The 115,343-nt window shown below is 53.8% G+C and carries 57 protein-coding genes (2 of these 57 cut by a window edge); 23 read left to right on the top strand and 34 right to left on the bottom strand.

Translation table 11 applies throughout. From position 1 onward, the window contains the following. Window positions 1-347: the 5' portion of a ubiquinone/menaquinone biosynthesis methyltransferase gene (locus QET93_RS09650; RefSeq protein ID WP_280132247.1), read on the bottom strand. 325 nt of this gene lie to the left of the window's left edge; only the first 347 of its 672 coding nucleotides appear in the window; the start codon lies at window positions 345-347; the stop codon falls past the left edge of the window. Window positions 348-479: 132 nt separating this feature from the next. Between QET93_RS09650 and QET93_RS09645 the strand changes: the two genes are divergently transcribed. The 4 genes from QET93_RS09645 (at window position 480) to QET93_RS09630 (ending at window position 6,520) form a co-directional block, all read left to right on the top strand. Then, window positions 480-932, top strand: coding sequence for a DoxX family protein (locus QET93_RS09645; protein ID WP_280132246.1), 453 nt, complete (start codon window positions 480-482; stop codon window positions 930-932). Between the two features lie 110 nt (window positions 933-1,042). Continuing rightward, window positions 1,043-1,669 carry a L,D-transpeptidase gene (locus QET93_RS09640; RefSeq protein WP_280132245.1) on the top strand — a complete coding sequence of 209 codons (627 nt, stop codon included), beginning with the start codon at window positions 1,043-1,045 and terminating at the stop codon, window positions 1,667-1,669. A 62-nt stretch (window positions 1,670-1,731) separates the two neighbouring features. After that, window positions 1,732-4,164, top strand: coding sequence for a penicillin-binding transpeptidase domain-containing protein (locus QET93_RS09635; protein ID WP_280132244.1), 2,433 nt, complete (start codon window positions 1,732-1,734; stop codon window positions 4,162-4,164). 85 nt (window positions 4,165-4,249) lie between these two features. Then, entirely contained in the window at window positions 4,250-6,520 is a 2,271-nt protein-coding gene (locus QET93_RS09630) for a hypothetical protein (RefSeq protein WP_280132243.1), read from the top strand. Window positions 6,521-6,652: 132 nt separating this feature from the next. Here QET93_RS09630 and QET93_RS09625 read toward each other — a convergent pair whose 3' ends face one another. Beyond that, window positions 6,653-7,732, bottom strand: a complete 1,080-nt coding sequence (locus QET93_RS09625) for a M42 family metallopeptidase (RefSeq protein ID WP_280126032.1) — start codon at window positions 7,730-7,732, stop codon at window positions 6,653-6,655. 164 nt (window positions 7,733-7,896) lie between these two features. Here QET93_RS09625 and QET93_RS09620 point away from each other — a divergent pair, with 164 nt between their 5' ends. Then, the gene (locus tag QET93_RS09620) at window positions 7,897-8,934 is read left to right on the top strand and encodes a hypothetical protein (RefSeq protein ID WP_322189963.1); all 1,038 of its coding nucleotides are present in this window, start codon (window positions 7,897-7,899) and stop codon (window positions 8,932-8,934) included. A 41-nt stretch (window positions 8,935-8,975) separates the two neighbouring features. On the opposite strand, the gene QET93_RS09615 is transcribed toward QET93_RS09620, so the two are convergent. Genes QET93_RS09615 through QET93_RS09600 form a run of 4 tightly spaced genes read right to left on the bottom strand, consistent with a single transcriptional unit; the run spans window position 8,976 to window position 15,091 of the window. Then, window positions 8,976-11,186: a hypothetical protein gene (locus QET93_RS09615; RefSeq protein WP_280132241.1), complete on the bottom strand. Its 2,211-nt coding sequence runs from the start codon at window positions 11,184-11,186 to the stop codon at window positions 8,976-8,978. Next, the gene (locus QET93_RS09610) at window positions 11,183-13,174 is read right to left on the bottom strand and encodes a BatA domain-containing protein (protein ID WP_280132240.1); all 1,992 of its coding nucleotides are present in this window, start codon (window positions 13,172-13,174) and stop codon (window positions 11,183-11,185) included. Before QET93_RS09610 ends, QET93_RS09615 begins: the two co-directional genes overlap by 4 nt. Before the next feature lie 22 nt (window positions 13,175-13,196). Next, window positions 13,197-14,159, bottom strand: a complete 963-nt coding sequence (locus QET93_RS09605; protein ID WP_280132239.1) for a M28 family peptidase — start codon at window positions 14,157-14,159, stop codon at window positions 13,197-13,199. 26 nt (window positions 14,160-14,185) lie between these two features. Further along, on the bottom strand, window positions 14,186-15,091 hold the full coding sequence (locus QET93_RS09600; protein WP_280132238.1) for a ParB/RepB/Spo0J family partition protein: 906 nt from the start codon (window positions 15,089-15,091) through the stop codon (window positions 14,186-14,188). A 157-nt stretch (window positions 15,092-15,248) separates the two neighbouring features. Here QET93_RS09600 and ruvA point away from each other — a divergent pair, with 157 nt between their 5' ends. Then, a complete protein-coding gene (gene ruvA, locus QET93_RS09595) occupies window positions 15,249-15,842 on the top strand; it encodes a Holliday junction branch migration protein RuvA (protein WP_280126038.1) in 594 nt (197 codons plus the stop codon). 20 nt (window positions 15,843-15,862) lie between these two features. Further along, window positions 15,863-17,170, top strand: coding sequence for a hypothetical protein (locus QET93_RS09590; protein ID WP_280126039.1), 1,308 nt, complete (start codon window positions 15,863-15,865; stop codon window positions 17,168-17,170). 114 nt (window positions 17,171-17,284) lie between these two features. Here QET93_RS09590 and QET93_RS09585 read toward each other — a convergent pair whose 3' ends face one another. The 5 genes from QET93_RS09585 to QET93_RS09565 form a co-directional block, all read right to left on the bottom strand. Then, window positions 17,285-17,653 (bottom strand): STAS domain-containing protein, encoded by a 369-nt coding sequence (locus tag QET93_RS09585; protein WP_280126040.1) that lies wholly within the window; start codon window positions 17,651-17,653, stop codon window positions 17,285-17,287. Between the two features lie 24 nt (window positions 17,654-17,677). Continuing rightward, window positions 17,678-18,031 carry an ATP-binding protein gene (locus tag QET93_RS09580; protein ID WP_280126041.1) on the bottom strand — a complete coding sequence of 118 codons (354 nt, stop codon included), beginning with the start codon at window positions 18,029-18,031 and terminating at the stop codon, window positions 17,678-17,680. 152 nt (window positions 18,032-18,183) lie between these two features. Further along, entirely contained in the window at window positions 18,184-20,160 is a 1,977-nt protein-coding gene (locus QET93_RS09575; RefSeq protein WP_280132237.1) for a SpoIIE family protein phosphatase, read from the bottom strand. 6 nt (window positions 20,161-20,166) lie between these two features. After that, complete coding sequence (locus tag QET93_RS09570) at window positions 20,167-20,529, bottom strand: anti-sigma factor antagonist (protein WP_280126043.1); 363 nt, start codon at window positions 20,527-20,529, stop codon at window positions 20,167-20,169. 105 nt (window positions 20,530-20,634) lie between these two features. Next, complete coding sequence (locus QET93_RS09565) at window positions 20,635-21,414, bottom strand: hypothetical protein (RefSeq protein WP_280126044.1); 780 nt, start codon at window positions 21,412-21,414, stop codon at window positions 20,635-20,637. Window positions 21,415-21,572: 158 nt separating this feature from the next. Here QET93_RS09565 and sufT point away from each other — a divergent pair, with 158 nt between their 5' ends. Further along, entirely contained in the window at window positions 21,573-22,118 is a 546-nt protein-coding gene (sufT, locus tag QET93_RS09560) for a putative Fe-S cluster assembly protein SufT (protein WP_280126045.1), read from the top strand. A 40-nt stretch (window positions 22,119-22,158) separates the two neighbouring features. Next, entirely contained in the window at window positions 22,159-22,632 is a 474-nt protein-coding gene (locus QET93_RS09555; protein ID WP_280126046.1) for a hypothetical protein, read from the top strand. A 60-nt stretch (window positions 22,633-22,692) separates the two neighbouring features. On the opposite strand, the gene QET93_RS09550 is transcribed toward QET93_RS09555, so the two are convergent. The 7 genes from QET93_RS09550 to hemB form a co-directional block, all read right to left on the bottom strand. Continuing rightward, on the bottom strand, window positions 22,693-24,126 hold the full coding sequence (locus QET93_RS09550) for a hypothetical protein (protein WP_280132236.1): 1,434 nt from the start codon (window positions 24,124-24,126) through the stop codon (window positions 22,693-22,695). Beyond that, a complete protein-coding gene (locus tag QET93_RS09545; RefSeq protein WP_280132235.1) occupies window positions 24,123-25,520 on the bottom strand; it encodes a hypothetical protein in 1,398 nt (465 codons plus the stop codon). Before QET93_RS09545 ends, QET93_RS09550 begins: the two co-directional genes overlap by 4 nt. Continuing rightward, on the bottom strand, window positions 25,510-26,577 hold the full coding sequence (locus QET93_RS09540) for a terpene cyclase/mutase family protein (protein ID WP_280132234.1): 1,068 nt from the start codon (window positions 26,575-26,577) through the stop codon (window positions 25,510-25,512). Before QET93_RS09540 ends, QET93_RS09545 begins: the two co-directional genes overlap by 11 nt. Beyond that, complete coding sequence (locus QET93_RS09535) at window positions 26,574-29,669, bottom strand: hypothetical protein (RefSeq protein WP_280132233.1); 3,096 nt, start codon at window positions 29,667-29,669, stop codon at window positions 26,574-26,576. Before QET93_RS09535 ends, QET93_RS09540 begins: the two co-directional genes overlap by 4 nt. Window positions 29,670-29,769: 100 nt before the next feature. Then, window positions 29,770-30,720 (bottom strand): hypothetical protein, encoded by a 951-nt coding sequence (locus tag QET93_RS09530; RefSeq protein ID WP_280132232.1) that lies wholly within the window; start codon window positions 30,718-30,720, stop codon window positions 29,770-29,772. 106 nt (window positions 30,721-30,826) lie between these two features. After that, entirely contained in the window at window positions 30,827-31,810 is a 984-nt protein-coding gene (locus QET93_RS09525; RefSeq protein WP_280132231.1) for a hypothetical protein, read from the bottom strand. Between the two features lie 87 nt (window positions 31,811-31,897). Then, window positions 31,898-32,899, bottom strand: coding sequence for a porphobilinogen synthase (gene hemB / locus QET93_RS09520; protein ID WP_280126053.1), 1,002 nt, complete (start codon window positions 32,897-32,899; stop codon window positions 31,898-31,900). A gap of 139 nt (window positions 32,900-33,038) precedes the next feature. Here hemB and QET93_RS09515 point away from each other — a divergent pair, with 139 nt between their 5' ends. From QET93_RS09515 to QET93_RS09475, 9 genes are all read left to right on the top strand, one after another. Continuing rightward, window positions 33,039-33,767 (top strand): outer membrane lipoprotein-sorting protein, encoded by a 729-nt coding sequence (locus tag QET93_RS09515; protein WP_280132230.1) that lies wholly within the window; start codon window positions 33,039-33,041, stop codon window positions 33,765-33,767. A 78-nt stretch (window positions 33,768-33,845) separates the two neighbouring features. Then, window positions 33,846-34,919 carry a polysaccharide deacetylase family protein gene (locus tag QET93_RS09510; RefSeq protein WP_280132229.1) on the top strand — a complete coding sequence of 358 codons (1,074 nt, stop codon included), beginning with the start codon at window positions 33,846-33,848 and terminating at the stop codon, window positions 34,917-34,919. Window positions 34,920-35,109: 190 nt separating this feature from the next. Next, window positions 35,110-36,741: a hypothetical protein gene (locus tag QET93_RS09505; RefSeq protein WP_280132228.1), complete on the top strand. Its 1,632-nt coding sequence runs from the start codon at window positions 35,110-35,112 to the stop codon at window positions 36,739-36,741. An 80-nt stretch (window positions 36,742-36,821) separates the two neighbouring features. Continuing rightward, complete coding sequence (locus QET93_RS09500; protein ID WP_280132227.1) at window positions 36,822-37,304, top strand: GNAT family N-acetyltransferase; 483 nt, start codon at window positions 36,822-36,824, stop codon at window positions 37,302-37,304. An 809-nt stretch (window positions 37,305-38,113) separates the two neighbouring features. Next, window positions 38,114-48,928, top strand: coding sequence for a hypothetical protein (locus QET93_RS09495; protein WP_280132226.1), 10,815 nt, complete (start codon window positions 38,114-38,116; stop codon window positions 48,926-48,928). Between the two features lie 54 nt (window positions 48,929-48,982). After that, window positions 48,983-70,600 (top strand): hypothetical protein, encoded by a 21,618-nt coding sequence (locus QET93_RS09490; RefSeq protein WP_280132225.1) that lies wholly within the window; start codon window positions 48,983-48,985, stop codon window positions 70,598-70,600. Between the two features lie 249 nt (window positions 70,601-70,849). After that, the gene (locus QET93_RS09485; RefSeq protein WP_322189962.1) at window positions 70,850-71,905 is read left to right on the top strand and encodes an ABC transporter substrate-binding protein; all 1,056 of its coding nucleotides are present in this window, start codon (window positions 70,850-70,852) and stop codon (window positions 71,903-71,905) included. Window positions 71,906-71,919: 14 nt separating this feature from the next. Then, window positions 71,920-72,729 carry an ABC transporter ATP-binding protein gene (locus tag QET93_RS09480; RefSeq protein ID WP_280132223.1) on the top strand — a complete coding sequence of 270 codons (810 nt, stop codon included), beginning with the start codon at window positions 71,920-71,922 and terminating at the stop codon, window positions 72,727-72,729. 33 nt (window positions 72,730-72,762) lie between these two features. Further along, window positions 72,763-73,536, top strand: coding sequence for an ABC transporter permease (locus tag QET93_RS09475; RefSeq protein WP_280126061.1), 774 nt, complete (start codon window positions 72,763-72,765; stop codon window positions 73,534-73,536). A 185-nt stretch (window positions 73,537-73,721) separates the two neighbouring features. Here the strand turns inward: QET93_RS09475 and QET93_RS09470 are convergent, their stop codons facing one another. Continuing rightward, window positions 73,722-85,418, bottom strand: coding sequence for a hypothetical protein (locus QET93_RS09470; protein ID WP_322189961.1), 11,697 nt, complete (start codon window positions 85,416-85,418; stop codon window positions 73,722-73,724). Window positions 85,419-86,004: 586 nt separating this feature from the next. Between QET93_RS09470 and thrS the strand changes: the two genes are divergently transcribed. Continuing rightward, window positions 86,005-87,897: a threonine--tRNA ligase gene (gene thrS, locus QET93_RS09465; protein WP_280131353.1), complete on the top strand. Its 1,893-nt coding sequence runs from the start codon at window positions 86,005-86,007 to the stop codon at window positions 87,895-87,897. Between the two features lie 40 nt (window positions 87,898-87,937). Beyond that, window positions 87,938-88,576, top strand: coding sequence for a translation initiation factor IF-3 (gene infC, locus QET93_RS09460; protein WP_280126369.1), 639 nt, complete (start codon window positions 87,938-87,940; stop codon window positions 88,574-88,576). A gap of 106 nt (window positions 88,577-88,682) precedes the next feature. On the opposite strand, the gene QET93_RS09455 is transcribed toward infC, so the two are convergent. Next, window positions 88,683-89,633 (bottom strand): RluA family pseudouridine synthase, encoded by a 951-nt coding sequence (locus tag QET93_RS09455; protein WP_280131354.1) that lies wholly within the window; start codon window positions 89,631-89,633, stop codon window positions 88,683-88,685. Window positions 89,634-89,657: 24 nt separating this feature from the next. Further along, complete coding sequence (locus QET93_RS09450; RefSeq protein WP_280131355.1) at window positions 89,658-90,437, bottom strand: Nif3-like dinuclear metal center hexameric protein; 780 nt, start codon at window positions 90,435-90,437, stop codon at window positions 89,658-89,660. Between the two features lie 176 nt (window positions 90,438-90,613). On the opposite strand from QET93_RS09450, the gene pheS reads away from it, so the two are divergent. Together pheS and pheT are read left to right on the top strand one after the other, a co-directional pair. Continuing rightward, the gene (gene pheS, locus QET93_RS09445; RefSeq protein WP_280126366.1) at window positions 90,614-91,624 is read left to right on the top strand and encodes a phenylalanine--tRNA ligase subunit alpha; all 1,011 of its coding nucleotides are present in this window, start codon (window positions 90,614-90,616) and stop codon (window positions 91,622-91,624) included. 30 nt (window positions 91,625-91,654) lie between these two features. Then, window positions 91,655-94,147: a phenylalanine--tRNA ligase subunit beta gene (gene pheT / locus QET93_RS09440; protein ID WP_280131356.1), complete on the top strand. Its 2,493-nt coding sequence runs from the start codon at window positions 91,655-91,657 to the stop codon at window positions 94,145-94,147. A gap of 131 nt (window positions 94,148-94,278) precedes the next feature. Here pheT and QET93_RS09435 read toward each other — a convergent pair whose 3' ends face one another. The 8 genes from QET93_RS09435 to QET93_RS09400 all read right to left on the bottom strand — a co-directional run bounded on the left by QET93_RS09435 (window position 94,279) and on the right by QET93_RS09400 (window position 105,777). After that, on the bottom strand, window positions 94,279-96,630 hold the full coding sequence (locus QET93_RS09435) for a beta-galactosidase (RefSeq protein WP_280131357.1): 2,352 nt from the start codon (window positions 96,628-96,630) through the stop codon (window positions 94,279-94,281). A 91-nt stretch (window positions 96,631-96,721) separates the two neighbouring features. Continuing rightward, window positions 96,722-97,756 (bottom strand): oligopeptide/dipeptide ABC transporter ATP-binding protein, encoded by a 1,035-nt coding sequence (locus tag QET93_RS09430; protein WP_280131358.1) that lies wholly within the window; start codon window positions 97,754-97,756, stop codon window positions 96,722-96,724. 42 nt (window positions 97,757-97,798) lie between these two features. Further along, a complete protein-coding gene (locus tag QET93_RS09425; protein WP_280131359.1) occupies window positions 97,799-98,782 on the bottom strand; it encodes an ABC transporter ATP-binding protein in 984 nt (327 codons plus the stop codon). Next, entirely contained in the window at window positions 98,779-101,040 is a 2,262-nt protein-coding gene (locus QET93_RS09420; RefSeq protein WP_280131360.1) for an extracellular solute-binding protein, read from the bottom strand. The genes QET93_RS09425 and QET93_RS09420 overlap by 4 nt, the downstream gene beginning before the upstream one ends. A gap of 20 nt (window positions 101,041-101,060) precedes the next feature. Further along, window positions 101,061-102,671, bottom strand: a complete 1,611-nt coding sequence (locus tag QET93_RS09415; RefSeq protein ID WP_280131361.1) for an ABC transporter permease subunit — start codon at window positions 102,669-102,671, stop codon at window positions 101,061-101,063. Between the two features lie 7 nt (window positions 102,672-102,678). Further along, window positions 102,679-104,064, bottom strand: coding sequence for an ABC transporter permease (locus tag QET93_RS09410; protein WP_280126359.1), 1,386 nt, complete (start codon window positions 104,062-104,064; stop codon window positions 102,679-102,681). Window positions 104,065-104,222: 158 nt separating this feature from the next. Beyond that, window positions 104,223-105,305, bottom strand: a complete 1,083-nt coding sequence (locus QET93_RS09405) for an ankyrin repeat domain-containing protein (protein WP_280126358.1) — start codon at window positions 105,303-105,305, stop codon at window positions 104,223-104,225. Between the two features lie 52 nt (window positions 105,306-105,357). After that, window positions 105,358-105,777: a pyridoxamine 5'-phosphate oxidase family protein gene (locus QET93_RS09400; RefSeq protein WP_280131362.1), complete on the bottom strand. Its 420-nt coding sequence runs from the start codon at window positions 105,775-105,777 to the stop codon at window positions 105,358-105,360. A gap of 106 nt (window positions 105,778-105,883) precedes the next feature. Between QET93_RS09400 and QET93_RS09395 the strand changes: the two genes are divergently transcribed. After that, the gene (locus QET93_RS09395) at window positions 105,884-107,671 is read left to right on the top strand and encodes a sialidase family protein (protein ID WP_280131363.1); all 1,788 of its coding nucleotides are present in this window, start codon (window positions 105,884-105,886) and stop codon (window positions 107,669-107,671) included. A gap of 225 nt (window positions 107,672-107,896) precedes the next feature. Here QET93_RS09395 and QET93_RS09390 read toward each other — a convergent pair whose 3' ends face one another. The 5 genes from QET93_RS09390 to QET93_RS09370 all read right to left on the bottom strand — a co-directional run. Then, entirely contained in the window at window positions 107,897-110,242 is a 2,346-nt protein-coding gene (locus QET93_RS09390; RefSeq protein ID WP_280131364.1) for a glycoside hydrolase N-terminal domain-containing protein, read from the bottom strand. Between the two features lie 373 nt (window positions 110,243-110,615). After that, window positions 110,616-111,446: an autotransporter outer membrane beta-barrel domain-containing protein gene (locus QET93_RS09385; protein WP_322190169.1), complete on the bottom strand. Its 831-nt coding sequence runs from the start codon at window positions 111,444-111,446 to the stop codon at window positions 110,616-110,618. 163 nt (window positions 111,447-111,609) lie between these two features. Further along, window positions 111,610-113,586, bottom strand: coding sequence for a hypothetical protein (locus tag QET93_RS09380; protein WP_322189960.1), 1,977 nt, complete (start codon window positions 113,584-113,586; stop codon window positions 111,610-111,612). Between the two features lie 322 nt (window positions 113,587-113,908). Next, entirely contained in the window at window positions 113,909-114,493 is a 585-nt protein-coding gene (locus tag QET93_RS09375) for a prepilin-type N-terminal cleavage/methylation domain-containing protein (protein WP_280126353.1), read from the bottom strand. Window positions 114,494-114,508: 15 nt separating this feature from the next. Further along, window positions 114,509-115,343, bottom strand: the 3' portion of a protein-coding gene (locus QET93_RS09370; protein ID WP_280126352.1) for a type II secretion system F family protein. 443 nt of this gene lie beyond the right edge of the window; 835 of the gene's 1,278 nt are visible here — the last part of the coding sequence; its start codon lies off the right edge, out of view — the gene reads right to left on this strand; its stop codon occupies window positions 114,509-114,511.

The following is a 115,343-nucleotide window of genomic DNA, read 5'->3' as shown; positions in this document are numbered from 1 at the left end:
CCGAAGGCGACGGTGACTGCATCGTATCCTTTGTCGGGGAAGGGCAGATCCATTGCGTCGGCGCAAACGATGTTGGCAACACCGCGGGCTGCCGCAATGTCGAGCATCGGCTGGCAGAAATCGGATCCGGTAATTTCCGTATCCGGCATGGCATGTTGCATGACCAGGGCCAGGTCTCCCGTTCCGGTAGCCAAATCCAGGAGCCTTGACGGTTTCCATTCCGAGACAATTTGAGCGACGCGGTTTCTCCAAAGAAGGTCAATGCCCATGCTCAGAACATGGTTGGTGGCGACATACCTGGGAGCAATGGATGCAAAGGCATTTTTGACAAACTCCGGATTTTGCATGGCGAGTAGTTCACATCGAAAAGAGGAGGGAATCAAGCGTGAATTCATTTTCTTTTCAACGAATTCTTTGCGGGGATTGTTTAACACTGAAATAATTCTATTTCTTATAAATAATCATACGGGGAAAATGACATGAAACCGGGATATCTCTTTGGAACTTGCCCTTGCGCCACATCTGCAGGACAATTATTGCTGCGTATCACTTTGGGGGGGGCCATGTGGCCTCACGGAGCCCAGAAGGTACTTGGATGGTTCGGTGGCGGAGGCCTTGATGCAACACTGTCCGCTTTTACGGGAGGCATGGGGATTCCCGCGCCCTTGGCCTGGATTGCCATCCTGACGGAATTTTTTGCTCCTCTGGCGATTGTGTCCGGGTTGTTGACACGTCTGGCCGCATTGGGATTGGCGATTACGATGGGCGTAGCCATGACGCACAATTGGGATCATGGATTCTTCATGAATTGGTATGGCAACCAGTCAGGAGAAGGTATCGAATATCAGATTTTGTATGTCGGCGCCGCACTTGCCTTAATGCTGATGGGGGCTGGAAAATATTCCCTGGATGCTCTGTTGGACAGGAAATAACTTTCCGGAACGCCCGTTGACTCCGTCCTGAGGGAAAATTCGAAGGGCGGAGGGTTCCGGGTAAAATCGGACTTGATTTTATTTCTCCTGCACGCTAAACGCGCGTCGTCATGCAATGTCGTTTTTTGACAAGTATTTTGCTCGTTGCTTCTGTATTGATGTGGGCTTCCTGCTCGTCGATGCAGGATAAGGCTGACCCGAACAGATTGCCTGATGGGCGCATAGGCGCAAGTTATCAGGATTTTCTCAATCGTTCCGACTATCGTGATACGCGCGACGTCTGGTACCATGACGAGCGCATTGAAAAGGCAAATACCGAAAACAGCAAAATCGTGGTGCGCCTGGGAGCTCAGCGCGGCGCTCTATACGTGAACGACGAGATTGCTATGGATTTTCCGGTTTGTACCGGGCGTTCCTCTTACGAAACCCCGAGGGGCAGTTTTCGCATTATCGAAAAAGTCCGGGATTACCGTTCCCGTTCCTATGGCAGCGTGTACAATGCATCCGGCGACCGCGTGAATTCCGATGCAACATCTTCGTCTCCCGTTCCCTCCGGCGGTAAGTTCGTTGGTGCTTCCATGCCTTTGTGGATGCGGATCAAAGATGGCTATGGTCTGCATGTTGGCCGTGTCCTGCGCGATGCTGATTCCCACGGATGCGTGCGCATTCCCCAGGAAGCTTGCAGTTATCTTTTTGAGAAGTGCGGGGAAGGGACGCGCGTTGTGATCGAGGACTGATGTTCGTCTGCAACAGGGTTTGGGGTTGAATTGCCCGGGTGCGTCTGCCATTATCATAAGTCATGTTACGGATGATTCCTACTCGTCTTGGCGTTGCTATCCTGTCGGCCGGGCTGTTGCTGTTCATGCCTGCGGCGGGAGCTCCGTCATCTTCCGTGAAACCGCAGCAGAACAAGCCTGCTCCTGTCAAACCGTCCGCGCATGACGATGATGAAGACGAGATCGTTTCGAGCGTCCGTCTGGATGATGACGGCAACAAGCAAGATACGGCGTCTGGGGAGAAGGAAGGCCTGGACGATTCCCCTTCTTTCGTTCCTATTCCCGATCAGGAACAGCGGGGTGATAACGATGGCGCTGGAAACGGAAAAAAAATAAGTATTTCCGGAGTCAAGGGGGATCAGTCCCAGGCTGCGACCGAATCCTACGCCAAAACCCGCACGTCGGCCCGTACGATGGCTTTGCTTATCCCTGCTCCGCGAGGTCAGATTCTGGATCGCAACGGGGAAGCCTTCGCCCAGACGAAAGTCGCCTATCAGCTTGCCCTTCGTTTCGGACAGTTTGAAAACGAAGACCGTGAGAATATTGTTCGTTTCGGGCGTTCCTGCCTTGAAAAAGCGCATCAAATTACAGGAAAAACCTGGGAATTTACCGATGAAAAATTGTGGCAGCATTACAAGGACCGTCGTTGGCTTCCCCTGCCTGTGACCAATGTAATTCGCGACGATGAGGCGGAGAAAATCCGTACCCAGGTGGACAAGGTGCGTGGTCTGGAACTCCTGCCCATTTACATCAGATATTACCCCGCCAAGGAAATGGCCGCCCACATTATCGGGTATGTCGGCTCCAAGGGAAAGTTGCCATCCGGGCCGATCAACCATATGGATCCCTTGTGGGAACAGACGGAAGGCCGCATAGGGCTGGAAAAGGAATATGATCATACATTGAACGGCAAGCCCGGTGTGTGGCGCCTCATGTTCGATGAAGATGGCAATAAAATTCTCGACGAACTTCAATCGCGTCCCAAGCCCGGCGGTTCGCTTGTGACGACTCTTAATCTCAGTTGGCAGAAGAAGGCGGAAAAGGCTCTGGGCAAGGGAGCCCGGCGCGGTGCCATGGTCGTCATCGATTGTAAGAGCGGTGAAGTCCTTGTGATGGCATCGACTCCATCGTATGATCCCAACCTGTTCATTCCCAACATATCCCAGAAAGATTTTGAGGCGTTGAGCACTCATCCTTCCAAGCCTCTTCTTTCCCGTGCCTTCCAGGGTAAATATCCTCCGGCATCTACCTTCAAGGTGATTACGGTGATGGCAGCTCTGAAATACGGCGTCATTGATGCCAATACGACAGTCAATTGTCCGGCATCCATCCAGATCGGCAAGCATACGTTCCGGAACTGGAGCAAGATTCCGGAAGGGTATATCAACTGTGTCCGCGCCCTGGCTAGGTCGAACAACATATTCATGGCGTTGACGGCTATGCGCTTGGGCAACACGTCCGTATCTTCGGCCAACAGGCTTTTGGATACGGCCCGGTTGTTTGGTTATGGTTCCAAGACCGGTTTGCCCATCCCGGATTACAAGGGGTTGGTACCGGATAGCGAATACATGATCCAGCGCCACCACCGTAACTTCATGTCGGGAGATGTTGTCAACATGTCGATTGGGCAGGGTGTGTTGCTGGCTTCCCCTTTGCAGGTTGCTCATGCCATGGCGGGTATTGCCAACGGCTACGGCCTTCCCAAACTTCATCTTGTCAAACAGATTCAAGATAGCAACGCCAATGTCATTTATGTGGCCAACCCGGAAATTCAGACTCCCCTGACCGAATATGCCAACGAGATTGCCGTCGTCCGCAAGGGTATGGATGCGGTGGTCAATGGAGAAGGTGGGACGGGCCGCCACGCTAGATTGTCTTATACGTCCATTGCCGGGAAGTCCGGTACGGCCCAGTGGGGGCCTGAGAAGGATGACTCCCGTTTGGCTTGGTTTGCCGGGTTCTTGCCAGTCGATAATCCTCGGTATGCCTATGCCGTGCTTTATGAAGGTCTTCCAGGGGAACGAATCGGCGGAGGCGCCAAGGCTGCCCCGATTGTGAAGGAATTTTTTGAAAGTGTGAAGGAAGACGTTAAGGCTGAGCTCAACCCGGAAACTGCCATTCCCGTTGCCGTGCCGGCGGATGAGCCCGACCCCGGGGCAGCCAAGCCTGCTTCCGGCATGGATGTTCCACCTATTTCTGCGGCTCAGTTATCCGAAGAGGTGGATGATTCCTCGGATTCCAACAAGAAGATGGTTCCCGTCAATCCTGGTTCCGCCTCTGTCCCGGCGGAAAATACAAGTCCCAGCATGTATCCCCAGCCCGGAGACCCGGATTATATACCCGGACTGCCCAGACAAATTCCCCGTAATTTGAGAAAATCCCCCGTTCCCGCAGAGGCTCCGAAGCCGGTAATGCCTCCTGTAGAAGACAATATTCCGGTGGCGGAGCCACTGTAGTCTGATTTCCGACTCTGGAAATTCCGGAAGAGGAGCGCAGAAGTTGTTTGCAACTTGATCCTGCTTGCTCCATATTGTGTGTAGTATGAAACTGCACACATACCGTTATCTTGCGGTCCCCTTTGCGGCGGCCTGCTGTCTCACTTCCTGTAAGGATGAAGGCCCGAAGGAACCTCCCGTGCCCCAGGCTCCCCAGGTTAAACCGGCTACTCCGGCGGAACGTTCCGCCAAGCTGGCTCTTTTGGATTTAGTCCCGGCGGAAAGTTCCTGTGTTTATGCCCTGTACGATATACCTTCCGTGGTGCAGTCGTTTATGGCATCCCATACGGGGGAGTACATCAATTCCGCCTCCCAGCTTAAGCAGGATGCTAGTCCTGACACGAGTGAAGAAGAAAATGCTGTCCCCGCAGAAACGGAAGTGGATACGACCAAGTTGATGGCCGGTGGTGACAACGCTTCTCCTGCGGCTCCGGTAACGGTCAAACAGAAAGTTTCCGTTCCTGTGAAGAATGTAGTGATTGCCGGAGGTTCGGACATGCCGGCCTTATTCACCAAACTGGCCCCTGTGCTACAAAAAGTGAGCGAAATTACACAGAGCCAGAATATCAATACGATGACGGATGGATTGTTCTCAGCTCCCGGAAAGTCTCTAAAGATGGATCCTGCTTCTATTCAGCAGCTCGTCTCTGCAGGACTTGAGTTGCTTGACAAGATTGATTTGGAATCAGAAACGGGAACCGCTCCTGTTTTCATTGCCGTGGAAATGGATGAGGAAGCCGCTACTCAAGTAAAGACATCTGTTGCCCAGTTGGGAATGATGGCCGGTATGATGAGCCAGGGAGCATTGATGCCGAGTACTGCGGAAACTGGCGGCGTATCGTTTTCCGGCGTCAAGCTGGATGGCCCCAAGGCCTCCAAGATGGTTGCTGCTGCCCTCGCCGGTAGCGGAATGGATGCAGCTACGGTTAACAAGATTATCAACAAGATTTCAACGGCCAAGCTGCATCTGCTTGTCGGTTTCAAGGGTAATGTCGGTATGGCAGTGTTCTGCTCCAATCCCAAGCAACTGACACTTCCTGCATCTCCCGCCGAATCCATCCTCGGTAAACAGGAATTTGCTTTCGTAGACGGACATTTGGATTCCCGGGCATTTTGCGTTTCATTTGCAACGTCCCCCCTCTTGAAATCTCTGATGGATATTTCCAAAGCCTATTCCCAAGGGCAGACGAATGGAGTTGTCAATGCATTGGTTACGGCCCAGCAAAAGCATGGTCTTGATAAAGCGAAAATCGATCAGATTTGCAGTGATATTAAGGCATTGAATGCCAGTGAACAGGCAATGTATGACTTCTGCGATGTGACACAGCCCGTATCTTTCTACTCCTGGTGGAACAAAGGATTGATGGGTGAAATCAAGACCGGAACCAACAATATTTACGATTGGAAACATTCCGCTGCTTCCATGAGCGGCCTGCTGAACGTGCCGGACAATGCCTTATCCATGGTTATTTCCCTGGCTCCCGATTACCAGAATGTGTTCATGAACCTTTGCGGTCAGGCTGGCGAATTTGCCTGGAATTCATTGGAGCTACTGGCAACGGTCAAAACGAACAAGGGCAAAGAGGTCAATGAATGCTGCAATGCAGTCAAACCGTTCGTGCCTTTGATCTCTTCGATTTGGAATGCTTCTCGCAAGGCCGATGCCGGGTATGAGCCTGCCCAGGGAATAGTCATGGACTTCAAGGGCATGCTTCCGAGTAACAAAGAGATTCCCGAAAGCTTCGCCAAGAATGCCCGTATTCCCCGCATCACTTCAATCGCTCGTGTGGCGGATATGTCCAAACTCTCCTCCGCATGGGCTGACGTCAGCAAGGCTTTGGAAGCCAACAAGGCTATCCTCCAGCCTCTGACCGGCAAGGTGGATCTCGCCAAGCCGACCGAAGAAAAAGGCCCGGATGGTCAGACCTTCTACTCCTATCCGATCCCGAATACGGGCAATGACTGGATGCCGGTTCTTGCCGTGAGTGACTCCCTGGTTGCCGCTAGTACCTCCCGCAACTTCATTGCTCCCGTCGTTCAGGCTTCCCTTCATCCCGATGCAAGTGCCATCGTGCCGACTGTATACGGTCCCTTGGGTGCGTGTATCCGCATGGATTCGGATCCGTGGGCGAAGTTTGCCGGCACTTGGGCTCAGACGATGGAAACGACAGCTCCGGATAGTGATATTGCCCGTAACTTGCGTACTGTCGCCGATGTGCTTAATGCCATCAGCAAGGATGTCAAAGGTATCCGCTATTCTGTTTCCCAGGAAGACGGCAAGATTGTCGAACGTTTCTATTTCGAAACCACTAAATAAAAGCAGTTTCGTGCCCGGAAGATTCCGGTCTAGACTCAATAAATGCAAGGGTCATCGGTTGTTCGCCGATGACCCTTTTGAATTCATGATTGATTATTGAGCCAGGAAAGGCCGGTGAATAAAACCGGGCTTTTACTTGCCGAGGGAATAACGGAAGTCGTCGCTCTTTTTCAATGACTTGATGAAGCCGTGGAGTAACTCTACCGTGGCGTCCACATCATCAAGGTCGGCCGTTTCTACCGGAGAATGCATGTAGCGCAGGGGAATCGAAACGAGGGCGGATGGAACCCCTTCCCTGGAGATGAAGATGGAATCCGTATCCGTCCCCGTGCAACGGCTTGATGCTTCAAACTGGACGGGTATGCCGGATTTGTCAGCGGCCAGTTCCAGCCGTGCCGTGACGTTGGGATGGTTGGCTGTACCGAAGGTGAGGGCGGGACCTTTACCAAGTTTGATATCGCCGTACCTGTCCTTGCTCAGGTCGGGGGAATCGGTAGCATGAGTGACATCCAGGCAGATAGCTGCATCCGGCCGGATTCTGAACGTGGCCATAGTAGCTCCATGACCACCCACTTCTTCCTGGACGGCATTGAGAAGTACGAGGTTCCAAGCAAGTTCCTTTTTGGACTTTTTCAATTTTCTGGCCAGTTCGGAGAGGATGAACCCGCTGATGCGGTTGTCCAAGGCTCGGCAGACGAGTTTCTTGCCGTTCATCAACATGGGACCATCGCAATAGACGCCGATGTGGCCGACCCGCAGGCCCATTTCTTCCACTTCCTTGGCAGACGATGCTCCGACATCGACAAAGATATCCCATGTTTTCGGGACGGTATCCTCGCCGCCACGCAGGTGGATAGCCGTGTTGCCTGTAATCCCGACGACTTCTCCTTGAGTCCCCATGAAACGGATGCGCCGTCCGCGGGCGATGGCGATGTCGGAGCCACCCACGCGTTCGACTCGGAGGAAGCCTTCCGGTGTAACGTAGCGGATCATGAAGCCGATTTCGTCGGCATGTGCTTCAATCATGAGGGTAGGAGCCTTGGCGTCTTTCGCGAAGAATTTGGCCCAGGTGCTGCCGTAGGCATCGCATTCGACTTCATCCGCGTACTGTTCCAATTCCTGCGCCCATACTTTTTGTGCTTCGAATTCAAGCCCGGTAGGGCTCGGCGTTTCCAGCAATTCCGTCAAAAATTCCATACTTTCATCATTCATAACAAAATGGGTGGTTGTTCCCGGGAAACTCTTGATGGAGATCCCAAAGGGACTTATAGGATATTTTCCTCATGTCGACAAGGAATGAACGTGGAATATTGTGCGGAATGAATCTCCTTGACAGGAAAATCAGGAGATGTGCAGTATAGAAAAATACGATGAATATGATGAAATATCCGGTTGCCGTCCTCTCCATGTTCGGCGGATTTGTCTGGGCGTCAGGCGGCGATAGTGTAGACAATGTCCCCCAGGAAGCTCTCGGCGTGTACGAAGCCTATACCAAGGCCAGCAATGCGATGATTAACCGTGCCCGGGAAGAATACAAGACGAGGTTGAACCAGTTTCTCAAGGCAAAAATGAAAACGGACGACTGGGATACTATGATCCAGATCAAGAAGAAGATCAATCAGTTGGATCAGCCGGGAAATATTGATGTTCAGGAGGAAAAAGAGTCTCGAGTGGCAATTCCTGGAGTATGGGGAGATTATAAAAACAATCTGTATTGGCTGGACAACGACAATACTCTTGTCGAGCATTTGCCCGGTAAACAGGTGAACAAAACGCCTGAAGTGATGGATCCTGCGAAATCATCGGCCGATTATATTGTCTTTCAAAACTCCGATGCTAAGCGCGCGTGGATACGGATTGATGAAAAAACCTTGGGTGTGTTTTCCCGCTGGGGTGTAACGATTCTCAACCTGCAGGCGGACAAGGAAACGGGAAAACAGGATATCCTGGCAAGGTTGGAAAATGAATACAAGGCGAATTGCAAAAAGTATTGCAGACCATTGTCCGCCAAGTACATCAATGAACTGGAGAAAATCCGCATCAAGCTGGTGAATGAAGGACGGATGGATGACGTATTTACCCTACATGAGATGATTAATAAGGAAAAAACTCAATTTTCTTCAATGGCGCCGGTCACGGGTAAATGGCCCGCCAATCAATTCGTGGGAACCTGGCAGGGAACCGGGAAGAAGGAAATTTTCACGATATCTCCTGATGGCAAGGTCGTTTGCTCTTCGCCGGGAAAGAGCGCGAACATAAGCTATTCCTACGTTACATCGTCTCCCCATGGTTTTTGCCATACGTTCAAATCCTCTGATGGCAAGGTGCGTTATTTTTGCATTCTGGACGGTAAGTTGTTTGTTTTTACGAATAGCAATGAACTTGACCGACAGACTTATGAGAAGATCCGTTAATCGATAATCCTCCCACTGTTGGGTGGGCGGAGAAGGGAGGATCAGATCATTCCGGCCCGTTTTCTGGCAATCCAGAAGATTGTGAGCAGGGCAATGAACGTTCCGAGAACCCAGGGATTGTTCCAGAGGGGGATGACGCGGAGCTGCGCGGTCAGCGGAGGCAGGCGGCGAAGGAGCTCCGGGAGGTTGCGGAGCTGGTCGTCGGAATCTACGAATACTCCTCCGGTGACGGAGGCCATTTCTTTGAGTAGGGACAAGTTGGCGGGCAGCCCGGTTTTTTCCCGGATTACCCGGGATGTGGGGAAGGTGAGGCTTTGGGAGTGATCGGGGGCATCCGCACAGAAGCAACGGACGGTCCATTGGCCTGGCTCGTCGATTTTAAAGCTTCCGCCATAGGAACCCCAGGTGTTTTCCAAGGGACGGAGCTGGATGCGGCTGGTGTTGCCGTTTGGTCCGGTAATATCGGCCAGGATTTCACCATTGCTCATCGGGGAACCGTAGGTGTCCGAGGCCATAGCCGTGAGGCTGACGGTGTCACCCGGTTCCGGTATTTCCGGAACGGCAAAAAGACGAAGACGTGAACCTGCAGAGATATTGCGGCGGTAGCTCATCCATCGCGCCACCTGGCTCCAGAATCGGTAGTGGTATTTGTCCTCGACCCCGCGGCGCCAGCGCCAGGCGGAATCCGTTCCCATGAACAGGACTTTCCCGGTTCCGGCTGGCTGGGTAACGAGTAGAGGCAGGCGGCCATACGCATTGTTGGCGGAGGAATGGACGGCCAGAACCTGGACCCCGGCCTTGGCTCTTTCTACCGGAGCGTACCAGTAGAAACCGGGGAGGCTGCGCCAGATATCTTCATTGTCATTTTTGTTGTCCGAGAGGAGAGTCAGGAGGGATTCCTTGCCTTCGGGGGTCAGAACGAGGGGGGATGGCTCGTACATGCGTGTTCCCTTGGGATGCGAGGTATCAAGGATGACGGGCATGAGTTCTCCCAGTGGAGATTCGAGGAGTTGCATCTGCCTGCCCTGAGGGCCTGGGATGAAGATAAGTCCGGAGGCCCTGTTTTCCACAAGTCCTTTGAGGAGTTCCGCCTGTTTGACGGTGAGCCCCTTGTCTCCGATGCCGACGTCTCCGAGGAAGATGACATCGTAGGAGGCGAGTTCGTTCAGGCTTTCCGGGAAACGCTCCAGATAGTTTTCTCCTTTGCCCGGATGGAGCAGGCCGGGGAGAAAAAGGAGAGTATGCACTTCGACGGAAGGATCTCGCGACAGGGCGTTGCGGATAAAGCGGTATTCCCAGCGCGGGAGAGTGTCGATAACGAGTGCCTTGATCGTTTCCTGGCGCCCGTTGATGGTGAAATCGAAGGAATTGTTTTCACGATCCGATTCACCGGGGATGGGAGAGACTGCCAGGCGAAGGCGTTCCGGGCCTGTTTTTGTAATTTTCCAGAGGGCTGAAGCAGCTTGTTCATGTCCCGATTCGAGGTGAAGGGATTGCGTCTTTTTGATTCCTGTGTCAAGGGATTCCAACGTAATACTCAAGTCGGCGTCATTTGGCATGGAACTGCGTACAGTGAAGGGTATTTGGACATGTTCTCCCACAATTCCATAACCTGGGATGCGGGGTTCCGCCAGGGCAATATCGGGCAAAGCCCTCTCGGAACCGACTGGTACTGCAATGAGCGGGATTCCCTTCTGACGCATCTTCTGGGCTGCGACGAGAGGCAGGGAGTCCGCATTATGGGAACCATCCGTAACAAGGACGACAGCCCGTACATTATCGGCGGATTGAAGGATGTCCTCCAGTGGTCGGGAAAGATCCGTTCCGTCCGGAAGGTGATCCACGGCATCGGACTGACCGGAGAATTCGATGGGGAGAAGCTGTGTTCCATCCGGCAATTGTCCCTGGAGTCTGCCGGCGATGATATGTTGTGCCCGTTCCTGCCGGGAAATGACTTTTCCTCGTCCTTGGGAAACGTCTCTGGTCTGCATGGAGGCAGAGGCATCCCGCAGGACGGGAATGACGGGGTGAGGGGAAGGAGGCGTCTCTTCTACCAATTCCGGTTGGAACAGCAGGATGGCCATAGATGTGATGATGAAGAATCGTAATGCTTCCAGTAGGGCGATACCCGTACCGCGCCTGCGTTTCCAAGCCAGAAGGCATAGCATGGCCGCCGTACCCACGATGACCGGGACGGTCAGAGATGAGAACCATGTGGGATGGAAGACGAGGTGCATGGAAAAAATGTTCATGGGTGCCGGGAACGGTGTCTTCCGGATTTGGTAGATACGGGAAGCTGGAGAATGGCTTCGGCGAGCAGACAGAAGAGGGCCAACAGAAGGCAAGGCTTCCAGATCTCGACAGCAAGGGGAGGTTCGCTGCCGTGGATACCCAGGAGGCTGGTATGAAGCCCTTGGAAGATGGATGAAAGAGCGTCGTTTTGCAATTGCTCCTTCGTCAATTCTCCCGGTGGGATGTTGGTGCTGAAATTTCTTTCTCCCATGCGGTATATTCCTGCCATGATCCAGGGAGAGATGCGGCCTTCCGGGGGAGCTTTGTCATCCAGCCTTTGAGGATTGCTTTCGTCCGGTGAGGGCTGGAGTCTGTCATCGGCAACGTGAAGTGAGAGCTGGGGCAGGAAACGGTCTGCTCCCTGCCTGGCGAGGCGCTGGATGACGGGAAGGAGGAGATGACCGTCAGCCAGATTGGACCAGGTATAATCGGGTGCTGTTGCGAGGAAGTAGGCATCTCCTTCTCCATTGGGGATGTGCAGCAGGGCGACGCTGCCGTCGTCCCAAGTGGCGATGGTCTCACCCGTACCGTGGATGGGCGCGCGGACAATGGCCCTGACTCCGGATACCGGAAGAGGATTTTTGTCCCTGCCGTTGCGGAGGATGCCCGATTCGCGATCCCAGGCGGTGATGCGAAAATAGGTGTCTTCCGGCGCCTGTTCCCGGGGCAACCAGGTAACTTCGAGGAATTTCCTTTCTTCCGCATTCTTGGGATCATACACGGGAGGAAGGAAAAGTATGGTGCCGCCGTTTCTGGTGTAGGCATCAAGGTTGGCCGTTTTGTTGTCTTTGGGGAACGGTCCCTGCCAGATGACGAGAGGCGTTTTATCCAGAAGAAGCGGGAGTCTGACTGGCAGTAACGTGGAGGAAGCTTTCATGCCTTCGATACCGGGTGGAGCTGCCATGTTAGTGAGGATTCCGGCAATGTCCGGGGTCTGCGCCATGATTTCCACCCGGATTTCGGGGGGAGGCGAGAAGACGAAATAGGCTGTATTGTCCCTGGGCTGGCTGTCATCCGGTAAACTCAAGTATCCGAAACCGGATTCCATGCCGGGCGGCAGGGGGATTTTGCGGGTAAGTCGCGTGGAGGTGCCGGAGACGGAGATGTTCAATTCGGTTCTGATATTGTTGAGGGAGAGGACGAGGGGAATCTGTTCCCGGTCCTTGTCTCCCGAATCGTACCGGGTGACCGTAAAGTCGAGAATGAGGGCATTGTCTTCCCGGACGGCGTCATGGATGCGGATGCCGCGATTGGACGCCGGCCTGTCTCTGAGGGCGAGGATGCGGATACTGGGCGGGTTGGGAAGAGCGGCTAGCGATGAACGGACATATTCCCAGCGGTGCGACGTAGGCATCCAGTCGGAAATCTGCATGTCGGACGCTACCCATATTTCCGTTTTGCCGCCAGGGGTGTCCTTAAGAAAATCAGCCGCCTTCATGAAAAGACCGGGGATGTCCGATGCAGTATCCGTCGTGGATGTGGACGAACTGCCTGCAAGGGCTTCGGGGGTTGGGATTTCCTGCAATTTCCACGAGACGGAATCCAGCATGATGAGGCGTGCTCCTTTGAGGGTTTCCATGGTTTCCGCAATGACGGGCGGGATGGCCTGCTGGAGGCTTGTTGTTCCATCGCTTCGTGTTCCCATCGAGGCGGAACGGTCCAAAATTAACAGGACTCGCTGGACACCGGACGATTTGAAACCCAGGAAGGGGCTGAGGAGAGGCTGCGCCATGGCGGCAATCAGCAGGAGAAGAGCCAGCATGCGGAGGCACAGGATGATGTAATGCCGGATTTTCCTGCCTCCATGCGTTTCACGGGTCGCTTTCAGGAGAAACTCCATGGCTGCCCATGGCCGTGAACGGTGTCTCCACAGGTTGATCAGGTGGATCAAAACCGGGATGGCTACTGCCGGAAGAGCCCAGAACAACCATGGATCCGTGAATGACATAAACGGCAGCGGGGACTGGTTCTCAACGAGGGTACGGGGAGCCGGGGGACAGAAGCTTGTCGCACAGGTAAAGCGTCATGCGTCCTGTTTGGTGAAGGGAATCCGCCGAAAGGATATCCGGACTGTCGTGCGCAGTGTGCCACCAGTTGCCTTCGCTGAAATCATCGATGATATTGATGGTGGCTACGCCGTGTTCCTGAAAGGGAGCGTGGTCGTCTATAATGGTTGTACTGGCGACTCCCCAGGAACGAGACGGCAGTTTCAGGTCGTCGATGGCGCGGGAGTAGAGCTGGTAGAAAGGCAGGGGGGTATCGGAAGGGATGCGGATTCTCATACCCTGGCGTCCGACCATGTCCAGATTGATCATCCAGACCGGAAGGGAATCCCGCAGGGTGCCGGCATAGTAGCGTGATCCGTACAAACCGTCTTCCGGCGTGATGTGGCGGCCGAAACTTTCCTCTCCGTCGAAGAAAACAAGTTCTATGCGGGAGGCATGTCCAGGTGTTCCGGCAAGGATTCGGGAGAGTTCAAGCAGGGCTCCGGCTCCGGAAGCACCATCGTTGGCTCCCACGAAACCGGGGATTTCCGTTTTGGTATCGATGTGGCAGGAGACGATGCCGTCAGCGGGCCTGGAGAAGTCCGCCTTGTTGCCGAATCTGGCCCGAAGGTTGACGAAGTTTTTTTCTCCGGACGGGGTGGGGGATGTGAAGCGTTGTTCCTGAACGCTCCAACCGTGCCGGGCAAGTTCGTCCTTGAGATAGGCGAGTTGCCGGGCTGCTCCCGGAGAACCCGGATGGCGTTCTCCGAAGGAAACGATCTTCAGAGAGTGGAAGAGGGCGTTATCACCGGAAAATTCGGGGGAATCGACAAGTTTTTCCGGGGCGTTGCCGGCATTCGGTGCAGCAGTAGCCGTGACGAGTCGTTCTTTCTGTTCACAGGCAAACAGAAGGAGGAAGAGGATGCAGGTAAGGATGCGGTTCGTCATGGCGAGGCCTTTTTTCCTCCGTTGTATTACCGGGATGAGGGGAATACGTCCGGATCCATTTCAATGCCTAAAAGTTCCAGAATGCGCATGAAGTCACTGCGGTCGGCATAGGAAATTTCGATGGTTCCCTTGGCTCCGTGAGACGAAATGTTGACTGGTGCCGAAATCTGGCGGGAGAGGTACGAGCAAATCTTGCGGTAGCCCGGGCTGGCCGGTTTACGGGAGGGAGGAATAGGGTCTGGAGGGTTGAGATACGTTTGGACGGCTTTCTCGATTTGGCGCACGGTCCAGGATTTCATGACTGACTCCTGGGCTAGTTTACTCTGGTCAGCTTCGTTTTTGACACCGAGGAGGGCCTTGGCATGGCCGACGCTGAGTGAACCGTCGGCGAGCAATTTCCGAGCGTCTTCGTAGAGATCGAGCAAGCGGATGCTGTTGGCGACGGAGGCGCGGGATTTTCCGACCCGCTGGGCGATGTCTCCCTGCTTGAGTTTGAATTCGTTTTTGAGCCGGAGGTAGCCGGATGCTTCTTCAAGAGGGCTGAGGTTTTCTCGCTGCAGGTTCTCAATCAACGCCATTTCGAGAACGTCGCGGTCGGAGGCTTCGCGGATGATGGCCGGGACGGATTCAAGTCCGAGGGAAGCAGAAGCACGCCAGCGGCGTTCTCCGGCAATGAGTTCGTAGCCGGAATCCTTGCGCCGCACGATCAGGGGTTGGATGATACCGTGTTCGCGGATGGATTCTCGGAGTTCTTCCAACTGGGCTTCGGTAAAGACGGAACGTGGCTGGAGTGAACTGGGATGGATGCTGTCGAGAGGCAAATGGTGTACAATATCCCCCGGTTGTTTAACAGATAAACTGTCAACAGATTCCTTCGAGCTCTGCTTTGTAATGAGAGCGCCCAGTCCTTTACCAAGTGCGGGTTTCGGCATAGCCCGGGCAGTATAGAAGAAGTCGCGGCGGCTTTCAATGGACTTTTACTGTGCCGCCTCATTTTCCCGGCATCTATGGTGGGAATCGGGACAGCGGTTGCAAACTGTCGCGTTTTTTGTTTGTTTGAGGCGGATTGTTGGTGGCAGTCTGCCGGGTATGATAGCTTTCTTGCGCGGGATTGTAGCGGAGGCAATGCCTCAGAGGATTCTGTTGGATGTCCATGGGGTCGGATATGAGGTGACGGTCCCCCTGTCCACTTTTGATTCGTTGAATCCCCTGCCGGGCCGGGAATTGCTGTTGAAGACATTTTTACATATTCGAGAGAATGCCCAGACATTATATGGGTTTGCGACCGAGGCGGAGAAGGATATTTTCATGTTGTTGATCGATCGCGTATCAGGCATTGGTCCGGCAACGGCTATTGCCATTCTGGGATCGATGAATGTGGAACAGTTCAAGTCTGCCGTCGTCCAAGGCGATATCTCCGGAATTGCCCGAGCCAAGGGGGTCGGGAAAAAGACGGCGGAACGCATTGTCCTGGAACTTAAAGACAAAATCGGGCTTGCTGCGACATGGGAAGCTCAAGCGCAGGGAGAGACGAGCCTGGCAGCCAGTGATGCGGAACTGGCTTTGGTGGCTCTCGGGTTCAAGCAGGTGGAAGCCCGCAAGGCTATAGCTGCCCAACTCAAAACGAGTCCCGATTCGCCTACGGATGAATTGATTCGTGCCGCCCTGCGCTCTTTGAATTGATGTTTGATCAAGGAACGGATATGAGAACTCCGGAACGTTTGTCTTTCAAGAGCCTGAAGGAAGCTTTCCCAAATGGAGGGCTTTTCCGCGGAGATGTGACCTGGATGCTTTCTCCGGAGCCTTTTCGGCTGGACAAGAAACAGGTGAAGTTCCTGAAAGGTCTGGGCGTTATCCTGGCCCGGTTCTACGATGCCTGCAATGCCTTGTATCATGCCTCGGCACAGGGCAGGAGACACGAATGGCTGGCTCCGTTGCTGGATCAGGGGAAACCGTCTTGGCTGGTGGATATCCAGCGGTCGCGGACGATGATCCAGGCGGTTCCGTCCGTCATGAGGCCGGACCTGATTCTGACGGAAAAAGGATGGGCCGTGACTGAGCTGGATTCCGTGCCGGGTGGGCAGGGTGTAACAACGTTTTTGAGCCGGTTGTACGGTGCTGCCGGCTGGAATATCCTGGGGGGAAGCGACGGAATGATTGATGGTTTCAGGTTGGCGCATCCCGAGGGAGCTGATATTGTCGTTTCCAGGGAATCCGGCGATTACATGGCTGAGATGCAATATTTCGCTTCAGTTCTCGGGGAAGGCTTTTCTTGTTCCCCTGCGGAGTCTTACGCAATGCGGGAAGGCCGATGCGTGTACCGCTTTTTTGAATTGTTCGATACGGATGCTATTCCCGGCAGTCGTGAGTTGCTGGAGGCGGCGTCCGGCGGGCATATCCGTTTATCTCCTCCTCCCGTGCCGCATCTGGAGGAGAAGTTGTGGCTGGCTCTCTTCCATACTCCTGGTTTGCGGCAGGAATGGAAAAACCGTATGCGTGGCGCTTATCTGGAACGCATGAACGAACTGGTACCCCATGGCTGGGTGGTGGATCCTTCCCCCCTGCCGCCCCAGGCCTGTCTACCGTGGCTTCATGTACATGACTGGAGGGAGGTAGCGTCCATGAGTCAGAAAGAACGGCGCCTCGTCCTTAAAATATCCGGGTTCAATGAACTTGCCTGGGGCGCTCGCGGGGTGTTTATAGGACACGATATGCCTTCTGGCGAATGGTCGGAAGCCTTGGATGAGGCATTGTCCCAGTTCGGCTCTTCTCCCTGGATCATGCAGGAGTTTCATTCCGGCAAAGTAGTGGAACACCCCTGCTACGATAGAGAGACGGGGGCTTTATGGACGATGAAAGGGCGTGTCCGCCTGTGTCCCTACTACTATCGTAGTATTTCGGGAGAAGTCGTTTTGGGCGGTGCGTTGGCAACGATTGCCCCGGAGGATAAAAAGAAAATCCACGGGATGCGGGATGCCGTCCTGGTACCTTGCTGCCTTGACGGGGAATGATCTCTATATCCTTTCTCTCTAAATAAAAAACAATGCTGACGGAAAACCCGACAGCATTGCAGATCTCACAAAATTGTTTGTCCGTTTTCTCGGGGGGAAGAAGTGGACGGAATATTATTTGATCGTGTTTTTCTGGATATTGGCCAGATAAGCATCGGCTTCTGCCGTGGAGGAGAAGATGGAAAGGGATGGGAGAGTTTTAGCGATTTCCAGAACAGCCTGGATAGGGGGAGTGGCATTGGTGATAATAAGTTGCCCGTGGCATTCCTTGAGTATCTTTGTCGTTTGAATGATGACGCGCAACCCCATGCTGCTGATGTAGGTGAGATCCGCCATATTCAGGGTGATGGAGTTGACTTGATCTTCTGTCAGATTATTGATGAGATTTTCCAATTTGGAATAGGTTTCCGTATCCAGTTTGCCGGACAGGGAAATGACAAAGTGTCCGACGCTGCGTTCCTGAGTGCTGATGTTAAGACTCATATCGTACTTGTTAGTGTTTGGGTGTTAAATGGAGATCGTTAAGATGTTTTTATGCTCGCTGTATTGGTAGGACATGCTTTTAGTCATGTTTTTGAGTAGGTAAATACCCATCCCTCCGATAGCCCGGTCTTCCAGCTTTTCCGTCAGGTTGGGATTGGGAGCCTCGGTCAATGGATTAAAGGGTCGAGCATCGTCTTCTATAATGAGCAGGATGTTGTCTTGGGAAAAAGTCAAAGTAATTGAGACTGTCACACGGGTGTTTTCGTCGGAGCCGTATTTGAGGGCGTTGGTGACGAGTTCTTCGATGCAGAGTCTGACTATGTTAGTCGATCTGAGATCGGCACCGTGTTGTTGACATGCTTTTTCCGCGGAATCCATGGCATCAAAAAGCCCTTGGGTCCCATTGGAGAACCCGGTTTTAAATTGATGAACGGATTGAACCTGCATTGTCTGTTTTTTAATTTAAGATCGTTGTAAATGCAAGGTATTTCGGCAATTTTTAGACAACTCTGCCGTTAGAACTTTCAGGCTTATGGTTCCTGGGTTCTGGTGACGGCCAGAATTGTGATATCGTCTGATTGTTCATAATCACGGACGAACTGGTTCATATGCCGAATGATGGTGTCGATGATGAAACTTGGTTCCGAGCTCATGGCGCAAGCGATGGCTTGTTTGAGGCGGATTTCTCCAAAGAGTTCCTGGTCTGGATTGAAAGCTTCGGTGACGCCGTCGGTGTAGAGGATGAGTGTGTCTCCCGGATTCAGGACTGTTTCCGAGTAGGTATAGGTTTGCGGGAAGATGGCGATGGGAAGTCCGTTTCTGACGGACAGTTCGATGAGATCTCCCGATTCCTTGCGGATGAAGGGGGGGTTATGTCCGGCGTTGCAGTAGCTTATGCGGCCAGTCCTGATGTCCATGATAGCGCAGAAGTAGGTGACGAACATATTGGCGTCGTTGTTATTGTAGAGAATCGTATTGAGTTCCGTCACAATTTTATCGACGCGTTTTGTGGGAACGGCTATGCCGCGCTGGAGAGTTTGGGTGACTGCCATGAACAAAGCGGCGGGGATCCCCTTGCCGCAGACATCCCCGATGATCAGGACGAGATGGTTTTTGTCCGCCATGAAGAAATCGTAAAGATCTCCTCCGACACCTTTGGCTGTCATGAGGGTGGCTCCGATGCGAAAATTGTGATCACGAGTGAATTCGTGCGTGAGCTTGGGCAGGATGCTCATTTGGATTTTCTTGGCGACGGAAAGATCGGTCTGGTAATCCTGTTTGGCAATGATATTGAGTTCCTGTTCGTGCAGATAGGAGAGGAGTTCCATCTGCATGTTCGAGAATGTCCGCGTCAGGAGTCCGATTTCATCCTTGTCCTTGTATTTGGGGATGGGGACGGTGAATTTGCCTTCTCCGATATCTTTGACGGCCTTGCTGAGGGCAATGAGGGACTTGCTATATTTTTTGGTAAAAAAATACACGAGAAGGCAAACCGTCGTGCCGGTAATCAGGCTGAAGAGGCCCACCAGCAGGATGAGCTGTTTCGTTTTGTTCCAGATCATGTCTCCTGAGACGGCGAATCCCATCGACCAACCATTTTCGCAGGGAGTGATGAAGATGAATTCTCCGTGTTTGTAAACAGATGAGATGGGCAGGTGAAAGGCACATTCGTTGCCGTCCCGAATGTTCTGGATCATCTCCTTTTTCTCGGTCTCATTGATGGAGAATCCGAAATGCTGGGCGATGTTGCCATTTTGTTCGACATTGCGGGAAGGGTGCATGATGTAGTTTCCATCCCGGTCGCAAATAAAGCAGAATCCGGTCCCGTCCATGTGAATATTGTCCAGGGCTTTCTCGATTTCCCTGAGAGTGAGCTCAATGAAAAGACAGCCGATAAAAGTCTTGTTCTCCCGTTCGTACATGGGAACGACGTATAGGATCGTGCTTTTTTTGGCACTGGTTTCCGGGAAGGATTCGGGACGGATCCAGAATGGCTTGGCGTCGGGCGCTTCCGCTTTGATAAACCAACGGGAATGAGTATAAACATCCTGAGGAATTTCCTTCGTGGATTCGTGCTTGTCCGTGATAGAGTTGTAAAAGAAGTTGTAGCAGGGAAGCTTGCTGCCTTCCTCGAAATTGGGGTTGAGGGCCGCGCCGGCACCCGTGATGCATGGATCGGATTTGATGAAGGGTGTAATTCCCCGGAAGACGATACGCTGGACAAGTTTGTAACGAAGTTCGGGATCTTTGACGGCTTCAATGTAGGCTGCGTTGATTTTGGCGATATTCTCCGTATGGACCATCAGCATGTCGATTTTGCTGGCAGCGCGGTTAACGGCCAGAATTCCATGCTCCATCTGGGTTTTTTCCATTTGAGAAGCGGATTGCTTGCCAAGGATGACCGCAATGGCCACGAAGCACACCAGGATAATTCCCATGATGCCCATGTTCAATTTAAGAACAAAGGAACGCTTGATGGCTTTGCGGAATCGATCAATGATAACCATGGGGCGTCAGGGCAGGGTGCGGGGTGGTACTCCGGAGGTCATGGCCGCCAAGGCCTCCTCTTCGGTAGTATATACGGAGATAAAATCGGAAAACATCGATACATTGATTATTTTTGTGACAAATTCGGAGAGGTTGCAGATGGCGAATGGCAATTTTTTGTTATTCAGCGTTTTGGCAGTGATGACGAGCAGGCGCAATCCGTCGCTGTTCATGTACTGCAAGTTACTCATGTTGTAGATGAGTCCTCTGTCCAGAGTCTCCCAGAATGGAACAAGACTATTCATGAGCACATTGGTCGTTTGGGAGTCGAGACTTCCGGCCAGGTGAACGATTTCAGCCAGAGGCGTATGTGTTATTTCCAGATTCATGCGATGAATGTCATTTCCTAGACTCTTTTATCCTAAATCGGAATTAGTATTGATGCAAGAAGAGAAGAAAATGAAATGGGATATTATGCTTTCTTGATCTTTTGCCTAAAAATTGAATCTCAGGGAGGCTCCGTAATAGAAGTCGTTACCGAGGTTTTTTTGTTTGACCGTCGTTAGAGCCAGGGAATAGTTCGCAAAGACATCCAGGGAGACTCTGTCGGAAAACGTCCAGGTCAACGTTGAGTTGAAGTCCATGTTGTTAGAGCCGTGGTGGTCGACGGAGGAGACATACCCTCCATTGTAGCCATAGCGGACGGTTGTATCGAGGAAGAGCCTGTGGGTTAGTTCGTAATGTCCTCCGGCAAAGGCGGCGTAAAATCCGCGGAACGTGGTGTTATCCCGGTTGTACTGCCAGTAGAAGTTGGTACCGGCGAACAGAATGTCGTTGAAGTGCCATGTAAGTTCCAACCCGGGGCGGGGTACTCCGTATTCGCCGGGAGCGACGAAACTGTGTTCATACCAGGGATTGACCGTCAGGTGGCCGATGTCCTGCTTGTAGTCGAGCCGGAGTTTGAATTCGGCATGGTTGGCATTGTCCGCGACTCCATACCAGGTTGTGAAAGATAATTGATCGAAGTGGGCCTGAGCCATGTAGAACGAGTAGGAGGTTTCCCAGGCATTGATGCCTTCGCATTCATATTTGCTGCCCCAGCCGGCACGGAAATCCATGGAAATATCCTCCGGGGGGAATGGACGGTTGATGAACAGACAGTCCCGGCAAAAGGGAAGATGCAGGGAAGGCGTCATGGGGACGACTGTCGTTGTTGTTGCGGCAGTAGCGGAAAACATCCCCAGCAGGGAAAGGATGAAGATGGAGTATTTCATATTTTGTGGATGGTGTGCAGGGAAGTAATCCGTTGGCTCCTACTAGAAATTGAGAGGGCGGGCCAGCAAATTGTTCAAAAAGAAATAATCCGGTTGGAGAACAGAAAAGGAGATTGTCAAAAAGACCTGCTTCCGGCACTCTCAACGGCGAGAAAATTATGTTAAACCAAGTGGTCGAACTGAAAAGAGAAGTATCCGGAATTCAAATTCCGAGTGGAAGCTCCATCTCGCTTCCTGCCGGTTCCCGCGTGTACATTACCCAGACTCTCGGCAACTCCTATACCGTGGCGACCGATGCCGGGTTGATGCGCCTATCCAAGGAGGATAGCGATGCCTTGGGCATGGAAGAGGAGGAAGATGCTCCTGCTTCCGGTGGTCTGGGGGAAAATTCCTCTCTGGAAGATCGTATATGGGAAACTCTCTCATGTATTTATGACCCTGAAATCCCGGTCGACATCGTCAATCTGGGACTGATCTACGATGTTATTGTCACCCGGTTGGAAAATGGCTTGCATCACGTTGCCGTCAAGATGACTTTGACGGCTCCCGGTTGCGGCATGGGCCCCCATCTTATGGACGAAGCCAAGTCCCGAGTGGAAGCCCTTGACGGAGTGGAAGAAGCGGATGTCGAAATGATCTGGGATCCCCCGTGGAACCAGGACATGGTCAGTGAAGAAGGCCGGATGAAACTGGGGCTGATGTAACCCGAATTGGCTGCCGCGAGGTTCTTTTTTCAAGCAAGACATGAGTACACAGATTAAATTGACTGGTGAAGAATTGATGATTCTGGCCGACATGGCTTACCTGGCTATGATGGTGGCGGAGCCAATCCGCGACGAGGGGCGCGAACGCGAGTTTAATGCCTGGGGTGCTGTCTGTGACAAAGTCCTTGCGGAATTGGAAAAGAATCCGAAATTCTCTTCACGTGTTCAGTTTTCTCCCGACGGGCGCAATTACTACCTGACCAAAGAATACCTCGACCATTCGTTTCTCGGGGATTGCGTCAATGAATACCGTGACAACGTTTTCTGGGACGATCTGGTGACGCGCATGGCGGACATGTCCCTCCTTCACTTCCTCGGCTCTCAAAAGTTCGAAGCCATGACCGAAGAGGAAAAACGCGCCATGTCCGAGCCCTATGAAAAGGCTCTGTGGGAGGAGTGCGCCCGGCACGGAATTGATCGTTTCGGCTTTGTCCTTCCTCCGCGCGAAGTCTAAGGGAAGTATCTTTTTCGAAGATGAACGGAAGTTCCCGGATATTGTCCGGGAAAGAGAAGATTATCGTGAGGGAGAGGAGCGTGTTTCCGGAAAGACGATCCGGGAAAACATGGTGTCCGGAATGGTGACGGAACCGAGAGAGAGACTGGAAATTGTCCAGGAACCGTTTTCTATTTTCTCTAGTTCGCCACGAAGGATCGAACCGTCCGTTAAGTAAAAAATAGGTTTGCCTGCAATCGTATAGGCGTTTCCTGTCCGGTCCGGCTTGGTCTGCATGCGCAGTTGGATGATTTTATCCAGAGGCACTTTAATTTTGTAGAGGTCGGATTGGATGAGGAGTTCCTTGCCGGAGAGTTGCCGGATGTTGCCCCTCAGCACATCGCCGTTGACGAGAAGAGCCATGTCGTTGTCCTGAGTTCCGGGGCGTGGAATGGGCAGTCTTTCTTCCGGTGGCAGGAGTTCGTCTCCTGGGTATTTGCCGTTCCATTGCGTGATACGCAGGGAACTGATGAGCAGGACCGAATCGAAGGATTCCAGGGACAATCCGGTACCGTACTCGGAAGGGGCTTCTCCCGATGGGGCGCTTTCGTCTTCGGGGGAGATTTCTTCCGTCGTACATTGTTTAACGAGTTTTTTGTTGACGTAGAAGCAGTAATAACCTGCTTTCCTGTCGGCAAAGAGATCCAGGGCGACGGGAGTTTGCGCCTTCCGATCATCTTCCTCCCGGTTCTGGGAGATGGGGTCGTTGGCAACTGTATTGATGGAGGAACGGACGATTTCAGTAATTTGAAAAACGTCGTTGAGCAGGTAGAAGTCCACATAGGAACCGTTTTTATCGGCGGTTGGTGCTTTGACATCCTTCCATATGTGCATCAGGAAGCGGACAAACGGATTGCCTTGCACGACCATGGAAATATGGATGGCAGGGGGAAGCTTGACATCACGTGCAATGATGCCTCCCGGAGGCATGGAAAGGAAGGTGCCCCTGTAGGATGACCACGAACGCGGCGGTGTCGGGAAAGGAGGTGTGAAGCCGCTCCAACCTGAGATATCCTCCGTTCCCGAATAGAGCAGGGATCCGGGATTGTTGATATTCATGTAGGCTATGGCTTCGGAGGGGAGGCTGATATCCTCTCCCCAGAGGGGACGGATAGTTGTACCGGAGGAGGAAACTGTGTTGATTTCTCCAGAGATCTGTTCGTTGGAGAAGAGCCTGATCATGCACTGGCCCTCTCCTTTTTTTGCATTGTCCGGCAGGATGACTTCCTTGAGCTCCGAGGGAAGGGTGGAAATGGGGGCATTGAGAACCGGAGAGTTGAGGATGATGGACGGTGAGCCGCCGCTGCGGGGAGTTTCCGTCCTGTCGAGTATGGCGGGGATTGTGGAGCCGTTTCGGAAGAAGACGATGGCTTTACCTGCCGCCGCATGTGCGGGAAGGATGACTGCCGCCAGCATGGCTGCAACCGAAACAAGCAATCGGAGGGCGGAGGTCATGGCGTGGAGCGGGTAGGAGGTTCCTGATTGAAGAAATCCAGGCGGTTGATGTCCTGTCCGGGTATCGTGAGGGTGCCCAGGACGGGATGATCCAGGATCAGGATGCCCTTGTTCAGAGAACGGATGGAACCGTATAAACGGCCTCCGTTTTGGAGAACGACGGAGTCGCGTCCTTCAGTGTCTTTGTCCGAAGGAGAGGATATATCGGCATTGGAAAAGACCATCAGTGAGGTGTATTCAGACGGAATTTCCATCGGGCGTTGAGGCGTTTTGATGGTGACGACGTTGGTTCTGTCTTGGTAGGAAGTGATGTCTCCGACGATGGTCTTGCCGTCCGTTGTATTGATTTTGTCTTCCGGGGTGTTGTCTGAAGGCAGGATGTTGGAGGCGATGTCCCACTTGTTGAACAACCTTAGTCCGTAGAGTTCCACTTGACCTTGAGGGATGGCGAACGTGAACCAAGTACCGGACGGAGCCACCCAGGGCACGACAGTGCGATGCGGGGTATGACCGTCCGCCGAGAGACTGAACGAGGTGCCCCGGGGCGTTTCCGTAACGCTCAGGAAAAGACGATGACGGGAACCTGGTTTGGGGATGGGCAGGGAATTGATCGTATGGGAAGTTAGCGGAGAGTCGCTGTAAGAGAGCTTCCAGGCAACTCCATCGGTATGGAGGTAAAGACCGGAGGGATTGCTCATGGGTGAACGCGTGCCGTCCCCTCCGAAAAAGAGGACCAGACGGTCTTTCCTGCCGCTGCCTGATCCGGCAAGAGGAATGGAAACGTCAAGCCGCAAATCGAACGAAGCAGCGTTGAGATCCATGTTTTTGCCCCATTCCGTGCCGGAAGGCAAGACAAGGCTGGAACCCGGTTGATGATTGGGATTGGCCTTTTCGAGGCATTGCATCTGTTGTTCCTGAAGGCTTTTTTGATAGGATGGGATCCAGAAGATATCGAAAGACGGAAGATCGGCCAGGATGGGAAAGAGTTTAGGGTCGTTCAGTTTGATAGCCCGAATGAGATTCTTGGGAATAACGGAGGTTCCATGGCGGTAGGGACTGGTAAAGACGGCTTTCCCGTGCTCGATGGATTTCAAGGAAGCAGGGAGGATTTCCCTCCATCCTCCGCGCAGGACGATAATATCCGGGTATTTGTCTTGCGTGTTCTTCCGAGGTTGTTCCATGTGGATGGAATGAATCTGGGACAACTTGATGTCCCAAGGCGTTTTTCCGTTGCCGGTGGGGAGGATCGTGAGTGAATCTTGAGGGGCGTCCAGGGCTATCAATTCTCCGGATGCCTTGAATCCGTCTTCCATCATCACATCCACCTGAACGGCGGATGCCAGGGTGGAGGCTGTACAGGTGAACAGAATGGGGAATGAAAGCCTATTTTTCATAAATGGGCAGGAAGCGGTAGTTGACTGCCAGAGAGAGCAGGGCGAATGCCGTCGAATATCCCGGGGAACGCATTCCGGACCAGGATCCGTCCGGTGCCTGGGAAGCGGCCATGAGACGGAAATTGCGGCGGTTCCAGGCCCGCCATATTTCTTCGTCGGCATGGAAGAGGGCTTGGGCCATGTAGTATTCCATGTAGTAGGGGTAGGTATCTTCCCTCGTCTGGAGTTTCGATTTCAGGAAGGCCAGGGTGGCTTGGAAGGAAGGCTCTTCATGTTTTTTGGCAAGAGCCTGAGTCAGCAATCCGATCGCCGAGACGGCGATACTGCCGCTGCCGGGAGAGGTATAGCCGTAAATCCCCTTGGAATCCCGGCAGGAAGCCATGAACTGTAATCCTTTGTCCAAGGCTTTGTGTGGGACTTCAATACCTGCATTGGCCGCGGCGTGGAGAGAAACGAGGATACACCCGGTGACGCTCGTATCGGCGTCCGTACTGGTGGGATCGTAGCGCCAGGCTCCAAGAGGGTTGACGGACTGGGCTTTCAGAGACAATGCGACGGCTTTTTGCAGGGAAGGTCCCAGACGATCGTCTGGAATGGCTCCGTAGGCTTCCGCTAAAGCCAGAGTGGCGAAACCGTGGGAATACATGGTGGATCCGATCATGCCGTTTTCGGACGATTGGCTGGAGAGAATGAAATCCAGGGATCGCTGTACCAGCTCGGAGTATGGCCCGGAAACTGGGTCTTCCCCGTGTGCCAAAACAGCCATGAGACAAAAAGCTGCAGCGGCAGGGTCGTCTCCGTAGGTGCCGTCGAAGGTGCCGTTTTCCTTTTGTTCTCGTTTGAGGAAGTCGAGAGCCTTGACGTACATATACTCTACTTGAGGGGGGATAGTATCGTCCGTTCGAGTCAGGCGAGTGAAGGTTCTTTCCTGTCCGTCTTGCTCCCGGGGGCTTCCTGTGGACGGAAGCGCGCCAAGCCCGGACAACATCAGCAGAAGGAAGCACCGGACGAACCGTGCTTTCCGAATGTGACCGTGTTGGAAGTTGGAGGGCTTCATTCTTGCAGCGTTTTGTTATAAGCATCCAGGGCTTTCCGGAATTCTTCGGGCATGTCGGCGGCTCCGGAGCCGGTTGACTTTGGAACACTTCTAGTTTTGTGAACAGGTGCCTGATCGTCGTCCGGCATCGGCGTATTCCCTTCCGGCGATGTACCGGAACTGCCCGTTCCTGCACCGGGAGATGATGAGGGGGACGTCTTTTTATGCACGGAATCGGTTTCAAGACCAAGCATTTGGCGTATCATATCCATGAGGGTGGAAGTTCCGGCATTTTCCTCCTGCCTGTTGTCTCCGCCGTTCATGCGGAGGGCTGCTTGGTAAATCAACTCAATGACCTCCGTTTGTGCAGCGATGGCGGGGCCTCCCGTTCGGTTGGCTTCGAGTTCGTCGACGGCATCGTTCATGGCATGGCGGCATTGTTCCAGCAGGGCGATGACGTTGCGGTCGGTTTGTTCGGAAATGATGTCCATCGTATCTGCCTGGAGTTCATCCTGTTCACGGGCCAGGCCGGAGGTATCCCGAGACTGGTCGGGATGTTCCCTCCGTTCTTCTTCCATGGCTCGTGTTCTCAGGCGTATATCCTGCTGGGAGCGGATCATGAACATGAGCTTGAGTGTGAGCTCAAAGGCCGATTGGGAGATTTCTCCCCCACCGGAGCCGGCCATGCCGCTGCCTCCGCCTGTTGCATGGGAGGTTTTTTTACTGTCATCCAGAAGACGGGCCCAGTGTTCCAGAGCCCGGGAAAGGAGGAGAGCATGTTCGATCCCGACGCCGGACTGGGAGGATGCAATGTATTCCGATACGTTTTCCATGCGACGGACGATTTCCGAATTCTGCATGATTTCGTATAAGTCTCCGTAGATGGGGTGGGTGGCCCGCTGGCGGTAGGAGGCCAGATCTTCCAGCATCCAGCCCAGGTTGCGTGTCGTGGCCTTCTGGAGGGCATCAATAGCTTCCATGTTGCGTTTGGTTGCGGGCGGGAGTTCGTCGGGAAGAAGTCCTACGGTAGTCTGGAGGTAGGAGGCGAGTGAGCGGCTGACGGATTCCTCTTGCTTCGATAAATGTCGGAGGCGTGCGACGAAGGTGCCGGCCTCCATGCTTTTGGTGGCAGCGTTCATTGAGGCAATAGCGGTTTTGATGGCTTCGACAGCCTGTTCGTGTTCTCTATCTGCCTGTTTTAGAGTGGATTCCATTTCCTGTGGAGAAACGGTTTCCGCGGCTTGTTCGAAGTATTTCTGGGCATTGCGCATGGTACCGGCAGGGAGCGGGGACATTTGCCGGATGGAATCCATCAGGCGCTTCATACCGTCCGGATCGATTTGCGTGTTAAGTGTAGCTTCGCGGAAGATGGCTTCACCCTGGCGGAGGAGGTCGGAGAGTTGGCGCCTGTTCGTCTGTTCCTGTTGGACGAGTTCGGGGATTTTCTCCCGGAGAGCCTTGTTATCAGATTTCCGGTCGGCTAGGAGGATGCTCTTGGTCTCGTCTCCGATGGAATCCATGGAACGGGACAATTCTTCCAGGGCGCCGATGAGGCGTTCCAGTGAATGCCGGATCATTTCCGCATGGCGTTCCGGGGTCAGGATGTACAGAATGAACGGGTCGGAATAGACGCGTTTCCCATGAGGGGAGTAGTCCGAGGCAAAGGCGCGGATGACGACGCGCTGGGGTGAAATGCCTAAATCTTTAGCCCGGAAAACCATGTGTTCCGTGATGCTTGTTGTGGTCGGGGAACCCGGTTTGAGGATTCTTTCCGTCGAGGTTCCGGGGGATGACGACTGGCCGAGGGACTGTTCTCCGACCCATGAGATACCTGTTTCCCGGATGCCGTAATCATCCGTGGCTTCAATGGATATTTGGATGGATGTATTTTCCAGAATATATTTATTGTCAAGATCTTCGTGTAGGAGGACACGAGGAGGGCGGTCTTCGACCGGGGTCAGCGTCAGATGGCGTGGAGAGGATGTTTGCAGACCGTCCGTATCCGTCCAGGACAATTCCCATTCCTGCGGCTCACGTTCCATGGAGATTCCGGAGATAGTAACCGTTTTTCCTTCAATGCGGATGGGACGGTCGTCCGGCGAGGACGATGCCCGGAGCAGGGGGCGTGTGGCCGTGGCACGGATGTCGGCTGTACTTCCTTCCGGTACAGGAATGGCCCCGGCTTTCATCGGTTCCCGGTAAGGCGGGCGGCCTGTGTAGGAGGGTGGGGTGATTTCTGCCTCGGCTCGTTCCATGCCCGGTCTTGGCTGCGGGATGATTTTCAGGCGGTGAAGAGTATCTCCGGCGGAGAATTCCATGCGTGTTGCCTGATACAGGGGGGGAAGAGTGAAGCGGTACCCCGTTTTGTCCGGAGAAAGGCCGATTTCATTCCATGTTCCGCCGTCCAATCGGAAGTGAGCCGTTTCCGGCCTGTGAGATGAGGCCGAGGAGAGGAGGAACTCCATGGGCCAGGATTCTCCCTGGGCGACGATGAGGCGGGTTCGGAGTGGCTCCAGGACGGTAAAGGTGAAACGTTCCGGTGGATGAAACGGGTTTGCCCATCGGCGCCACGCGTTCCCGGCAGCATCCGGGAAGGCTAAAAATACGGAACCTGCAATTACAATCAGAAAAACAGGAAGGAATACCCGTGTGATAACGGGTTTTCGCGGACGACCGGAGAAAAAATCCTTTCCAGCCAGTTCTTGGGCGTTCTGGACGATGGCGGCCTGTCTCAGACGGGGGGAAACCGTCTCGTCCGGCGCGGACGATGCCAGGTCGATGACTCCCAGAAGACGATCCCCCAGGGCGGGATTGCTGCGGGCTAGCAGAGATGCCAGCTGGCGTGGCGTCCTCTCCGTGCGAAACCATTTTAACCACCAGGCAAAGAGATAGAGGGGAATCCCTGGGAAAACGGGCAGAATACATGCCCACGCCAGGATACCCGGCGTGTCCCAGAGACGGTCGGACAGGAAGAAAACCAGATAACAGGCCGCCGCAATAGTCGGGCAGACGACTAGAGCTTCGCAAGCCCTCGTACGGAACAGGCGCATGCGGAACTCCCGGATTTGTGCAATCAGGGATTCGGGAATGTCTCCTGTTGGCGGCGGTGTCATGAACGGAATATCCTTACTTCGTCCTCTTGCGGGATGAACGGAGTGCGTCGCATCTGCCGTGGCATAGAGCGCTGCCGCAGGGAGAGAGGTGGGAATTTTGTCATTTTCCACCGGCAGGTTTACGTCCGGCGAGGATGTTATTCCGGAGATCCTTCATGTCATCGCGGAAGCGTGGTTGTGTGGCGGCGGTCGGTGTCGTGATATCCCATTCCTGCATTTTTTTCCGGATGTAGGTGAGGATGGCTGCTTCATCGACACCGTATTTCTTGCATACCGGGGAGAGACGGAGTTCCGGAGAATTGAATTGTCCGTTGCAGAAGTAGGGGATGTCGTGCGCCCAGGCTTTCCGAAAGTCTTCGGGACAAGCTTGTACATTAATAGCGTTGAACATTCTGGAAACGTCGTCCCGGGGAATGCCGGCCGCATTCATGCAGACGGCGGTTTCCATGTAGGAAAGCATGAACTCAATCATGACGTCGTGGATTGCCTGTTTCCAGACGGCCGCTTGAGCGGGATCGATTCCGGAGAGTTTGGCATCCAGCTTGGCGACGGCGGCGAGGATGGCATCGCGAGGCCCGCAGGTCATCGGATCGAAACGTTCCGGTTCTTCCTCATCGTCGTACAGGGGGATGGGAGGGCGGACGCGCGAGTCAATTCTTCGCAATTCCCGGGACAGTTCGTTCCTGAGTTCCGCCATGGAGATTCCGTACTGGCGCAGGAGAGGAGCGGCGTAATTTCTGCCGGGGTGGCGGGTCTGCTTGATCCAGGCTTCCTGGAAGTCGGGAGGGCAGTCGGATATTCCTCCGGAGAGCATGACGCGAGCGCGGTCGGATTCCGTGGGCGTTCTGTTTTCATACCCGAAAGTCCACTCCATTTCGATGATCCTCAGAGCGGTTCGTTTCAGGAAAAGTTCGATGGCTTTCCGGGCCTGTTTCGGAGATTGCGTTTCGATTTTTTGTTCCTGTTGGGCGATGGCTGCCGAAGGAAGGGAAATCGTTATGGACAGGGCGGCAAGAAAGATTGACGGGAAAAGTCCTGCGTGTGCATTCATGGTCGATGGAATGTGCTGTAGGCTGGATGGATGCCGGGCTTGATAGCAAATTGCCCCGTGGCTGGACGGGGCAATGGAAATGCTGGTATTTTCAGAAAGAGGTGGATTAGCCGATACGGAACCGGGAACGCCTTCCTTCCGTGGGTGCCGGTGCGGGCTTGGGAGACGGACTAGCCTGTTGCTGCCGGGCCTTCTGTTGCATTTGTTGCTGAATTTGCTGCTGCCTGCGCTGGGCATCGATAGCCTGTTGCTGACGAATAGCTTCCTGGCGCTGGTTTGCCTCGCGCTGCCGGCGTTCGGCGTCAATGGCAGCCTGGCGGCGTTCCTGTTCCAACTGGCGTTCCTTCTCCTGGAGTTTTGCCTGTTCTGCGGCAAGGGCCTGAAGGCGTGCCTGGTTGGCGGCGTTGTCTACGGGCGCTGGAGCGAAGCGGCTGCGAATGGCGGGGTTGGAAGCGGCCTGTTTCTGTGAGATGGCCTGCCTTTGGCGGGCCAGGGCTTCCTGTTGTTGGCGGATGCGATCCAACTCTGCGGACTGACTGTCGGCCGGTGCCGCCACTCGCAACGATTTCTGGCGGCTACGGCTTTGGATGCGCAGGTTCTTCTGGTACTGGGCATAATGCGGGTCAGACTCGACATAGGCGGCGTGAGGGCTGCCTTCCATGACTTCTACGGGAGCCCTGTATCCCAGCGCGGCATTCATCGTCGGCTTGAGGGATTCTTCCACATTGCTGAGTTTGCTGGGAGGTGCGGGGGGGACGGAATAATCGGCTCCTTTCCAGAGATCGGCTGTGGAGGACGGATTTTCCTTGGCCAGCGGAGCCAGCCTTTCCTCTGCTTCCCGGGCTGCGGCGAGTTTGCGTTCCACCCAGTCCGGTTTCCAGTTCGGGCTGGAGGACTTGAGGGATCCGAGGGCCTGGATGGCCTGGGTGATGTTTTTATGGGCGTCGGCGTAGGCTTTTTTACCCTCCAGCATCTTGGAAAGGCAAATGAGCGAATCCGCTTCGGCATAGGTATCTTCCGGTGCGCCGGAAGCCAGAAGGCCCGTTGCAAAAAATGCGGCGGCAAGCAAACTGATGCGGCTATATTTCATAAGCAATAGAATGGTCTCGTGTCTGGCATCATCACACAATGAGAGCTCCATACAAGCTTTTTCTTGCGAATAAACACCCTCATTTTTTTACAGGCTGCGTCCCTGGAGCCATGCGGCGGCCTGGGCGGCGTAGTAGGTCAGGATCATGTCGGCACCGGCGCGGCGGATGCTCGTGAGAGTTTCCAGCACGGCGGCCTGTTCGTCGATCCAGCCGGAGGCGGCGGCGGCTTTCAGCATGAGGTATTCTCCACTGACATGATAGGCGGCCAGGGGGAGGGTAGTCGTCTGGCGCATGGCATGGAGGACGTCGAGGTACATCGTGGCGGGTTTCACCATGAGGATGTCCGCTCCTTCCGCTTCGTCGAGTGCGGCTTCGCGCAGTGCTTCCCGGAGGTTGCGCGGATCCATTTGATAGGTCTTTTTGTCACCGCTTTTGGGAGCGCTCTCAAGAGCCCCGCGGAAAGGACCGTACATGGCGCTGGCATATTTGGCGGTATAGGCCATGATGGAGACGTCTTCCAAGTGTTCGTAATCGAGTGCGGAGCGGATGGCGGCTACGCGTCCATCCATCATGTCGCTTGGGGAGATGACGTCCGCCCCGGCTTCGGCGAAGCAGAGCGCCTGGCGGCAGAGGACCTCGATGGTGGGATCGTTGAGGATTTCATAACTGCCGTCGGGGTAGAACTGGACAATGCCGTCGTGACCGTCGGTGTTGTACGGATCAAGAGCGACGTCCGTGTTGACGACCAGATCGGGCAGGGCATCCTTGAGGGCGACGATAGCCCGCGGGACGAGACCGTCGGGGTTGTAGGCTTCCTCCGCTCCGGGCGTCTTTTTGGAATCGGGCACGGCCGGGAAAATATCTACGGATGTAATGCCGAGATCCATGAGCCGTTTAGCTTCCTCGACGAGTCCTGGGATGCTCCAGCGGGTGCAGCCGGGCAGGGACTCAATCGGGACGTCTTCGTCGGATTCATGAATGAAGACGGGCAGAATGAATTGAGAAGGGGAAAGATGCGTTTCCGCGACGAGGTCGCGTATGGCGGCGCTTTTTCTGTTCCGGCGCGGCCTGATGGGTAGGTTGAACATGCCTCCATTATGCGATGCTCCTCCCGCGAGTGAAGAATAAAGTGAGGCTCCATGGAATTGACCTCCGGAAAGAATCTTGCCGGGTGACTCATTTTGGTGTTTTCCGCAGGCATTCGTGCATGTATGTCACGGAGCAGATATGAATGCCTTGATGATCAAATGCAGCCGATTGGCTCTGGCGGTGTGTGCCTGTGCGTTGTTATGCGGTCCCGCCGATGCGCAGGAACCCAATGCAGACGCTTTGATGAAAAGTCTCCGTCAGACTGCGACCCTCCAGAAGAACAAGGATATCAAGGGGCAGATTCGCCGGCGTAGCGTGAAGATACCTTTCAACATCAGTTTGCGAGGCGAACTGATGTGCTTCCAGTATTTCCAAAACAACGTATGGGAACGCTTCGATCTCAAATTCAAGGAGAAAGGGCAGGAACTCCAATACCAGAAGGACGGCAAAATGGTGGCTCTCCCCAAGGCGATGTATTCGACTCCCATTCCTGAAACGGACATTACCTACGAGGATTTATCCATGCGTTTCTTGTACTGGCCTGGAGCTCGGATTCTTCAGGAGAGCGAAGCGACATCCACCGTCAAAGGACGTCTTTGCTGGATCGTCCAACTCAAGAACCCGACTCCCTCCCTCGGCCAGTACGCCTGGGTGCGCGTGTGGGTTGATAAAGAAAACGGCGGAATGTGGCAGATCGACGGCATTGATGCCCGAGGGGAGTTGGCCAAGCGTTTCCTGCTGACGTCCGTGATGAAACTGAAGGACGGATCCTGGTTTTTCAAACAAATGAAAGTTGAGGTTCGCGACACGAACGATTCACGGAAAACGGTCTCCGTCAATTATATCGATATGAACTCTCCGGAATGATCGGCTTTTTTGAATAAATATCAATTACGGCGTGACATGTCCCCTCAGTGAAGGTAAACAAGTTCACCCCAATTTGTCATGAAATATACGTTTTTCACTGTTCTTGCGGCTGCCTTGGTGTTGTCTTCCTGCTCCTCCCAAAAAGGGACTTCACCCGAAGCTCATGTAACGCCTGCAACGGAATCCATCCCAGCTTCCAAGATAACGCCTGCTCACAGGCTTCCTGCTTCGAAGAATCGGACCGGGAATAGCCAGCAATTCCCCGTCGTTGCCAAAAACACGACGTTTGCCCCTCAGGCTCCCAAGGTGCCCGGAGTGCGCATTTCCCGCGTGAATGTTCCGGAAAAAGTCGTCGCCCTGACTTTTGACGACGGGCCTCACGGGACACTGACTCCGCGTGTTCTGGATATCCTCAATCGCTACAACGCCAAGGGTACCTTCTTTATGCAGGGAGTTAACGTCAATCGCTACCCCGGCATCGTCAGCCGCATGGCTCGCGAAGGCCATGAACCGGCATCCCACACATGGAACCACATTTGCATGACCAAGACATCGCGTCCGCTCTGCGAAGCCCAGCTTCAAAAAACCGACGAGGCGATCCGCAAGGCGACCGGCTCCTCCCCCAAGCTGATGCGTCCTCCTTACGGAGCTGTCAATGCCGGGCTTTATACATGGATGCATGAACGCTTCGGCTACAAGACGATCCTCTGGGATGTCGACACCAACGACTGGCGCAAGCCCGGAGTCTCCACGGTAATTTCCCGTGCTGTCAATGGTGCCAAGCCCGGATCGATCATCCTCGTGCATGACATCCACGCGTCCACCGTAGATGCCGTGGAAGGCATTGTGCGTGGCCTGCAAAACCGGGGGTTCCGCCTGGTGACTGTTTCCGAACTGATCTCCATCGGCCAGCGCTATGCCAATTCGGCGGGTGTATCCGCACCTGCCCCGTCTGTCCCCGTCATACCGGCGGCTCCGGCTCCTGTCGTTGCTCCCGCAGTTGTTCCGTCTATCCATGAACAACCGGTCACAGAACCCTCAATGCAGCAGGAAGAAGCTCCCCGGCAACCTGCCGTCGCTCCCGTTTCCGCCGAAAATGCGGACGAACCTGCCGTGACTCCGGGAACTTCCGGTGCTGTACCTCAGCAATAATCTTCGCTTGGCGTTGCCCTTTTTTCCCGGTTTTGGCATAGACAAGCGCCGGTGAAATGGTTAAAATGCCTTAAGCATCACACAAGAGCTCTTGAGGTGGTTCTCAAAGAGCTCTTTTTTATGCTGCAGGGTTCCAGACATTCCGCGCCGACCTATGCTGAAACAGGGACAACATGCCTTATCCTATCACGTGCGCAACATCGCTGAGTGCGCCCTTGATTTTTCCCGCAAACTGGGGGACGACTGTATTTTCCCGGCGGAAGAGCCGTTGCGAGATGCGCTGCGGGCGGCGGAACGCATTCCGGCCGTTGCCGTGATCGGGGATACCTGTGCCGGCAAGTCGTCCGTACTGGACCTGATGGTTTCTCCCAAAGAGGATACGTTCGGGAGGATGTCGCGCGGCGTTCCCGTCCTTCGCTGGAGGTTCGACGTTCATGCTTCGGGAGAACTTGCCCAGGGGGAGGAGGCCGCCTACTATCCTCTGCCTCAGCTGCGTGATGTCGAATTTATTGATACGAGCATTCGCGATTTCGACAAGGAAGGGGATCTCCTGCAGGAGGCTCTCCAAGGAGCGGATGTCATCATCATGGTGATTTCCGCCACAATGCCGTATTCCCGGAATGCGTGGGATTTCATCTCCCGGTTTCCCCCCGAATACTACACCCGGATGATTATTGCCGTGACACATCCCGACGAGTGTAGTTTCGACCAGATCCAGAACGTCAAAGACATTGTCCGCGAGGACTGCCGCCGTTATCTTGATACGGAACCACCTCTCTTTCCCGTCTGCGGAGGGGGGAGCCAGAAAGGATACGGAGCCGATGCCCTGACCCGGCGCGTCAACCACATTTTGGCCGTCAGGATGGCTTCCCTCGGCATGAACGCCCGGGTGATCGCCGCAACGGCATCCTTGTTGGAAGAACAGAAACAGGTCTTGCGCAACCAGGATCGCCTCCTGCGTATGGACTCGGGGTTCCTGGCCAGGATCGAGAGCGAAATCGACTCCGTTTGCAACCAGATGGCCCGCATCCTTCCCACACGTCTGGAAGCCATGTCTACTCTCGTTCAGGAGTTTGTTCCGCGCCTGGCCCGCAAAACGGCCAGACAGCTTGGCTATGTCCTTTCCCTGAACCGCGTCCGTTGCCTGGGCCACATGGCCGCGGGCATTGACAACTGGTTTTACAAACAAATTGCTCACAGCATCGAAGAACGCCAGGAGTACTACAACCGCGAGTTCCTGACGGCCTGCACCCAGCACTGGAATTCCATCCGTCCCCGCGTCCAGGACCAGATGGAGTGCGACATCGGAGATTTCCCGGCAGAACGCCTCCAGACGAGTCTGGACACCTATCGCCGTCGCTTGGGACGTGCCGTTTACCAGCCTCTCAATGATTTCGGATTGAAGTCCTGTCTGTCGAAATTGTATGCCGGGCAGGAAAAGTGGATGTACAAGCAACTTTTCATCATTTTCCTGCTGATCGCCGCCGGAGGCATTCTCGGAGGACTCGGGGAATCCTCCGCGGGATTCGTCCTGGTCGGTTGTGCCGCCGTCCTCTGGGTTTTGTCCTCCCTAGCTCTCATCTTCGTGAAAATCCGCCTGATCCGCCAATTGGAGGATGCTGCCGGAGACATGCACCTGGCTATTGTCAGCGGTTTGAAGGAACCCCTGTTTCTCGCGACCATGGGAGGGCTGGTGGACTATCGCAAGCTCTACACCGATATCCGGGGACAGGTGGCTGTCAGCGCCGACCAGATCACCCCTCTCCTCGCCGAGCACAACCAGCTGTTCTACAAACTGACCGCCATGCGACAGCCCAGATAGGGTGGTGCCGGGCGCATGTTTTTCCGCGAGTTTGTCATTTTGGGATTCACGGCAGGCGGTGAACCGTATAGCATCATTCCATGTTTGACATGCTGGTTCGCCTTTACGACCTTCCTGACGTTTCCTCCTCGATCAACGAACTGAAGGGGCAGGGGATTCTGATCCGTCGTCCGGGCGCCTACGAACGCCATATCGTGACCGACTGGGTCGGAAGGACGTTCAGCCCCAAGTGGGTCAGCGAAACGAAGGTCGCTTTCGGGCGTCAACCCGTTTCATGCTTCATTGCCACGTGCGACAGCCGGATTGTCGGCTTCGCATGCTACGATGTAACGGCTCGCGGTTTCCTTGGCCCCATGGGAACCGATCCTTCCGTACGCAGGAGCGGACTTGGCAAAGCCCTTCTGGTGACTGCCCTCGGTGCCCTGAGGGACATGGGGTTTGCCTACGCCTTTATCGGAGGTGTCGGCCCGGCGGAGTTTTATGCCAAAACCGTCGGTGCAGTTCCGGTGGAAGGCAGTACTCCCGGTATCTATGTCGATATTCTGCCTGATCCGGAATTGTAGGAACGGCTTCCCTTTCTCGTGGAAATCATGAGAGAATCCAGAAGAAGTTGTGATATGGTGTCCTGACTAATAAATATCCAACTTCATGATGGATATTAGATTTAACGGATCGGGACTCTCCTTTTGTCCGATGCGGAAATGTGGGTATTCTATGAATGCCCATAAATATGTATTGTCTTTGGTGTTAAATCCATCATATGACAAATAACTGCAGTGAATTTTCATTTCTGTCGTCTTTTTCATAAGAGTTTTTCCTGCAAATATAAGCCCTTTAATAGGATGATGATATTTTTATAATAAATAGAGAAATGTTTCTTGTGAATTTAAGATAATAAAATATCGGATATATTGTTTGTAACTAGCGGATTTAACATCCGCTGACAAGGATAAACAACCCGGCAAGACACATTTAGTTTGACGTTTTTATGAAAAATTCCCCTCTCTCCTTCTATCTAACCCAACCATGGGCTAGTAAAACCGATGAATTCAGGTATTATAAACAAACGTTTGTATTGTTTTTTCGTGTATGTTTTATTGATTGATGCATTGATTTAATCGAATCTCGCTCTTTTCTCTATTTTATATTTTCATAATAAATTGATATATAATATATTGTGTCCATTTATCGGATGCGTTGTATTTAATTTTAATCTTTTGTTTTGCGTGTTTTGAAAATAAATTTTAACAGACGTTGAAAAATTGGAAAATTTATAAAAATCGGCAATTTAAATAAATTAATTACAAAACAAATAATTAGCGGATGTTAAATCCGTCAGACTATGCGTGGTCCCTTCTAACTAGTCAGATTTATGAAAATTCGCCTTCCCCTCCCCTTAAGAACCGCTCTGCTGTCCAGCTTTCTTGCGGTTTTCTCCTACACTGTCCAGTCTGCCACCCTGTCGTGGTACGGTGAAAACGGCGGTTCCTTTGTTGAAAATTGGTGGAATCCTAGTCCGGACACTCCGGATAGCCCGCACCGGCAGGATTTGCTTCCGCACGACAATCTTATATTCGGAGATCAGGATCCGTCCTCTCTCGAAGAGAGGACAGGATTGCAGGAAGTGATTTTTGGTCAAAAAGACACTTATGGTTCGTTTACGTTGACGAGTGCGCTTGACTGGAATATTGCGACGGCAGGTTCAGTGTTTGAATCTGTATCGGTTACAGCGGCAGGGAAGACCTTGACCTTTGATGGTCTGGAAGTCACTGATGCGATGACGGCAACCGGAAATCTTGTGTCTACTGGCAATGTAAAGGTGGGGGGCGATTTTACATTGGGGGCATCCTCCACATTGACAGGAACCAACTTGGACGTGTCGGGTGCATTGTCGAATGCGGGAACGATTACTTTGTCGGGGGGATTGACGACGCAATCGTGGACACTGAGTTCAGGAGGGACTATTCTGGCCCAATCTTTCAACGGAGGGATGGGAGACAGCGACATGGTTGTCGACGGGACGAATTTGTCCCTGGAGGGGAACCTGTCCGTCAATTCATTGGCCATTACCGGCAACGGAGCTTTGACAGCTGGAGCCGTTACTTCGGAGGGCGATATCAGTGCGGGGTCCGGGACAAGTTTGACCAGCAAGGGAACTCTGACTTCGACGAACGGCGGCATGGCAATCGCCGGAACCGTGACGGCTGGTGGAACCGTGACGGCTGCCAATGGGACCATTGAGCTTTCCGGGACCTTGAATGCAAATGGGCAGAGTGTCGTTGCCCAATCTCTCAATATGGGAAAAAACGGGAGTTTGACCGCGAATTCCCTGACTGTGCATACCCTGGAGACTGTTACCGGTTCCCGTATGAATTTGACCGGAACTCTGAACACTCAATCCTGGACACTAGGCGCCGGTACCATCACGGCTGCTTCATTCAATGGGGGCTCCGGTTCCTCTGACCTTTCCCTCAATGGTACGAAGTTGACCCTTTCCTCTTTGGAAGCCATAGCCCTGAATTCCCTTTCGTTGAATTCCTCCGCCTATTTAACGACAACAGGTAATGGTGCGGATATCACGATTGCAAACGGATTGACACTTAATGCCGGAACAACATGGGATGTCCGGGGAAGTTCAGCTGTCGGACGCGATGTCATTATCGGCGGCAATGCCGTCCTCAATGGAAGCATGTGGGCTAAAAGCCTGGCTGTGAATGGTGATAGCTTGGTCGTCGGAGGGAAGGTTGTCACGAAGAGTGAGGTAACTGTGACCGGAGCGTCCAATATATCCGGCTCTTTGTCGTCTGATTCCGGAAATATGACGTTGAGCGGCGCTACAGAGGTATCCGGTATTCTGAAGGCCAGCAACATATCTTTGACCGGAGCTGTGACATTGGCCGGGAATACTTTCAATATCAGCGCTTCCCGGAACCTAACCATTGGTTCTCTGGCGAATACGGGAGGAGAGATCGGAGGCGGAACCATTTCTGCCAATTCCTTGACATGGACGACGACTCCCGGAACGCTTCAATTGAACGGTACCCAAATTACTCTTGGAGACACGGCTGCCAATGATTGGAGCGGCATGGATTTGATCCTGAAAGGAAAATCAGGAGCCATCTTTAATGTTAAAAACGCTGATGTCAAACTGAAGTCCCTCGTTTTGGAGGAAGGTTCCGGAACGGCTTCTTTTGGATCGTTGGAAACGGCTGGTAATTTGAAGGTTCTGGATAACAATGCCAAATTGAATTTAGGAGCCAATTCCACGTTGACAGTTGGTGGTGACATGACTCTCAATTCATATAGTGACTGGAATAAGGTTACCGTTGACGTTGCCGGCAATTACACTGGGGGGCATATGCTTACTGCCAAAGATATAACGGTTGGGGGGAATGTTGACTTAACCTCCAATCTTACCGCCACAGAAAATCTTTGGATTAAGGGAACGGTTGAGGTTATAAAGAATACCAGTGTACTGGATGGACAAAAGAGTCTGATTATTGACAAAGCCGTTACTAATTTCGGCACTATTAAATCCTCTTCCGGTTCAATTACTCTGAAAGATGATGTCACCCTGAATGCTGGAAGTTCACTTCTTGCAACAAATGGCACGATTTCCTTGGAGGGCGATTTGACAGCCAATGGATCGACCGGAAAACCGGTCACGATTACAACCCGGCAGCTTCAGGGTAATACTGCCAAGACCATTTCTCTGACGAATGCCGACATGAGCCTTACCGGTAGTAGCGATGCTTCTACGATGGGAACGCTCGAAATGACGGGATCTGCTTTGAATGTTTCCTCCTCCTTGACGGCGGGAGCTGTTTCCGTAGATGAGACGTCCAGCGTGAGTGTTGGTAAAGACATTCATTTTGAGTCTCTTACTTCGGCAGGACTTGTTGAATCTACTGCGGGGAATATTACTATTACCGGTGCCGTGGATGTGAAGAATGGAGGGTTTCTTGAAGCCTTGTCAACTAAGGATGGTACTGGAAGCATTTCGACGGGTGAGCTGACCAATGCCGGGACGATTCAGGCCAATGGCACGATTACTGTAACTGGCGATTTGAAGGCTAACACCGGGACGATTCAGTCCTTGGAAAAAGACATCGTTATTACGGGGAATGCCAATTTGGAAGCCAATGGCAAATTGATTGCCGCCACGTATGATGAGATTACTCAGGAATGGACGGGGACGGGCAATATTTCCATCGGCGGTACCCTGACCACTTCGGGTCAAGCAGAGAAGCGCGTGATGCTTGTCTCTTCACAACTTTTGGGTACAGGAACTTCCGGGAGCGATATGACCCTTTCCTTCACGGATTTGATCCTGACGGACAAAACGGATGCCGATCATACGGCTGCCCCAGTCAAAGCCGGGAATGTGACATTGACGGATTCTCTTTTCAGTTCCGCCAGCGGTATTGAGGCTGCGAGTGTGACTCTGAACGGTAATTCCACGTTGCTTTCCACGCAGAAGAACTATACTTACAGCAACAATCCAAAACCGGAAGACTATCCCGAAGGCGGTAACAAACCGGCTCAGACCGACATGACGATAGGCTCACTGACGGTCAACGGCAGCCGGAATACGGTGGAGAGTTATGGAAACCTTTTCCTGAAATCCGCGACAGAACTGGATGCCGATCAGTTGAAGGTCAATGCCTGGGGTGTGGTGACCGTTGATGGAGACTTGACTCTGGGTGATAAAAATGCTGCCAATCACAATACGATTTCCTTCCAGGGGGCCGGCATTGCGGTGGAAGGGGGGCTCAACGTTGCCAAAGGCAGTACTCTGACTTCCCAAGAAGCCACTATCTACAAGGAAGACGGGATAACTCCCTGGCCGGCTGCGACCAGGGATAGATCCCACCTGACTGTCAAAAAGGACTTGGATTACCAGGGCGAGATCGTCGTCAAGGGAGCCATGACGGCTCAAAACGTGACGGGCAGCGACGGCGGGACATTGACCGCCGGCAATGCCTCAACGGGGGATTCCGTGACAGTTAAGAGTATTGTTCTGAAAGGGGATAACACGACTTTCTCCTCCAGAAACGCCCTGAATATTACTTCCTTCCAGGAAGATGGCGGAGTTAAGTATGCCGCCCAAGTCAGCGGAAACGGGGCGAAATTGTCGTCTGTCTATAACATGACCATGGCCAATGGAGGGCTTCTTGTCAACGAGGGCTCTACCGTTAGTGCGGGAAGAAACCTCCAGGTCGGCGACGTCAACAGCATTCACAATGTGGTGATCAACGGAGTATCAAGCGGAACCGTTGCAACGAAGGTGACTGCGGGAAGCGATTTGCGCGTGTATGGTGATGTTTCCCTGAAGGGAAACAACATTAACGTTTCGGCTAACAATATTTTCATTTACGACGCAACCCCGGGAACATTGGGGACATTGACGGTTGACGGGGCCGGGAATTCCGTAAGAGCCACACAGCAGTTCCGTGTATTTGCCATTGACCTGAAAAACAACGATGGTCTGCAGAATGTCCTGTCTGCCGGGAACCCGGGCATGTATGTCGATACGACATCGAACATCGGGACAGGCAATTTCCTCAATTCAGCCGGCACGATCCAGTTCAAGGGTAAGGTGACGACGAAAGGCGATATCCAGTCCTCCCAATCGGTGTATTTTGAAGGCGGCCTGGATATGACAGCCGGAAGCATCGTCTCCGGTGACACGGTGCGTTTCACATCCCTGTCCAACTCGATGACGGGAGGGAGCCTGACGACTCCCAACTGGGAAATCCTTACCGGCTACGATGCGGGAGGGGCAGTCAACCTGGTTAAAAATACGGAGGTTCACGTATCGGGATCTACAAAAATCAGCGGTGACGGAAAGGCCCTCTTTGAGCAAATCAGCGGAGAGTTGGGAGAAGTGAAGGTCTCCGGCAATTCCGATGCGACGATTGGCGGTACCAAAAATCGCGTCCGTTTTGAATTGCTTAACAGCGGTTCCGAAAAGGGGACAGTCTTGGCCCCCCTGTACATGACAGGCATGTCCATCCAGAACGGAGATGTCTATTTAGGCAGTTCCGACGGAACGAATCCCGTTTATCTTGATACGAAGGGCGACCGCAAGGGTACGATTACCTTGAACAAGGAAGGGCGGTTGTACGTTTATCAAAACAGTACCTGGGCCGGTTCCGTCGAGATGAATAACAATTCCTATCTGACGCTGGCCGGAGGTAATATTCTCGGCGATGTCTATTCGGCAGGAACCAGTTCCGATTTTAATACGAACAACATTACCCTTGATGTCCAGGGAGGGGGCTTGATCCACGGCAACGTGATTCTCAATGCCGTGACGGTAATCGGAGATACAGGCAAGACTGTGACGGTTGACGGCGACCTGAGCATTACCAATTCTACGCCAGCTGATGCCCTTCAATTTTTTGCGTCTACTTCTCTGACGTACACGAGCGGGCAGTTGACAATTGTTGATAACCCTCCTGTTTCTGATCCCGACGTATCCCAAATCAACGACTCCGTTAAAAAGGTCATCATCGAAGGGGATTCCATGGTGACGCTCGGCAAGCTTTATGCTAACGGCTATTCATCAGGTACCATTCCCCACGAAGTCAGTATCCGTTTCGGCGACTTGACGATCGTGAGCGGAAATTACAAAGGAGACCTGCTGTTCGAGGAGAGCAACCAGGCCCAGAATAACGCGAATGTCTCGCGCAAGTTGACGATCAGTACGGACACGGCGAACGATCACAACATGATCGTGCTGGCATCCGGGATTATCAGTGTTTCCAACGATACGACGTTTACTCTGAATGGAGAACTTCGCGGCGACATGTCCCTGTTGATGGAGGGCGGCGGTACGAAAATTTTCAACAAAACCCTGAATGGTACGGACACCGACTATACGGCGGACATTACCTGGACTGCCGGCAAGCTGCAACTGGGCGCCGACAATGCCATCGGGACGCAAGGCACCCTGTTCGTCAAGAGTACGACGGGTGAGGCGCTGGAACTCATCAGCAATATTCCCAATGCTGCCGGAACCATTACGACGAGCAAGAACATCGACTTCTCGGCCAGCCCGGTAACTGTCAACACTGTCGATAACCTGACCCTGACGGGCAATGTTACCGGAGGCACGATGAGCAAAAACGGTGCGGGCGTACTCGACATGAGCAGTGCGGCCGTCGACATTGATACCTTGAATGTTTATGGAGGTACCGTGCATGACTTGTCCGCCGGGAACAGCTTGTACGACAACGTCAACGTGTCGGCGCATGCCGTCTTCATGGGTGACGTCGGTACGTATGGCAATCTGACATCAAGGGCGACGATCACGATTGTCGACGGTGAAGTAACCGATATCGGCGGCGGTTTCCTGAGCACGGTTCACGGAGACGTGTTCGGCAACATTGTCACCGAACATGTTGGGAAAGAATCTCCCGACGAAGGTCGCACGGCCTACAATTCCGTCATCGTTTTGGCCGATATGGTTTCCCAGGCCGGGCACACGGGTAATATCGTCAACGGCGGGACTCTGCTGATCGACGGCAGCAACCTGTCGATGACCGGCGCCATGAATCCGGACAGAGGCAATGGATCCGATTTCTCGCGCCTGACGCTTACCGGCAGTTCCCTGGAAATGACGGGCAATATCTATGCTTCCCGTTACCAGCGTCCCGAGGATAAACCGGCCGATGAAGCCGTCTGGGATGGAGGATGGTTTGCCATGCAGGATTCCTCGCTCGTTTCCAAGACGGGCAAAATTGAAATCACCGGCAAGACCCAGGGCATTTCCTGGAATGGCAGCAAGACTTCCGTTGATCAATCCGATGTCCGCTTTTACGGCAATGTCCTGACGGCCAATACGGGCATGAATCTGGATCTTGAATTTGTAGGCGGTACGGTCGGGGGCACCGTTGACCTGACCCAAAACAGCATCATTAGCAAGGGCAATGTCTTTACCGTTCTGAACGGCGGCATGTCCTTTGCAGGACGGAGTTTTGAGGATGAATCGAAATTCGACAGCAATACTCTGACCTCCCGTGATGACATGACGCTCGACATGAGCTTCAAGAACGGGTTCGACAGCAACGAATTGACTTCCCAGCAGGGAGCTTTGTCCTTCAAGGGCGAGTCTCTTGAAGAGAAGGAGATCCATGGCGCGGGCTTTAGGTACAATACGTTTTCCTCCAGGGGAGACATGGATATCGAATTGTCGACAAACGTGCTTGCCATGGAGAATACCTTTACCTCGGCGATGGGGGGCATGAGGTTCTTCTACCATTCCGGAGGTACGAAGAGCTATGGCGAAACTCTTCTGGGATTCCTCGACAATACGCTGACATCCAAGGGAGACATGGTGGTCGTTCTGAATACGCATGTTACGGCTTCGGGCAACATCCTGACTTCATCGGCGGGAACTCTTGACTTTACCTACCGTTTCCAGGGTGAGCTTGCAGAGGGAAGCGGAGGTGAACCCCTGGTTCATGGAGTGACCGACAATACATTGACATCCCAGGGCAATATGGCGCTGCGCCTGGATGCCAGAAACGTCTCAGGCAATACGTTTTATTCCAAAGCCGGGAACATGCTGCTTTCCGGTATTCCGGATTCGGGAATTCTTGTAGACGAACGCGTCCTGTCCGGCAACTCCCTGCTGGCACAGGGGGATATCACATTCGATCAATCTCTGGACATTAAGGAGTTTAATAACAACTTAATCCAGTCCGGCAAAGACAACCTGAAACTTTTGGGTGATATTTTCGTCAACACCGTGATCGGAGATGGGGCTGATCAGACAAATCCGTCCGGCAAGAACGTTGCCAATACGTTTGCGGCAACACGGCAGTTTACGAATAACGCCTTCATGTCCCTGGGGAGCGGATCTTCCGTTAGTGCCCAGTTGTGGAACTTGAATGCCGATGCCGTGATTTATGACGGAGGTGTGACGATCAAGGCTCCCGTCAATGCGGGCATCGTCTGGCAGGGAACTTCTAGAAGATTGACTCTTAACGGAGGAGCAAGCCATGTCCTCGGGCGCTTGACCCTTAACTCGGGGGAACTCGTCTTGAATGACGGGGCGACCGCGTCGGCCCTGGATGTCCAGGGAACAGATACGGGAACAGACATGCAGGGAAGGATTACTCTGAATGATGCCAGTACGTTGACATTCGACTCCATGGAGACGATTGGCAAAGTCATTCTGGCGGATGATTCAATTGAGAAGCGAATGGGATCCATCCTTACCATTGCGAATAAAAACAGCCACATCGGCGAATTGACGCTGTCCAGAGATTCCGTCCTTTCCCTGAGTAAAGGGCATCTGACTATTGATGTCTTGCGGCAGAATGGCAAAAAGACGGGCGGTGAGGTTTTTGTCGGTATGGGAGATTTGACTGTCGGCAGTACAGATTGGGATGACAATACCTATTTCTCGGGTTCCATGACGGCATCCCAGGGCAGTATCTATCTTGCGACAGGCGGTGAATTCAGATTGGATGAAGTGACTATTTCTGCTTCTTCTTCCGTGTCTAATACGGGGAATTTGTATCTTTCGAGCGGTTCTTCCGTATCGGCGTCGGACTGGTATGTCAATGGGAAGGCAGTCCTGACGAATGCCGGCGTTTCGCTGAATAACCGATTGCTTCTTGGTGGCGATTTGTATCTGGAAGGGCTCAATGACGAAAGCGTCTGGAGCGGCTGGCTGAAGAACAGTCTGAGTGCGGGAGAATGGGATGCCTTGGGTTCTGACGAAGCCAAGAAAGCCAAAGTAATGGCCTTGCTGGGAAAACAGGCATACAATCTGGGTAACGTGTCGTCGTCCATTCTGACTCCTGCGGGCGGCTCCTATCCTACTTTGTCACTGGTCAACCTGAACGACATTGCACAGACCGTCCGCGCAGATGTTGTCGATGGCGGCTATTTCAATGTGTCGATTGACAATTCCGAGTTGAACGTGAGCAAGATCCAGACCTTTGGCGATACGACGCTGAAGAATAAGGCCGTGTTGAGTGCCAACGGATCCGTACATTTGTTCGGGCAAGTTTCGTTGGAAAATTCGTCGATTTCCTCCCGCGGCATAGGCAACATCATTCTGGGAGCTGTCGATGGGACGACAGCATTGGGAGAAGTTGTCAAGTTGAAGAACACGGAGATGAATGCCTCCGGCCTTACTCTGTCGTTCCGTGGTGCGATTAACACTGGTCTTGCTTCAGACGGAAGTATTTCAGGAAACACGTTCCAGGCAGCAACGTTCGATTGGCAGCCTGTCGGTTGCCAATCGGTAACTTTTGGCGCCGGTAACAAATTTGCTATCGTTACTTCAACGAAAGTTGCGGATCAGAGCAGCTTCGTGTTCGATCCCGGTACCGGTTCCGGAGGCAACGATTACGGATCTCTGGGGCAGATTACGATGGGGAAAGAATCTTCCCTGAAGTTGTTACATAATTCGTTGTTGGAAGCCAAGGGGATCTCCATGACTTCCGGAAACCTGGTTTTGCAACAGGAGTCCAGACTTTCTTCTTATGGCACGCTGACTATGGGAAGCGGCAATGTCACGGTTGAGAATAAGTCGAAGTTGTTAGTCGATGGGGCTTCTTTCGGAGGTCATGTGTCTGTGTCCGGGAGTTCCTACATGTTGGTTAATGGTAGTGTTACCCAGCAAAGCGGCAATTTGAATATCTCATCCGATTCCAATTTTGCGGGGTTCGGGGATTATTCTGCCCAGGGGTCAAAGATCTCTATTGAGGGAGCAAAGGCCACGATGACCCTGTCCGGCGTATTAAGCATGAATTCATCGATTGATATCGCAATGGATTCGGCTTCACTAAGCGTGACGGACGGGGGGGGAGTCTCCCTGGGGGGAATTATTGCCAATTCCAAATCATTCATTGATCTGGATCATGCCACGGCTGCGTTTGTTACCGATAACCTTGTCTTGAATGATACGGCGACCGCTGTCATTAACGATACGACGATTACAGAAGGTGGAATCTACCACAATGGAATCGGTTTCCTGAGTTTGGATAATCTGACGATGTCGGAGAAGGCCAGTAAAATCGTTCTTAATTCCGGCGATACGACGATGACGGGAGTTATAACCCTGGGATCCGGCAGTGACCAGGGCGTGTACGTTCAGGGCGGTTCTCTATCTATCGGCGATACGTCTCTGGAAAAGGCGACTCAGCTTTCAGGGATGGTGTCGTTATCCTCGGGAACCGTGACGGTGCACAATGTAGACTTGCTTGAGAAAGTTGTCGTCCAGTCCGGTATCGGTATTCGCCAGCTGATCTTCAATCCCTTGACGAGTGATGGTGCTATTCGTATTCAGAATGTGCAATTGGGACAAATGGAAGTCAACTCCTCCCTCAGAATGACGATTGGCGATTCCCGGAGTGTCCGGACTGGGAATTTGTCCGGCAACGGCCCGATCACTTTGATCGGACAGGGTTCTCTGACTCTGGGACGGTTGACAGATAACACCGACTATACGGGTGATATCACATGGTCCGGATCGTCTCTGTCCTTGACGGCGGATCATGCCCTCGGGACTATTGGCCAGTTGCTCGTAACGGGTAATTTCCAGGGAATCCTCGATGTGAGCGGCACGGGTGCCCATAGCAAGGATCTGGCGATTGACAGCCAGACTGGCTCGTTGACCGTTACCAATCAAGGCGGAGATCGGACCACGATGACCGGGACGGTCCGCATGTCCGGGATACTTATCAAAGAGGGAGCCGGTAGTCTCATTATTGACGATAAGACGCCCGAGAAACCCTCATGGATGAACAACGTGACTGTCAACGCAGGTTCCCTGACGTTGATACACGTTGCCGACCATGGTATTGCCGGTCGATTGACCGCTAACAATGGTGTTCTTACCCTTGACGGCATTGACTCGAATGCTGTCTCGGACATAACGGTCAAAGGAAGTCTCGGAAAAATCGTACTGACCAATGCCTCCGATATTAGATCACGCGTGGTTTCCGACTTCAATGCGGGACGATTGATTGTAGACAATGATTCTTCTTTGATTGTCAACGGATTACTGGATGCAGGCGGCTCTTCCGCAATGACGATTGATTCCGGTTCCCTGCAGGTGGACGGCAACATGTTGCTGTCCGGGACGGGAGATTGGATTCTTCGCGACGTTTACCTGTCATCCTATGATACGATGATTCTGAGTATGGAAAATCTTCGGGGTTAGAAGATTTCCGCAAGTGAAGGGGGAGTCAATACATTGGAGAGCCTGGCCTTGACTGTGAACAGGGATCTGCTTGTCGAGAACGGTCATATTTCCTCCAAGACGATGACCTTGGACGCAAACCTGGCCGTCACCAACGGTCAATTGTCGATTGAAGATAAGACGGTTCTTCGGGGTAATCTGTCGTTGACCGGTTTTTCAGGTAAGAATACTCTTGGAGAAATCGAGCTCAATACGGCTATACTGACTTTGTCCGGGAATGGGACGGATCCCGATACGATCCTGACTGTGTCCGGAAATGTCGTGGGTACTTACGAAGTTTCCGGAGAAATCAATCTTACAAACGTGATGTTGCAAGGTGATGTCGCTTTGACAAACGACATCTTGTCCGTTAGCAATTCCGCTGTCTTGGCGGGAGGTTCCGTGACGATGCAAGGGGGTGAATTGAATATCGAGGGCACGAACAGATTTGGGCAATTGATACTTGCCAGCTCTGTCAAGAGTGGTTTGGAAACCGGAGGAGTGACGATTAATGGTTCCGGTAATTCTTCCATTCTGGAGGCATCGACGACATCGATTATTTCCGGAACGCAGACGATTGATTGCAACGTTACTCTAAAAACGGATTTAACGTTGCAGAACGGAGCGATATTGGATCTTGCCGGTAAAATAGCCGCCTCTGACGAGTACGGCGCGGACATCAGAGGGAATTTGACCGTTCAAAACGGCGTAGTGACTTTGAAGAGCGGTTCTTCCGTGCAAGGCAACTTGGAATTGCAGGCCGGGACGGTTAACATGTACGACAGTTCCGTAGGGCAAACCGTTGTGTTTTCCGGAAATCTCGGAGTGAACCGTGAGTTGAATGTGTACGGCGATGCTACGGTCTCTTCCATGAATGTGGTTTCCGATGCGTTGGTTAATATTGCTGAAAACCATTCCCTGGTTGTTTCCGGAGCCATTGGGCCTGCGGCTGAAGGATCTGTGCCTGGAGCTTTGACCAAGTTTGGTAAAGGTGCCATGATTGTGGAGGGAGGCGGTAGCATGGGGAGTCTCCTGGTAGCGGACGGTACATTTGAGACGCAAACGACTGGAGGATCATCTGGGGTCTTATTTAAGGGAAGCGTGACGGCGGACGGTGAGAATTCCCTCATTCAATTGTCAGACAGTGAAGTGCAGGGAACTCTTGCCGCTCAGAACAGTGGTAAGATTGTCATGAATGGCGGCACGTTCAACAACGGCCTTCAACTCATGTCTCTCGGCAGTGCCGAGTTGAACAATGTCAATCTTGATAACTCGAAGCCGACTGAGTCTATTGCCGTGGCGAAGGGATCGATATTAACGCTGAATAATTCAAAGATCAATTATGTCGGCAGTTTCACAACTTCAGGTATTTTGAATATGAAATCCACGGAGTTGTGGGCCAGGAACGGAGACATTAAACTGCTGGGTGAGGAGAATGTGAGCCATATTGAGGATAGTACGCTCCAGGCTTCTTCCCTAATGGTCGGTCACATCGCTACCCATGTGTATATGACGGATTCCGTTTTCGCTATTTCCGGGACATCCGAAGTCCGCGGTAATTTACACCTGTTTGCGACGGAGAATGATATCGATTTAGGTTCCATGGGCGATATCGTGATTTACAACGGTGCCAATATGACCGTGGGGGTGGATTACGGGCTTGACGAGGAAATGCACTATTCTACGGGAACGTTCATCCTGAGAGGCAATGTAACATTGGCGGACAATGCCGATGCCAACACTTTTGAGATGAAGAATGGTGTCCTTACGGGCAAAGTTCTTGTGGAAGGATCTTCCAACATTTTCTCTATGACCGACGCGACTATCGACGGTTCCCTGACGGTGGAAGGCGGTACATTGACATTTGACGGGCAACAGAACACGGTGACTGGCAAGGCTACTTTGGGAGCAGATTCGGAGATTCATGCCGGTACGATTTTCACTGCACAGGAAACCCATTTGTCGGATAATCTTCTGACGATTGAAGGTTCCCTGAATTCCGAACTGTATCTGGAAGGCGGCAATGCCTTGTTGAAAGGTGATGTCGCTAGCCTTGAGAAGGATATCAATATTGCTTCGGGTACATTCACGTATCAAGGAACCGGGAAATCGATGCCTGCCGGCAGGTTGACCAATATTACCTTTACTTCCTATCTGTCTTCCGATCGTAATCTGGATATTCACGAGAACTGGGCGATCGGCAATCTGGCTCTTAATGCAAGCGGACAGATTAATTTGGGAGAAGAGAACATTTCTTCTTCTCCGGTATTGAATGTGAAGGGCGTGCTGTCCGGCAGTTCCAATCTGACTGTGACGGGAACGGGTGATGTCCATTTGGAAAAGTCCGGTACTCATACAGGAGATATCCATTATGAAGCACTTGGTGAACTCCATCTGGATACCGATTATGCTATTGGTACGGTCGGAACATTATACATTGGCAGTTACGGAACAACGACGGATGATGTGCATGCTTTTGTCACGGGCGTCCAATCCAAGAACGTTGTGGCGACGCATATCAAATTGACGACAGAAGGAGATGCTACCTGGGCCGGGACTATTTACCAGGATTCTCTGACCAAGGACGGTCAATTCGATCTGACCATTGCCAACCGCAGTTCCACAATCGGCTCGCTGACCGTGGAGGAAGGAAATCTGTTCAGTCAGGGCAGTAACCGGTTTGTCGATCTGATCGCGAGGAATAAGGCCGGAGCTGCCCTGTCCGCATCCATCACCTTGAACCAGGGAGATACCGTTAACGGAAATTTGGAAACAGGTACCGGAGCCACGATTAACTTAAACGGTTTGACGACAAACATCAAGAAGGTTGCCAATGAGGGAACCCTGAATTTGTCAGACGGCTCCAACATCCTTGTAGGAGAATCTTTTGTATCGTCCGGAGAGGTCTCTTTGAATAATGCAACTTTACGCATCACCGATACCGTGTCGGTGACGGGGAACGGTTCTATTCATGCGAGTGAACTCAATAAGTCTTCTTCATTCCAGACAAGCAGTTTGATGATCTCGGGCGGAGGTCTCGACTTCTCGAACGGTATCAATACGGTTAATGTGAATGAGGATATGACTGTTTCCGGAGGCAGTTCAATGGTCCAGGGTGTTCTTCTTGTGGGAAATACTCTTGGCATGACGGGAGATGGGAAATTAACCCTCCAGCCCGTAGGTGATACGTCCAGCTATCTGGGGGATGTGTCCATGAGTGGAAAGAGCGTCTTTACTGTCGGAAATACGGTAAATCCCAGTACCCAGACTGTCCGGGCGGAGTCGGTTTCCATTGAGGAAAACGCCTCCCTGGTTTTGAACAATATCAACTTGAATATTAATGGCGGACTTGGGAACTTGACGATGACGGGAAACAGCGATGCAGATCAACCTTCCTCGCTGGTTACATTTAACAATGTCCGCTTGGAAGGCAATATTGCCGTATCGGCCGCCAATGCCGTCGAATTGTCCAACTCCGTCTATGTGACGGGCAATCTCGATTTTCTGGATGCTTCGAGTTCATTGACTTTGTCCGGTCAAGGGGACATTTCTTTCCAGGGGCAGGTAGAACTTGGTGCCGGTCATAAGCTGGTGGTTCAATCTCCGACCGGCTTGAAGGCTGCAGGTTTGAATATGACCGCCGGCGCTGAGGCTGCCGTGTACGGTTCGATCGGAATTTCCGGCATATCCGGTCTGTCGGGGGCGGTTCTGACGCTGGAAGACCGCTTGACAGGAACGTCCGTCCAGAACTTCGGTTCCTTGGGAACATTAACTCTTTCCGAGGGTTCCACGATGACAGCATCCGGCCGCGACATTGCCCACAAGGCTCTCCTGGCCGGGAATATGACGCTGGACGATAATTCTTATACATCGGCAAGCAATACGTTATTGTTGAAGAATCTCATTCTTGACGGCAATGTATCGATGTCCGGAGAGTCTGCTTTGAATACGCTGTCCATGGAGGACACGACACTACTGGGGGATTTGACCCTGTACGGCGGTACATTCAATTCCAAAGGCAGTAATAGCGTCAAGACAGCTACGATTGGCGGCAAGACTGTTGTCCGGATTCTGGACGGAGCCTTGACGGCAGATAATATCCGCCTTGTCGACGATGCGTCGATGACGATTTCATCCCAGTTGGACTCCGGATTGATTCTGGACGGCACAGGTGTTGTTGTGACAATGGATTCCCCTGATTATATGGGAGATACGATGCCTTCTCCGGGATTTGCCCTGACTGGCAATTTAACGGTCAATGCCGGGGAATTCGTGTACAAGGCAGGTGCCGTAGCCGGGCGAATTACCATGAACGGAGCCGTAGCCGACGAAGCAAGGATCAGTGTTGTGAACGACTGTTCGACAAGCATCAACAATATCCTTTCCATGAGCAACTTCGGAACAATCAGCGTCGTTGGTGGAAAGACGCTGACGATGAACGGAAGCGTGATCAACAAGGGAACTCTGAGATTGATTGGAGAAGGAAACTTCGAGTTTACGGCAAGCGGTACTCATGCTGGCGAAGTAGAATATAATGGAACGGGGGTATTGACTCTCTCCGGGGAAAACGCTTTGGGGAATAGTGGACGATTGACTCTGACCCAGGCGGACGGATTACCCGGTCATATCGGTACAGCCCGTCTGGACGTGAGAGCTAACCAAGGCAAGGATCTGATGTCCGAATATACCCGGGTTGAGATGACTGCTTTTACGGTAGGAAACGATCCGGTTGTTTGGAGCGGCATCATGAACCTGACTGAACTGACATTGAGCAATGTTGGGGACAAACGCAGCAATATGACTCTTGCCTCCTCCAATTCGTTTATCGGAACATTGAGGCTCAACAAGAGTACGTTCAAGAGTAACGGCTCCAACAAATTCGGCAATATCGACTTGTCCGATTCCGGTGAGTTGTATCTTTCCGCCGGGGATGAAATCAACGGTGTGATGACGTCGGACTCGTCGACCATTACGCTGGATGGCGTGACGGCGCATAATATCCTGGGCCTGACGAACAAGGGGACTCTCAATCTGATTAACAGTACTTCCATTACTGTTGCGGGGGATATGGAATCCTCGGGGATTCTCAACATGGATTCCAGTTCTCTGGCTGTCAACCGCCTGACAACTCTCGGCACGACTTCGTTGAAGGACTCCGTACTCAGCGGCAAGATGAGCGTCGAGGTCAAAGGAACGGTGGCGACGACCTCGGATAATGTAGAATCGCAGCTTGTGGCCGGCATCTTGAATGTCAGCGCAGGCGGACAATTGTTGTTTGAAGAAAATTCCGGGCTTGCCAACGTGACGGTAACCGGAGATTTCATGATGGCCGAGGATTCTCGGGATTCCGTGATTACGGGAAATCTCAACGTGGGTGGAAAACTGCTGATGAACGGAGGCAATCTGGATCTGCATCTTGCCGGCGAAAAATCGAGCTCCATCGGAACGGTGTCGATCCAGAAGGGTAATTTGTCGATCTCGGCTCCCGGCAGCGACGGACCGAGGAACGTATCCGCTTCTGCCATTACGGTCGATCATGAAGATTCCTATCTTGATCTTACCAACGTCAATTTGAATCTGAACGAAGGGAATGGGACTCTCTTGCTGAACGGCGGTACCGATCCCCAAAAATCCTATGAACAGCTCCGCCTGAACAATAGCCTCGTAACCGGCAACGTGACGATCCTTGACCGAAATTCCGCCCAAGTATCGTCATCTGCGGCCATTACGGGAACGATGACGGTGAATGGAAATTTGGAGGTGAACGGTTCGGGTACTCTGACTCTTGGCAACCTGGCTATAGTCGGTGTCGATGCCGATGCTGCAGCCATGGCATGGGACGGAGGAGAACTGCTCGTGAACGGGGAAACGTCCCTGTCGTACGGCAGTCTTTCCCTGACCTCTGAGAAAGATTCTCTTGGCAGGCTTGGGGCAGTGGCGATGAGCGACGGCTCTTCCCTGACTCTTCAGGGTAAATCTGCGGATGCTGCTTCCAGGTCCAATTTGGGCGGCTCGATTACGCTTGAAAGATCCGGAGGCAATACTCTGGCATTTTCGCATGTGAAGTTGGCGGGTAATGTCACGGTGGAAAACGCCGGTAAGGACAATCCCAATCAATTCACCATGGAAGATTCCGACATTGCCGGGAAGCTGACCATGAATGGAGGCATCTTCAACGTCACGGGAACGATGAATACGGCGACGGAAGCTTCCATCAGCGGCGATACGCAGATGACAGTGCTGGACGGCAGTATCTTCAAGTCCCTGACGACGACCGTCAATGCCGATGCCGTGCTGAACATTTACGGAACGATGGAGGGCAGCGTTCGTATCTCTGGAGGTTCAGTCAATATGGGGAATGATCGGGATGCCGGAACCCTGACGGGTGATCTGATGATCAGCGAAGGCATTTTCCATTATGTCCGGGGATCTGTGGGAGGCAGTCTGGTTCTTTCCGGCACTTCCGGGAATTCTCCGGCACAGATGAATGTCGAAGGTATCTGGAATGCCGACAATCATCTGGAAATGCTGGGGTACGGGCAAATCTCCATTGAGAAGGAAGGAGCCTTCAACCTGGCGGGCGATTTGTCCGGAAACGGCGTCCTGACGGTGACTGGCGAAGGAACTATGTCCTTGGGGGCCTCCGGTACGCATGAAACCGATATCAGGTACAGTGCCGGCATGTTGACTTTGACGTCGACAAACGCTCTCGGATCCAAGGGAACTCTGGCGTTCCAGAACTCCGATGCATCAATGACGATTGGTCGTCAGAGTGTATCCGGCACGATTGAGCAATCCAAGAATATGACGGGCGACATTCTGAATGTCGTGACACTGCAGGATTCCGCATGGCTCGGGACCGTCAGTCTGGGTACGTTCAATAAATCGGGAGACAAGTCGTTTACTTTGGCAGGCAACGGTTCTTCCCTCGGTAATGTCCATGTATCGGGCGGTTCGCTCATCAGTAACGGCGCCAATATATTGACGAATCTGGATGCGGAAAATGGGAGTATTGTTGTCAATACGGGCGGTTCGGTCAATGGTACCGTGACGACTGCCACTGATGGGGAAATCTTCCTGAATGGCGTGGTTTCCTCCATTGTCTCTCTGGTGAAGAGTATCGATAATGCCGGGGCTCTGACTTTGTCCGGCAAGACGGCTTTGATCGTTTCCGGCTCTGGAGACGATGCTGCTTCCCTGGTGTCGACGGGGACGCTGACGGTCAAGGATAGTTCCCTGACTGTGGAAAACGGGGGGGAAAATGATGCTTCCCTGGCGGAAACATTCCTGGGCAATGCCACGATTGCCTTGGAAGGCAATCTCAAGGTTCAAGGAACCGTGGCTTCAAGCGTCGGCAATACGACATCGTTGCTGCAGGCGGCGGATTTGACCATCTCGGGTGCGGGTGCTCTGAATCTGAAAGAAGGAGTGAACAATGTGTCCTTATCCGGGCAGTTTATTCAAGAAGCCGGAGAATCGCATGTCTACGGAAGCATTGTCAGTTCCTCCGGAATGTTCATTGATTTGGGGACGACCTTGAATTTGAGGGCTATAGGCCCGGTTGAGTCCGACTTGGGAGATGTGTTTGTCAACGGAGTCTTGTCGATCGGAACCAATGGTTCTTCCATGCGGAAAGTGTCCGCTGCCATAATGGAAATTTACGATTCCGGAGAGAGCGACGAGGGCGGAAGATTGGACCTTTCCAACATCAATCTCGAAATGGATGGAGGAGAAGGAACCCTTCTCCTGGTGAATGATTCGGATGATATGCGTGAATTGGCGCATTTCAGCGGTTTTTCCATGCTTACCGGTTCACTGGGAGTGTCCGGAGGGAACCAGCTGTATATAGACGACTCTTTTTCCGTGACCGGGGACATGATGGTATCCTATGGGGGATTGGATTTGACCGGAGGAGGAACATTGTCTGTGAAGGGCAATACCTTGTTGAGTGACGATGCCTTTATCCTGGTGGATAAGCGTACGACCTTTGCTACCGGCAGTCTTGATATGGACGCTGATACGGAGTTGACTGTTTATGGCAGACTGGGTGTTTCGGGAGATATGACGGTTGCTTCCTCGCAGGTTGTCTTGGAAACATCGGAGGCGGGGCATGATTTCGGTTCTGTCGGCAATACTCTTGTATTGGAAGGATCGGGCTTGAGTGCGACGGGATTATCCTCTGCCGACAAGGCTCTTCTTGCCGGCAAACTGACGATTTCCGGCGGTTCGACGCTGACTTTGACCAATATCCTTCATACGGGAGACATCACCATCACCGACGATGAGGGCAGCCGTTTCGATATGACGGATTCTTCCATTTTCGGCATGCTTGACGTGGCCGGCGGAACGATGACGTTGACGGGTACCAACTACGCCCGCGAAGCTTCCGTCAGCAACAATGCTTTTGTCTCCGTCAATAACGGTGCTTCCCTCCAGGTGGATACGACGGTGGTGAAGCCGACGGGGCATCTGGATGTCCTGGGGACGCTCCATGGAGCTCTCCTGCTGGAAGGAGGTTCTGCAACGGTGTCCGCTGGCGGTACCATCACCAACTGGGTGAAGGTGAGCAGCGGCGAATTGCTCCTGAATGGAACCAATGAGAATCCTCTGGCCAATGGATTGATCTTCAATGGCACGGAAGCCGATGGCTCCGCACATGTGATTGTTGACCGTAAGTGGGAGATGGGCAGCAGCCTGACGATGTCGGGCTTCGGCACCTTGTCGCTGAATAACGATATGGTGCTCAACGGCGCGTTGATAGGCGCTGGACGCCTCGATATCGATGGTTCGGGAACGATGTCCTTCAACAATCAGGCGGAAAGCGTCTTCTCCGGCGACATCTATTACAGTGCCGGTGATTTGGTGCTGGGGCACAAGAATGCAGTCGGTACGTCCGGACTTCTTTCCCTCTCCGGCGACAATGTCAACATGTCCGTGAAGGACGATCAGGGCAAAAACCTTGCCGGGACGAACGTGACGATGATGACGGATGGCTCTGTGACTTGGGGGGGACAGGTGATTCTTGATTCCCTGACGGTCAAGGGCGATGGATTGACTCTGGCGGCTCGCCAGTCCGACATCGGCAATTTGCAGCTCGTGGACACCACCTTTGTCAGCAAGGGCTCCAACTCGTTTGGCGGCGTGACTGTAGGCGCAAACTCGGATGCGGCCTTCAATCTGGGCGACTCCCTGACGGGGTTACTGGATGTTGCCTCAACGGCTTCCGCGACCTTCAATAATGTAGAAGGCACCTTGCAGCGGGTTTCCAATGCAGGGACCGTGACAATTGGTTCGAATTCCGGACTGGTTGTTTCCGGGAACTTTGATTCGACGGGGGATCTTGTCCTCTCCGGCAACAGTTCCCTGCAGGTCAATGGCGATATCAACCTGGCCCGGACGACATTGACCGATGGTCGATTGACGGCGAATGGCAAACTGACGATTTCCGACGAATTTCTGGTAGGTGCCGGCAACAAAACTTCGTCTATTACGGCGAGCAGTCTTGAAATTGCCAATGACGGTTCTCTGATGATGCAAGAGGGCATCAATTCCATTGCTGTTTCCGGCAACTTCACGATGTCGGGCGGCAAGGCGGAGATTTTGGGATACATGACGGTTGGAGGTGACACCATACTCAATGCCGGAACATTGACGCTGAGTTCGACGGCTTCGACGCTTTCTTCTCTCGGTGCCATTCTGGCGCAGGGCGGAGATTTGAACCTCATTGGCAATGGTACCCACCGCATGGTCAACGCTCTGTCCGTGTCGGTTTCCAATGGTTCTCAAGTGGTGTTGGATAACACGGAATTGAAATTGTCCATGGGCGACGGCACGTTGACGCTGAATAATGGTTCGTTGAGTTTTGTCGACAACAGCGTCCTTGGAGGGCACCTTCTGGCTAATGGCGATGATATTGCCGTGACATTTGACGACAAGGCCACGATCCAGGGCAACCTGCAGGTAACCGGCGACAGCAAGTTGTCCATGACCGGGCAGGGTGCTCAATCGCTGGTAATGGTTGGCGCCAATCTCCAGGTTGATGCAGGCTCTGCCGCAAACATCAACAAGCTCAACCTGACCGTCAATGGTTCTGCGACTGTGGCCGGATCATTGACTCTGGCGGCAGAAGGCATGGAGGGCTTCAACTTCGGCAGGATCAACAAGCTTGAGGTTGTCGATGGCGGTTCCTTCTCGCTCATAGGGGCGGATGGAGTCCAGTCCTATTTCAAGTCCGATATTGCGCTGACCAGTCCGAATTCTACGGCTGCGGATGATGGTTCCGATGTTATCCTTGGCAATGTGATTCTTGAAGGCAATATTTCCGTATCAGCCGATTACAATCACCTGACCTTGACGAACACCACGGTTCAGAAGAATGTGACGCTGGCTGGTACCAATAACGTATTCGACATGACGGGATCCAGCATCAACGGCATGCTCGACATCTCTGGCGGCACATTGAACCTCTCAGGAACGAACTACGCCAAGTCCGCCGCTATCAGCGGCAACGATACCGTGGTGAATGTCGGCGAGAAGGCTGTTCTTGAAGTCGACACGACAGTTGTCAAACCGAAGGGGCACCTCAATGTGGCAGGTATTCTCAATGGTGCCCTGTTGCTGGATGGAGGCAGCGCAACGCTGACGGGTATGGATGCCCTGATTTCGAAGGATGTGACAGTTACCAGCGGTTCTCTTGAACTGACTGGGACGAAGCTCAATTCCCCGATCGGAGGCAATTTGTACCTCAACGGCTCTTCCGTATCTTCTGCGAAGGTTACGCTGAACAGTGCCTGGGTGTTTGATCACAATATCGTCATGGATGGCAATGGATCCTTGATCCTGAATGATTCCCTGGTGCTCAACGGCATCTTGACCGGCAGTGGCCAGTTGAATGTCTCCGGCACCGGCGGCCTGAGCTTGATGACGGCAGCATCTGATTCGGCGGATCAATACCAGGGCGATATCTATTACAGCAGTACGGGTGATCTGACTCTGGGTGCCTCCAATGTCATTGGTTCCACCGGACTTCTTTCCTTGTCAGTCAAGGATCTCAACATGTTTGTGACGGGAGACCAGGGTAAAAACCTGATCGGCAGAAACGTCCATATGACGACGGCCGATTCCCTGACATGGAGCGGACAGGTGTCCCTGGACAAACTGGAGCTTTCCGGCGAAGGGTTGACGCTTGGCGCCCGTTCATCGAATATTGGCACGCTGATTGCCAACGAAGGGGACTTCTTGAGTCTGGGGTCCAACACCTTCGGCAATGTGACGCTCACGGGGACGAGCTCGGCGAACTTCACCCAGGGGGATCGCATCACGGGAGTGCTTGATATTGACAGCGAAGCTTCCGCGGTCTTTAACTATGTGGAAAGCTCTTTGCAAACGATCACGAACGCAGGTTCGCTGACGATTGGACCGAACTCGCTGATTACCGTTTCCACGTCCTTTACATCGACGGGAGACTTGCTTCTGAAGGATACCAGTACACTGACGGTCAATGGTCAACTTGCCATGTCCCGTGCGACGTTGCATAACAGCCGACTGCAGGCGAATGGCAAACTGACGATTTCCGGAGATGTGAAGGTTGCCGACGATAATGAAAACTCCTCCATCGCGGCGGATTCACTTGAAATCACGACTGGAGGTTCCTTGGCGATGAATACCGGGCTGAACACCGTCAATGTGGCGGGCAACCTCCTGATGTCCGACGGCACGGCCGATATTTCCGGCGTGTTGACGGTCGGCGGCAATACCTTGCTGACATCGGGCTCACTGAATCTGACCTCGACATCATCGACAATTTCCTCTCTGGGTTCCATCGTGGCCCAGGGTGGCAGGTTGAACCTGATCGGCAGTGAAACGCACCGCATCGTCAACGCTTTGTCGGCGACGATTGGGAATGGCTCCACGATTGCTCTGGATAACACGGAACTTCTCCTTTCCTCCGGGAATGGTACGTTGACCTTGAACAACGGCACCTTGAGTTTTGCGAACGACAGCGTCCTCGGTGGCAACCTGCTGGCTCAAGGAGAAGACATGTTCGTGACGTTCACCGACACGGCGACGATCCGGGGCAATGTAAGAATTGCCGGCAATAGCACGCTGGAATTGTCCGGTACGGGCACCGGGTCCATGATGACCCTCGGCAGCAATATGATGGTCGAACAAGGCTCCGCCTCCATCGTGAACAATCTTGCTTTGAATGTTAACGGCACCGTGACCGTGAATGGCAGTATGGAGTTGAAGACCGATGTTGCGGGTGGATTCGACTTTGGTCGTATCAACCAGATCGATGTGGCGAATGGTGGCTCCTTCTCCTTTGATGGCGCGGACGGTACGCAATCCCGACTGAAGGCGGATATTGCGCTGTCCAGCCCGGATTCTGTCTCGCAGGATGATGGTTCCATTCTGAGCCTCAAGAATATGACGCTCGACGGAAGCATCTCTGTTTCTGCCGACTACAACCGCCTGACTCTGATCAATTCAGAAGTCAGTAAGAACGTGACGCTTGCCGGTACGACAAACGTATTCGACATGACCGATTCTCGCGTCATGGGATTGCTCGACATTGCCGGCGGCACCTTGAACCTCGATGGCACAAACTATGCCAAGTCCGCTTCCATCAGTGGCGACAGCACTACGGTCAATATCGGCACCAATGCCACGCTTGCAGTGGATACGCTGGTTGTCAAACCCAAGGGTCACTTGGGAGTGGCAGGCATCCTGGATGGTGCCCTGTTGCTGGATGGCGGCAGTGCGACCCTGACAGGCGCGAATGCGCAGGTCTCGAAGGATGTGACGATTACGAGCGGCATTCTTACTCTGGACGCAAGCGTAGGAGATACACCTCTCGGTGGCGACCTGCACTTCAACGGTGCCCAGGTATCTTCCGCTAAGGCTTCCATCAATAACGCATGGGTCTTCGGTGGCGATGTCGTCATGGATGGCAACGGCACGTTGACTCTGGGCAATGCGATGACCATGAATGGCATCCTGACGGGCAAGGGACAGTTGAATGTCACTGGCACAGGGGCATTGACTCTGAACAAGGCGGCTGATTCCTCCGTGGATCAGTTCTCGGGAGACATGATCTATGGCAGCACGGGAGATTTAACTTTAGGTGCCTCCAATGTCCTCGGTACGAGTGGGCTTCTGACTCTGTCGGCTTCCGGCGTCAACATGTTTGTGACGGGCAACCAGAGTAAGAGTATGAGCGGCCATGACGTTGTCATGACAGTTCGCGATGGTGCCATCAGCTGGAACGGACAGATGACGCTGGATTCCCTGACGGTCTCCGGCGATGGGTTGACTCTGGCTGCGCGCCAGTCGAACATCGGTTCGCTGGTTCTGAACGGCGGCAACTTCGACAGCAAGGGGTCCAATAGCTTTGGCAATGTCACGGTGAACGCGGACAATGCGTCCTTCTACCATGGGGATTCCATCTCGGGCACCCTCACCATTGCCCAGCTTGCTACGACGGTATTCGACCAGGTAGAAAGCACCTTGCAACAGATTCAGAATGAAGGGAATCTGACGATAGGAGGCAACTCCGCAATCATCGTCACGAAGAGTTTTGACTCGACGGGAGATCTGCTTCTAACAGGTAATAGCGCGCTGACGGTCAACGGCAAGGTCAGTCTTACGCAAACGACGCTGGAAAACAGTAGCTTGACGGCAAATGGCCTCATGACGGTTTCTGGCAAGGTTCAAGTCTCGGCTGACAACACGGCTTCGTCCATCGTAGCCTCCAGCCTCGACATTGCACCCAGCGGTTCGTTGATGTTGGACACCGGCATTAACTCCGTGAAGGTGGCGGGCAATTTCCTGATGTCGGGCGGTACCGCCAGCATCACGGGATTGCTTACCGTGGGCAGCGATACGGTGTTGAACGGCGGAACGCTGACGCTGACCGCAGCTTCTTCGACGATTTCTTCCCTCGGTACTGTGATGGCCCAGGGCGGAGATTTGAACCTCGTGGGTGTTGCCGGAACGCAGCGCCTGATGAATGCCTTGTCCGTTGATATCTCCAAGGGCTCCCATGTGACCCTTGACAATGCGGAACTGAAACTCTCGCAGGGTGACGGTACGCTCAACCTGAAGAATGGCCGCCTCAGCTTCACGAACAACAGCATCCTCGGCGGCAATCTTCTGGCCAATGGACAGGATATTGCGTTGGACTTCACCGATACGGCCGCAATTCAAGGCAATGTGAAAATTGCGGGCGATAGCACCCTGAGCCTGACGGGACAGGGAGTTGGTTCTCTCGTGACGATCCAGGGCAGCGTTGTTGTCGAACAGGGTTCCTCATCTCTCATTGACAAACTCTCGCTGGATGTCGGCGGCACAACGACTGTTTCCGGAACCATGAATCTGGGTGCGGCTGGCCTGGCTGGCTTCGACTTCGGACGCATGAACCATGTCGATGTGATTGATGGCGGTTCCTTCAAGCTCGTTGGCGCGGACGGCACGGCCTCCCGCCTGAAAGCGGACTTTGCACTGAGCAGCCCGAATTCAACGGCATTGAACAATGGCTCTACGCTGGAACTCGGCAACATGATCCTCGATGGCAGCATTTCCGTTTCGGCTGATTACAACCACCTGATCCTGACGGATACCACGGTTCAGAAGAATGTGACGCTTGCCGGTACCACAAATGTGTTCGACATGACGGATTCCAGCATCAACGGTCTGCTCGATATCTCAGGCGGTACCCTGAATCTCAACGGGAGGAACTATGCCAAGTCCGCCGCTATCAGCGGCAATGATACCGAGGTGAACATCGGCAAGGACGCCGTCCTTGAAGTCGATACGACCGTCGTCAAACCGAAGGGTCAGCTAAACGTGGAAGGACTCCTCGATGGCGCCCTTCTGCTGGATGGCGGCAGCGCGACGCTGACGGGCATGAATGCCCTGGTCTCGAAGGATGTGACAATCACGAGCGGCTTGTTGACTTTGACGGATACGAAGACCAATTCCCCGATTGGTGGCGATCTGCACTTCAACGGCACCTCGGTTTCCGCCGCAAAGGCGGCGGTGAACAGCATATGGGCATTCGACAACGATGTTGTGATGGATGGCAACGGTTCTCTGATGCTGAACGAATCGATGACCTTGAATGGCATCCTGACGGGCAAGGGACAGTTGAATATCTCCGGTTCCGGCAGCCTGACTCTGGCGACGGCGGCAGCATTGAAGGATCAGTTCACAGGTAATATCGACTATAGCGCCGGTGATTTGATACTGGGAGCATCCGATGTCCTCGGTACCATTGGTTCACTGAATCTTGCCTCCTCGTCCACCGTCAACATGTTTGTCACGGGCACTCACAGCAAGGAATTGCTCGGCAACAGTGTCGCGATGACGACGAATGACAATGTTGACTGGAAGGGACACATCAACCTGACATCGCTCACGGTGGAGGGCTCCGGCCTTAGCATCGACAACAGGAATTCCTCCATCGATTCACTAACCGTCAACTCCGGAGGATTTGCCAGCGCAGGCGGCAATACCTTCGGCGAGGTGACTGCCAAGGCCAATGCCATCTTTAACGCAGGCGACAAGCTGACCAGTTCCCTAGCTGTTTTTGGCACCGCGACGCAAGTTGACCTGAACAACGTAACGGCTTCCCTGAAGTCCGTGACCAATGAAGGCACTCTCAATTTGAAGGATTACTCGGCAGTCAATGTTTCCGGAACGATGAATTCCACGGGAACCTTGAATGTGATCGACAGCTCGCTGAATGTAGCAGGAGGCAACCTTACTCTCGTCCAGGCGAATCTGATCAATGGCGATATCACCGTGGCCCAGGAATTGGTCCTGACCGGCACCGTTCAGGTGAGCGATCTGCCCGGCAATGCGAATGTCGCATCTTCCGTCAGCGTAGGTTCGCTCCAGGTTGAGGGAGGTCATCTCATTCTCGACAAGGGAATTAATGCCCTGAACGCGACTGATACCTTTACACTCAGTCAGGGAACGGTAACAGTACGCGGCAGTATGGGCATCGGCACTTCGACGACGGTTTCCGGCGGCACTCTGTCCCTGATCATTGCCGGCAATACGGTTTCCAGCCTCGGCAAGGCGGTTGTCAATGGCGGTACGGTGAACCTGACGGGCAGTGACCTCGACCATAGGGCGGTGTCAGCCGGTTCCCTGACGATGAACAACAGTGCCGAAGTGAATTTGGACAATGTCTTCCTGTCTCTCGATTCCGGCAACGGTGTTCTGTCACTCAACGGCGGTACGTTGAACTTCAGGAACGGAAGCGTCCTGCATGGCAACATGGCGGTGAACGGCTCCAATTCCCTGAGTTTTGAAGACACTGCTCAAATTACGGGCAATGTCGATGTTGTTGGAACCAAGGGAGCGCCGACCGAGCTTGTCGTTACAGGTGGTATCGGTTCTTCTCTGAAGATCGGCGGAGATGTGAAGATATCCAGTGATTCCGACATGATTGTTGACGATCTTCTTCTGGATATCCAGGGCAGGACGACGGTTAGCGGTCATCTGACGGTGCAGGTCAACGACCTTGCCAGAGGAACTGTTGGCGTGGCTTCGGATTCCTTCATTAACATCGGCACGGTGGAAATCCGCGACAATGGACATGTTGATCTGCTGGGATCCCATTTGGGTTCCCTCACGCTTGAAGATGGATCGACCTTTACCGGTTCCGGCTTCAAGGGCAGCATCACGATGGTCAACCAGGGAGTAGGAGTGTCCAACTCTTTGAACATGGATCATGTTTACCTGCTGGGTGACGTGACGATGGCCAAGGGCGGAGATGACAACAGCTTCCTTATGACGGATTCCCACATTGAGGGGGATCTGATTATGGAAGCGGGTGATTTGACGCTGACGGGCACCAACTTCGCCAAGAATGCCTACATTTCCAGCAAGGCCGATCTCATTGGAGACACGGATTCATTCGAAGTGAAGAACACGATTGTGAAGGAGGATGGTCATTTGACTATTGGCGGAGATTCCGGTACGTCGACGCTTAATGGCATCCTCTGGCTGGCGGATGGTGGACAGGCAACGTTGAACCTCGGCGGTGTCATCAAGAAGGATGTGACGATCGAAAACGGTTCTCTCCACTATTTCGGCGGCAAGGTTGAAGGCAACTTGAATATGAACGGAGACACGCGCGGCGTTGCGCGCATTGATCTCGGTACACACTGGAACAACGGTGATGAACTAAGTGTCCATAGCATCAATATGAAGTCCTATGGAGCGATTGCTCTTGCCGGCATGAATATGCGCGTTAATGGCGGGCAGGAGGCTGGAGATCCCATCCTGAAGGGAATTGGCCTGGCTGGTAGCGGCATTCTCGAAGTCTCGGGTGGCGGGACTTTGTCGCTGGATGCCTCCGGAACGCATACGGGAGATATCGACGTGAGTTCGTCCAGCTTGGTGTTGAACGCCGTCAATGCTCTTGGGACCCGTGGAACCTTGAATGCCAAAAACGTGATGATGATTGTCAACGAAGATCAGGACAAAAATATTGCCGGTTCGGATTTGACCATGGTGACATCCGGGACGAAGACCGTGAACTGGAACGGTGCGATTACTCTGGATCATCTTCTCGTGGATGGTGATTTAAACCTGGCTTCGTCCGGTTCCGTGATTGATTTCCTGGAATTGTCTTCCGGGGCATTTGCGAGTACCGGCAAGGGTGTTAATACCTTTGGCGATATCCTGGCACATGCCGGTTCTTCGGCTGTCTTCAACAAGACGGACCAGGTGGGAGGCAAAGTGCAGACGGAAGCCGTAACCGGGGATAGCAGTTCTCTCATCGTCTTTGACGGAACGCATACGAATGTGGCCAGTATTGACAACGCCGGAGAACTGGTGCTGAAGAACAATGCTGATATCTCCGTAACCGGCAATGTGGACGATACTGGCAGAATCGTTATGAATAACAGTAATCTTGCCGCTTCCGGCAATATGACTGTAACCGAGGTGACGACGGAAGGCGCCGGAAGCTCGAATATTGCCGCGGACAACCTGACTGTCAGTGGAAGCCTGACCATGGAATCCGGAACCAACCACGTTGATGTGAAGACCGAGATGAATGTTGACGGGGATGCAACCGTTAATGGCTCCATGACGGTCGGCGGCCAGTTGAATGTGAATCAGGGAGGTTCCCTGGATTTGTCTCTGAGTGATTCCACCAGCAATCTGGGTGATGTGTCCGTCAGCGGGGATTTGGCTATCTCCGGAGGAGAAACTCAGAAGAAGACAGTGCATGCCGACTCGATGACCGTCAACGGAGGAGGTTCTGCGGAACTCAACAATGTCAATTTGAACCTGACAGGCAATGGGAGCCTCGTGTTGGAAGGACTTTCCGACGATGAAATCGCATCGCTGGAGATGAATAGCAGCACGGTGATCGGAAATGTCATAACCAAGGGAGATTATACGGATCTGACGATGAGCAACTCCAGCATCATCGGCAATCTGGAAGTCAACGGAGGCTGGTTTACCATCGATGGCAGGAACCAGGTCAGCGGCAATGCCACGATCCAGGAAAATGCACATGTCGTCGTCAAGAAGGATTCCTCCCTGGAATCCGGCGTGATTTCACTGGCTCCGGATGGAGATCTGACTGTCAATGAAGGAGGCAGCCTCGGCAATAGTTCCATTTCCTTTGGTGGGGAAGATTCAGATGAATTCGGCGGTAACCGGACGGTTTCCTTCGAAGGAGACAACCAGAAACTCTCCGGCAATGTCATCGTCAACGCTGACGGTACTATCCAGGCGGGGACGGTTGACTCGGACGATGGCTCGGTAACGGAAGGTACGCTGACAATTAGCGGCGCCCTCGTCGGTACGGATCATACCCTCCATCTGGTGACGAATGGAGACAATAGCTCGATCAAGATTAACAGCAGCAATGACGGCTTCAGTTCCGATGTGGACTTGAGTGGACACCTCATCCTTTCTGCGAATAATGCTCTGGGCAAGGGCGGGGTGTTGATTGTTGGAGAAGACTCCACGGTGACGACAGATAATGGCCGTAACGGTTTCGGCTCCCTGGAGATCGGCAAGAATATTTCCGGTACTGTCCTGAACCTGGAAACGCTCAATAATACGACGCTTAGCGGTGATTTGGAAAACCTCGGATCTTTGAACAAGACAGGCTCCAAGGAACTCCTTCTCAATGGCGGCGGTACGATTATCGGTTCCTTCAATGTAATGGACGGTTCCGCCGTGGTCGACGGAGCGCATACCGTGTATGAAGTCGGTAATATCAATGTTGCTTCCGATACTTCGATGAAGTTCATCGGCGAAAGCACCGTCAAGGGTAACAGTGAAGATTCCCTGCTGACCAGTAGCGGTACCGTCTTCATTAAGAATGCAACTGTTGAACTGGATGTTCTGGTAAACGACGGTTCTCTGACGCTGGATGACAATGCTGAAGTCCTGGGCGACATGATTCTGAATAACGGCGAGTTGAACCTCTCCGGGACGGGATTGAAACTCGACGAAGGCGGCAGGATCATTCTGCAGTCCTCCGATACGATCGAAGAAGCCTCCCGTACAATGAACGTGAAACAGGATTTGACGCTGGGCGGTGCTTTAGTCGTCAATGCGGACGGGGTGTTGAATGTGTCCACGAACAGGAACCTGTATCTTGCCGGATCCCTTGAGGGCAATGCCGAACTGGCTTTGCAAGGCCGGGGCAAGGTTACGATTCAGAATAGCTCTGATCAATTCTCAGGCACTCTGTCCGTTGGCGACTATTCCACGCTTGTCGGTGAAACTTCCGGTGCGTTCGGCAATGCATCGTCGACCTTGAAGATTAGTGGGGAGAGGGCTGTCGTCACGACCGGCAAGGACGGTGCCGTCGACAGCGTTTCCTTTGAAGGTAAACTCGATTCCAATGGCAAGAACTTCGAAATGAAGACCTGGAACGATACGTACTGGAACGGGGTTCTTGCCGGTACCGGTACGATGAACAAGACGGGCGATGGCAGACTGGTGCTCGACAAGCGCACGAGTGACGACATCACCGATACGATGGATATCAATGTGAAGACCGGGGAATTGATTCTCGACCGCATGGTATCCGGTGACATTACGCTGAGTGGTGGCACTACCCTGTCCGGTCATTCCGGTACGACGGGTGCGGTGATTGCCAATGCCTATTCCTCGAAGGATGCCGTGATCGAAGTCGGTTCCGTCAACAACAAGGGCGAAATCACTACCTTGAACATGGGTTCTCTGACGATGGGTTCTTCCAGCCGTTACGTCGTGGACATCGACATCCTCGGTTCCAAATCCGACATGATTTCCGTGTCCGGGACGGCAACCTTGAATAATGCCACCGTAGAACTCCGCCAGGACTTCTACACGCTGGAACAGGAAAAGGTTGTCGCTGATAAGAGCCGGTGGACGATCCTGGAATCCGGCGACCTTGTCGGTTCCTTTAGCGGAAAGGTGGATCATGACCTCTATTACTACAATGTGGAGGTTGAACAGGTTGACAACCATGTCGATTTGGTGCTCCACCTCAACTACAAGGGGCAGAACATCTACAATATCAACAATGAAATTGTCAACAACGTCACAAATATTACCAATGTTCTGGAACATATCGAAGCCCTGAACCCTGATGGAGAAATGGGCAAGGTCATTGAAAATCTCAAGGATGTGAACGGCGAAGACAACATCAAGAACGCCTTGGAATCCATCGGCGGCCTCTGCCTGACTCCGCTGATGCAGACACAAATCGACAGGAATAACAACCACATGCGCATTATGCGCTCTGCAGTAGATAATACCTCCTGGAAGATGGCCACCAAGAATCCCAACATCCAGGTCTGGGCCCAGGCAACTGGTGATCATTCCGAATTGCATGGAGACGGCAATGGCTCCGGCTATAAGAGGGATGCCTGGGGAGGAACCGTTGGTGTGGAACGCGCTTTCCAGATGTACAAACTCCAGGCGGGCATGGCGTTCTCCTACGATTCGGAAGACTGGACGGCTATGGGCAACAAGAACCGTAACAATACCAGCTACCTCGACTTCTACGTCAGAAAAGACACGAAGCAATGGCACCACTACGGTTTGGTTGGCTTGAGCCAGACGGATATCGGCGCCGATCGTACGGTGGCCTTCGGCAATTACTACAATAAGGCTTTGGGCGACACGTCGGCATTTGCAACGTATGCCAGTTACGAAGCGGCCTACGATGCCCGCGTCCGGCAGGATTCCGTGTTCCAGCTGATCGGTCAGGTTCAGATCGGCTACCATACGATCGACGGCTACACGGAACATGGACCGATTGGCAATGCCGGGTTGAATATTGAAGGACAAAATGCCCTCTCCGTAGAACTGGGTGTCGGCGGTCGCTACTACGAGAGCTTTAGTTCGATCTTCGACGACGCTCCTGCTGCCCGGGTCGGTTTCAAGGCCTTGTTTACTTATGATGCTGCTGACCAGGGTGCGCCTACCCATGCCTCCTTTATCGCGGATCCGAGTACGAGCTACTTTATGAAGCCTGCCCGCGAATCCCGCTACGGCGGTTTGTTTGGCATCGACCTGACGATGCCGTACGACCAGAACGTGTCCTTCTACATGGGCGGCACATTCGAGGTGAAGAGCAGCGCCAATAATATAACAGGTAATATCGGCGTGGTTTACACGTTCTAACCTCAGGAAAGGGGGGAGGACTGGGGTCCTCCTCCTTCATCCCTGGGGGGAAATTCCGGACCGCAGTTTTCGCAAAGGAAACTGCGGTTTTATTTCGTTGAATCCCCTGTCTCCTGATGATGCCGTTGTGTGACAATTTTCCTAAGGCGGGAATAATGCGTGCATTCTTTGTCTGGTTAGTATGTTATTATAGAGATGCGGAAGGTGCTTTTACCTTTCCGGGAACCAGAAAAGGAAATCACATTCGTCATGACCAGAGTAATTACATCAACGATATTGAGGACAATGGCCGCCGCATGCTTGGTGGGAACTCTCGTTTCTTGCGGGGACGATGGCAAACAGGATGATCATGTTATTCGCGTGGGGCATTTCCCCAACATAACTCATGTGCAGTCCCTGGTAGCGCGCAATATGGAGCGCCACGGCAAGGGATGGTTTGAGGAACGCGTACCGGGCTACAAATTCGAATGGTTCACCTACAATGCCGGTCCCAGTGCCATGGAAGCTATTTTTGCCCGCTCAATTGACATGACTTACGTCGGGCCAAGTCCCGCGATTAATGCTTACGCCAAGTCGAAGGGCAGGGAGGTTCGCATCGTTTCAGGTGCCGCCAACGGCGCTTCCGCTTTGGTGGCCCGCAAGGACAGCGGCATTCATGGGGCCGCAGACATGCTGGGGAAGACGATCGCGACTCCACAGCTTGGCAACACCCAGGATGTGGCCTGTAGGGCATGGCTGGCGGGGCAGGGGTACAAGGTGATTTTGCGCGGAGCCCTGGCTCCCGATTCCTTGAAAAAGGAAAAGGATTTTACAACTTCGTCCAATGGAGTAGACGTGAACATTATTCCGACGGCCAATCCCGATCAGCTCGCCTTGTTCCAATCCGGTCAGCTTGATGCTGTCTGGACGGTGGAACCGTGGATTACCCGGTTGGAACGTGAAGCCGGAGCCGTTCCCGTTCTCGAGGAGAAAGATGCTGTTACAACCGTATTGGTCGCCCGTACCGAATGGATGAAGAAACACCCGGAGTTGCTCCGCAAGGTTGTTCGCGCTCATGAGGAATTGACGGACTGGATTATCCAGCACCCGGAAGAGGCTCAAAAGATGGTCGTTGAAGAACTTTCGGCTCTGACAAAAACGCAGGTTTCACCCGAACTGATTCAGGGAGCATGGAAACGCCTGGTGCTGACCAACGAAATTTCAGTCCCGGGACTGGAAAAATTCATTCATGATGCACAGGTAGCCGATTTGCTGGACGAAGTCCCCCCCGTACAGGGTATGGTCGCCTCTCCTCTTGCTCAATAACAAGGAACCTGGTTATGGACATTGCGTTACATCCGGAAGTCGTACCGGTGGAACCTGCCAAGTTGTTGATCGAACACGTCAGCAAGAGATTTTCCTCAGACCGTGGAGTTGTCCATGCCTTGGACGACGTATCCTTGAAAGTCGGGGAAGGGGATTTCGTTTGCCTGGTCGGTCCCAGCGGCTGCGGCAAGTCAACCTTATTGAATATCATTGCCGGTCTGGAATTCCCGGATTCCGGGACGGCACGCATGGATGGTCATGTCATTGAAAGTCCGGCTCGGGAACGCATGATGATGTTTCAGGAATCGGCGCTTTTTCCGTGGCTGGATGTTTTGGGCAACGTTATGTTTGCCCTGAAACTCAAGCCCAATCTGAATAACAAGGAACGCCTTGAGGTCGCGAAGTACTACCTCCATCTCGTGAAACTGGACAAATTCATGCATGCCAATATCCATGAATTGTCCGGTGGCATGAAGCAGCGTGTCGCCCTGGCCCGTGCCTTGGCGCCCAATCCGCGAGTCCTGTTGATGGACGAACCTTTCGCTGCTCTTGATGCGATGACTCGCGAACAGCTTTACGGAGATATTCAGACCATTTGGGAAAAGCGCCGCAAGACGATCATTTTCGTGACCCATAACGTGCGGGAAGCCGTTTGCCTCGGCAACAGAGTGGTATTGTTTTCTCCCCATCCCGGACGCATTTGCGAGGAATTCTCAATCGAACTTCCGCGCCCGCGAGACATTAACAGCATGGAACTGGCCGGATATTCATTGACGATTACCCGGTCTCTTAAAGGTTATACTTCCGGCGAGGTGGCCGATTGACCCGCTCGGGAAAAAACTTGATGATTTTTAAGAATGAAACACCATATTATCACGATTCTTTTCTTCCTGTGCCTGATTGCTTTGTGGCAGGTACTGGCTTCGAGCGGCATTTGGTCGGATGTCTTGTTCCCATCCCCTGTGTCTGTCGGAAAGTATTTGTACAACTCGCTGCTGGACGGGACACTCGGAGGAGCGATACTGATTACCATGAAGCGTTTGGTCATCGGGTATGCCATCGGACTGGTGATCGGCATTCCCCTGGGGATGCTGGCTTCCAGGTTTTGGTTTGTAAATGATACGGTAGGAGTCCTGGCTCTCGGGCTTCAGGCTCTCCCAAGCGTTTGCTGGGTACCGCTGGCCTGTTTGTGGTTCGGACAGACGGAGTCGGCGATGCTTTTCGTTGTGATCATGGGTACGCTTTGGTCGGTAATCCTTTCCACGGACAATGGGTTGCGTAACGTTCCCCCTATTTATTCCCGTGCGGCCAGAACGATGGGATCCGGTCCGTTTCATACGTTGTTGTATGTAACTCTTCCGGCCGCAGCCCCCTTTGTCGTCAGTGGCATGAAACAGGGCTGGGCTTTTGCCTGGCGTTCCCTGATGGCGGCTGAAATTTACGTGGCGATCCTGACCGGATTCGGCCTTGGGCAACTCCTGCACTATGGTCGCGAACTGATGAGCATGGACCAGGTGATCGCCATTATGCTGACAATTGTTGTTATTGGATTGCTTGCGGATAAAATCCTGTTTTCTCCCATCGAACGTTTCCTTCACAAACGCTGGGGTACTGGCCGTATTTCTTCCTGAATCTTCCGGAGTGACAAGAGGGCGAGGAGGGATAGGGAGGAGAACTATCGATTGGTTCCGCTTCCCGGGGTAGGAAAAATAATGTCCCTTTTCTGTTTGATCTATGCATGACAAGGGCGGTTCCTCCTTGCGTGTGGAAGAACCGCCCTTGCTGTGTTTCTCTTTTATTGCGTCTTCTGTTCCTATCAGAAGTTGTACCGGTAGCCTATGCTCCCGTTGGCCGAGGTCATCCGGCTCCGCAGGTCCGCGTTGGCTTCCACAAAGATCGTGCCCTGGTCCCCGGTCGGGATGCTCAGTCCCGCACCGAATTGCAGGCCCGTCGTCCCCGCCTTGCTCCCCTTCACTCCACGGCTGAAGCCGGGCACGCCCACGAAGCCCACCTGCGCTTCGTTCCGCGTGTCTCCGAAGTCCTGCGACACCTGCGCCCGCACTTCCGCCAGGGATTCGCGACCGAACAGGTTGCCTCCCGTCAGGCCCATCCAGCGCACTCCCGCCGAGACGGTGCCCGTCGTGGCGTCCATGCCGCCGGCGCGGAGTCCCGCGCTGCCCGCACCCTCTTCCGTGTAGTCGTCCACGCTGCTCTTGAGGATGGAGACGTTGACGAGGGGCTGGAGGATCGCGCTGTTCTCTTCGTTGAGACTGATGTCGTAGGTGCCTTCGTACATCGCTCCCCACACCTGCCCCCCGGGCGTGCCGTGGCCGGTGTAGCTGCCCGAGCCGCAGGGGACGGTGCGGTCGATGTCGCTCTGGCTCCACCCCGCCGTCAGGATGACGTTGTGCCCCCACTTGCCGCTCTGGTAGCGACCGAAGAGGTTCACGTAGTAGACTTCCATGTCTCCGCTGAGGGAGTCGGCCGCCGTCGAGGTGAGTTTCCCGTAGCTCGCCGTCATGGCGAGCCCCGCGGTGAATTTGCTGCTGAGGTTGGCGTCGACCCCGAAGGTGCCTCCCCAGGTGTTGTACTGGTAGCCCGCTTCGTCCCCGTCGGTGTTGAGGCGGTTGTAGGTGCCGGTGGCCTGCAGCCAGGTGTTCCACAGGGGGAGGTCTCCTTCGTAGCTGTACCCGTCGGGCAGCCCCATGGTGGTCATCCGGTTGCGCACCAGGGTCTGCTGGTAGCGGTAGTCGGCCTGCAGCGAGCCCAGGAGGCTCGTTACCGTGCTGCCCGCGGCGGCGGCCATGGTGCGGCTGGCTCCGGCACGGTCGTGGGCCTTGATGGAGGCGTCCACGGCGTTGAGGAGGGCGGCGAGGGTGCTGTCCCTGTCGGTGGTCTGCGGGTTGACGGTGACCAGGGCGTTGTCCATGAGGGCTCCGCCGCTGCGGGCCGTCTCGCTCTGCGCCTGGTGGACGTAGAAGCCGTTGCGGTTGGCGGCGGTGGTGAGGATCATGGTGCCCTCGACGGTTTCGACGCGGGACTGCGACGGGTCGAAGTATTTGCCGAAGAGTTCGTCGAAGACGAGGTTGATGCCTCCCTGCTGGCTGACTTTGGAGGCCAGGGCGATTTGCAGGGGCATGGTGCCGTGGATGACTTCCTGGCCGTCTCCGGCCGCGAGGCGGACGGTGGCTCCCTCGGCGATGTCGAGGGTTTCCCTGCCTCCGGTGGTGACGAGGGGGCTCGTGGAGGAGAGGCTGCCGGAGGCTTCGGTGTTGAGGATGAAGCCGAGGGTGGAGTCTCCGCTGACGGTGCCTCCCCGGCGCAGGGTGAGGGTGTTGTTGGTCCCGTCCCCGTTGCCAGCGATGAGGGTGGCCGTGGAGCCGCCCGTGAGGGTGAGGCCGGAGTAGGTGGCGTCCCCGGAGGTGTAGTCGAGGGTGAGGGAGCCCCCTCCGGAGGCGGCGAGGGCGGCCGCCTTGCTGCCGGTGCCCGCGAGGGTGAGGGAGGCGTCCCTGCCGGAGGCGGCGAGGGTGCCGCCGAAGTCGGCGAGGGTGCCGGCGTAGGAGGCTTTCCCGGTGAGGGTGAGGTTTCCTTCTCCGGCGAGGGTGCCCAGGCCGTTCCAGGCGGTGAGGGTGGCGGAGGTGTCCGGGGTGTCGAGGATGAGGCGGGTGGATTCCCCGGTGACCAGGGCGATGCCGTCGAGGGCTCCCGCGGCGGTGAGGGTGGTGGTGCCCGCCCCGAGTTCGAGGGTGCCCGATCCCGCCGCGCCGCCGAGGGCCTTGACGGTGCCGGCGATGGCGGCGCCGGAGGCGAGTTTCAGGGTGGAGTCTCCGCCCAGGAGGATGGAGCCGGAGGCTTCGTCCAGGGTGCCTGCTTCGAGGACGGACTTGGAGCCGGTGAGGGCGAGGGTGCCGTCCCGGCCGACAGCAAGGGTGCCGACGGCGGCCGAGGCTCCCTGTCCGGAGAGGGTGAAGGTGGCGGCTTGCGCGTCTCCGTCGCCGACGGTGAGGGAGGCGATGGAGTGGGCGGCTCCGACACGGGTCAGGGCGATGCCGCCTTCTTCGACGGTGAGGCTGCCGCCGAGGGTGGCGGTGCCCCCGATGGTGAGGGTGGCTTCCCCGGTCTTGGAGAGGGCGGTGTGTTCCCCGGCGGTGAGGTTGCCGGCGAGGACGGAGTCGACGAGTTCCCCGTCCTTGTCACGGTCGTTGTAGAAGCGGACGCGGGCGGTGCCCGTCCCGTCGCTGTCGATGGCGAGGGTGGTTCCCTTCTGTCCGCTGAGGTATTTGACGGTGAGGGGTTCCGAGTCGCTGCCGGGCAGGGTGATGCTCATGTCCCTGTTGACGTAGACGGCGCGGTAGTCGACGAGGTCGTCGTACCCGGTGATGTTACCTTCCTTGGAGGCCTGCCAGACGGAGAGGTTGCCGCTGACGACGATGGAGCCGGAGGCGGAGTCGACGGACTCGAGTTTCAGCCCCCAGGTGCGCAGGAGGGGATCGAATTTGATCTGTCCGGCGGTGAGGTTGAGGGCGCCGTTGGTGAGGGTGAGGCTGATGGTGTTGGAGGCTTCTTCGGGTTCGGCGTAGTCGGGCAGGAGTTCGTCCTTGCCGTACATGATGGCGAGCTTGTCGAGGAAGTACTGGCTGAGTTCGTCGTCGGAGCGCAGGACCATGACGGAGTCCCCGGCCATGGTGACGGAGTTGGCGTCCGGGGTTCCTTCCCCGAAGTTGAGGACGGTGGCGCCGGCGCCTTCCGTGGCTCCGGTGGAACCGTGGCGGAAGATGGTGTTGGCGACTCCGAGTCCGATGTCGGCGGTGTCGAGGGAGACGGCTCCCTGTCCGATGCCGTTGACGACGTAGCCGGAGGCGAGGGTGGCTTCCTTGAGGGAGGAGGCCGTGAGGCCGCCCAGGTCGATGTCGCCGTACTGCGAGGTGGTGTCGGCGCTGACGCGTCCGGTCCAGTTGGAGGCGCCGGTGAGGCTGCCCCCGGAGATGGCGATGGAGTTGGTTCCGGCCAGGCCGTTGAGTCCGAACGTGCCTCCGGCGACGGAGAAGAGGACGCCGCCCAGGTCGGCGGTGTCGGTCACGTCGAGGGAGACGCTGCCGGCGCCGTCGGCTCCTCCCGTGAGACGGACGGTGAAGTCGCCGTCGAGGGTGCCTGCCAGCGAGCCGGAGCCGAAGCTGAGGGTCTGCCCGGCGATGCCTTTGACGGCGGCATCGGAGAGGACGTTGAGTCCGGCCAGGGCGATGGCCTTGGAGGCGTCGCTTCCGAGGTCGAAGAGGGTGGCGGTGCCGGATGCGTCGGCGGTGCCGAGGGTGAGGTTGACCGTGTCGGCGAAGGAGGCTCCGGAGGCGTCGAAGGAGGCGTTTTCGAGGGTCAGGGCCGAGGTGTTGCCGGCAATGTCGGACGAGGCGATCGTTCCGGCCAGCAGGACGGTACCTCCGCCGGTGACGCGGGCCTGTCCGTCGCCTTCGGTCGAGAGGGTGATGGCTCCGGCCAGGGTGTTGGGGGAACCTTCTCCTCCGTCGGCAAGGACGAGGCCCGAGCCGTTGCCCAGTTCCAGGGCCGTGGAGAGCGTTCCGGCCGTGCCGATGGCGAGGACGGCTCCGGATCCGATGGAAACCGTGCCGTAGCCGGTGGAGCCGGTTTCGTCGGCGATGCCGCCGATCATGGAGTTCACCGTTACTTCCGCATCGTCGGCGATGCGGAGGGTGTGGGCGGAGCCGACGTTGACGGCGCCGTAGGTGTGTCCGTCGGTGAGGGTCAGCGTGCCGGCGTCATTGTCGTCGCGGGCGACGTTGACCGTGTCGGCGAGATCGTAGAGTCCGGTGACGTTGGCCGTGCCGGCGAAGTCCTGGTCGAGGACGAGTTCCCCGGCTCCGTACTTGTTGAGGACGAGGGAGGTGTCGGAGGCGAGGTCGGCGGAAAGTTTTCCGACGGTGGCCGAAGCCCCTTCGGAGACGGCCAGGTTGAGGCCGGAGCCGTCCTTGACGCTCATGGCGGCGGAGACGTCGGCGAGGCCGGAGGTTCCGTATTCCAGGACGCCTCCTTCAAAGGAGATGCTTTCCGGCGTGCCCATGGCGGCATCCGACGTGACTTTGACGGTACCCTTCTGCAGGGAAATGCGCTTGATGGCATTGGACGCCCCATCGGCCTTGGCATTCTCGAGGACGGTCGTACCGATGCCGGTCATGGCAAGTTCGTCCGTGGCAATCGAACCGTCTCCCGTGAAGGTGTAGGTCGTATTGGTGTCTACCATCATGAAGATGGGGGCAACTCCTTCGCCGTCTACGTTGACGGTCCGGTCGGTTTCTCCGATGGAGGGGGAGCCGAAGTAAACGACCTTGCCTGTGTTGGTGCCGCTCGTATCCCCGGAAACGGGAATCCAGTTGGAGGCAGACGGATCCCATGTGGCGACGGAGGCACCATCCCATACCCAGGCTTTGTCCGTATCGACGAAGGCGACGAGGGCGAGGGTCGTCATGCCGCCGGACGAGGCGGTGTCCAGCTTGAAGGAGTAGACGTTGGAAACGTCGTTCCAGTTCATGACGGAGCTGTCGTCCGCGTAGGCGTTGCCGGCGAGGATCTGCTCCGGCGTCAGGCTGCCCTGGGTGGCATAGGTGGCGAGGGTGTAATTGCCCGTGGTGAGCTGCGAGAGGTAGGTGCGGGAAACGTCGATGGTGAGGTTCCCGGAAGAGGCCGTCGACGTCAGCGTGCCGGTGATGGCCAGCGAGGCCGTGGACGGGGACGTAATCAGGCTGTCCAGTCGCAGCGAGCCGCCGAGAGCCAGGTTGCCCGCCACGGTGGCCCGGGCGCCCCTGCCCAGCGTCATCGTGCTGCGGACGATCAGGTTGTCGCTCGCGGCGAAGGTGTTGTAGGAGGAGAGGGAGAGGTTGTCGACGCTCAGGGCTCCGGTCAGGGACGTGGTTTTCACGCTGGCGGAAGCTGCTCCGGCCACGTTGACGGAGAGGTCGCCGATGGACGACGCGTTGCCGCCCGCCAGGGAACCGCCTGTGAGGACGACTTTGTTGGCGAGGGTTTTTCCGTTGACGTCCAAGGCGCCGGTGCCCGACACGTCAATGTCGCTGTTCCCCAGGGCCGTGTTCGACCCGGCGCGCAGCGTGCCGCCCGAGACCGAGACGGCGCCGATAAAGGCGGAATTGGCATAAGAAAGCGTCTGGGTGCCTCCTGTAACGCTCAGGGAACCGTTGCCGGAGAGTTCGCCGGAGAGTTCCTTGTCGGCGCCGGAAAGTTCCAGGGCATCCTGATCGGTTGCCAGGGAGATGGAACCGGCACCGAATCCTCCGGAAAGGACGAGTTTCGTGCCTGTCGCGTCTCCGGCCTTTCCGACCGAGACGCTGCCGGCAATGGCATTCGATTCGTTGGAGAGGGTGTAGGTCTGTCCGCCCGTGAAGTTGATGGACGAACCGGCGGCGGCGGTGACCGCCGTTCCCTGCGTGATGTCGGAGGTATTGGCGTAAGTCAGAGTAGAGCCGGCAGCCGTCAGGTTGATGGCGCCCTTCCAGACGCCGGCACCCGACAGGATGATGCCGCCGGCGTTGATGTCCAGATCCGCCTGTGACGTATTGGCTCCGCTCAGAGTCAATGTCCCGCTGCCGTTCTTCAACAGGCCGATATCGCGGCCGGATGATGCCGTCATGAAAATGCCAGAGTAGATTTCATCCCGCGTCTGTGTCACGGAAAGGAAACGCTGGGAAGCCCGGTCGGTTTCAGGAGTCCCATAATCGCCTCGGAATTCTCCGGCCCCGGAAAGATTGCCGACAGTCAAGGCATTCGTTTTGGCTTCCGCCAGGGTCGCCCCCGTGAAAAGCCGGTTGATGATCACTTTAGCCCCTTCATCCATAACCAGGTCCGGCGTTCCCGTAAACAGGGAATGTTCTCCGGCAGCCGTCGAAGCATTAGTCCCGAAAATGAGATAGTTGTTCCCCGTACCTGCGATATTTAGTGTACCGGAGAAATCGTGTCCCAGAGAAGAAATGAACAAATTCGATCCGTTGACCACCATGTTCAAAGTCCCAGTCCCGCTCAATGAACCGCTGTTGTAATCCCCGTTTCCTGTCAGTGTTAACGCGGCATTGCTGCCGACCTTGTAACTGACTCCGTTTCGAAGATCCGTTGCAGCTTTGGTGCTGTCCAGCAATTCCAGAAGGCCGCTGCCGGTCACGGCAAGCGTAGCCCCTGTAAAGTCACCCTTGAACTGAAGCGTCTGACCGGTACCAAGCGCCTGGGTCAACGACCCTGCCGCGGCCGTAGTTCCGGCATCGACTTTGAGGATGGAATTGCTTCCCAGCGTAAACCGGTTATTCAGCGTCCCCTGGTCGCCAGACCACAGAAGAGTTGCCGTGGCACTGTCGGCAATATTGATCGAAGTCAGGGAATCCAGCCCTTCGGAAACAAAACCCAGGGTAGAACCGTCATTCAGGGTCAGCGTCCCCGTTCCCAGGGCACCGGCCGTATTGGCAACCAGTTTGGCGGATCCGACGGAAATGGCTCCGTTCCATCCGGTATTGGCCAGATTCATCGTCAGGCTTCCGCCCGTTAGCGACAGGGAACCGCTCCCGGAAATGGTTCCGTTCGTCCCGGCATTGAAGGTATAGTCCCCTCCCGTTACTTCCATGGAACGGGGCTTGACCGTTCCTACGATCGATACCGTTTTCTCGGCGGCAGCATCGGTAAAGACGACTTTGTCGTTGCTGTAGAACTGATTGTCGTCGCTTCCTTCGGCAATCCAGGGAGTCTGGTTGCCCTTCGTCTGCCATGTATTGCTGTCGGAATCCCCGTTCCATGTCAGCGTGACTGGTGTTGCTTTGTAAAACGTCAGCGTTACAAAATTACCTCCTGTTGTGTCTTGTCCGAAAGAGAGTGAATCACGAGACATTGCATCAACCATCATACCGATGGTCGATACATTGTCCGAGTTCAACTCGACCGGGGCATTGCTACTCTGGAATAACTTGTAGACGTAGGGAGTTTCGTTTGATTCAAGAGATAAAAGAGCGCTCAGATCCAAGACGACTTTGGTTCCTTCCCCTTCTCCGAGAGTTAAATCTCCCGTGATGACATACTGGGGCGCTGAATCATCGGTTAAGACGGAAACGGAGCCGCCGTTCAGTGTTAGATTTCCCGCGATACTACCGGCAGAAGCGGCTGTTGTGGTCAGTTGGGAGCCACTACCGAGATTGATGGTTCCCACTTGAAGCGTCCCTCCTGCCAGTTTGTAGGATGTTGCTGCCGTTCCAACATTGCCGGCACTGCTTATATCCAGTATTCCTTGCCCGGCAGTCCATGTACCGTTGAACGCCGTCATGTCGCCCGTGAAGATTTGCGTGCCTGTTCCCAGTTTGGAAATGCTAACGCCCTCTCCGATCGAACCGGCAAAAGTGAGGGCAGAAGTTCCATTGTAAGTAATGTTAAGCGTACTTGGGGAGGAATTATTGGAAGCACGGTTTATGCTTGCTCTGGTCGCTGCTCCGGAAAGCCCGGCAATGTCCACATTTTCTACGCCAAGCTGGAATTGTACGGAACCGTGGTCAATGGAAACGAGGGCGTTTTGGGCAGCATATTGGTTGTTCAGGATAAAATAGACTTTTTTGCTTTCAAACGTTCCATCGTCATCAGCGTCTGCATTGGTGACAGACAAGGTTCCTGTGAATCGTTTGGACTCATCGTTGTTGGCTCCCTCGATGACAAATTCCGTAGGACCATAACCGTTGGGACCTGCCGACCGCTTGATTTGGAGAGCCCCTTGTCCATCCAGCTGAGACACGGTGAGGCGTTTGTTCCAATTGGTTGTCATAATGAGGGCCTGGTCACCCTCTGTTGCTGATTGTACGACTGTAAGCCCTTGGTTGTAACGGACATTGCCGTCGCCCATGCTGATTGTGCCGCCTTCATTGAGAGTCAGGACCGTGTCGAATAGATTGGTACTAGATCCCGAAGAATTGAGCGTGATTCCCAATGTTCCTCCAGAGAGAATTTCGAGCTCATTGCCGAGGGTGACGCTGGAATTGGCGGCAACTCCCGTATTGGTCAAATTCAAGGCTCCTGATTTCACGACGACGTGTGCGACATCGCTGGCAACTCCCCCAAGGGTGATATTGGCAGTGGTTTCCAAAGTGGCGTCACCCGTGATCTTGCCGTTGAATACGGTGTTGTTGCCGGCAAGAACAAGTTTTCCTCCCTGAATGTCAATGACGGAAGTTGCGAGGTGAGTGGTTGTTCCGCCGTCCACAGTCGCACTTGTCAAAGCTCCTCCAATACTGAGGACTCCATCGGAGACTTTCGTCAGATTGTGTCCTTGCAGGTTCAATGTGCCATTGAGGTTGATCGTACCGCTCTCGGTCTTATAGGTTCCCTGCGAACCGTCCGTTGCTGCCGAATAGAGAGAAGTATTGAAAGCGATATCGCCGTTGAAGGTCAGGTTTTTGAGCGATGTCCACGATGATGCCGAATCCAGAATGCCGATCGTTCCTCCATTCAGAGTGAGGATCATGTTGTCATTGGCGATGCCATCGGTACCGATGTTCAGGAGTGCCCCGGTGGAGAGGACTAGTTCCGCAGATTCAGAACCACCATCTCGAGTCGATAACGCAAGTTTTTTCAGGTTGATAACGCCACCTTCCGAAACATTGATGACAGGTCTTCCAGAATTGGGATTAACGATGGAGAAACCGGCGGCATTGAGAAGGTTGAATGTACCGGAAATGTTGATGACGGCGGTACTATTCCAGTGGGTAAGAAGGCAGGTGACCGAATTGACGAAATTGGCATAGGAATCCGTGACTCTCTCCCCGGTGATGTTTAAGGCAGTGCGGGCTCCTACATTGATTACGGTATTAGTGGTATTGGCGCAAGTGAGCTGCTCCAAGGTCATGGAACCGAAGGAGTTCTCTCCACTCGTCAGGTTCAATGTACTCTTGCCGGATCCTCCCCCAAAGTTAATTCTCTTGAAGGCAATATCGGATTTCCCGTCGAGTTGGAAGTTGACATTCCCCAAGGACGGATTATAGGAATCCATCTCGAAGGCAACCTTGCTGCCCTCATCCAGTTTCAGAGTGCCTTCCGCGATGAGGGAAAAATTGCGAAAAGTCATTGTTCCCTTGGAAAGGGTTACAACGTCTTCCGTCGCAACACTGAGATCTATTGTTCCGGAGACGTTGCCTGAGATAGATGCTTGTTTTTGAAGAACCAGAGAACCGTTTCCGGTTATGTTGCCTACGGAAGATTTCGTCCCAAGAGTGAGGGTGGTATCGTTGATAAAACTGAGCGTATCAACGCTGAAATTTCCTGGAGTGTCTCCGTCTTTGATCGCGAAGGGTCTTTCGGTGAGTAGATTAAGCGTACCGGGGGTAAGTGCCGCTCCGTTCAGGATAATTTCATCTGTCGTATCCGTTCCTCCGTTAATGTTGAGTGTCCCCATCGCGTAGGTCGGGTAGGTCTGCAGGGTAAGGCTGCCTCCGTTCCGGTAATAACTTTGATCCGCCGTGGTAATGCTTGAATCCTCCAGAAGAGACAGGAGGGAGAAAGTAACCTTGTTATCATTATACCCGTTTGCCATATAGTTTTGTTCTCCCGAGGTAACGCTTAAGACGGATTGAAGCGTTCCCAGCGTGGTTCCTTTGGCAAACAAGTTTAATGAATCGATATTGGCCGATCCGAGATCGATATTGAGCAAGCCTCCCGAGGCGGCAACGGAAAAATTGCCCAAATCGAGAGTTCCTCCTCCCGTGAGGGAAATAGTGGATAGGCCGGAAGCAACGGTATTGCCCAGTGTAAATGAAGAACCTCCTTCCAACAGGAGCTTGCCTTTGTCCAGCATTTGAACGGTCAAATTAGCGGAGGACATTTGAGCTGAATACAGCACGTCCGTCCCAATGCCCAATGTTCCGCCGCTGAAGGTTCCGTTAAGCTGCATGCCTCCTGCGGCAACCGTTCCTTGAAGATTCAGAGTACCGGATGAAAGAGTGATGTTGCCGTTAAAGGCGGACATGTCACCGGAGAAGGTCTGAGTCCCGGTACCTGTCATGGTGATGTTCAGTTTGCTGCCAAGAGCCCCTTGATAGTCGTATGTTCCATCCCCGGTGATTTCCAGAGTCCGCGACTGGTCTCCGGCCATCAGGACGGACTTGTCATTCAAGGTGGAGAGATTGGAAAAATTGCCGTACGCAACGATAGCCGTTCCGGCAACGCCGTTTAGGCCGGCCAGCTGAACCGTATCGTTTCCAAGAGCCAGAACGGAGAAGCCATTCGACGAAGATTTTTGGGCAAGGTTGACGACTGTGTGAGCCAGCAGACTTTCATTGGTTACTCCCACCAGCATATTGCTCTTTTCTCCGGCATCGGTTTGTTTGACGGAGAGGTTGCCGGAGAATGTTCCTCCCTTGAGAATATAACAGGAAGTCGTCCCTTCCGAGGTGCCGGCATGGCTATCTTGCAGTGTGAGCGTTTTGTCTGTTCCGTTCAAACTGGCGATGTCCCAGTTGCCTGCAGCATTAGCTGTGATTAGTGTCGCATTGCCGTCCAGGGTTAATGTTTGAACCGTTTGCGTGATTGCTCCTGAAGCGTTATTGAAGAACGATAGGGTGGAGTTGTTCTTCAAAGAGATGTTTGTGAACGTCTTGCCGGAGGTGTCCGCAGCAAGATTTTTGAATTGAAGCGTCCCGTTTACAGTCAAGGAGGGAATCGTACTGTCAGCAATATTGTTCAAGACCAGTGTTCCATCCCCTTTTTTAGTCAGTGCGTGACCGGCGACGGTGAGATCTCCTGCGATCGTACCTGTAATTCCGGGTGAATGAACACTGATCAAAGCATCTTCAACCAGCGTCACGGTACCTTTAACGCTCGTTCCGTTCTCGAGTCTTAACGAACATTGTGCCGTTTCATTGCTTTCGGCCCATGTCGATGAACCGATCATCAGGGAAACATCGGCACTGACAGAACCACTGCCGGTAAGCCATAATTGACCTCCGACCAGATAAAGGGTTTTAACGGCCAAGTTGTCTTCATTCAACAAATTGTAACGACCGGAAGACATCCAGAGAGAATTCGCTGTAATCTTGCCGTTGACGGTCATGCCTACATTCTTGATCAATGCAGATGTGGCGGAGTTGGTTAGCGTATTGAATATCTGGTTATTATTTGTACTGTTTTGAAAAGGATCGTCAGGATTTCCCGAATTCCATGTTTCCGTTGTCAACCTGATGTCCTTTCCTTCCCAGTTCAATGAGGAACCGCAATTTCCGCCATTCGTGTAGTTGATAATCGTATTTCCCGCTTCGGTTGCCGGTGCATCAATTGCTCCTCTTCCGGATGTACCCGTCGTCAATTTTGTGTAGGTGATACCGTTCGGAGACCATGTGTCGGCATGACTTTCGGAGATGGCAGCCAGAGCAAGAACAAATGTACTTCCTGCGGCAATCGTTCCGGAAGAAAGAGTTGTTACCATGGAGAGGCATGACAGCAAAGCTGTCCTGAGGAGGGAGGGGAGTCGCAATCTCATAATAAGAAAAACAGGTGTTATCTGCTTCTATCAGATTTCAAAACCGTCATCAATCAAAAAATGCGTTTGTTGTACAATAAGATATGCGTTCCATTATTGTACTCAGATTTCATATTTTTCTCGTTTTTTTATTTAATTTATACTTATTATCAATTAGTTATGTTTCTATACAAGCGGTTTTGAAAACCGATAGAATATTGTGTAAGACATATGATTAAACGTTCGTTTTGTGGTTTCTTTTCCGTAGATTGTATTCATAGTCAAGAGTTCAAGTTGGACTATTGATTCTTCACGATAATGAACGAGAGAAGAATCGATGAATCTCCCTGTTGCAAGGTACTGGTCTCTATTTTTCCTATTAGATATTGATTGGGTGAGATATAACATGATATTTCAAGATACGGACATATGCTACCGACAAAGAATCTATACGTTTACAAATTTTATTTTCGACGGAGATTTCCCGGAGAAGATGCGGTCCAAGCGGAAAGAACTGTTGCGATACAAGGAAAACGGGTGAAGTTTTTGTCAGATGCTGTTTTTTTGCATTGATAATCCGGGCGGAATGGGGTTTGTAGAGGGGCGTATGTCTGAACACAAGGAGCGAAAAACTCTCGACGAACGCAATCAAGCATCCGATTTGGAACGGCTGCGCCATTCGTGTGCGCACGTGCTGGCCCAGGCTATCAGCCATATCTGGCCCGAGGCTCAATTGGCCGCCGGTCCCTCGGTCGACAACGGTTTCTACTATGATGTGGAGCTGGATCACCGGATCAGTACGGAAGATTTTGAAATGATCGAGGCCGAGATGAAGAAAATCGTCAAAGCTAATTATCCCTTTGAACGCCAGACAGTTACCCGTGAAGAAGCGATGCGCATGGCAATGTCGGGTGAACTCGGCTCCTGCGGCCCCCGTGATGTGTGCTCGCAGTTCAAATTGGATTTGTTGAACGACATCCCCGAAGGCGAAGAAATTTCCCTGTATCGCAACGGCGATTTCGTTGATCTGTGCGCCGGCCCTCATGTCGGGCGTACGGGCAATTGCAAGGCGTTCAAGATTATGAGTGTTGCCAGCGCTTTCTACAAGGGGGACAAGAGCCGCCCCATGCTGCAGCGCGTGTACGGGACGTGTTTCCCGAACAGGACCCAGCTTGACGAACATCTTCAGCGTCTCGAGGAAGCCAAGCGCCGCGATCATCGCCGCATTGGACGCGAAATGGGAATTTTCGCCATTGACGAAGCCGTCGGGCAGGGGTTGATCCTCTGGAAACCGAAGGGGGCTCTGATCCGCCGTTCCCTTCAGGATTTCATTACCGAAGAACTCGATAAGCTGGAGTACTCGCAGGTCTATACGCCCAATATCGGCAAACTGGATCTGTACCGGACCTCCGGTCACTTCCCATATTATAAAGACAGTCAATATGCCCCCATCCCGGAACGGGACATGATGCAGAAGTTGTGCGAGGAAGGGGCTTCCTGCGCGGAACTTTTCAACGGATTGAGCGACGGAACGCTGGAAGGCTACATGCTCAAGCCGATGAACTGTCCGCATCACATCAAAATTTATGCCAGCGATGCCCATTCCTATCGCGATCTTCCCGTGAGACTGGCCGAGTTCGGCACCGTGTACCGCTGGGAGCAGAGCGGGGAGCTGGGAGGCATGACGCGTGTCCGCGGATTTACGCAGGACGATGCCCACATTTTCTGCACGCCCGACCAGCTTGCCCATGAAATCCAGCAGTGCCTCGGCATCGTCAAGACGATCTTCAGTACGTTGAACATGACGGACTACCGCGTCCGCATCTCTCTCCGCGACCCGGACAGTACGAAGTACGTCGGTTCTCCGGAAAACTGGGACAAAGCCGAAGAAGCATTGCGCGAAGCCGCCAAGTGGCTGGGTGCCAGCTATACGGAAGAACCGGGAGAAGCCGCCTTCTACGGTCCGAAGATTGATTTCATCGTCAAGGATGCCATTGGCCGCGAGTGGCAGCTTGGAACCGTCCAGGTGGATTACAATCTGCCGGAACGGTTTGACCTGACTTATACGGGATCGGACAACAAGCCTCACCGTCCGGTGATGGTGCACCGCGCTCCCTTCGGTTCCATGGAACGTTTTACGGGGTTGCTTATTGAACATTTTGAAGGAAAATTCCCGACATGGCTTGCTCCGGAACAGGTCCGAATTCTGCCTATTTCAGAGAAAGTACTGGAAAATGCAATATCTCTGAAGAAGCAGCTTGCTACTGAAGGAGTTCGGGTTTCCCTTGATGAATCTCCGGACAAAATTGGAGCCAAGATTCGCAATGCCCAGTTGGACAAAGTGCCCTACATGGCCGTTATCGGTCACCGCGAAGCGGAAGAGGGTACTGTATCCGTTCGTCACCGTGATGCAGGAGACTTGGGATGTTGCCCAACGGTGGAATTTGTTGACAAAGTGGCTTCTGAAGTCAAAAATAGGCTGATTAAGCCAGCGAATTGAGTTGCTTTTTCACACTTGATACTTTAAAGATCCTGACAACGTGCCAATCAAGCCATCCAATAATAATAGAGATAACCGTCGCCGTGATAATGGCGACCAGACCCGAGTCAATGAACGCATCCGTGCTCCTCGCGTCCGCGTGGTGAGTGCTTCCGGTGAACAGCTCGGTATTTTAAATACTCGTGAAGCTTTGGAAAAAGCCAAAATGCTGGGCCTCGACCTTGTCGAAGTTGCTTCCACTGCGGATCCTCCCGTGTGCCGACTTGTCGATTACGGCAGGTACAAGTACCAGCAGGCCAAACTCCAGAAGAACAACAAGAGCAAGATCGTCCGCATGAAGGAAGTGAAGCTCCGTATCGGTACGGATACCAATGACTATAACGTCAAGATGGCACGCACGGAGGACTTTCTGGATCACGGTCACAAGGTACGCTTCCAGCTCCGCTTCCGCGGTCGTGAGAATGCCCACCATGAATTGGGCTTCGACATGATGCAACGCGTTATTGACGATCTAAAGACGATGGGTCAGGTAGATCAGGCTCCCCGCCTGGCGGGCAATACCATGAATATGGTACTGGCTCCGTTGCCTGCCGCTCAGCGCGTCAAGAAGTTTAGAGCGCACCTCGACGAAGGTTTCGATTCGGAATCGGAAGAATTCGATGCCGCCGACGATGAATAAGAGGGTTTTCTAAACACCAGTTTTCAACCAACCTAACAGCCTGCCCTGCATCATGTGGGGCAGGCTGTTGGCATGAATGGATACAGGAATCAGCGGCAATTGGGACTTAGGGATTCGGATGTTCATCGTGAACTTCGGGTATGCTACCGGGGAATGATTGCATCCAAGGCGTGTATTCGGCAGGGATGGGGGCTTCGAGTTCGACTCTTTTCCCGGTACGCGGATGGTCGAAACCGAGCCTCCAGGCGTGGAGCATGAGGCGGCCCGGTCGGGCTTTTTGGCGTTTGGGGTTGGAGTAGATGGGATCGCCGATGAGAGGGTGGCCCAAGTGCAGCATGTGGACGCGGATCTGGTGCGTGCGTCCGGTGTGGAGGGTACAAAGGACGAGGGATGACTCGGTGGCGGGATCGGTACAGAGCACTTCCCAGTCCGTGATGGCCGGCTTGCCTGTGCCGGGATTGACGACAGCCATTTTCAGACGATTGACCGGGTGGCGGCCGATGTGGGTGAAGACGGTGCCGGTGCGTTCCTTCGGGCACCCTTGGACGACGGCGAGGTAGAGCTTTTGGGTGGTGCGTTCGGAAAACTGTGTGGTGAGGGATTGATGGGCATTGTCGTTTTTGGCGACAACGAGGCAGCCGGATGTATCTTTATCAAGCCTGTGGACGATTCCGGGGCGTTCGATGCCACCGATGCCCGATAGGTCGCCGCAGTGGTGGAGCAGGGCGTTGACCACGGTACCGTCCGGGTTGCCTGCGGCCGGATGGACAACCATGCCGCTTTCCTTGTTGATAACGACGACGTCGGTATCTTCGTAAAGAATGTGGAGGGGTATGTCCTGGGGCTGGGCTTCGGCGGGTTCGGGTTCGGGGATGTTGACGTCGATGGTGTCTCCACGTTCAACGGGAGTTTTGGCCTTGGCGGGTTTTCCGTTGAGTGTGACGTCCCCGCTTTTGATGAGGCTCTGGATGCGGGAGCGGGAGAGGTCGGGAAGGAGTCCGACGAGGTATTGATCCAGCCGGGTTTTCCCGTCGGCATCGTCCGTGGTGAAAATCATGATGGAAAGCGTATCGGGGGGAGATTAGGCAATGGGGGCGGAATAACGGGAGGGGGGAATGTCAAGATCGGAACAGGGGAGTCCGAAACGCTCCGAAAGCAGGCGGCCCAGGGCACGGACTCCAAATGTTTCCGTGGCGTAGTGGCCTCCGAAGATGAGGTTGACGCCCAGTTCTTCCGCCATCGGGATGTTCCAGTGGGCTCCCTCGCCGGTGATGTAGGTCTGCGCTCCTTCGAGGACGGCTTCTTCCAGATCTCCCCCGGCTCCGCCGGAACAAACGATGATGTCGCCCGGGGTGTCATGGGGAAGGTGAAGGTAGGATTCGACGGGAGCGTTGACGGCTTGTGCTACGGCAGCGGCCAATTCGGCGGCGGTGCCGGGGAAAGTTCCACGGATGCCCATATCGTGTCCCTTGGAGGGCAAAGCCCCTCCTGTGATGGATATTCCGCATGCCTTGGCCAGCAGGACATTGTTGCCGAGGGTGGGGTGGATGTCGAGCGGGAGGTGGACGGAATAAACGGCGAGGTTGTGATCCAGGGCGAGCTGGAGTTTGCGTTTCCAGGCTCCCGTGACAGGCCGGAGCCCCGACCAGTACAGTCCATGGTGGACAATCAGCAGGTCGGCGCCATGATCGACGGCTTCCCGCATGGCGCGTTCGGAGGCATCGACAGCGGTGGCGATGCTGGATATTTCTCCTGCATTTTCGATTTGCAATCCGTTGAATGCATTCGGGTAGTCTTGAATTTCGCCGAGTTTGAGCTCGTCGTTCAGGAAGGAGACGATGGTCTGCAAGGGGCAAATCATGATGCGGGAAGAATAGGGCAGTCCGAACCCGAATTCAAGAGAACACGTCGCACTGTACCTTCTTCGGGTTCCGGTATGTCATGGTGAGACGGAGAAATGCGTTTTTCTTACGCCTCCGGGGCAAGCCTCCTTGACGCTTGCCATTGGCGGAGGTAGGTTGTCGGCAGCAGAAATTTATGAAAGACCAGATCACACGTATTGAGAGCGAAGCCTTGGCTGTCATTGCCGCGGTGGCCGACATGCGCGGATTGGAAGACGCCCGCGTCGCCATCCTCGGCAAAAAGGGGACGCTGACCCTGGCCCAGTCCGGAATGAAAGATGTCCCCAAGGAAGACAAACCGGCCGTGGGGCAGATGTTGAACGATGCCCGCAGAACGATCACGAATGCCTTGGAGGAAAAGCAGACTGCTCTCCAGAAGCAGGCCGATGCAGCCGAAGTGGCGGGGGTGGATGTGACTCTTCCTTCCCGCAAACTTGAGAAAGGCGGCCTGCATCCCTTGAGCATGATCCGCGATGAAGCGGTAGGCATCCTGCGTCGCATGGGGTTTTCCGTGGCGGAAGGTCCGGAAATCGAAGACGAATTCCACTGTTTCGATGCATTGAATACTCCTGCGGACCACCCGGCTCGCAATGAGAAGGACTCGTTCTACTTTGATTCCGGCAAGCTCCTGCGCCCCCATACTTCTTCCGTGCAAATCCGTGCGATGGAACGCCTGACTCCTCCGGTACGCATCATTGCTCCCGGTTCCGCCTACCGTCGCGACGAAATTGATGCTACTCACTTATCCGCTTTCAGTCAGTTGGAAGGCTTGTATGTAGACCGCGACGTGAGTGTAGGAGATTTGAAAGGTACGTTGGAATACCTGCTGAAGGCTCTTTTCGGGCAGGAGACGGAAGTCCGTTTCCGGCCTCACTTCTTCCCGTTTACGGAACCGAGCTTCGAAATCGACGTGAAACTTCAGGCTACCGGACAAGCTCCCCGCTGGATTGAGATTGCCGGTTGCGGCATGGTGGATCCTGCCGTGTTTGCTGCGGTAGACAAGGAACGCGGTGTCCCCATGTATGAGGGGCTGACCGGTTTTGCCTTCGGTATCGGCCTGGAACGCCTGGCTATGATCCGCTGGGGCATCAAGGACATTCGTGCCTTGATTGAGAATGACGTGCGTTTCTTGTCCCAGTTCCAATAATTCCATCCTATTACCCCTTTTTTTACCAATATGAAGATTTCCCTCAACTGGCTTTCCGAATACCTTGACCTGGACGGGCTGTGCGTGAACGAAATGTCCGACATGCTCACCTTCGCGGGTATTGAAGTGGAAGATATCCACCAACAGGGTGTTGATTCACCCCTCGTCGTTGTTGCCCAGGTTGTTGCTGCGGAACAGCATCCCCAGGCGGATCGTCTCAAGGTCTGTAAAGTGGATGTCGGCGATGGAGGCCCTCTCCGTCAAATTGTCTGCGGAGCCCAGAATTACAAGGTGGGCGACAAGGTGCCTTGCTCTCTGCCGGGAGCTATCCTGCCCGGAGGCATTGAGATCAAGACGGGCAAATTGCGCGGGATCGATTCCTGCGGGATGCTTTGTTCCGCCTCGGAACTCGGTCTTCCGGACAAGGAACACGGACTCTGGATTTTACCGCAGGATCTCAAACTCGGGACTCCGATTTCCGAGATTGTCAAGGCAGACACGATTGTGGAAGTGGAAGTGACGCCCAATCGTCCGGATTTGCTCTCTCACTGGGGCATGGCCCGTGAATTGTCCGCCATTACAGGACGTGCGCTGAAGAAGGATCCCTCTTGCAAGCGCGCTACCTGTGCCGCCGGCAGCCTTATTACGCTGGAAGCTCCTGAAGTTTGTCCTTTTTATACGGTGGTGAGGATTGATGGGGTGAAGGTACAGGAGAGTCCGGAATGGATGAAGGAACACCTGGCCGCCATCGGTCTCCGGCCGATCAACAACATTGTCGATATTACCAACTTCGTACTTCATGAACTGGGGTCTCCCCTGCATGCGTTCGATGCGGACAAGATCCAGGGAGGCCTGGTTATCCGATCTGCCCGCAACGGGGAAGAATTCCTGGCTTTGGATGGCGTTACGTATGCGTTGAATGAATCCGACCTTGTCATTGCCGACCAATCCGGTCAGGCCAAATGCCTGGCGGGAGTTATGGGGGGGGAAGAGAGCGGCGTTTCCGACGGTACGACTTCTATTTTGCTGGAGGCGGCCTGGTTCCTTCCTTCGAGTGTTCGAGCTACGTCCCGCCGTCTGGGGTTGAGCTCCGATTCTTCCTACCGTTTTGAACGCGGTACTTCACCGTGGAATGTATTGCGGACCTCCGGTCGCGCGGTGGAATTGATCCTTGAGCTGGCGGGCGGCACGGCCAGTCCGGCGCATGTTGCGGGCAAAGCTCCGTCCATGTATCCGGGCGACGATGTGACCGGCCGCAAGAATGCAACATTCTCCGAACAGGGGACGGAGGTTTCCGTGACACACCTTCTGCATACCGTCAAGCTCGATTGGAAACAGCTCGACCAAATTAGCGGCGGTGTCATTCCCCATGAACGGGGAGCCGCCATTCTGAAAGGACTTGGTCTCGAATCTCCCGATAACGACGGTATTTGGGTCATTCCTCCGTGGCGTCTGGATCTGGGCCGTCCCTGCGACCTGCTGGAAGAAATCGTCCGTGTTTACGGTATTGATAACATTCCTTCCCGTTACTCCGGTCCCTTCTCGGAAGAATCCGCCTGCGACAAAGCTCACAATTATCAGATGCAATTGCGTTACAAGCTGGCAGCACTGGGCTTTTACGAAACTCAGACGATCAAGCTGATTGCTTCGGAAGCCGGTGACAATACAATTGCCCAGGTGAAGGATGCTCTTCCGATCCGTCCCTTGTTCGACGGGGATTTGATCCGTGTCTCGTTGCCACTTAGCGAAGATCATGCCGTGATGCGCCCGGCACACACCCCCGGTTTGATCGCCGCCGCCGTTCGTAACTCCAACCAGGGGGCAGAATCTCTGCGGTTCTTTGAAATCGGTCGTGTTTTCCGCAATACCGGCGGAGGCAAGGGCAAGGATATCGAGCAGGATACTCTCGGTATTCTGATCTCCGGTTCACGCGAAGCTTCGTCCTGGAGGAATCCTCGTCCGGAAACCGCCTCTTTTGAAGATTTGCTGGCTGTTCTGGAAGCTCTGGCTCCTTCCCATACCTGGACGGCTGTTCCCGCCAAGCCTCGCGACATGGCGGCCTATGGAGCCGACGTCCAGATCGATGGCAAGCCCTGTGGCTACATGGCCAGATTGTCCCTTTCCCGATGCCGGGAACTGGGGTTGGACCGCCCCGTGTATGTGGCGGAACTGGATCTCCGCAAGCTTCAGGAAATCGCGACGTCATCCGTCAAGGCTGCCGATTTGCCCCAGTTCCCCGGGTCGTCACGCGACGCAGCTATGGAAGTGCCCGCTACGACGAAGAACTCCGATATTGAGAAGGCCATTGGATCAGCCCGGCAGAAGTTGTTGGTAGACCATTCCTGTTTCGATGTGTTCTCCGACCCGTCCGGTGTGAAGTTGCCGTCCGATCGCAAATCCATTGCCTACACGTTCCTCTACAGGGCTGCCGACCGCACTCTGACGGCAGCTGAGGTGGATGCGGCACACAAGGCTCTTCTGGAACACCTTGCCAAACAAATCAAGGGATTGAATTTCAGATAAACACTTTCATCGCCGGCATATGAAACCGGCTTTTCCCGCAAAGGGGCTGCCTTGCAGGATGGTTTCTTCGGAAACTGGCGTGAGGACAGCCTCTTTCTTTTTGTCTCCGAATGAAAAATTCTCGGGGCGCTTTATTCTCCAGGAGGAAAGGGTGTCGTGGAAGCGTAAATTTCGAAGTCTTTGATACGCCCGTTGGTGGAATGCTGGCGAGGCAGGTAACGGAAACCGGACAAGGTGTGTTCCTTCCCCAGATCAAGGACGATCATGTGTGGATAGCAGGGGGCGAGTCCGTTCCACTGGGTATGCCAGTGTGTGTTGGGCTGACCGTCCATGATTTTGTCGGCCTCGGCGGATTCCCCGACGGTTTCATGGGAGTCCGCATAGACGATGGACCACGGGGCGCGATTGATGAAACCACCTCCAGCATCAATCAGATTCAATTCGGCAATGGCGGCGTAAGGAAGATCCTTGTGGGAGGAAAGAGCTTTAAAAGCAATGTATCTGGCTGTTACCGGTGAACTGAACAGGATTTCCTGTTCTTCACTGCCTGGAGAAAACGTGCCCTGATAGATGCGTTGGCTGCGGGACGGTGTGACGGGCTTGCCCTCGCAGGAAGACTCGGCCATCGATGGGTCGCGCCGGACTTGGTAGAGGGGCTCTTTATTGCCCTTGACGGAACCGAAGCCTCCGTCAAGTTCCAGAACAACGATTTCATTGTCTCCCTGCTTCAGGAAGGACGCGGGGCAATAAAGGGTTTGTTGAGAGCCGATGAACCAGTAACGGCCCAGATTGTGACCGTTGACCCAGACGACACCTTTTTTCCAACCTTTGTACATATTGATATAAGTATCCTTGGGAGATTCGGTCTTGAAGTGAGACCGATGGAAGACGGGTTGGTCGCCCGCAGGCGCTTTGTCGGAAAACCGGAGTTGCCGGATGGCTTCGGTAGGGCAGGGAAGGGAGTAAATTTCAAAGTTTTTTACTTCTTTATCATTCCATGTGACAGGTGCGGCGATTCCTTTACGTTCTGTCAGCATGGGTCGGCCATAGTTGATGCGTCCCATGTTTTCGACGAGGATGTCGAGCGTATGTTCTCCATCCGGAACGGAGAGCTGGCAGGAGTTTTGTTTGAAGCGCCTATCGAGGATGGCAATCTGTTTGCCGTCGATGTAGATGGAGGCGCGATCCTGCATGTGTGGGAAATTGAGCTGGCCTTCACCGGGGCCTTTGACTTTGGTACGGTAGAGGATAAAACCGTAGTTTTGTCCGACGTCTTCCATAGATTGGGGCTGTTGGGAAGCAATCGCCGTGGGAAGGTTGTCGAACATACCGGCTTTTTCCGTGAATACGACTTCGGGGAGGTCCATCATAACGGGTTGCTCCGGGGGATCGGGAAGTTTGAACGATTCTCCGTAATATTTCTGGATAATGTCCCGGATTTTAAAGAAGCGTTCCGTGAGGAAACCGTTTTCAGCAATAGGCGCTCCGTAGTCGTAGTTAGTGACTTCGGGGGCGTATGTTTCCGTCATATTGGCTCCGTTCATGAATCCGAAGGTGGTTCCCCCGTGGGCCATGTAGATGTTGGGGGATGTATTTTTATCCAGCATCCATTGGAGGTCTCTTTCAAACTCGGAAGTGTCGGCGTCGAAGTATTTCGGTTTACCCCATGTGTCGAACCATCCTGCCCAGAATTCGCTGTTCATCTGAGGAGTTTTTCCTTTGACCTTCCGGACGATATTAAAGGCATTGTCTGCACCGTGTAGGAACGTGACGGAAGCGAGGACATCGGGTAGGGAACCGTATTTGAGGCTCCATTCGACAGAGGTATCCGAGGTAAAAGGGATGATGCCTGGGAGATTCTTTTTGACGGTTTCAAGATGTTTTTCCAGATAGGATTTATCGGAACCGAACGAGCCGTATTCGTTTTCGATCTGTACCATGATTACGGGGCCTCCTTGCGTGATCTGGAGCGGAGCGAGCATGGAAGTGACCTTATCCAAGTAGTTCATTGCCGGGGAGAGATAGGCAGGATCGCTGGAACGGAGGGCTGCGGCAGGTGTTTTCAGAAGCCATGCCGGAAGTCCTCCCAGTTCCCATTCTCCGCAAATGTAGGGGCCGGGGCGGACGATTACCCAGAGGCCTTCACTGCGGGCTTCCTTGATGAATTCGATAAAGTCGAGATTTCCCGAGAAGTCCCATTGTCCGGGTTGCTGTTCGTGGGCATTCCAGAATATGTAGGTACTAATAGTGTTGATGCCCATGGCTTTCATGCGCTGGAGGCGGTCTTTCCAGTACATGCGGGGGACACGCGGATAGTGGAGTTCCCCGGAGATTATTTTGACGGGTTTACCGTCCATGAGGAAGTTTTCCTCGTCCATCGAGAATGTATGAGGCTGCCCGTCGTTAGAGGGCGGCATGGGCATGGGGGCAGCCCATCCCGTGTGGATGGATAATAGCAAAATGAAGAAAAGAATGAATTTCATGATAATACCTCCCCTTATGTTCCCAAACATATTACGGGGAAAAATTTCGGAATCTTGCAGGTATTGTTCCATGGGATGGGGGAATGTGTGTTTACCGTCGGATGGTTTGGGGGGAACGGTTGCGTTCTCTGATCATCTGAAGGTCTTCCGGGGACAGGGAACAGGGATCGGGCGCGACGCGGTGGCCGGACTCGATTTCCAGAGGAGTGAGGTTGAGACCGATCGTGTCCGCGTAGCCGGGATGGTTGATGCGATGGCCGAAGGCCGAGCCCAAAGGTGGATCAATGGGGGAGGGAACATCGCCGGGCAGAGGTTCGTGTTCATTCCTATGAAGGGGATCAGGTTCGGGAATCGCGGAGAGGAGGGCTTTGGTGTAGGCGTGGCGCGGGTTTTTGTAGATTGTTTCAGCATCGGCTTCTTCCACGATTTTACCAAGGTACATGACGGCGACGCGGTCAGAGACGTGTTTGACGACGGCGAGGTCATGCGCGATGAAGAGGTAGGAGAGTTTGCGCTCTTCCTGAAGTTCCAGAAGGAGGTTGAGGACCTGCGACTGGATAGAGACGTCGAGGGCGGAGACGGGTTCGTCGAGGATGATCAGACTGGGGTTGAGCGTTAGAGCCCGGGCGATGCCGATGCGTTGCCGCTGTCCCCCGGAGAATTCGAACGGGAAGCGGTCGATGGCGCTGGCAGGCAGGCCGACGCGATCCAGCAGCCCCAGCACCCATTCCCGGCGCTGGATGGCTGAACCGAGTCCGTGGATGACGTAGGGTTCGGCAATGATCTGGCCGATGGAGAGGCGCTGGTTGAGGGATTCCGCCGGATCCTGGAAGACCATCTGAATGTGGGAACGCAGGGGGCGCATTCTGCGTTGGGAGATTTTCGAGATATCCTGTCCTCGGAAGTAGATGTGGCCGGATGTAGGGGCAAGGAGGCGAATCAGGCATTTACCCATGGTGGATTTGCCACAGCCGGATTCTCCGACAAGTCCGAGCGTTTCTCCCTGCCGGATGGTCAGGGAAACGTCGTCAACTGCTTTGACCCACCCGGCGCGGCGCATGAAGACGCCTTTGCGGATGGGAAAGTACATTTTGAGGTTTTTGGCTTCCAGAAGTGGTTCAGACATGGATGAGAAAACTAGTGGGATGTAGACGAAAGGGGGAGAGTATTAGCGGAAACTCCGGCAGCGGGGGCAGTCTTCCACCCAGTGACCGGGTGCGACTTCTATCAGACGGGGGCGTTCCGTCAGTTCTTCCACAGGGATGCCCATGCGTTGGCAGAAGCGGCAGCCATTGACATATTCGCTGATAGGGGCTACCTGGCCGGGGATGGTGGGCAGGTAACTCTTGGGAACTGAGGTCAGGCGCGGGATGGATTCCAAGAGACCGCGGGTGTAGGCGTGCATGGGATTGGCAAAGAGTTCCCGGACGGGAGCACGTTCCACAACGCGTCCGGCGTACATGACGACGACGGAGTCGCAGGATTGGGCGATAACTCCGAGGTCGTGGGTGATGAGGATGGATGAAGCGTTCATTTCTTCCCTCAGTTCCTGGAGAAGGTTGAGAATTTGAGCCTGAACAGTGACGTCAAGAGCCGTTGTCGGTTCGTCGGCAATGATGAGGTCGGGGTGACACGCCAGAGCGATGGCGACGACAACTCTCTGTCTCATGCCGCCGGACATTTGATGGGGAAATTCATCGACTCGCGATTCCGGGGCGGGAATACGTACTTTGCGAAGTAGTTCAATGGCTGCCTGGCGGGCCTCTCTGGCGTTGAAACCACGGTGGAGCATCAGGGACTCTCCGATCTGTTTGCCGATGGTGTGAACGGGGTTGAGAGCTGTCATAGGCTCCTGGAAGATGACTCCGATATCTTTGCCCCGGATTGAATACATGTCATCGACGGAGGCAGTGACGAGATCCTGTCCTTTGAAGATAATTTCACCGCCGACGATTTTGCCCATGGGCTGAGGCAGGAGGCGGATGATGGACATGGCGGTGACACTTTTGCCGCAACCGGATTCTCCGACAATGCCGACGCATGAACTACGGGGAACATCAAAGCAGACACCGTCCACAGCTCGGAGCAGGCCGGCTTCCGTGTCGAATGCCGTACTGAGGTTGCGGACTTCGAGGAGGTTTTCAACAATCATGGCTTGTCTGGTTGGCTGGGGGGGGATGCGGGGGGAACCTGAGGAACTGGCACGGCTTCCGGTACTGCCGGGACGGAGGGAAGGGCATTGTCCTCCGTATTTCTTTCGGCATCGGGTAGGCTGGTTTGATAGCGGTATTGGTCGTACACGGCATCGACTTCCGGAAACGTGATGCCTTTGTGTTTGGCATTGAGGGTTTCTTTCTCCAAGTCTTCGTCAACCCAGTAGAGATGGCTTTCCGTGGGTTCGAAAATGAGGGGATAGCAAAACTGGGTCGTTTTGCTATTGGGCCAGCGGACCCACCTCCAGTAGCAAAGACGGGCGAATTCCGTGGTCCATCCCGGTACCCAGAGTCCTTCGTCGTGGACCATGCGCTGGATAGCATGGGCGTTTTGTTCCAGTTCAGCTTCGGTATGGACGTGTTTCTCCGCATCGAGCAGGCGATCCATTTCCGGGTTGGCGTATGAGTTGATGTTGTTGGTGTAAGGGATTGTATTGCCTTTTGTATCATAGGCATAGGACGAATGGAAGCACTGTGCCAGGGTGGGATGCGGAGGCGTAAATCCCCAGGCCATGAAACATGCTTGGTGGCGTTTTTCCATAAGCTTGCGGAAGTTGACCATGGAGTCCAGGGGATCGAGTTGGAGATCCAATCCGCATTTACGTGCATCTTCCTTGAGCTGGCTCATGATAGTGGCCAAGGAGGTGGAGGCGTTAGGGAAGGTGACTTCGGCCGTCAGGCGCGTACCGTCCGGTTTTCGGAGGATTCCGTCGGGGCAGGTGATGGTGAAACCGGCGGCGGAGAAGTATTGACGCGCTTTTTCAGGGGAGAATTCGCGGGCTTTGATCGATGCGTCAGTGTACCTGCCGTAGCCGGAGGCGATGGAACCGAGCCTCTGGTAGTCGCCGCGGAAGTTGATATCGATGATTTTCTGAATATTGAGTGCGTGGTGGAATCCGAGGCGGATGTTTTTATCGTTGAACGGAGGACGGGCCGTGTTGAGGAAAATGCCGAAGGGTGGCCTCGGATAGATGGTGAAGAAGGTGGCGCGCTGGATGTAGCCGTTGTGGACTTCGGGGATTTCCATGCGTTCGTGCCAAAGTTCTGGCTTGTTCATGAACATGATGTCGAGTTCACCGATGCGGAAGAGTTCCAGAGCCTTGGATTCTTCCGCGATGAAATTGTACACGATGCGGTCGACATTGAAGGTATTTTTTGTGTACTTTTTATCGCGAGCCCACCAATTGTCGACCCTCTTGAGGGTAATCTGGCGCCCGCGGATCATGTCCTCCGGACTGATGGTGTAGGCACCTGTCGTGGGTGGGACGCGCCACTGGTATTTTTCTACGTAGTTGGGACCGAATTCGCTGTAGAAATGAGGTGGTGCCGGGGTGAATATCGTGCAATAAAATGGCAGGAGAGGACGAGCTTCCGGGAGGGTGACGGCGATGATATCGTCACCATAGAGAGTGACGTGGGAGACTTCCTCTTTGTACATGGTTTCGTAGAGAATGTCCTTGGTATAATCCGAGGTCCGCACGAACATGTTGACGATGAAGTCGATAGCTCTTACCTTGGCTCCGTCGGAATAGGAAGCGGCGGGATCGAGGTGGAAATAGACCGTCCGTCCGTCTGTCCCGACTGCCCAACGGTCCGAGAGGGAGGGAATGACCCGGCCGGTTGCAGGATGGATGTTGATCAAGCCCATGTCGATTTCATCGTAGAGCCTGCCGCGGAAGGAATTGTTGCTGTTGGGCCCGATCGGACGGAAGGTGTCCGGAAACGAACCTGCTTCCCACAAGCGGATGGAACCTCCTTTTTTGGCGTTCGGATCGCCGATTTCAGGTTCGTCCATGCCGTCTTCCCAGACGAGTTCCGTGGGGAGCTCTTCCCCTTTCCGTATTCGGATGAAGTCGCCTTCCGACAGGCGTTGCCTCATGATCTCCAATTGAGAAGTTTTGGCGACGAGACGGCTTTGAATGGATTCCCTTTCCTTGGTGTCCTGGGTGTGGAAGTAGGTGTTACGGAGTGAGTTGACTTCCTTTTCGAGCGATTCTACTTCTGTACGGAGCCATTTATCGACTTTCTTGTTCCATCGGGGGATGAATGTGTCGAATCCATGCGGCATGGTTCCTTCCGGGACAGTAGAATGCCAGCCGACGCCCCGGGAACGGGAGTTGTCGGTGCAGCCCGACAACAGAAACAAAGCGGTCAGGGATATCAGCAACAGGCGAATGGTAAGGGAGATTTGAACCATGGAGGGGGACGGCGTTTCCTTTATTTGTAGGTGGTGAATTTCTTTGGGTCGAAGGCTTCCCTGATGGCTTCTCCGATGAAGGTGACGAGCAGGAGAATACTGACCAGGGCAACGAAAGCGGAGGTAACGACCCAGGGAGCGGACAGGTTGGAAAGTCCGTCGTTGAGGAGCCGGCCCCAGCTGGCATACGTATCCGGCAAGCCGAAACCGAGGTAGTCCAGAGATGCAAGAGCCAGGATCAGGGCCGAAACACTGAAAGGTACGAGTGTGACGAGGATGGCGACCAGGTTGGGGAGGATGTGGATGAAGAGGATGCGGGCAGTGGAGGCTCCGAGCACGCGGGCGGCAGAGACGTAGTCCCGCGATTTTTCCTTCATCGTGGAGGTACGGAGTTGATAGGTCATTTCCATCCATCCGAACATGATGAGCAGACCGAGAATGAGGAACATGCCTTTCATTTCCAACGGCACCATGTCTGAGATGATCATGATGATGAAGAGGAAGGGGACTTGGGAGAGGATTTCGATCAGGCGTTGGAATGTGATGTCGAATTTGCCTCCAAAGTATCCCATGAGCATGCCGAAGGTAATGCCGATGAAATAGACGAAGGGCAGGTAGAACAATGCCGCTTTGATGTTGACCTGGAGACCTCCGTAGAGGTAGGCGAGGATATCCGCTCCCTGAGTGTTGGTACCGAGGAGGTGTCCGCTCTTCAAGGGAGGAGCGGGATGGTAGTAAATCATGTAGATTTTGCCGGGGTCGCTTCCTTTCAGAAATTCTTCCCTGGTCCCGGGACCCGTGTATTGTTCCGAGACGAGTTTATTGTTTTCGTAGGTGGCGGAATAGACTTCACTTCTGTCGGGCAGCCAGCCAATGGTGCCTTTTTCCAATTTTCCCTGCCGGTAGCAGTAGCGGATGTGGGGCAGGGCTTCTTCTTCGTTGTAAAGGCGGGCGGCGAGACCGGAGTACGGTTTGTGAGTGTCGGGATTCAGAACGAGGCCGTCCGGGGAAATTTCCAAGAGTTCCGTGGCAGGGTTGGCGGAGTCTCCCGTGGGATCGTAGGGAACAAGGGGCATGATGACGCACGAAGGTCGTCCAGGCTGGCCGGATTCGCGTTTCAGCTTACGGTAGTCGGCTTCGGCTTCGGCACTGTCGCCGTTCTCTCCGAAGGTAGCTCCGTTGTACGGTGAACGGACGAGTGCCGGGAAATAGGGATGACCGTCGTAAAGAACAAAAAGTGCTCGTTTGCCGACGAGGCACTGGTCCATGCAAGCCAGGAGAACCATGGTGACGAGGATCATCAACGAGATGTGACCGCGGCGGATTGTTTTGAAACGGGCTAGCCGCCGGGCGGTGATGGGAGTGGGCTGGAAACGGTGCTTCGGCTGGCGGTAAAGCCAGAGGCCGATGAGGAACAGGACAAGCGAACAGACCCATCCGAACCACAGGAAGCTGCCTTGGTACAGGAAGGGATTGGCACTGTCCGGCATACCGCAGTGCCATTGCAGGATGGACATCTCCCGGGCAACGGTGAAAGGCCAGCTTAGTGTAGGGATCAGAAGCCCGAAGTATTCTCCCACTGCGGAGAGAATGGCACAGACGATGAGGATGAAGGCAATCTTGCGAACCATGGGGGAGTTATTCGAATTTGACGCGGGGATCGACGGCGGCGACGATGATGTCCGAGAGCAGGTTGCCCAGTACCATCAGGAAGGAGGTGAGAAGCAGAGTGCCCATGATAAGCGAGTAATCCTTGTCCATCAGGGCTTGGTAGCTCAACATGCCGAAGCCTTGAATATCGAAGACGCGTTCTACGAGCATGGAACCTGCGACGATGACGCTGATGAGGCTGCCCAGAGTGGTGGCTATCGGGATAAAGGAGTTGCGAAAGGCGTGTTTGTATACCGCTCCTTTGAAGCTGACGCCTTTGGCCATGGCGGTGCGGACGTAGTCTGCCGAGAGATTGTCCATGAGGTTGTTTTTCATCATCATGGTAGTGACGGCAAACGAACCGACGACGTAGCAGAGCAGAGGAAGAACGGTGTGGTGCGCCAGATCCTTGATTTGTCCGGCGAGGTCCATCTGGTTGAAGTCCGGGGAGGTCAGTCCGCACAGGGGGAACCATTCCAGGCGGGCTCCCAGGTATACGACGAGGAGGGCTCCCAGAGCGAATCCCGGAACGGAATATCCGAGGAAGATCAGGACGGAAGAAAGATTGTCTGCCAGGGAGCGGTGGTGAATAGCCTTGAAGATGCCCAGAGGGATACAGACGGAATAAGTCAGAATAGCGCTGAGAATGCCGAAGTAGAGAGAAATGGGTATGCGCTCCTTGATCATGTCCCAGACAGGCTCATTGTATTTGAAAGAATTGCCCAGGGTTCCCTGAAGCAGGCCATCGAAACGGTTTTTATAGATTTCAGCACGCCAGGCATAAGTTCCGGCCTTGTCGTCGATGACGTTCTGGTCGCTTTCCCTCATGCGTTGCGCCCAGCGTTCGGCGCGGTGCCGGGGGGATTCCAGGATGATGTTCCAGCCTTCGTCGGCTGCTTTGCGAGCATGGTTTCCGGCAAAGAAGGCATCTTTGACGGTTTCACTGTCGGGAGACGTGCGAGTGACGATGATTTCTTCTCCCGTTTCAGGGACGAGGACGCGCGTATGCAGGCGGGAGCTGCCTCCGTAAGCTGGATCCGGAGTATCATCTGCCGGTGTGGGATGGGAAAGGAAGTCTTCCTTGGCAATCTCAATTTTCCGGGGCAGGATGCCCAGCCATTGGGCATAGGCGACGAGGATAGGTTCCTGAAGCCCGAATTGTTCCTCCAGTTTTTCCATGTCCGCCTCGCTGATGGAGGTGTTGCTTTGCTGGCCTCCGGCTTTTTTACCGGAGAGGGCGCTCATGGCCTGTTGCTGCATCATTTGCTCTACCGGCCCGCCGGGGACAAAACGCGTGATACAGAAGACAATGAAGGTGACGCCAAGCAATGTGAAGGGCATGAGCAGGAGGCGTCGCAGGATATAAGTCTTCATGAGGGCGCGAGGATGTTAGCCCAGACTATGATTCGTGACAAGCTTGTAAATTGCCACGGGCGAAGCCCCGAAAAAAGAAGCTGGTGCTTGGATTTACCGGGTATTCCGGATAGACGGATGCAGGGGGACGTTGGGAAGACGTTGGAAAATACTGGTGGTCAGGATTCGGAATTAACTGGCTTTTGTTGCGTTCTTTCTTTCATCCGGGTTTCGATCAATCGGATGAGTTCGTCGTTATCCTTGAAGTTCAGGAACATGTCGCTTGCCGTTACTCCATTAGGTGTTTTGGCGAACAAGTCGGCTCCTTTTTTAATCATGAATAGAGCTATTTGAGTGACGGCATCCCTGTTTTGGGCGTTTCGAATTTTTTGACCGAGATAATGCAAGGCGGAGAGCCCATCTTGATTGACGGCGTTGATGTCGACTCCGTGTTGCAGGAGCAGATCAATCTGGTGGATCAATTCTTGTGCCTGGTGTTTCCCGTTTGCCTGCATGTATATATTACCTGTTTTGAACAGATGATGGAGGAGAGTATTCCCCTCTTGGTCCTTGAGGGTAGCGTCGGCTCCTTGGCTGAGGAGGATTCCGGCAACATCGAAGGAATAGCTGGTGATGGCATTTTGCAATGCATACTGACCGGCTTTGCCTTCGAGCAGGGTATTGCCATATTTGGAGAGGAGGTAGCGTGTCATTTGGACATTGTTATTATCGGCGAACATCATGAGAGGGGTTTCTCCATCGCTGTTGTATGCCTCGGGACTTGCTCCCTTGTCGAAGAAGAGCCGGGCGATTTCATTGTTTTCTGATTCCACAACTCGGGATACAACGGAGGTCCATTCTTCCCCTGCTTCTACCTTGGCATTGGGGTCGGCCCCGGCGGCAAGTAACAGGCGCACGATTTCCCAATTCTGTTTTCCGAGCGCTGTCCACAGCGGGAAGGTAGCTTCTTCCTCGGAATGATCTTTCAGATTGGGATCCGCCCCCATTTTCAACAGGAGGGCAACGGTCTCGTATTCACCTAGTTCCGTAGCAAGGTTCAGTGCGGTTTTGTTGTTGAAGTACGCATTGATACCAGTTTCTCCGCGCTGGAACCTGTTGAGCTGGAAGCCGAGCTGGCGAGTGGCGGGCTGGCTTTTCAGTTCCTTGATGGTGTCGTGGAGTTGTTCTTTGTTTTCATCGCAGGCCGTGAGGGCAAGCGCTAGTATCAGCAGGATGGGAGAGTGTACGAATTGAAGTTTCATTCTATGAAGGATAACGGTCCGGAGATCAAAATTTGTTTTCATATAAAAGCAGTTAAATAATCTTGAAATCTTCCGATTTGAAATTGGCATAGTATCGTCCCGATTGTGCAGTGAAACATAGGACACAGTAATCCGGATCCGTTACTCCTCCGGGATAATACATGGTGTCTCCATCCTGCCAGATCATTTTCTTGCTGACTTGGTCTTCGAGCACATTCATTGTTCCAACCAGCATGACACCGCGGAAGAAGCGTCTGTCGCAGAAATATATGCAGGCTTTGGGATTTTTCTTGTATTGGGCGACTCTCATGGACGAAGTGTTCGTCGTGAAATAGAATTTTTTGATTCCCTCTCTTTTTCTGGGGGGAAGCATGGCTTTCGCGTTGGGGAAACCGTTTTCATCAATGGAAGCAATGAAAGCGACACCCTGTTTATCGATCATGTTTCCGATTGTTTGTTCGGGATCTTTCATGATAATCAATCATCCTTGATTTTTTGATAAAGACAATGAGTAAATTCCTTCGTCTTCGAATTCTTCTTGTCTGCCGGAATTCTGTTTTTTACCATATATGTCCCGTATGAAAGTACTCCCCCTGATATTGATTGCCTGTTTTCCGGGTTTTTGCGAGGCTCAACGTCCTGCGGCTGCCGGATTGGAACCAATAGTTGTCGCAACGCCTCCATCCGATGCCGGACGAGGTTTGGTGCGTGTCAGTCAGAAAGAGATCCGTCACTATTCCGGGACGCGGAATGCTCCCGATTATCTTGTGAGCCTGGACAACGGGAGTACTTGGGAGATGCGGAATACTTCGGATTCCTATCCTCCCAATTTCGGGGGGATTCCCAAGGAATCTCCGGCTTTTTCCCGGAATCCTGCGACAGGGGAGTGGATTCGTGTTCAGCCGATCGGTGGTTTCATCTTTATCTCCCGGGGTGGTTTGGACGGGACATGGCTGGCTGTAACGAATGATGGGAAGCTGGAAGCTGACTGGAAGGATCCGGAGAAGAGGAAGAATTTGAAAAAACTGGGAGGAATCATGCGAACGCCCCTGTTTATCAATAAGGGGAAAAGGATTCTCATCCCGTTTCATGTCATGGCTAATGGAACCCGGTTTCATATTTCCGACGACGGAGGATTGACGTGGAAGGTGTCCAAGGATGCCATTACGTCTCCACGGCACGACGTAAAGCCCCCGCACCAGGGTACCCGGTGGTATAACAATGCGGTGGAAGCTACGGTTCTGGAAATGAAAAACGGTATGTTGTGGGCTCTTGTCAGAACATCCCAGGATCAGGCGTGGCAGTCTTTTTCCAAGGATGGAGGGGATACGTGGAGCAAGGCAGAACCTTCCCGTTTTTTCGGAACATTGACGATGAATACTCTGGCTCGCCTGAATGACGGAACTATCGTTTCCCTTTGGACTAATACCATGGCTCTGCCTGAGAATGCCGAGGCGGGGAACGGGCAGTGGGAAGATGTTTTTACCAACCGGGATTCCCACCACATTGCCATGTCCGATGACGAGGGTAAATCGTGGTACGGTTTCCGTGAAATTATCTTGGACGAATTACGGAATCACCCGGAATATGCGACATTGAACGGTCCGGAAGACAGGGGCAAGCATCAGAGTGAACTGGTGCAACTGGATAAGAACCGCATGCTTGTCTCCCTCGGACAGCATAAGAATCACAGAAAGCTGGTTATTGTAGATCGCCGATGGGTGGCAGGGAAAGAACGGAGTACCCAAACCGGAAAGGATCTGGATGCACAGTGGACTGTTCATACCTACATTCCGCAGAAGAGGGGACATTGCAGCTATAATCGCAAGCAGGGTGCGATACTGGTGGAGGATCCGGATGATGCATCACGCCGCGTGTTGCAAATTCGTCGTCTGGATGATTCCTCTCTTGTTAATGAGAAAGCGAAGGTGGATTATCAAAACGGCGGAGCAGCCTGGAATTTCCCCAATGGAACGACAGGAATCGTGAAGTTCCGGTTCCGCGTGCCATCCGGAGGACAGACAGATGATTCCGGCTTGCAGGTTTCCCTGATGGACCGTCTGTTCAACGCGTGCGATACAACGGCGAAGGATTATGCCTTGTTCACGTTTCCCATACGCTTGTCTCCTTCTCCCCACCTGTCGATTGGGATGAAGAAGGTACCTTTTAAGACCGACTCCTGGCATGAAGCGACAATTGCCTGGAAGAATAAAGCCGCCCTGGTTTTTCTGGATGGCGTGAAGGTAGGAAATCTGAATATGTCGACTCCGTCTCCCAATGGAGTGAGCTACATTCATTTCATTAGCACGGGAACCCATCCTGATACCGGCGTGTTGCTGGATACGGTGCATGCGAAGGTAAAGTAATGGAAGAGGATTTACTTTCAGAATTCCGGAATCCAGCCATGGAGCATTGGGAACAGAGGTAAATTTGGGGAGAAGAGGTTGGAATTTACCTGTGAGTACCCCAGTAGAACGATATTGGGGCTGGTTTCGACAAACAGGGAGTAGACGGCAATAAAAAACTCCGTCCATCCAGTATAGTTGCCGGATAGACGGAGTTGTATGGGGGGATAGACGGGGTTATTGGGATTATTGCCGAATCCGAGGGAATGTGACCTGGCGGGATTCTCCCTGCTTCATGCTGGTATTAAGGAATTGACCATTGTATTCCAGAAGGAAGGTTCCGGGGCGCGTGGCACGGATGTCGGCGGTGATTTCCTTATCCGTCCAATGAATGTCTACGTTGATGCCTCCGCGGGCTCTGAGACCAGTGACCGAGCCTTCCTTCCAATCTTTGGAGAGGGCGGGTGCAATGCTGATGACGCGTTTGCCGTTTTTGACAATCTGGCTTTGGAGCATGCATTGGGCGAGGCCGGCCGTCATGCCGAAGTTTCCGTCGATCTGGAATGGGGGATGCATGTCGAAGAGGTTGACTCCGATACGTGTTCTCAGCAGTTTGTCGATGTATTCGGCTGCTTTTTCTCCATCCCGGAGGGAAGCATAGAGGTTGATGAGCCAGGAGGCGCTCCAGCCTGTCTGGCCTCCACCGTGCGAACAGCGGTAGTCGATGGACTTGCGGACGGCATTGGCGTAGTCCGGCGTGTTGAAGACGTCGAATTCATTGCCGGGGAAGATACCGTAGCAGTGGTTGAGATGGCGGTGTCCGGGATCCTGAATCGTTTGTCCACGGCGCCATTCCTCCAGGCGTCCGTCCGGGGCGATGGCCGGGATGGCGACACGAGGCAGGGTTGTCCTGACTTGTGTGTAGAGTTCGTCGTTGGTTTTTCCGAGTTCCTCACAGGCTTCCAGGTAGTTACGGAGGGCTTCCCGGGCAACGAGTATGTCGTGAGTAGTACCGTTGCTGATGGTGGCTTTAGCTTGTTTGCCTTCCTTGTCGGTATAGATGAAACCGCATTCGGGCGAGTTGGCGGGACCGGTGATCAGCAATCCGGTTTCAGGTTCGGGCTGCAGCCAGGAGAGCAGGAAACGGGCACTTTCCCGGAGGATGGGAAGGGATTTGGCAAGGTATTCCTTGTCGCCTCCATAGCGGTAATGTTCCAGAATGTGGCTGGTTGCCCAAGCGCCGTTGAGAAGAGCCGGAGCCGCCGTAATGACCCTGTGACGGAAGTACGACTCACGCCAGCAGTCCGTGTTGTGAGCCAGACAGAATCCGGGGTAACCGAGCGTTTTTGCCAGTTTTTGTCCTCCGGGCAGGAGGCCGTTGACGAAGTCGGTGAAGGGGATGTGGAATTCTCCTAGGTTGGTTGTCTCAACAGGCCAGTAGTTCATCTGACAGTTGATGTTGAGGAAGTAACATGATTGCCAGGGGGGATTCATCGAGGGGTTCCAGAGGCCCTGCAAGGTGCTGGGGAGACCGCCGGGACGGGAATTGGAGATCACGCAGTAACGTCCGAATTGGAAGAGTTGTTCGACGAGATCGGGATCCTTTTCCCCTTTCTTGATGCGTTTGATGCGTTCCGGAGTGGTCATGGCACGTACTTCGTCAGGACTGTCGCCGATGTCGATGCTGCAACGATCCATGAGAGGGGCATAGTAGGATTCCGCTTCCCGGGCAAGCTTGCTCCAGCCGAGTTGGCTGGCTTTGTCGAGAATGGCTTTGTTGGCCTGTGAGAGGTCTATATCGAGCGGCTGGGAAGGGGTATCAATGTTGTAATCGGTGACAGTGGATGCAAGCAGGATGAGCTCATTGCCGCCGGTAACGACCAGTTTGTCTCCATCCTGTTGGATGACGCCTTTGCCGGGAAGAATGCGGACGCGTGTTTCATACCGCGTACCTCCGTTGGGGGCTTGTCCCTTGAGGACGAGTTCTCCGCGTTTTTCGTCGAGATCGGCTTTAAGCTGAGGGTGATCCAGCGAGAAGGAAAGACGAAGTGACTTACCGGAGTTGGTTGTGATACGGGTGGCGATACAATCCGTTTTGGGAGCTGCAAGAACCTGCATTTCCTGGGTGCCGTCCGGCAGGGTGAATCCGTTAGTGGCGACACCTTTGCGCATGTCGAGAGTGCGGAATACGTCGAAAGCGGCGTCTCCCGAGGGGAAGCCGATGCGCAGGAATCCGGCTGGCAGGTAGCTGCCGCTTTCCGAAGGTGGAGTCAAAATGCGTTCATTGAAGACTTTGTCGGCCTGTTGGTATTCTCCCTTGTTGCAGAGCTCTCGTGCTTCGCGGATGGCTTTGTCCACATTCGGGGGAATAGAGAAGATCTTTTTGGAGAAGATTGAGCTTTCGTTCAGCAGAATGACGGCATTGGGAAAACCTTCGTAGACAAGGGCGGCCACACGGCCATTGCCAACACCGTATCCCTGGTCCCATTTCGGTGCTGGGGCGTTGTCTCGCAGAATGAGTTCGGAGGGGGATGCCCATGCGCATGTCAGGCACGTGGCGGCAATGAGAAGAGCATGAATGGAAAATTTCATGAAATAGACAAATCGTTCAGTGTTGATACGGTGGCATGCTTATTGTTCTTTCAACAAAAAGAAGGAGCGACTCTTGGTTGAAGTATTTCTACCACCATCTTCCTCAATATTGTAAAGCACTGTTCGGTCATTGTCTTGAACAGAATAATGAAAAATATATTCGCCTCATTGTCAATAGATTAACTCCCCCAACTTTCGGCTGAAGGTCGGGGGAGCTTGTTTTGGAAGCGACCCAATCTACGGTTTTGCAAGAGAACCGTCCTGAGCCTACTCCCGTTTCCGGATCTCAGAGAATACCGCAATTCTCTTCGAACGGAAAATCAAGGAACCTCTCCTGGTTCTCCGGTGAACCGGAGAGGTATCCGGAAGAAACTCAGAATCTGTAAATGAGACTGACGCTTCCCGTCTGCATGAGGCTCTTCTCGGCCGCTTCAAGATTGTAGTTCGCCGAGGCGCTCAGACCTTCCGTAAGCTGCAAACGCATGCCCGACGCCGTGCTCAGCGACGTCCTTCCCGGTTTACTGCCGCAGGCTGTCCAGAAATGGCTGTTGCCCTGGACGTCGACCCGGGGCGTCTTACGGCTCAAGTCCTGGATTACTCCCGCCTTCGCGTAGGCCGTGAAGGCCTTGCTTCCTAGATAACCCCGGTAACGGAGACCGGTTCCCACGGTAGCGCGCAGCTCGTTCATGCTGCCGTCCGAGAGACGGTACTGGTACTTCTCGCCGCTGAGGGTGTAGTCGTTCTGGTCGGCGAAGGTGTACTGGAGCCCGGTGAAGGTTTCCAGGAAAAGCCTTTCGTTCAATTGATGGCTCCAGATCGCCTTCACGTCCAGCATCCAGGCCTGGTCGGTCCATTTCCCGCCCAGGTTGTCCTCGGATACGGCCTGCATCCTCGTTGTACCTTTGTTGCTGGAGCGGGCATAGCCGGCCTGCATGTCCAGGATGAAGGCATTTTGCCGGTTGAGAGCCATCCCGTAGGTTCCGTAGAGGAGGCCGATGTTGGTGTCTTTGTCGATGCGCCCCAGGCCATTGTTGACGTCATGGTCTCCCCAGAGGGTGCCGACGGCCATGCCCATCGTCCAGTTGTTGGCGAAGGCGTACTCGCCGCCCGCCGCGTATCCCAGGGAACGGTAGCGGTACCCCGTGGAAAAGTCATGGTTTTCCTGGGTGTAGTAGTTGCCGATGCCGGAAACCCAGAAGGCCACGTTGCGTTCCAGCTTGAGGTTGTACCGGGTATTGGTCCGGGCATTGTCGGAGAAGGACCAGAGAGACCGGACGGAGGTCCAAAGCGTGTTGACCTGGACGGTTCCGACGCCGAGGGGGGCGTTCCAGGCCGGAGCGGGAGGCGTCGGTGGATCTACCGGGAATTCAGGGTCGACCGGGAACTCCGGATCGATGGGGATGGTGGCTGGGGAGTTCCACTCCGTATTGACCGGACAGGAAGTCGAAGCGGTCGTAGGTCGTCCCGTTGGCGGTATAGGGTTCGTATTCGAGGGACCATCCATCGTCATCGACGAGGTAGACGTGTTTGGCGCCGGCCACGCTTGCCTGGGTGGTTTCGGTGGATAGCGTGTGGGAGAAGATGAAGGGGTGGAGTTCCTCCGGCCTGGACTGGATGCCGCTGATGTCCAGCACGAAGACGAGCTTGCCCGGCTCGGCATTCAGAGAGGAGCCGTCGGCGAAGTTCCAGACGGGGTTGGTATCCGTGGCGGCGACCATGGCGTCGTTCATCCGGACTCGGATGGTGTGTTCGCCTTCCGTTCCCGTGACATTGTAGTTTCCGTCCGTGCCCGGAGTTGGGGGTCCCAGGATTTCCAAGGCGAACTTTTCTCCCTGGGCGATGGTAGTGAATCCGTCGATCAGGAGGGCAGTGCCCGTCCTTGCGTTGACGGTTCCCTTGATGAAGGTCTTGTCGCCGACGCGGAGGGAACCGTTGTCCAGGTTGACCGTGAAGTTGTTGACGGTTACGCCGTCGTTGAACTGCACTTCCCCGTCATGGGAGTACGGGTTGTCGACCTTTTCATTCGTTTCGTTGTTCAGAGCGATGGTATCCGGGTTGATGTTGAGTGGCGTGTCATTATTGGCAGCCATCAGGGAGTCGTCGAAAACGATTTTGGCCTGGGAGGCGGCGACGAGGTTGAGGAAACCGCCGGCACGGGTTGTAATGGCGTTGGAAAGGCCATCTTGAGCCTGCCCGTTTTCGACTTGGGTGACGAAGTGCCTGTTGCCACTGAAGACGACGTCCTTCGTTTCCGCAATCAGGTTGAGAGGTCCGGCAGTGTCGATGGCTCCACCGTAGTAGTTGGAAGAGGCGTTGAAATTATTGAAGAAAGAACTGTCGATGATCGTGTTGAGAGCTGTCCCCCGGAGGCAGATGGCTCCCCCCATGGCTTGGCGATAGAGAGTCTGGATGTAGTTGTTTTCGAAGACCGAGTTGCGAATGGTGAGAGAATTGATGGAATTCAGATCGCAAATTGACCAGATAGCCCCGCCGTAGATGGCTGCGCTTAAGGCAGCAGTATTCCCGGTAGAAACGACATGGTTGCCCGAGAAAGAACATCCATCAATTTCCATGGGACCAAAGTCACCAATAGCTCCTCCTCCTGAGGTATTACCCGTTCCCATTTTGTTGACGATTATGTAATTGTTATTAAATACGCATTGGCGTACTATGGAAGGAGATATTTCATCATTGTAGAAAGCGCCACCCTGAGCCGAGTGATCAATGGCGGGATCGGTTGTGGCAAAATTGCCGGTGAAGGTGCAATCGATGAGAAGGGTTGTACTGGGTCTTATCGGATCATTTTGGATGGGCCAGGCCGAGGCAATAGCTCCTCCGCCGCAGAATCGGTCATATCCTCTGATGCCGTTGCCGTTAAAATCGCAGGAACGAACTTCCAACGTTCCTCCGAAATTAGCGATAGCTCCACCGAGGGGAGCCGTTCTTCCTTTCCTATAGTAATAGCAATTGTCGAATGTGAGATTTTCCAGTTTCATGCCGGCTCCATTCTGGTTGAGCAGAGGCCGGGTCAAATCGACGAACTCCGTTCTTTCTCCGCCGGTGAAAGACGATTTTTGTCCATTGCTTTGAAGACCGGAAATTTGAAGTGTGACTCCTTCGGGATTGATGATCGCGCCCCACTCTTGAGCGGCATAAGGATCGCCACCGACCTGATGAGAAGGTATGAGGATATCTTCCTGAATTGGGAAATCTACGGTTTCTCCCGTGGATGCCTGTTGAATAGCTTGATTGATATTGTCAATGGTTGATACGGCAAAAGAAACAGGCGATCCTGTAGCAAGAAGTGCTGCGAGGAAACGTCTGAGAGAGTATGAAGTCAACATGAAAAAATAATAGCGGATTATTCATCCGTTTTTCAAGAGAAAAAAGAATCTTTCAAAAACTGGAAACTCATTATATATCAAGATATTATCAAATAAGTAAACACTTGTTTAATATGGTATATATTACTAAATACAGAAACTCTAAAGTACTAGCTTTCTACGAAAATAAGATAAATATTAACGGATGAATAATCCGCCGTTCTCATCAAATTGGAATGATGTTTATGATTCTGTGTTTTCCGTCTTCGGAAAATATAAAAAAGGCTGTTCCACCAGATGATGGAACAGCCTTTTTGAGTAATTGTTGAATAAGTTGGTAGCTTTACATGTTGCCGATATTATCGGCATTGACGCCAAGATTGCTTTCCGTCAGATTCCCCTGACCGTCCTGACCCAGGGACCAGAAGTCAAAGTCGGGATTGATTCCTCTGCCGAAGGCTCCCTTGGAATCTTTTTCCTGGAAACCGAGGCGGTAACGGTAGGGTGCCCCCCAAGGATCCATCAGACAGAATTTGCCTTTGAATTTGACGACATAAGGCTCACTCTTGTTCTGCTGGAGCGGATTGAGTTCCTCCACATAAATGGGAAGGCGAGCCTTGGTTACAGGATCTTTATCCGGAATGCCGTCTTCGTTGTAGTCGCCGAAGAGGGCTTGGTAAACCGTATTGGTGCTGCTTTCAGAACCGTCACCGTCGGGGAGGAATCCGTTGTCCATTTTGAATTCCTCAAGAGCCGAGGAGATTCGCTGGACAAACACCTGCGCCGTGCGTTCCCGCTTGCTGGTTTCGACCCAGCCGAAGGCTGCTACGACGAAGGTCATCAGGATGACGATGATGAACATCACCGTCAGGATTTCCACGAGTGAAAACCCCCTGCGGGCGCGAGTTGTATAGGATCCGAGTTTCATGAGCTGATTTTCTCTTTAGCCCATCTTTTCGATAACCTGAAGGAGGGGCAGGAACATGGCGAACACGATACCACCGACGATGACAGCAAGGAAGACGATCATCAAGGGTTCCATCATGGACGTCATGGCACCGACGGCGTTATCCACTTCATCATCATACACATCGGCAACTTTCAGAAGCATTTCCGGGAGCTGACCTGTTTCTTCACCGACGTCCACCATGGAGATGACCATCGGCGGGAAAATATGGGAAGATGTCATCGGGGTTACGATAGATTCACCTTCCTTGACGGAGTTATATACGCGTTCAATAGCATCGGCGACGATGGCATTGCCTGCGGTGTCCTTGGTGATGTTCAGGGCCTGGAGGATGGGTACACCGGAAGTCACGAGAGTACCGAGCGTACGAGCGAAACGGGCAACTGCGCTACGGCGTTGAATCGGGCCGATCAACGGGATGTTGAGGATGGTTTCATCGATCTTGCGGCGTCCCTTGGGAGATTTGCTGAGCGTCCTGTATACGCCGACGAAAACGGGTACGAGGATGATGAGCCATGCTCCGTTGGGAAGCAGGAAGGCAGGTTCCATGAACCAGTCACTGATACCGAAGACGAACTGGGAGATGGCGGGCAAATCCGTTCCCATATCGGCAAACATGGTTTTGAACTTGGGCACGATAACCATCATGAGGAAGATCAAGATACCGACGGCGATGCAAAGCACGATGGTCGGATACACCATGGCGGAGACGATCTTGCTCTTAAGCTTCTGAGCCTTTTCCTGATATTCGGCCAGTCGGTTCAAAACGATTTCCAACACACCGCCAAGTTCACCGGCCTTCACCATATTG

Source organism: Akkermansia sp. N21116, from assembly GCF_029854705.2.
In the GTDB taxonomy this organism is placed as follows: domain Bacteria; phylum Verrucomicrobiota; class Verrucomicrobiia; order Verrucomicrobiales; family Akkermansiaceae; genus Akkermansia.
Note: the sequence above shows the minus strand (reverse complement) of the source record. Positions and strands in the feature narration are given on the sequence as shown.

Excerpts from the sequence above, each read along its gene's own strand:
- QET93_RS09410 (WP_280126359.1), bottom strand. The coding sequence starts at position 104,064 with ATGAAGACTTATATCCTGCGACGCCTCCTGCTCATGCCCTTCACATTG.
- ruvA (WP_280126038.1), top strand. The coding sequence starts at position 15,249 with ATGATAGCTTTCTTGCGCGGGATTGTAGCGGAGGCAATGCCTCAGAGG.
- QET93_RS09565 (WP_280126044.1), bottom strand. The coding sequence starts at position 21,414 with ATGAAATACTCCATCTTCATCCTTTCCCTGCTGGGGATGTTTTCCGCT.
- QET93_RS09380 (WP_322189960.1), bottom strand. The coding sequence starts at position 113,586 with ATGTTGACTTCATACTCTCTCAGACGTTTCCTCGCAGCACTTCTTGCT.
- QET93_RS09550 (WP_280132236.1), bottom strand. The coding sequence starts at position 24,126 with ATGACCTCCGCCCTCCGATTGCTTGTTTCGGTTGCAGCCATGCTGGCG.
- thrS (WP_280131353.1), top strand. The coding sequence starts at position 86,005 with ATGTCTGAACACAAGGAGCGAAAAACTCTCGACGAACGCAATCAAGCA.
- hemB (WP_280126053.1), bottom strand. The coding sequence starts at position 32,899 with ATGTTCAACCTACCCATCAGGCCGCGCCGGAACAGAAAAAGCGCCGCC.
- QET93_RS09480 (WP_280132223.1), top strand. The coding sequence starts at position 71,920 with ATGGACATTGCGTTACATCCGGAAGTCGTACCGGTGGAACCTGCCAAG.
- QET93_RS09610 (WP_280132240.1), bottom strand. The coding sequence starts at position 13,174 with ATGTCATTCACGGATCCATGGTTGTTCTGGGCTCTTCCGGCAGTAGCC.
- QET93_RS09470 (WP_322189961.1), bottom strand. The coding sequence starts at position 85,418 with ATGAGATTGCGACTCCCCTCCCTCCTCAGGACAGCTTTGCTGTCATGC.
- QET93_RS09645 (WP_280132246.1), top strand. The coding sequence starts at position 480 with ATGAAACCGGGATATCTCTTTGGAACTTGCCCTTGCGCCACATCTGCA.
- QET93_RS09415 (WP_280131361.1), bottom strand. The coding sequence starts at position 102,671 with ATGGTTCGCAAGATTGCCTTCATCCTCATCGTCTGTGCCATTCTCTCC.
- QET93_RS09570 (WP_280126043.1), bottom strand. The coding sequence starts at position 20,529 with ATGAATCTGGAAATAACACATACGCCTCTGGCTGAAATCGTTCACCTG.
- QET93_RS09420 (WP_280131360.1), bottom strand. The coding sequence starts at position 101,040 with ATGGTTCAAATCTCCCTTACCATTCGCCTGTTGCTGATATCCCTGACC.
- QET93_RS09450 (WP_280131355.1), bottom strand. The coding sequence starts at position 90,437 with ATGATTTGCCCCTTGCAGACCATCGTCTCCTTCCTGAACGACGAGCTC.
- QET93_RS09400 (WP_280131362.1), bottom strand. The coding sequence starts at position 105,777 with ATGAAAGATCCCGAACAAACAATCGGAAACATGATCGATAAACAGGGT.
- sufT (WP_280126045.1), top strand. The coding sequence starts at position 21,573 with ATGTTAAACCAAGTGGTCGAACTGAAAAGAGAAGTATCCGGAATTCAA.
- QET93_RS09390 (WP_280131364.1), bottom strand. The coding sequence starts at position 110,242 with ATGAAATTTTCCATTCATGCTCTTCTCATTGCCGCCACGTGCCTGACA.
- QET93_RS09640 (WP_280132245.1), top strand. The coding sequence starts at position 1,043 with ATGCAATGTCGTTTTTTGACAAGTATTTTGCTCGTTGCTTCTGTATTG.
- QET93_RS09630 (WP_280132243.1), top strand. The coding sequence starts at position 4,250 with ATGAAACTGCACACATACCGTTATCTTGCGGTCCCCTTTGCGGCGGCC.
- QET93_RS09405 (WP_280126358.1), bottom strand. The coding sequence starts at position 105,305 with ATGAAACTTCAATTCGTACACTCTCCCATCCTGCTGATACTAGCGCTT.
- QET93_RS09580 (WP_280126041.1), bottom strand. The coding sequence starts at position 18,031 with ATGGATTCCGCGGAAAAAGCATGTCAACAACACGGTGCCGATCTCAGA.
- QET93_RS09605 (WP_280132239.1), bottom strand. The coding sequence starts at position 14,159 with ATGACGAACCGCATCCTTACCTGCATCCTCTTCCTCCTTCTGTTTGCC.
- QET93_RS09615 (WP_280132241.1), bottom strand. The coding sequence starts at position 11,186 with ATGAACATTTTTTCCATGCACCTCGTCTTCCATCCCACATGGTTCTCA.
- QET93_RS09575 (WP_280132237.1), bottom strand. The coding sequence starts at position 20,160 with ATGGTTATCATTGATCGATTCCGCAAAGCCATCAAGCGTTCCTTTGTT.
- QET93_RS09510 (WP_280132229.1), top strand. The coding sequence starts at position 33,846 with ATGAAATATACGTTTTTCACTGTTCTTGCGGCTGCCTTGGTGTTGTCT.
- QET93_RS09495 (WP_280132226.1), top strand. The coding sequence starts at position 38,114 with ATGAAAATTCGCCTTCCCCTCCCCTTAAGAACCGCTCTGCTGTCCAGC.
- QET93_RS09395 (WP_280131363.1), top strand. The coding sequence starts at position 105,884 with ATGAAAGTACTCCCCCTGATATTGATTGCCTGTTTTCCGGGTTTTTGC.
- QET93_RS09435 (WP_280131357.1), bottom strand. The coding sequence starts at position 96,630 with ATGAAATTCATTCTTTTCTTCATTTTGCTATTATCCATCCACACGGGA.
- QET93_RS09620 (WP_322189963.1), top strand. The coding sequence starts at position 7,897 with ATGATGAAATATCCGGTTGCCGTCCTCTCCATGTTCGGCGGATTTGTC.
- QET93_RS09525 (WP_280132231.1), bottom strand. The coding sequence starts at position 31,810 with ATGAAATATAGCCGCATCAGTTTGCTTGCCGCCGCATTTTTTGCAACG.
- QET93_RS09585 (WP_280126040.1), bottom strand. The coding sequence starts at position 17,653 with ATGAGTCTTAACATCAGCACTCAGGAACGCAGCGTCGGACACTTTGTC.
- QET93_RS09425 (WP_280131359.1), bottom strand. The coding sequence starts at position 98,782 with ATGATTGTTGAAAACCTCCTCGAAGTCCGCAACCTCAGTACGGCATTC.
- QET93_RS09535 (WP_280132233.1), bottom strand. The coding sequence starts at position 29,669 with ATGACACCGCCGCCAACAGGAGACATTCCCGAATCCCTGATTGCACAA.
- QET93_RS09530 (WP_280132232.1), bottom strand. The coding sequence starts at position 30,720 with ATGAATGCACACGCAGGACTTTTCCCGTCAATCTTTCTTGCCGCCCTG.
- QET93_RS09600 (WP_280132238.1), bottom strand. The coding sequence starts at position 15,091 with ATGCCGAAACCCGCACTTGGTAAAGGACTGGGCGCTCTCATTACAAAG.
- QET93_RS09375 (WP_280126353.1), bottom strand. The coding sequence starts at position 114,493 with ATGAAACTCGGATCCTATACAACTCGCGCCCGCAGGGGGTTTTCACTC.
- QET93_RS09555 (WP_280126046.1), top strand. The coding sequence starts at position 22,159 with ATGAGTACACAGATTAAATTGACTGGTGAAGAATTGATGATTCTGGCC.
- QET93_RS09455 (WP_280131354.1), bottom strand. The coding sequence starts at position 89,633 with ATGATTTTCACCACGGACGATGCCGACGGGAAAACCCGGCTGGATCAA.
- QET93_RS09540 (WP_280132234.1), bottom strand. The coding sequence starts at position 26,577 with ATGAAGCCCTCCAACTTCCAACACGGTCACATTCGGAAAGCACGGTTC.
- pheS (WP_280126366.1), top strand. The coding sequence starts at position 90,614 with ATGAAAGACCAGATCACACGTATTGAGAGCGAAGCCTTGGCTGTCATT.
- QET93_RS09635 (WP_280132244.1), top strand. The coding sequence starts at position 1,732 with ATGTTACGGATGATTCCTACTCGTCTTGGCGTTGCTATCCTGTCGGCC.
- QET93_RS09515 (WP_280132230.1), top strand. The coding sequence starts at position 33,039 with ATGAATGCCTTGATGATCAAATGCAGCCGATTGGCTCTGGCGGTGTGT.
- QET93_RS09500 (WP_280132227.1), top strand. The coding sequence starts at position 36,822 with ATGTTTGACATGCTGGTTCGCCTTTACGACCTTCCTGACGTTTCCTCC.
- QET93_RS09590 (WP_280126039.1), top strand. The coding sequence starts at position 15,863 with ATGAGAACTCCGGAACGTTTGTCTTTCAAGAGCCTGAAGGAAGCTTTC.
- QET93_RS09430 (WP_280131358.1), bottom strand. The coding sequence starts at position 97,756 with ATGTCTGAACCACTTCTGGAAGCCAAAAACCTCAAAATGTACTTTCCC.
- QET93_RS09625 (WP_280126032.1), bottom strand. The coding sequence starts at position 7,732 with ATGAATGATGAAAGTATGGAATTTTTGACGGAATTGCTGGAAACGCCG.
- pheT (WP_280131356.1), top strand. The coding sequence starts at position 91,655 with ATGAAGATTTCCCTCAACTGGCTTTCCGAATACCTTGACCTGGACGGG.
- QET93_RS09545 (WP_280132235.1), bottom strand. The coding sequence starts at position 25,520 with ATGAAAAATAGGCTTTCATTCCCCATTCTGTTCACCTGTACAGCCTCC.
- QET93_RS09475 (WP_280126061.1), top strand. The coding sequence starts at position 72,763 with ATGAAACACCATATTATCACGATTCTTTTCTTCCTGTGCCTGATTGCT.
- QET93_RS09485 (WP_322189962.1), top strand. The coding sequence starts at position 70,850 with ATGACCAGAGTAATTACATCAACGATATTGAGGACAATGGCCGCCGCA.